Here is a 111,896-nt window from a genome sequence, read left to right on the forward strand (position 1 = left end):
ACGACACGCTTGACGGGTACAAGGATTTTCATGAGAAAGCTCTTTCCTGGTTTTGAAAAGTGAAAGGCTTAGCGGGCCAGGCCCGCTAGCCGCTCGTTGATCAGTGCATGGGCCTCGCCCATGATGCCGTCGATCAGTTGCCGGACCGTGGGCACATCGTGGATCAGGCCGGCCACCATGCCGCAGGACCAGACGCCCGCGTCCATGTCGCCGTCGTGCATGATGCGCGGATAGACGCCAGCCACTTCGGGCGCAATGTCGGCAAAGGTGATGGCCGCGCCCAGCTCGCGCTCTTTTTGCAGCAGGCGTTCGGTGGCGGAGTTGGTCAGCACGCGCTCGGTGTTGCGCAGCGGGCGCATGACCAGGCGGGTGTCCAGCTCGCTGGCTGCAACGATGGCCTGCTTGACCTTGTCGTGTACGGGTGCCTCTTTCGTGGCGATGAAGCGCGTGCCCATGTTGATGCCTTCGGCGCCCAACGCCAGCGCGGCCACCAGGGAGCGACCGTCGGCCATGCCGCCCGAGGCGACAAAGGGAATCTTCAGTTCTTCGGCAGCGCGCGGCAGCAGGATGAAGTTGGGGATGTCGTCCTCGCCCGGATGGCCGCCGCATTCGAAGCCGTCCACGCTGATGGCATCGCAGCCGATGGCCTCGGCCTTGAGCGCATGGCGCACCGAGGTGCACTTGTGGATGACCTTGATGCCAGCTTCCTTGAGCGCGGGCAGCCATTTCTGCGGGTTGTTGCCGGCCGTCTCGACCACCTTGACGCCGCCTTCGATGATGGCCTTGACATAGCCCGGATAGTCAGGCGGGTTGACCGAAGGCAGAAAGGTCAGGTTGACGCCAAAGGGCTTGTCCGTCATCTCGCGGCAGCGCGCGATCTCGCGCGCCAGCAACTCGGGCGTGCGCTGTGTCAGGCCCGTGATGATGCCCAGTCCTCCGGCATTGGAGACGGCAGCGGCCAGCTCGGCCAGGCCCACATGGTGCATGCCACCCTGGATGATGGGGTGCTCCATGCCAAAGAGTTCGGTGATGCGTGTCTTCATGTAGTTGTCACTCCACTGCAATGCCCTTGTCGCGGATCAGCTGGCCCCAGCGCGTGTAGTCCTGCTGGATGCGCTGGCCCAGCTGGGCGGGATTCTGGAAGGTGGCGATGGCGCCCGCGTGGAGCAGCTTGCTCTGGATGTCCTTGTCGGCCAGTATCTGCTGGACTTCGGAGGCGATGCGGTCAACCACGGCCTTGGGCGTGTCCTTCGGCGCGAGCAGACCACCCCAGGAAACGGCGTCATAGCCCTTGATGCCCTGCTCGGCAATGGTCCTGGTGTCGGGCAGCATGCTCACGCGCTGGGGCGAGCCCACGGCGATGGCACGCAGCTTGCCGGCCTGAATATGAGGCAGCGCAGCCACGAGGTCTGCATACATGATGGGCACCTGGCCGCCGATGGTGTCGGTGATGGCGGGCACGCCGCCCTTGTAGGGCACATGCTGCATGTCGAAGCCGGCCATCTGCTTGAGCAGCTCCATGCTCAGGTGGCCGAAGCTTCCGGCGCCCGAGCTGGTGTAGTTGAGCGCTGATTTCCGGGCCTTGGCGTGGGCAATCAGACTCTTGAGGTCTGTGACATCGGGCAAAAGCGTGGGATTGACCACGATGACGATGGGCAGGTCATAGACCGTGGCCACGGGCGCGAAATCCTTGACGGTGTCGTAGCCGGCCTTCTTGTACAGATGGGGGGCCAGCAGCGTGGGCGTGGCCAGCATCATCAGCGTGTAGCCGTCGGCCGGACTCTTGGCGACCTGCACGGCCGCGATGGAGCCCGAGGCGCCGGGGCGGTTTTCCACCACCACGGTCTGCTTGAGGCGCTCGCCCAGCTTCTGGCCCACGATGCGCGATGCCGTATCGGTAGGGCCACCGGCCGGGAAAGGCACGACCAGGCGCAGCATCTTGGCTGGCCAGTCGGCCTCGGCCAGGGCGCCGCCGGCCATGCCAGCCAGCAGCGGCGCGGCAGCCAGTGCCAGAACGCTGCGCCGGCTGGTGCAGGCCTTAAGTGCGGGATTGCGCTTGTGCATGAAGTCTCCTGTCAAAGCTGTCTCAGCAGTCGTCGGTGGTGGCCCACTGCCGCAGGCCGTAAAAATCAGTCACTCAGTGATCCATGGCGCTGCGCGCCACCCGCAGCCCATGAACCCGGCGCAGCCCAAAGCCAGGGACAGCGAGCAAGGGCCTACGCCGGCCGCGCCGCCCCGCAGCGAGGGTGTCGCCGGCCGCCCGTATGCCCCCTTCAAGGGGGAAGGCGCGGGGCCGCCCAGGCGAAGCGACTCAGGGGGTTCAATCAAGCTTGGCGCCAGCCTGCTCGACCAGTGCTTTCCAGACCGGCATATCGCGCTGGTAGTTGTCGCGGAAAGCCTGGGGACTGTTCATCATGGGTATGAAGCCGGCGCCCGTGATGCGCTCCAGCACCTTGGGGTCCTTGATGATCTCGCGCAGGTGGCCATAGAGCTGGTCCACGACTTCCTTGGACGTGCCGGCAGGCGCGCCCATGGCCACCCAGCCGTAGATCGAATAGGCGTCGTCGGTCACGCCCTGCTCGAAGATGGTCGGCAGCTTGGGCAGGATTTCCATGCGTTCCTTGCCGGTCACGCCGATGGCCTTGAGGCGGCCAGAATCGATGAAAGGTTTGGTGTTGAGCGCGCTGGAAAAGCACAGCTGCAGCTGGCCGCCGATCAGCTCCTGGATCATGGGTGCCTCGCCCTTGTAGGCCGCATGGTTCATGTCGGCATCCATGGTCTTGCTCATATAGGCACCGGCCAGATGGGCGTACGAGCCCACGCCCCAGGAGCCATAGGACAGCTTGCCCTTGTGTGCTTTCACATAGGCCAGCAGCTCCTTCATATTGTTGGCCGGCACCGAAGGATGGACGACCAGCGTTACGGGCGCCGCGGCGATCTGGCTGATCAGCGCGATGTCTTTTTGCGGGTTGTAGGGCAGCTTGGTGTAGAGGAACTGGTTGATCAGCATGGAGGTGCTGAGCGAGACCATCAGCGTGTGGCCGTCGGGCGCGGCCTTGGCCACGGCCTCGGTGCCGAGGATGCCGGCCGCGCCGCCGCGGTTGTCGATGACCACGGGCTGGCCCAGGCGCTTGGCCAGGACCTCGCCGATGGTGCGCGCGATGATGTCGGTGGCGCCGCCCGCGTTGAAGGGCACGACCACGCGAATTGGCTTTGCGGGCCAGGCCGGCTTGCCTGCCTGCGCAAGGGCGCTGCCGGCGCCCGTGGCCAGCAGGCTGCCGCCGCCGATGGCGGCCAGCCCTTGCAGAAGATCGCGGCGTGTGACTTGGATGCTCATGGTTTGTCTCCTATGAAGTCGCTGTCTTTATCTGCCGTCTTGCGCGGCCTTTAATCTTGCTTTTGAGTTATTTATGGCTCTAGAAGATGTCCGCGGCCTGTGAGCCTGACACGGCCCAACAGGGACACCGAGCAAGGGCCGCCCCCGCAGCGAGGGTGTCGTCCCCTCCCGCGAAGCGAGAGAGGGGAAGCCGCACAGCGGCTCAGGGGGTGCTTCATGAAGGCTCCTGGGGCAGCGTGAGAACGCCCTTGGCTTGCAGGTCCTGCAATTGCGCATCATCGAGCGTCAGCAGGCGCTGCAGCACTTCTCGCGTGCCCTCACCCAGCGTGGGCGGTGCATGGCGGATGGGCAGACGCTGTCCGTCCAGGCGGTAGGGCGGCGCGAACACGGGCGTGGTGCCGACCACGGGATGGGGCATGTCGCGCAGCAGGCCGCTGCGGCGCGTGCGCTCGCTGGTCAGGGCCTCGTGCAGGCCGGCAACACGGCCGCAGGGAATGCCTGCAGCCGTCAGGCGCTCCAGCAACTGGTCGCGCGGGAAGCTGCCAATCAGCGTCTTGAGCATGGGCAGCAGCTCCAGCCGGTTCCTGGCCCGGTTGACGTTGGTGGAGAAGCGCTGGTCCTCGACGATGTCAGGGCGCATGATGACTTGACGGCAGAACTTGTCGAACTGACTGTTGTTGCCCACGGCAATGATCAGCGGACCGTCGGCGGCCTCGTACATGCCGTAGGGCACGATGGAGGGGTGGGCATTGCCGTAGCGCTCGGGGTCGTGCCCCAGTTGCAGGGCATCCAGGCCGTAGTAGCCTGTGACCGTGATGCCGCTGTCGTACAGGGCCATCTCTATGAGCCTGCCCTTGCCCGTGCGCTCGCGGCGGAACAAGGCGGCCAGCACTGCCTGGGCTGCATACATGCCGGTGACCAGATCCACCACGGCCACGCCGAATTTGAGCGGCGGCATGCCTGCCTCGCCGTTGAGCGCCATCAGGCCCGCCTCGCCCTGAATCACCAGATCGTAGCCGGGGCGCTTGGCCTCGGGGCCGCTGCTGTCGTAGCCAGCCACGGCGCAGTAGATCAGGTCCGGCTTGATGGCCTTGAGCTGCTCGTAGCCCAGACCCAGCTTCTCGGCGCCGCCGGTCTTGAAGTTGTGGATGAGCACGTCGAACTGAGGCAGCAGTTCATGGAGGATCTTCACGCCCTCGGGCGTTTGCAGATCCAGCGTGATGGACCGCTTGTTGCGGTTCATGCTGTTGTAGTAAGTGGTCTCGGTCTTGCCGATGCGAATGCCCCAGTCACGCGTATCGTCGCCGCGGCCCGGGTGCTCGACCTTGACCACCTCGGCGCCGAAGTCGGCCAGAACCATGCCGCACAGCGGCCCGGCGAAGACGCGGGACAGATCAAGTACTCGCACCCCCTCCAGCGGGAAGTCGATGTCCTGGTTCTGTTCGGTATTGCTGTCGGCCATCTGCCTTTTCTCCTTGGAAAATCTTGGTTTCGTCGAGCGCTCAAGCACGCAGTTTGGTGAAATCGGCGCTGCGCTTTTCAAGAAAGGCTGCAATGCCTTCACGGGACTCCTCGCTCCCCTGCGAGCGCACCATGTGCTGCGCTTCCAGCTCCAGCTGCTGCTCCAGCGTATTGCGCGGCGCCTGCCGGCACAGGTCCTTGATCAAGGCCGTGGCCTGGTCCGGGCCGGTAGCGATCTGGGCGGCCAGCGCGACGGCATCGACCAGAGCCTGGCCGGGCTCGGCCAGGCGGTTGACGGGGCCCAGAGCGTACATGCGTTCGCCGCTGATGCGCTCGCCGGTCAGGCACAGCTCGGTCAAGACCTGCCGCGAGACGAACTCGGCCAGAAAGGCCGTGGCGCCACCGTCGGGCGTCAGACCCACTTTCACATAGGCCACTGAGAACAGGCTGTCGCGGGCGGCCACCAGCATATCGCAGGCCAGGGCCAGCGACAGGCCCGCGCCCGCTGCCGCGCCTTCGACGGCGGCGATGACGGGTTTGGGGCAGTCGCGCACGGCACGAATCAGATCGTGCAGGCCTTCGAGCTTTTCTCGGCGCTGCTCCACGGGCAGTTCGCGGCGCCTGGCCAGTTGGCGCAGATCGCCACCGGCGCAGAAATGGCCGCCCTCGCCCGTGAGCACGACCGCGCCCACACTGGCGTCAGCCGCAGCATCCGCCAGCGCGGTCGTGACGGCCGCGTAGAACGCGGGCGACAACGCATTGCGCGCAGCCGGGTTGTTGTTGCTCAGCACCAGTACGGCACCTTCGCGGCGGGTCAGCAGGACTTCACTCATCTTCGTTCTCCAGTTTTAGGCAGCACTTACCGCCTGTAGCCGCCCCCCTCCGCCAGGGACAGCCAGCAAGGGCCTACGCCGGCCGCGCCGCCCCGCAGCGAGGCTGTCGTCCCCCTCCCCTAGCGCGCAGCGCGTAGAGAGAGGGGGAAGGCGCGAAGCGACTCAGGGGGTAGCTCATTTCAGCCCAAGGCCATGAAACGCGCCAGGTGATGGTCCTCGTCACCAAACTGGTGGTCGATCATGACCAGTCGCTTGGCGTAATGCGACAGCGGCAGCTCCCAGGTCATGCCGATGCCGCCATGCATCTGTATGCTTTCCTCGGCCACCAGGGTCCCCACGGAGCCCACGGTGTACTTGGCGGCTGACAGCATCTTCTCGCGCTCCGTGCCCTGGGCGTTGTCGATGGCATCGGCCGCATTGATGACGGTGGAGCGCACCTGCTCCACCTCCAGCAACAGATCGGCCATGCGGTGCTGCAGCGCCTGGAAGCTGCCGATGACGACGCCGAACTGCTTGCGCGTCTGCAGATACTCCAGCGTGTTCTGCTTGGCCACATCCATGGCGCCCAGGGCCTCGGCAGCCAGCGCCAGCAAGGCAAAGCCCTGCACATGCTCTAGCACGGCATGGCCCCGGCCCTCGGCACCCAGCAGCGCATCCTCTGCCAGCTGCACGTTTTCGAAAGTCAGCTCGGCGGCACGGCCGCCTTCCATACGGCTGTAGCCACGCTTGACGATGCCGGCGGCGTTGCCGTCGACCAGGAACAGGCTGATGCCGGCAGTATCGAACATGCCGCCTGCAGTGCGCGCCGACACCAGCAGCAGACCGGCCTTTTCGCCAAAGGCCACCACGCTCTTGGCGCCGTTGAGCACCCAGCCCGTGGCGGTCCTGGCCGCCGTGGCCGTGACCTTGTTGAGCTCGTAGTGACTGCCCGGTTCGTCGTGCGCCAGGGCAGCGATCACGCCGCCGGCGATGATGTCCTCCAGTTGGCGCTTCTGCGCTTCGGTGCCGGCCGCAATCAGGGCCTGGCCCACGACCAGCGCCCCCAGCAAGGGCTCGGCCACCAGGCCACGGCCCAGCGACTCGAACACCACGCTGATGTCAAAGCCCGATCCGCCAAAGCCGCCCTCCTCTTCGGGGAACAGCGCGCCGATCGCGCCCAGCTCGGCAAATTGCGCATACAGCGCGGGGCTGTGACCTTCTGCACCATAGGCCAAATGGTTGCGCTGTTCGATACCGTACTGCTCGGCCACAAAGCGGTTCAGGCTGTCCGCCAGCATGCGGCGGTCTTCGGTGTGTGTGAAGTTCATGACAAATTCTTTCTACCCAATCGAACGAATCGGTGTCGCATGCCACCGCCCGGTTCGCCAGGGACGCCCAGCAAGGGCCGCCCCGCAGCAAGGGTGTCGTCCCCCCGGGGGGAAGGCGCGCAGCGACTCAGGGGGGATTTCACAAGCCCAGAATCATCTTGGAGATGATGTTTTTCTGGATTTCGTTGGAGCCACCGAAGATCGACAGCTTGCGGTAGTTGAAGTAGTTGGCCGAGGCCGTGGCGGCTTCGTCGATGCCGCCCACGGGCGCCTGGTCATGGCCTTCGTACTGGGCCTCGTCGATATAGGGCACGGCATACACGCCCATGGCGCGGCGGATCAGCGACAGGATCTCCTGGCGGATCTCGGTGCCGCGAATCTTCAGCATGGAGCTTTCGGCACCGGGCACGCCGCCACCGGCCACGGCGGCAATCACGCGCAGATTGGTGGTCTTCATGTTCTCCAGGTCGATCTCGACGCGCGCCATGCGGGCCGCGAACAGCGGGTCCTGGCTCAGCGGCTGACCGTTCTTGTGCACCTTGGCGGCGATGACCTTGAGCTTGGCCAGAGCCGAGATACAAAAGCCCACGCCAGCAATGCCGGTGCGCTCGTAGGTCAGCAGATACTTGGCATAGGTCCAGCCCCGGTTTTCCTCGCCCACCAGATTCTCGACAGGCACCTTCACATCGGTGAAGAAGACTTCGTTGACTTCCTTGTCGCCGTCCAGCGTGCGGATGGGGCGCAGCTCCACGCCGGGACTGTTCATGTCCACCAGCAAAAAGCTGATGCCGGCCTGGGCCTTGGCCTCGCGGTTGGTGCGCACCAGGCAGAAGATCATATTGGCGTGCTGGCCCTGGGTGGTCCAGGTCTTCTGGCCGTTGACGATGTAGAAGTCTCCATCGCGCACGGCCGTGGTCTTCACCGAGGCCAGATCGGAGCCCGCGCCGGGCTCGGAATAGCCCTGACACCACCAGTCCTGCCCGCTCAGAATGCGCGGCAGCCAGTACTTCTTTTGCTGCTCGTTGCCGTACTTGATCAGCACCGGCCCCAGCATGTTCACGCCAAAAGGCACGATGCGCGGGCCACCGGCCAGGGCGCATTCGGTGTCGAAGATGAACTTCTCGACCGCCCCCCAGCCCGGGCCGCCATGCTCCTGGGGCCAGTGATTCGCATACCAGCCGCGCTCATTGAGAATGGCATGCCATTCATCCTGATCAGCCTTGCTCAGGCGCTGGCCGGCCTTGACCTTGGCCGAAATATGCTTGGGCAGCTTTTCCTTGAGAAAACTCTGCACCTCGGCGCGAAACGCCTCTTCCTGGGGGGTGAATTGCAAATCCATTGCTATTTCCTGGTAATCCATGACGCTGCTTCTGGCGCCTTTAATCTTCAAACTGGCATGCTCTTGCGCCAGAGGCTGCAAGCAAGGGCCGCCCCGCAGCAATGCAGCCGTCCCCCCTTGGGGGAAGACGCGCAGCGGCTCAGGGGGATCAAAAGATCTCGAACAGGCCAGCAGCGCCCATGCCGCCGGCGATGCACATGGTCACCACGCCGTACTTGACCTTGGGGTTGCGGGCCTTGCGGCGCTGACCTTCGAGCAGGATGTGGCCAGTCAGGCGTGCACCCGTCATGCCGAAGGGGTGGCCGATGGCAATCGCGCCGCCGTTGACATTGAGGCGCTCGTTGGGAATGCCCAGCTGACGCTGGCAATACAGGGCCTGCGAGGCAAAGGCTTCGTTCAGCTCCCACAGGTCGATGTCATCCACCGTGAGGCCGTGGCGCTTGAGCAGCTTGGGCACGGCAAACACGGGGCCTATGCCCATCTCGTCAGGCTCGCAGCCGGCCACGGCAAAGCCGCGGAAAGCGCCCAGGGGCTTGAGGCCCAGACGCTCTGCCAGCCTGGCTTCCATCACCACGCAGGCGCTGGAGCCGTCGGACAGCTGCGAGGCATTGCCAGCCGTGATGAAGTTGCCTGGACCCTTCACAGGCTCCAGCTTGGCCAGCCCCTCCAGCGTGGTGCTGGCGCGGTTGCAGTTGTCCTGCGTGGCCACCACGTCGCGGTAGGTGACTTCGCCGGTTTCCTTGTTCTTCTCCATCATGCGTGTGGAGCAGACAATGATCTCGTCCTTGAACAGATCGGCGGCCTGGGCCGCAGCCGTGCGCTGCTGGCTTTGCAGCGAGAACGCATCCTGGTCTTCCCGCGTGATGCCGTAGCGCTTGGCCACCACATCGGCGGTGTCGATCATGGCCATGTAGAGTTCGGGCTTGTGCTCCACCAGCCAGGGGTCCATGTCGGTGGGCAGATTGTTGCCGGCGCGGATGCCGGAGATGGTTTCGATACCGCCGGCCAGCATCACGTCCACGCCTTCGGCCACGACGCGCCCCGCCGCGATGGCGATGGATTGCAGACCCGAGGCGCAAAAACGCGTGATGGTGGTGCCGGCGATCGACAGCGGCAGCCCGGCGCGCAACACGGTCTGGCGACCCAGATTGCGCCCCTGGAAACCGTCGGGGTTGCCGCAGCCCAGAATCAGGTCCTCGATCATTTCGGGATCGACACCCGAGCGCTCCACCGCCGCCTTGACGGAGAAAGCAGCCAGCTGGGCGGCAGGAGTGATGTTGAACTCGCCACGATGCGACTTGGTCAGCGGTGTGCGGGCGGTGGAAACGATAACGGCTTCACGCATGGTGCTTGTCTCTGTGAATGTTGAAAACTATTTTTGATAGCTTTTATCGCTTGCCATTCATTGATTTCAGATTCTTTTCATACTGAAACCCATACAAATAAAGCGCTAGCAGCTACTTTTTTAAATTAACCGGGCGATAAAAACTGGCGCACTCCAAGCGCGAGACGCCGAGCAAGAGCCGCCTCGCGGCGGGGCCGCCCAGGCGATGGCGTCGTCCCCTCCCGAAGAGAGAGGGGAAGCCGCGCAGCGGCTCAGGGGTGTTACTTGTTCAGGCTTTCGAAGTTGCGCCCCTCGGCCACCAGCTTCTGCAGCAGCGGCGCAGGCTTCCAGAACAGCGCGTCTTCCTTGGCAAAGGCTTCGATATCGGCCAGCACCTTGGGAAGGCCCTGCATATCGGCCCATTTCATGGGGCCGCCGCGGTGGCGCGGAAAGCCGTAGCCGGAGATAAAGGTCACGTCCACATCCAGCGGGCGCAGCGCAATGCCCTCGCCCACCACCTTGGCGCCTTCGTTGACCATGGCGGCCATGTAGCGGCGCATGATTTCCTCGGCCGTGAACGAGCGCGCTGTCACGCCCTTCTTGGCGCGCTCGGCATCCACAATCGCCAGCACTTCGGGGTCGGGCTGACCGATGCGCGCGCCTTGCGGATAGAGGTAGAAGCCGCGTCCCGTCTTCTGGCCGAACCAGCCGTTTTCACAGATGCGGTCGGCAATCTCCACATAACGGGCCTTGGGGTCGCGCGTGGCAGCACGGCGCTTGCGTGTGGCCCAGCCGATATCGCCACCGGCCAGGTCGGTGACCTGGAAGGGCCCCATGGCAAAGCCAAAGCCGCGCACGGCTTCGTCGATCTCGTAGGGACTGGCACCGTCTTCCATCAGGTAGTCGGCGGCCTGCTTGTAGGTGGCCAGAATGCGGTTGCCGATAAAGCCGTCGCAGACGCCGGCGCGCACCGGCACCTTCTTCATCTTCTTGGCCAGCTCGAAGGCCGTGGTCACCACATCGGGCGCCACCTTGGCTGGCACGACGATCTCCAGCAGCTTCATGATGTTGGCCGGGCTGAAGAAGTGCAGACCGATCACATCCTGCGGGCGGCTGGTGACGGCGGCAATCGCATCGATGTCCAGATACGATGTGTTGGTGGCCAGCACGGCGCCGCTCTTGCAGACGCGGTCCAGCTCCTTGAACACCGCCTTCTTGACCTCCAGGTCTTCGAAGACCGCCTCGATCACCAGATCCACATCGGCAATGTCGTCATAGCGGGTCGAAGGCGTATAGCGCGCAAGAATAGCGGCCTTGGCCTCCTCGCTCATGCGGCCCTTGGCGATCAGGCCGTTGTAGACCTTCTCCACGTTGGCCTGGCCGCGTGCGATGGATTCGGCATCGCGCTCGATCATGGTCACGACGAGGCCGGCATCCAGCGCCGAGACGGTGATGCCCGCGCCCATGGTGCCGCCGCCGATGATGGCGATCTTGTTGAAGGCGCGCGGCTGGGCGGCACGGGCTTCGGGAATCTTGGCTGTCTCGCGCTCGGCAAAGAAGGCGTGGATCAGGCCGGCGCGCTGCGGGCTGTCGATGCAGGCCAGAAACTGGGCACGCTCGAACTTCAGGCCTTCGGCAAAAGGCAGATCCAGCGCGGCCTGCACGCAATCGATGATCTTCAGCGGCGAGAACAGGCCGCGCGACTTCTTGGTCGTGTCCGCACGCAGCGCATCGAGTTCCGCCTGGGCGGGAGCCTTGTCGGCCAGGCGTCCTGGCGTGGCGCTGACGGGACGCAGGGGCGCGCCCTGCGCCAGCAGTTCACGCGCATAGGCCAGGCCCGCGGCTACGGGGTCCGAGCCCTCTTCCAGCTTGTCCACCAGACCGGCGGCTAGTCCGGCTTTGGCGCCGATCTGCTGGCCGCTGAGCATCAGCTCGGTCGCGGCCTTGACGCCCATCAGGCGCGGAGCACGCTGCGTGCCGCCGGCGCCGGGCACCAGGCCCAGGGAGACTTCAGGCAGGCCCAGCTTTGCGCCAGGCAGCGCCAGGCGGTAATGCGCCGACATGGCGATCTCCAGACCGCCACCCAGTGCCGCGCCATGAATCACGGCCACCACGGGCTTGCTGCAGGCCTCGATACGGTTGCAGACATCGGGCAGGAAAGGCTGGACCGGAGGCTTGCCGAATTCGCGGATATCGGCACCGGCGATGAAAGCCTTGCCCTGACCCACGATGACCACGGCCTTGACTGCGGCACTGGCATCGGCCTGTTCCATGGCCGCCATCAGACCCTGGCGCACGGCAGCGCCCAGCGCATTGACGGGCGGATTGTTGACGCTGACGAGCAGGACGTCACCGTCTTGCCTGAGTTCGACGACAGAGGTGCTGGCTTGGGCGGTCATGCGAGTCTCCTGAATCTCTTTATGGAATGGGCTTTATTTTTACGACGACAATGTTTTCTAACAATCCCATGAATCATTGACAGACTGTCAAAGGAAATTGGACAAACACGCCATGGACTCGCAATCGCTGACCCTGCTGGTCGAAATCATTGATAGCGGCAACCTCAGCCAGGCTGCGCGCAAGCTCAAGATGACGCGCGCCAATGTGAGCTATCACCTGACCCAGCTGGAAAAGGCAGCGGGCGTGCAACTGGTCAAGCGCACCACGCGCCGCGTGGAGCCCACAGAGATCGGCATGCGCCTGTACGAGCACGGGCGCAACATCCACAACGAAATGCTGGCCGCACGCGAGGCCATCACGGCGCTGGGCCAGAGCCTGCAGGGCCGCGTGGGCATCAGCGTGCCCAGCGGCTACGGCCAGATCGTGATGAGCGAATGGCTGATCGAGTTCAAGCGCCTGTACCCGGGCATCGTGCTCGACGTGCTGTTCGAAAACCGGGCCGACAATCTGCGCGACGATGTGGACATCATCGTGCGCGTGATCCAGGAGCCGCCCCTGTCCCTGGTGGCGCGCAGCCTGGGCACGGTGCGCTACCTGGCCTGCGCCTCACGCGAATATGCGCAGACCCACGGCCTGCCCAAAACCCTGCATGCCCTGCGCGCCAGCCCGCTGATCACCGCCGGAGTCACGGGGCGGCAATTGCGCCTGGCCGCCTATCTGGGCACCGAGCGCCACGAAGTGATGCTGGAGCCCACCATGATCTCCGAGCATTTCCCGTTTCTGCGCGACGGCATCCTGGCCGGCCTGGGGGTAGGCCTGGTGCCCGACTATGTGGTGCAGGACAAGCTGGCCACGGGCGAGGTGCTGAGCACGCTGGACGAGTACCGGCTCAGCATTTTCGGCACCCATATGTATCTGCTCTACCTGCCCAACCGGCATCAGACCAAGGCCGTGCGCACCTGCATCGATTTTCTGCTGGCCAAGGCCCAGCCCGAGGCAACCCGGCTGGCCGCGATGCCCCAGCCCTGAGCCGCAACGCAAAACGCCAGCGACCAGGCTGGCGTTTTCATTCGGACAGAGGCCTCAGGACAGGCTGCGGTTCAGATTCTGCTGTCGCCAGCTGCTGGGGCTTTGCTGAAAATGCTTGCTGAACCAGCGCGTGAACGAGCTGTTCTCGGCAAAGCCTGCCTGAGCGGCCGCTTCACTCACCGACAGCTGCGGATTTTGCAGCGCACGCAGCGCGGCCTGGCTGCGCACGGCGTCCAGCGTTTCCTGAAAGCTGGTGTTCTGGGTTTCGAGGTGCCGCTGCAGCGAACGGGCCGTATAGCCAAGCGCGCCGGCCACATGGGCAATGCTGTGGCGCCCATGTGGCAGCAACGACTGCAAGGTGCTGCGCACCTGCTGCTCCAGCGATCTGGTCGTGGGCCGCGGCGCATGGCTCTCCATCAGGCTGCGGGCGTGGCTCTCCATGAGGCTGTCATGATCGGCATCGATGGCCTCCAGATCCTCGTTGCTCACCACGATGCCATCGAAGTCAGAGCCGAACACGATCTCGCTGCCCAGCACGCGGCGATGGCTCATGGTGCTGCCTGGCGAGCTGTGCGAGAAGTGGATGCTGGCCGGGCTCCAGCCCCTGCCCAGCTGATATCGGCACAGACTCATCAGCGCCGTGATGCCCAGCTCGACCGGGTGGCGCCCCGGGTTCTCGCGCTCGGTATCCAGGTTCAGCTGGATGATGGAATAGCGCCCCTGGGTCACCACCTCCGTGCCCACGGTGGTGCTGATCATGTGGTCATAGTCCTTGAAGGTCTTGAGCATGCTGGAGAGGCTGGCCTGGTGCTGCAGCAGCAGGCTGATCGGCCCGAAGTCGGACAGACGCCAATGCGAGCCCATGAGCAGGCCCAGCGAGGCATGCCCTGCCTGGGCGGACGAAACCTCAAGCAACTGCGCAAACGCAGCTTCGGGAACCATGAGGTCGGGAGAATTCAGGCAGCTGTGGTCCAGCCCCACCTGGCGGAACATGCGCAGCGGGTCGATGCCGAGCTCATTCGCCACCTTGGCGTATTTGCACAGGCTCACACTTCGGATACGGGGCTTCATCGTGACCAGGAAAACGGTTGACCCGGGTACTGCGCAACAGGCCCGGATTTCATGGATGGACACAGGCCTTATGGGCAACCTGCGTTTCGGGTGTTGATGTTTATCAATATCACAACAAGCAGTCAATCAATGGATACCAGTAGATCACGACAGATATGACAGTTCGGCGCGCAGATGCGTCCACTTCAAGACACCTCAGGCCCGGCCCTAGGGTTTTCCTTGCACACACCCAAGAGGGCAACAAGCTGACGTGATCGGTCAAGCCCTGCGGCCGTTGCTGCGCCGAGAATTTTTCCATCAGACGGCGGCGTCCTGCATCAAGGCCTTGCCGGGTACTTAGGAGAAGACCATGAAAGTCGAACAACTGACCTGCAGCATCGGCGCTGAGGTTTCCGACATCCACCTCGGCGATGCGTCCCGCGACAAGGGCCTGGCCGAGGAAATTCGCGCCCTGCTGCTCCAGCACAAAGTGCTGTTCTTCCGCGACCAGGACATCACGCGTGCCGAGCACGTGGGCTTTGCCCGCCACTTCGGCGATCTGGAGGATCACCCCGTGGCCGGCAGCGACCCCGACCACCCCGGTCTGGTGCAGATCTACCGCAGCGAAAAGCGCGAAAACTACGAGAACACCTATCACACCGACGGTCAGTGGCGCGAGAACCCGACCATGGGCTGCGTGCTGCGCTGCATCGAAGGCCCTGCCGTCGGTGGCGACACCATCTGGGTCAATATGGCCGAGGCCTACCGCAATCTGCCCGAGGACATCAAGAAAAAGATTGACGGCCTCAAGGCCAAGTCCAGCATCGAGCACGGCTTCGGCGCCGTCATGCCCGAAGAAAAGCGTCTGGAGCTGGGCCGCCAGCATCCCCCGGTCGAACATCCCGTCGTGCGCACCCACCCCGAAACCGGCGAGAAAATTCTCTACGTCTGCAGCTTCACCACCCACTTTGCCAACTACCACACGCCCGAGAACGTGCGCTATGGCCAGGACAAGACGCCCGGTGCCAGCATGCTGCTGAACTATCTGATCAGTCAGGCGGCCATCCCCGAGTACCAGGTGCGCTTTCGCTGGAAGCCCGGCAGCGTCGCCATGTGGGACAACCGCTGCACCCAGCATTACGCCGTGCAGGATTACTGGCCCGCCGCGCGCAAGATGGAGCGCGCTGCCATCATCGGCGACAAGCCTTTTTGAGCGAGCTATCCGAGCCGCTTTTCTGCCCCGCTTTTTCTGACCAGCTATTGCCAGCTACCTGCGCCGCATGCCGGCGCCGGAACACGATGCATCGCACCAGCACTGCGCAAAAACAATAGCTGGCATCGCTTGACTGTCATCGAAGATAAATTCATAGCTGCCTGAAACGCTTTTAAATCAAGCGCAGGCAGCTATTATTTTTTCTATCATCACCTCCTGCATGAATGTGCGCCTGATGAAGCGCGGCGCGATATTTGAAGCCGCAGCGATGAGATAAACGCTCTGAAGTGTACTTTTGCAGAGCTAAAAGGAATTGCGCGGTACGAAATCCAGACTCAAGACGTGTTTGGAGAGGAGATCACAGCCGGACTTCCAAAGTGTCACCCTCAATGGAAATAGGTGCACCTGCAGTTACAGGCAGGAGTGACACTGCCAGCTGCGTTCCGGCCGGATACGGCGGCAGGAGCAGTTCACGGCCGAGGACGGTGATGTGGCCAGCGACGGGGACTTGCTGGCTGGGCCCGCCGTTCACAGAGACTCGCAGATCGGCGCCATGAGCTGCTTCCAGATCCCAGGCCAGGCGCGTCCCACCATCGGGCAGCGGTGCGGCCGACAGATTGAAGGCCCTGGCCACGCGGCGCTCGCCGCTGGCCACCTCGGGCACCACACCCAGGCCCCACTCCAGCGGGTAGTACTGTTCATATTCATCACGGACCTTTATGCGCACGCGCCTGGAGCTGCTGGGCTCCATGCTGATGATGCGCACGCGTTTACCGGGCGTCTGCTGCGGACCGCCCAGGAATGTCCAGTCCTCAGGGGCTGTGTCCTCCCACGCTTCAGAAGCCTGTGGATTCGGCGTGCCGGCGTCTAGCCAGCCTGGCGCGGCCGAAGCGGGCCAGTTGCCCACCAGGGTAAGCCGGCGCGTGCGGCCGACAGGCTTGGCGCAGCGCACGCTGAAAGGGTCACCGCCTGGCGGTGTGACCATCAGATAGAAGTCATTGCCGTCTGGCAGCTCCACCTCGGCCGACAAATCCACCCAAGCCACGCGGGTGCCGGTCAGGCCCAGGCCGACCAGGCGGCCGCTGAAAGCCCAGCGGGTCAGGTCGTGGCCGAGCTGGATGATGTCGCCTGTGGCCACGGTCAGCCCCATGAGGGAACTCTCCCAGGTGATCGTGCGGCGGTGGTAGTGCTTAGAGGCAGCCAAAAGATTGACCAGGCGCTGGGCCTGGGCCTTGGGCATGCTGTATGTGGCCTGGTTGACCTGTTGATTCACCGGGAGGGTGACACCAGGCACCTTGGCATAGACCGTGTCAGCCTCGTAATCGTTATCGGCCTGGCTGTATGAGAGTCCAAACTCGTCGACCGTGTCGTCGGTGATGTAGGCGATCTTGAACGTGCCCGCGATGATGTTGCTCGCACCGAAAGCGGCAATCCAGGGCTGGCCAGCAGCCTCCCACCAGACGGAAAGCTTGCCTGGCGCCCAGGTTTTCCGGGCCCGGCCGGCTGCAGCGATGTCATCGAGCACAGTGCCAGCGCTGCGCGCGCCGCTCAGGAGCATGCGGCAGGTCAGTTGGGCTGCGGCGCAGTACTGCCCCCAGGCAATCAACGTGCCGTAGTCGATGCGGGCATTGGGCAGGCCGGCGCCGAAGAGGCGTTCACCATTGCTAGCTGACGGCTCATCCAACCAGCCAGCCTGGCCCAGGTGGGCCGGTGCAGCGGTGGGGTTGAGGAACCCGCCGCGCGAGAAGTAGAGGAACAGCCAGGCAGGATTCGTGCTGAATGTCCACTGCCAGGCACCGGCACCGACTGCCGGCATGGAGCCATCCCAGGGAGCCGACGAATTCCAGACCCAGCATTTATGGCGCAGCAGGGCCGAGTAGCGGTCGATTCGGCCATTGAGCTGCCCAGTCGCCTTGACCATCATTCCCCGACGCAACTGCGCTGGGTACAGAGCATCGGTATCGCGGAAGATCTTGAGGCGTGTCCATTCGATCTCGGCCACATTGTTGGCATCGGTGTACTCAGGGGTGACACGTCGCACGCGGAACTTGGCAGCAGCCTGGGGGAGCATGGCCGAAAACGTCTCACGCAGCGGCCGAGTGCTGCCATTGCTGAGAGTCATGGGAGAAAACGGCATCGGTTGCCAGGCGCCCGATCCTGGCAGTTGATACTCAGCCACCACCTGGCAGGTCAGATTCTCGAAGCCGCCGCTTGCTTGCCGCAGCAGACGACCCGAAATATCCATCTGTATGAATCTGCCAGCGACAGAGCCTCGGCGTTCTATCCAGCCGTCATTCTCGACATTTGCCCGCTGTTCCAGGGCGCCGCCATCGACGGTCTGCACGTTGCCAGGGTAGATATCCGTCGGCCAGCCAGCGCTTGCGTAACCACGCAGCACTGTGCGGTCGGCCTGGCCAGGCGGAGTTGCACTGCTGTGCAGCTCGATGGCGTTGTACTGGCTGACAGCGTTGGCACCGATGCGTTCGTCGCTGATGGCCAGGTCGCCAAACCCATAATTGAAGACACTCGTGACACGCTCCGTGTTGTAGATGATGGTGTAGCCATAGCGCACCAGGACTGGCAGCGGCGTGCCCAAAGGATTCCAAGCCATATCAGTCTCCTCCACCACTTTCTGGTGGGGTGATCTGCACCAGGTAGTCCTCATAGGTCGTCACCGAGTCGAACAGCCCTTGGTGACTAATTACAAAGGTATGCGGCTGGGTGACCGCTCCGCCGCTGCTGCTGGTATAGGTGCGGCTGGCTTGGTCTCCGTAGTACTCAATCGTTCCGCTTTCCCAGACATCTGTGCGAATGAGCACCCATGGGGCAATGACTGCTGTGCCCTCGAAGCCGAATGGCGGATGGGTACGGGTTTCATAGACCGGGGTGTTGTTGATCACCTCGGTGGCCGTGCTAGGGTCCGGGACGAATTCGCCAAACGGACGGCCAGCGTAGTCTGGGAATACACGGTGTTCGCCCAGTACCAGTTGCAGCGGTTCATAGTTGCGGGCCGAGTTGGAGCCGCCCTCAATGCTGTACGCCGTGGGCGCATCATCGCCCTGGGCAGAGGCAGCGCTCCGGGCGGACAAGCTGCCGGCCAAGGCGGATATGGCGAAGGCGATCACGGCATTGGCAGCAAACGCGGCCACAGTTCCCAGAGCGAAGGCAGCAGTCCAGCCAATCTCGCCATACATAACCAGCTTGGCTGCGACTGTGCTGCCCTCAACGATACCCTTGGCTACCTGGTGGAGGACGATCAGGTCAGATACGGTCACGGGCGTCGCAGCCCAATCCTCGGCCGCCACGGGCAGGCCATTGAACATGACGGCTAGGGGTGTTTCAGCCAGGCCCAGACGCTGGATGATGCCCTGCAGAGTTTCGGTACCGGCCAGGGCAATGGGCAGTACCTTCCGGTCACTGGCTGGGCGCAACGGGTTTGGACACCAGATGACTGAGAGTGTGGGCATCAGAGCCATTGGTAAAAGCCCTCCACACGGTAGCACCGAGGCAAGCGTGCCAGGGGCTGGCGCATGCTCGACCCGAACAGCGCATCGCTGTGCAGCACATAGGGCACGCCCTGAATCAAGCAATACAGCCCGATGTGGGCCTGGCGGCCGCGTGCCAGCATCAGCACGCCACATCCATCGACGGGCTCCTCGATCCGCTTGGCGAAATCAGCCTGGTTGGCCGTGATCAAGGCCGAGCGGTGGGCCAGGTCGTCTGCCTGGCGCCTCGGGAAGTGGATGTCTATGCGGCCGAACTGCTCATGCAAAGCACGTTCGACGAGTTGCGCGCAGTCCAGCACATCGTGTGGGATGTCTATATAAGAGTCAGACCAGTGCATCAGAAAAGCCCCGGAGCGGTTTCCGGCCGGTAGGTGTACGCCACGGCCGCTTTGTTGAGAATGTCGTCGTAGCCGAGCTGGCCGGTCACTGCCTTGGTCGTGACTTCGACGTTTCGTAGATCCAGCGTCAGCTCGTCTTCGATGAAATCAGGGGCACTGCGCATGATCTGCAGAGCCGTGATGACGGCACCACGGCCACCGTGGGTGCGCTCGAAGAAGACGCCCACACCGCCAGACACGTTGCCGATGCTCAGTGCTGCTGCCGGCGTGCGGCCCTCCTGGTCATCTGGCCAGGTGAACTCGAAAGTCGTGGCCACGTATAGATGAGTGCGAGAGACCACGTCCTGGTTGTCATTGACGAAACGCATGGGCTCGGGCAGCAGCGCATGGGCCAGCTCCAGCAGCACCAGGGGGCGCTCGGCCGGTGCCAGCTGCTGGGCGGCGCGGCGATATCGAGAAGACTTGCGCGTGCTCATGCCCAGTACTCCAGGGTGAAAGAGACCATGAACTCATCCAGGCGGTCGGTGATCGCCTTGTAATCGACCGCACCACCCACGATCCGGGCCCGGCGCAGAGTGGCGCCGCTGGGGTCTTCGATATCTGGCCAGGCGAAGAACCTGGCGCCCAGGGCCAGGTCGGTCTTGCGCCAGGCCTCGAACAGCTGCTTGCGCGCCAGGCTATCCAGCCGGTATGTCAGCGGCAGCTCATAGCGGGCCAGGGACTGCGCAGGAGCCTGCTCGATAAAGCCATCCTCCATCTCTGTGCGCTCCACACCTCCCACGGGGCGCAGGATGTAATCAGTCTCGAAGACGAGCTGGGCGTAATCGGGGAATCGGGTGTATGCCATCAGTTGCGCCTCCCTGCCGCGTTGATTGCGCTTGAGGCTTTCCCGCCATTGCTTGCATCTGCGATCATGATTTCGACGACCAGGCGGCCCAATTCCTGTTTGGTTATCGGCTGTCCGACTTGCTGTTTGGGAGTGCCCTGGTTGTTGAAGCGGACCTCCACAGGCTGAGTCTGGCCAGTCATGGCGCCGCCCGCGGACGATACAGACCCCCCTGTGGCGAAGCTCACGCGCTGGCTGGCGGATATCAGACCGCCCAGAGCGAAGCGAGGCTTTGGCAGGCGCAGAGTGCGCACGGCCTCCATGAACGGCAGACCGTAGTGATTCACAGCCTTCTCTGGCTGGATGAACTCGTTATTGCTCACGGCAATGGGCCGTTTGCCGTCGACCAATGCGGCGATGCTGTCGCTGGTGCCCGTGCCAGGTCCCACAATGCGGCCGCCGCCAGTCGAAGGAGATCCGCCCTCAGCGAACCCAAAAATCTTGCCGATGCTTCCAAAAATACCGCCGATGACGGTTCCGCCGCCACTCACTTCAGGCGTAAACAGGTTGGTCAACAACCGCTTGATGTCGCTGCGCAGGATGTCACCAGCAATCTGGCGCAGGGTCGCGCTGGCGACCTCGCTGAGACTCTTGAAGTTCGTCACGGCCTGGCCTGCCGCATCTGCCACGCCATCGATGACGGTGTTGCGCAAGCGTGTGCCGAGGTTGACGATCACAGGCGTGGCACTTGCCACCTCATTCTTGAGCTGGCCGATGCTGGTGCTCATGTTGTCGATGGCAACCTGAGCTTCAAGTGGCAGGCTATTGCGAACCCGCTCCAACTCCTGGACGATGGATTGCAGCACCGGCACCTGGGCCGCGCGGGCCTGCCTGATGCGGGCCTCGGCCTCGATCTGGCTGATCGTTCCCTGGGCGGCCTGCGTCTGCACTGCCTGCTCGATGACACCGAGCTGGCTCTGAAGGCGCTGCGCCTCGGCCAGCTTGTTGTTGAACTCGGCTTGGGCTGCTCCCGCATCGATCAGGAGCTGGATCTGTTGACGGGACTTTTCTGCCTTTGCAGGGTCTTCTTGGCGTCCAGCCGCGCGCAAGTCCTCCGCATACTGCTGCTCCAGCTGCTTGCGGATGGCTTCCCGGTCAAACTGGCCGGTCAGGGCTGCTGTGTCCACCCGCAGCCGCACCACGATGTTGGCCAGCTTCAAATCTTCAGCGCGCCGCCATTTGTCCAGCTCACGCGTCGCATCTTCCTTGGACTGGTCCAGAACCTTGAGCGAGGCGCGCAGCTCGACGGCACGGGCCCTGGTCGTGCCCTTGGCGTTTAGCTCCTGCTCCAAGGCTTCGCGCTGCGCGTCAATATCCTGATTGATGCCGGCCAGGCGCTTCTTGTAGGCCTCATCGATGCTGACACGGCCTTCTTCCAACTGGTTGACCAGGAAGGCATCGCTGCTCTTGATTGATGCTTGCAGAGCGCGCAAATTCGAGCGGATCTGCTGGATGGCCTCTTGTTCCGGGGTGTTTCCCTTGGGAGTGCGCGGATTTTTCTTGGCTTTCTCATCGGCTTGCTTGATCAGTGCGTCCAGTTCAGCCTGAGTGATTGCCCCTTCATCGCGCCATCCCCGCCATTTCTCCTTGTTATCGGCCAGGCGCTTTTCTTCAGTTTCAGTCGCTTTCATCGCCGCCGCATATTCGTCTTGGACGGCTTTGGTGCGGCGCTCCTTGCGCTTGCCAGCGGCCTCATCGTCGGCCTTCTTCTCTTCGGCATCTCTGTCTTTGTAGAGCTTGCTCAGCTTTGCCGTCTCGTCGATCAGGCGTTGAGGCATCTGCTGATTACCAGCCAGATTGGTTCCGCGCCTGGTCAGATCGGCGGCCATCTGCGTGACAAGTTTCTCCTGAGCGTTGATCTCGTCCTGAAGGGTCTGCTTCTTGTCGATATTGAGAATTGCATCCCAGAACCTACGGGCGACCTCTGCCGCTGTATTCAAGGATCGCATCAACACGCCGAGGTTTTCTGGCACAACGCGGCCGAAGTGGTCAGCGGCCTGTCGGCTCAGTTCGAGCTGGGCTTCCTCGACCCGGCCTTGCTCGACCAGGTCGGCAATGTGCCGGCGCTGCGTTGCCGAGAGAAAGTTGAACTGATCATCCAGCTGCTTGGCGGCCTTGGCAGGCTCCGCAAACAGCTTGGCCAGGGAGCTGGCCGCCGCATCGGTGGACTGGCCGGTGCCGGCCGCATAACCGTTGATGGCCTTGGTCAGATTGCCGATAACGTCGATGCCGAGGCGGCCGGACTGCACCATGGCCACAGCCGCGGACTCGGCCGCGCTTCTGCTGATGCCGCTGACCTTGTTGGCGGCCTCTGCCAGGGCTTCGATACGGCCCTGGGTCGCGCCAGCCGCGTTGCCAGTAGTCTGCACCGCCACATTGAAGGCATAGGCCTTTTTCTCAGCTTCAAGGAACAGCAGAGCCAAGGCACCCACACCCAGCGCCAGGCCACCGACGGCAGCCCTCGCTGGCGTGATTGCAGAGGTGATGGCATTGAAAGCGGGCCCGACACCTCCAAAAGAGTCTTTGATTTGTCCGCCCTGTTGGATAGCCACAAGCCAGATAGGCATGCCGCTGGCGATGCTGGTGGTGATGTCGGTGATCTGCGCAGGCAGCATGCGCATTGCCGCTGCTGTTTGCCCTGCAGAAACACCAAGGCCGGCAAAGCGCTGCTGAGCCAGGCCCATGAGGCGCGTGTGCTGGTCCTGTGTGATGAGGCCACGGGCCAGGGCGGTATTCAGTTCGTTCTGAGCTTGTGCCAGGCGGAAGGCCTCAGTGGCTGCGGGGTCCAGGCTGGCAATCAGGCGGTCAATGGCCAGCTTTTCACGGTCGGTTGCCTTGGCGGCTTCGTCGGAGCCTTTAGCCTGTCGCTGTTGCTGCTCCTCGTTCTTCCTGCTTTGCTGCCCCTGGGATTCCCGCTGCTTGGTCAGCTCCTGCTCGGACTTGGTTGCACGGTCAGAGGTTTCGGCCTGTTCCTTCTGGGCTGCTGACAGCGCGGCCGTGGCTGTGGCTTGCTCTTGAGTGGCGGTGGTCGCCTGCCTGGCTGTAGCGGCCTGGTCGGAGCTGGGAGTCGATGGAGCCGAGCCAGACGCAGGCGCCGGCACGGTCGACATTTCTGACGAAGCTTTTTTGCCGGCTGCGCCCAGCTCTTGGACTTCGGCAGTGAACGCGCGGACTTCTTTGCGTGCTTCGTCCAGCGCGGCCTGGACCCGTAGTCCGATTTCGAGGTTGTTTGCCATGGACCGCATGGTCTCCCGCCTCGGCCATCAGCAATAAGTAAAACGCTTTAGAGTTTGCCCATGAAAAAAGGGGCTCAGATTGAGCCCCCTGCGAGTGCGACGGCCGTGTGGGCCGCCTGGTGTTGTGCATGACGTTCGGCCTGGTCGCCGATGGCCTGCAGATAGCCTTTCAGCTCGTCGATGCTGTAGCGCCGAAGCTGCTGTCGGTCGTGGCCTGCGGCGATGAGCTGCTGAGCAACGGCGAACCAATCGACATCAGTTTCGCCTGGATCACCTTGATCGCCTGCAGGCGCTGGGTAAAAAAACTAAGGTTTTCCTCCAGAACCACATAGACCGCTTCGAGCACCATGGCTATGGGCATCGCACGCACGTCTGCCACCGACATGGGCTTGGCCTGGCCATCCTGCACTGGCGCCAGGCACGCTGCCAGCAACTTTTCCAGCGCCAGGCGCAAGGTCGATTCGCCTTGCAGCGCCTTGAGGCTGGCCAGATCGAACTGGCCGCCTTGCATGCCGATCAACCAGTCGCCGAACTCGAAAGCCTCAGTGAAGACCTCAAAAGGCACCTGGCTGACTTGGAAATCGTGGCCAGAGATGGTTTTCACGGCTGGTGTATGAAACAGCTTGCTCATAATTTAGAACTTGCACTTTCGTGAGGTACCCGTTAAAAAATCGACCATTTTTTTGCATCGGTCATCAGCGCCGCACCGCCGCCCGGTCTCTGCAGCTGCATGACAGCATCCATCCCGGCAGGCGCAAGGCCCGGCGCTTGAATTGACCAGCCGCCGCGCCATGCCCAGCGCTCGCCCGCTGCAAAAGTTGCGGGCAGTGGCAGCTGATTCAGATCTGCGCGGCCGACAATTCCGCCGTAGATCTTGCTGCCGCTTTCCTTCATGATGGGCCAGTCACCGTTTACAAATTTGCCATCCGAATCTTTGTAGCCACGGTCCTGCCAGAGCGCCAGCTCGCCATTTTCAGATTTCAGAATGCAGGCCCATGCATCGGGGGATACCACTTTTGCGCCAGACGATTTGCCAGCTGTGTAGGCCACCCAGGACTGATCTTCGCCGCCAACGAAGAGCATGCTTTGCTGGAAACCGTTGGTTGTGGCTTGTACGCCGTAATCGGTGAGCACGTTGATGCCCTCAAGCGCAACACGCTCCCCAGTCAAGCCCAGGCCGGCGGCAGCGATGGAGACCACAAAATGCTCGCGTAACACATAGCGTGGTGGTGTTGTCGCAATCGTGTTTGCGGCTCGCACATCGTTGACGATGCGCAGCGTGATGCGCTCCGCATTGCCGGCTGCATCTTCCCACTTCACAGGTGCTCCGTCGATAACGCAATCCCACATCACATTCGCAGCGGTCATATCACCGCCACTGCCGCCGTCAGAGCCGTGATTTCCGCCGGTAAAAATGCGCCCCGCAGGAAGCTCCACACCACCGTTCACAGCCCAGCAGCGCAGAGGTGGAAGCCAGTCTGTGGAACCAGACCACAGCAGCGTCCAAGCGCCTGCCGCGCGCCCGGTGCGCGAGGCCGTCCAGAGCTGGCGAATGTTCGGCAGGTTGTTCTTCCCATTGGGGCCAATCTCGATGCGATACCAGCGGTCAGCGCTTTGCCACGTCACCAAGATAATCCTTGCCGCAGTAGTGCGCCACGACATCCTTGCGCCCACCGCATCGGGCCACACGACATACCGAGCCGGGTTGATGACCCAGCTGTAGCCCGGATTCGCGACACCATTCATGGCGACGAATGTGCCGAATGCCGGCAGCTGCGCAGTGTCAATCGTGATTACAAACTGCAGACCTGCCACGACTTGGCTAACCACAGTAATCGTCTGCACGCCGGCGCGCACAATATCTGGCGCAGGATCTGTGAAATTGACGACAGTAAGGGCAGTCGCATTCGCCTCATATGTCGCGGCGTCCTGCTCTTCGATGATCCAGCCGTCTTGAGGCCCCACAAGCGCGGTCGTACCATTTTTGAAATGCCGGATGCCGTACACCTTCCCGGGCCGCGCGCCGAAAACCTCCACGCGCACCAGCGCCTTCGTCAGAAAATCGTTTTTCTCACTGCGCACATCGTTACGACGTGCTTGATGCATGGCAGGCTCGGCAAGCACGTAACGGTTTGGGTGCACAACCCAAGACCACCCCGCAAGCCCTGTGCCGCTATTGCTATTGATCGGCGATCCCTCTGGCAGCAAGCCGGCCGGGTCAACCGTCAAATCAATTTCGACCCCATCGGTGCTCATCAAGCGGATAACTTGTATCCCGCCGTCGCGATCAATTTTTGCGCTCGCTTTGTCGTTGTAGTTAACGATAATCCTGCCCGCACCGCTCGCCGTTGCAAATGTGACCTCGTCAAACTCGCGGATAACCCAGCCCCAGCCAGGAACGCCGATCACGGCGCCGTTTTGGTAATAAGAGACTTGATAGAGCTTGCCTGGCCGTGCATTGCGCACAACAACGTCAAGCAGCAAAGCACTCCACGCGTAATGCACAATCGACGTGACGCCATCTCTAACGCGCGCCTGTAATGGATATGATTTTTTTGCGTTTACATGCAATGCATCCAGTCGATCAAAATCGAATTGATTTACTGGTTGAAACCCATTGCGCACCCATGCCAGCCCAGTCCAGGTATAGCCACCGTTGATCGGAGCTTCGAGCGTATGGCCAGGGTCATTGGTGACAACGCCCTGGGTGCCCACGAGCTGGCCAGTGTCGGCCTGCATGAGGGCTCTAGTCAGGTAGAACTTCTCAGTCTTCTGTGCAATGACCTGCCAGCCCGTACCGATATTGACATATTCGATATTGCTCAGCAGCTCGAAGGCGCGCAGGCCCATGCGGGCCGGGTAGGTCTGCCAGGCACCAGCATTTAGAACAGCATAGGCGCCATCGTCATAGATCTGGCCGGCCCCTAGCCGCGCATCCGTCGGCAGCGCGGTCGTAGGCGGCACCGGGCCGGCCAGAGTGTAGAGCGCCAGGTGGTCGTCGATGAGGCGCAGGTTGGCCTCCATGCCATTCTGAACAGCAAACGGATCTTCTGTCGGGGCGAAACTCGCCCAAATCCCGCGGGCCAGCTGTGTCTTGGACATGCTGTATCTCTCTAATCAAATAGTCTTGTAGGCCGCCCGAGCCAAGTCATACCAGGCGGCGGGACGGTCGGTGCGGTGTACGGGACGCAGCTGGAGGGTCAGCCTGATGCTGCTGGCCGCTTGGTCCAGCAGCGTCAGGCCGCCATCGAGCAGCGGACGGCAGCGGTAGCACTGCAGGCGCATGGGCTTGCCGTCTGCCTTGTTGATGCCGGCGTAGGCCAGGCCTATTTCGGGGTCGCCGCCGTTGCCGGCGTCGAGCTGCTCGGCGCTGTTTTCGGCGGTGCTGGTGATGCGCACAGTTGCGCCCTGGGGGGCAACGATGCCCTGCAGCAGCTCGATGCCCCAATCGGCGCGGCGCCACTCGGTGCCCTCGGTCCAGGCTACCCATGACGGCACGGCCTGCACGGCCTGCTGCTGGTCGACCTGATGGGGCGTCCAAAGCATTGCGCCAGCCGGAAGCTGCAGACCGGAGACGTCAACGGTCGTCGTAATGCGGGCGCTGGCCGTAGCCAGGCGCTGAGCGTTGAGGGCCATGGCCAGGTTTGCCGCGCCATGGCCGTAGAGCTGGACAGACACAGACACGCCGTCAATCACGGCATTGCTACGGCCGTCCCAGGGGCTGGTACGAAGCCGGCGCACGTTGGGAGTCACGACCAGGCCGGAGGCATTGCCCAGGCGACGGCCTGGTGGCATTCCTGTGGCCCAGTCTCGCATGGCCGGGCCGGCATACAACATGCCTCGACCCAGGTAATGCGGGTTGTGCTCCTGTTCGTACTGACCCAGATACATCGCTCGCGCCCGTCAGATCTTCAGCGTGCCGTACTGGCTGAAGGGGTTGGCCAAGGAGCCCAGCGGGCGCGTGGCATCACGCTCGACAGTGCCGGTCAGTTCGAGCTGGGCCAGGTTGTCGCTGATGATGTTCACGGATGCAGCCGGGCCAAAGACCACTTTGAAGAGGTCAAAGTGGATGGGCTGGACGGGGCTTTCGGCCACGTTGTAGCCATCGAAGTGGAGCGCCACGGGCTTGGGAGGCTGCGAGTACAGCTGAATCAGGCGCTGCTCTCGTCGTGTGTAGCTAACCGTGATGTTGGGCTGGCCCTTGCCCTGCGCCACTGTCGGCGCGGGTATGGTGGTGCCTTCGACCAGCTTGATGGAGCCTGCCGGCGTGATCTCGTAGTCGGTGCCAACGTCATAGGTCGTTTGACCGTCTGCGCTCTTGACCACGATGGCCACGGTGTCGTCGGCCAGGTGGTCGAGTGGCTCCACAGTGCCAGGCCACAGCACATGCTCCTCGCTGGCGACGGCGGCTGTTGCCACCTCGGCGCCTTCACCGCTGCCCCCAGTAGCAATGGACCAATTGCGTGGGGAGTGGCAGCGCAGTTGCAGGGAGACGTTGACGGCGTCGATTTCACGGAACGCGCAAGCAGTACCACCGCCAGGCGTGGTGAAGTCCTTTACGTTTTCCGTGGTCTCGGTCGCGTTGAGTACAAAGCTGGGCGCATTGCCCACAGGAATGAAGCCTGCAGTGCGTGCCAGACGGGCCAGGTAATCGACCAGGCTGATTTCACCCCGGCCCTTGAAGCAGCAGAATTTGCGTTCAGCCATTTCTCTCTCCTAAAAAAACTAGCAATGGATGCTGCTGACGGTGAACAGCAGCGGGTAATAGGCAAACTTGGCCGGGCTATAGAAAGGCCTCGGCGGTGTGGACATCGCCAGGGGGCTGTTGCATTGCGGCGGCGTGTAGCCATGCAAGGCCTTGATGAGTTCGCCCAGGTGCGGGCCTGCTTCCTGGTCGAGGGCAGCAGCCTCGCGTTGGCTGGCCGCATTGCCGATGGCCAGGACGACCAGCCAGCGATGGCTCAGCTGCAGCGAGTACTCGTCCGATCCAGGCAGGACGGCAAAGCCGTCGTAAACGACATAGACAGCAGGCGTGACCTGCATTTCCTCGGCTACGGCCGCCAGCTCCTTGCGGGTGCCCACCAGTCGGGCCCAGCCGCTGCCATCGGCCGGCTGCGTCTTTGCCTTGAGGCGGTCGACGATGCCGGTCTGCGCGTCGAGAAAATTCCAGGTCGTTTGCATCAGCCGAACCCCCGCAGGGTGTCGTCTGTCACAGCGCGTGGGCTGAAATCGAAATGCACGTCAGTGCCTTGCTGGGCGTCAGCCGCCACCAGCGCGCCAGGCGATCCGCCCCAGGGGCAGGACAACATGGACTTGCCCATGGCGATGGCATCCAGCTCGGCAATGACCGCCTTGTAGCGGCGGTACACCTCGTTTTCGGGGGCCAGGTCGTCGTGCAGGTAGTAGCGCGCCACATCGCAGGCCATTCGCACCAGGACGGGCGGCATGGCGTATTCCACGGGCTGGCCGGGAATCAGGGGCTTGCGGCAACCCTGCAGCGGCAGGCGGTAGACCTGGCCCACATAGCCGTCGATGAAAGACGAGGCGTCTTCCAGCTTCAGCCCGACACGGGCTTCGTGGATGGTGCTGGGCGGTATGTTGTCCATGTCGGTGAGCTGGATCAGCTCCAGGGCACCAAAGCGGGCAACCATGTCGGCGACGGTGGCGTAGCTCATGCGATTGGCCTGCCGTCAGATCAAGGCGTTGCAGGGTGAACGTGGCGCTGGATCTGGACTTCGATGATGTGGCCTTCGGTACCGGCGCCCAGGGCGCGGCCGCAGTTGTCATCGGAGTCGCCCAGCGCAGCCTTGCCGCTGCCGTCGGCCGCAGGCTTGACCGGATCACCGAAGGCGATGGTCTGGCCCGCCGCGATCTCCACCAAGCCGGAATAGCTGGTGATGGCCGAGAAGGCACCGCCCACAGCGGCGCCGTACTCGCTGGTGCCCTGAGAGTCATGCACGCCGCCTGCGCTGGTTGCGTGCTGGCCGTTGTAGCCGACAAAGCGGTATTTCTCGATGATGGCCGTGGCCACAATGGTGACCGCGTGCTGCTTGTCAAACTGGCGGCCGGGGTTGTTCTGAGATGCCATGGTTTCGCTCCAGGTCGATGTGAAAGGGTTTCCTACTGGCCCAACCCGGCCAGGTGCTCATGACCTGGACCGGGGGCAGCTTCTCTCTCGGGGTGGTTGTCAGTTGCGCTTCGGGGCGCCCTTGCCCGTACCCTTGGGCTGCTCCGAGGGAGCAGCTGCGGGTGCCGGTGTGGGAGCGGAAGCTGTAGATGTGTCGGGCGCGGGTGCTGCGGACTCGCCAGCGTTGCTGCTGTCCTGGGCTCCCTGACCATCGCCAGCATTGCTGCTGCCCTGATCACCTTGACCGTCGCCAGCAGCAGCATTGCCACCGGCTCCATCAATCAAGGAGGCGGCCTGGCCGGTGCCGTCTGTGCCAGTGACGAGTCCGACTGAAGGCTCGGTGGACCCACGCTTTTGCAGGACAGCCTGGCGCTCGCGCTCGAATTCGCGTTGCGCGTGCTCAGCACGCATGGCGTCGTACTGGTCGCTGGCTTCTTCACGGTCCGTGTCGGCCAGCGCCTTCATCTTCAGCAGCTCGCGCTCGTCGTGGTCGCTCAGGCCCGTCACTTCTGCACCGGGCTTGAACTCTTTGCGCACCGTTTTGCCGTCAGCACCCACGGTGCTGGCCACGATGAGGATCTTTGCGATCAAAGTCATGGTGGCGGCTCCTTAGTTCGGGTTCAGGAACAGGAAGCCGGCATCGGGGTAAGCGATGTTGGGCGCGCGCTCGAAGGTGCCGCCATAGATCCAGCTCTTTTGCGTTTCGCGGTACACGGGCGTTTCGCTGAAGGGATGGCCTTCGATGACGTTGGTAAAGCCGAAAGCGGGCTCTGCCAGGCTGAATTCGCCGGAGGCTGGGATGTCGGGCGCGTAAGCCAGAACGGCTGCATTGCCCCACACGTCATGACCTTCGTCGTCTTCGTCCGTATAGGAGGCATCGCCCACGACGATCTCCTTGACCTTCAGGATCGTCTTGAGCTGCTCCAGAGTCGCCGGGCCCATCTGCGTGGAGGGCAGGTAGCTCTTGACCTCGGCATTGGAGATCAGAGCGGTTTCTGCATCAGCCGAGAGCATCAGCTTGTTGGGGCGACGGCCAATCTTCTTGCGGATCACGTTGGAAGCCGCCAGGATGTCTGTCACAGGCGTGCCAGTGGTCGCCGACCACTTCTCAGCACCAGCCAGGGCCTTGGAATGACCGGGCGCAAAGCTGCTGGGGTCGGTGGCAAACTCGGCCGCCTCGATCTCGTAATCCAGGTTCAGGACATCGCGCGCCGTGGTCATTGCCACGGTGGAGATGCCGATGTTGGGCGCGAGATTGAGCTTGCGGGCCTCGTCGGATTCGCGGATCAGCTCGCGTGGGATGGGGACTTCTACCGCGTGCTGCTTGACGGTGTACAGCTTGCCCTCGAAGTTGATGGTGATCTGCTTGGTCGCTGTACCAGGCGCGCGGCGCAGGTTGTAGCGGCGGCGAGCGGCATCGCCCATCTTGGCAATGGTCACCGTGCTCAGCGACTGCGGCAGTCGGGGGAACAGGCGGTCTGCCACCATAGTGCCCTGGCCACGGCCAAGCAGCAGGTTGGTGAGGACCGGATTGGCTTTGAGACGGATTTCGTCGAGCGTCATCATGTTGTGGTTTCCTTCTGGGAAGTTGGGGGAATCAGCCCTCGAACGACACAACCTTGCTCACCGCCTCGGCGTAGCTCACGTTGTGCTTGTTGGCGTAGACCTTGGCGGCCTTGTCGATCTCGGCGTCGCTCTTGCCCTTGGCGCTGCCTTGCTCGCCTTCGGGTACTTGGCCACCGCCGTGCTCGCTGAAATCGACCGATGGCTTGCTGCCGGCGATCAGCTCCTGCAGCCAGGCGGAGGGGCTGACCTTGCGTTTGGTGTCGCCTTCGGAAAACTCCACCGGCTCGACCTCGGCCAGGCGGTCCAACGTGGCGACAGCCATGTCTTTGTCCTTGGGCATCAAGCGGCCGGCCTTGACTTGGCTTTCCGCGAACGAGACGTTGGCGGTGTGGCGGTCACGCTTCTGCTGCTCGGAAAACTGAGCCAGCTGGGCGCGTGCCTGGTCGCGTTCGGCGACAGCCGTGGCGGTCTTTTGGGCTTCCTCGGCAGCCTTGCGCTCGGCTTCTTCCTTGGCTTTGCGCTCGGCTTCGATTCGTTCGGCATCGGTCATGGATGGGTGCTCCTGGTTGGGGGTGGGTTGCTCAGAAAAAAAGATGAGTCCGAAGTCGGTGTCGTTTCCGCCTTCGGCGAACTTGGGATCACGCAGGCCTTTGACGGCTGGAGGCTCGGCACCCAGGAAGCCGACGTGACGCAGGTAATAGACGCCAGGCTTCGGATTGGCTGGGTCTTCGGGGTGGTAGAAGGCGGCGCTGCGCTTTTTGACGCGGCCGGCGCCGTAGTACTCGGCGAATGAGGGGTCTATCTGCTGGTGGCTGGACTTGAGCGTCCCGCCTTCGGCCGACAGCTTGGTGACCCAACCCCAGGCGGGGCGGTCGTCTGCGGGATGGCCAATGACCAGGGGCGCTTCGTGGACGGCGGGGTCGTAGGCAGCGGCCGTGGCCGCGACATCGGCCTCGGTGATCACATAGACCTGGCCGTTGGTGGCCGTGCGGGCCCCGGCTTGGAAGATCTCCAGGCCATCAGGAAATTGCGAGGGGGTGGTTTTGTTGCCCATGTCCCGCATGGTCTTGCGGACGGGGCTTTCGCTATAAGTAAAGCGCTTTACTAAATTTCACCAGGCATTGCACCGGGCGATGGGCTGGCGCGTTGCGCGCCGCCCTTGGGTTCAGTCCAAACCGGGCAGTTGCTGCTGACGGCTTAAAAACATCTCTCGTTGGTAGGTGTCCACGATCTGGCGAACACGCATTGGAGTGAGATCGTACTCATCAGCCAGTTCGTCGTAGTTGCCTCGGAATTTTGCGCACATCTCCCGGTCTCGGGCGCTGAGCTGCATTGCCAGGCCGCGCGACAGGTAGATGGTACGGCCACCTTTTTCGTGGGCCAAGTGCTGCAGCTGAACCACCGACATATTGGCAACGGCCTGCAGCTTCTGCGCCCAGGCCTGGTCTGGCTTGGCCTGGCCGGCGCGACCGTCCATCAGGGCCAGGGCTTCAAACAGGCAGTAGGCAACATCTTTCATTTCACGGGTCATTCCGGGCGGAAGGATCGCGGTAAGCACATCGGCTTCAGCTGCAGTCAGAAACTTGCGTGCCATTTCAGCTCCTTTCCTGCCAGGCCTTGGCAGCTTCAATCAGGGTGTCCAGCTGTGCCGAGGTACAAAAGCGCAAGGCGGTGACGCCCACCTGGCGCTGCACCCAGGCATTGAGTGCCTGGGCGCTGGTGTTCTGCACCAGGCCGTCGCGGCCCAGCTGGTGCCACAAGGCCCAGAGCTTGCGCTCTTTGGGGCTGGTCTGCTTTTTGACCTGGTCGAACTCTGTCTGGCTGAGCGGACGGCGGCGCGTGGGCTGGGCCACGCCCATGCGTTCGGCCAGGCTCTGCAGATGGTTGCGCACCTTGCGTTGCTCAACTTGGGACATTTCCTTGCTGCTGCTTTTGCCCGTGAGATCCATGAGCAGTGCACGGTAGTCCTCATCGCTGAGCTTCAACTTTGACTTGATCGTGTGAATGGCAGCGGTGTAAGTGGCGGTCATATGACACCTCCCACCACTTGCGAAAGCTGCAAACGCTTGGCAGGCAGCTCCAGCGTCTGGGCAATCAAACTGCCATCATCACCCCTGGCCACCGCCAGCAGCTCGCCGCAGCGGGTGGCCATCCCTGGCGCCGTCCATTGCTGACCGGAGTGGCTGACCATGCCGCCCGCCCGTACACGGCGCAGGAACCAGGACGATGCAATGCGACCCGAGCGCCCCTTGTGCGCCGTCCATGCTTCGATGATCTTGCGAGGGTCTTGGGGCCAATAGCCCTGCACCAAGCGGTGGACGGTGCCCAACGAAAGGCGCAGTGCATCAGCAGCTTGGCGAACGGATTGCCCGCGCACAAATTCCAGCAAATCGGCAGGCATGGAATCCGGGCCGTAGGAGCGCTCGGAACCCTTGGGACTAGCGCTGGTACCGACCACACCACAAGCTGCGCTTGCAGCCCTGTCCAAATCGTTCATTGACGCATTGAAGGACACTATGCAGCCTCCCAAGGTGCCGAACTGTCGGATTCATCGGTGGCAACACTGCTCGGACCGGTCACTGTGGCCTGTAACGACGCTGGCAGATTACCCAGACCGATTCGGCCCTCGCCGCCCAGGGCTTCGATCAGATCCGGGATCATGCGCGACAGCTCGCCCGTGGTGATCGCCACATCGGTGTCGAAGCCGCCGTCGTCCTGGGACTGTCCATCCATCACAGCATCCAGCAGCGTGATGCCATGCAGCTGCAGGTTGTCGGTGAGCACAAAGCTCACGCGGTCATCCCAGGTCATGGCCAACTTGGTCGGCAGCTTACCGTGCTCGATGTGCTTGCGTACCTCGTCGATATCCAGGGGATGGCGTGCATAGCGCACCACGGCCTTGGACTCGTCAGCAGCGACCAGCTCGCACTGGCGGTCAATCGAAAAGCCCGTAGGTGGTTCCTGCGTGACCAGCCAGTGGGCCATGGCCGCCTGTGGGCTGGTCTGCGTGTCCACCAAGGCCAGCGAAAAGCCTGGCAGGCCCTCAACCAGGAGCGACACGATTTCATCGGCACGGCCTTGGGCGCTGGTATCGAGCAACAGCAAGCGGGCCTGGGGGTCGATCCAGACCCACATCGCGCCCTGTTTGGTGAATGCCATGGGTAGCAGATCCAACTTGGCCTCGTCCTTGAGCTCCTTTTTCTCCTTCTTGCCTGGCTTGCGGCCTTCGGCTTTCTCGATGGCGTCTGCCTTTTCGTTGACCTTGCGGTTGAGCACGCTGGCAGGCAGCAGCTTTTCCTCGGTCATGAAGCGGAGCATCCACTGGCCAGCTACGGACTCGGCCAGCAGGCCATGCTGATCACCGCGAGGTGGCACCCAGCCGACCGAGCGCTCCTGGGTTGCGCCACACTCGACAAAGAGAGTCTTTTGCAGAGCAGCCTCCAGGGCCTGCAGGTCAGGCACCCATGTTGGAGCAATGCGGTAGGCGATGGCGTTCTTGATCATTCCTCATCCCCCTCGTCGTCGGCATCGCCTTTTCTGCCCAGCGTGAACGGGGGCGTTTCAAAGCAAGCCAATCCAGCTTGCATACCGAGCTTGAAGACCGACGCCTCCCGTGCCGACAGCTTGATTTGCTTCTCAGCGGAGCTATCGGAACCGACCTGTACTGAGGTGCCTTCCTCAATTTGCTCTTGAATATCGCGCAACTGGGTAAGGCGAGCCTCATGCCATTCGAGAGTGCGATTGGCCAACTCCAGCATGCTGCCTTCGTTTTCCAGTAGCAGCTTGATGGTTTCGACGATGTCCGTTTTTTCATCATCTTCCAGGCCCAGCACGGCGACGATCTTGTAGAAGTTGCTCGCATCCTTGCGTGCCACGACCGAAACGTCAGGCCCGTATGCAAGGTCCAGCTGCGCAAGGTGATTCCAATCGAGCGGCTCCATATGCTCAATTGATGCATCCCCGTCACAATCCAAGCAGCATGAGAGAGAGCGTAGATTCCATGAATCAGACCGTGCGCCAGTCTCTTGCGCGAACCAGAAGCGCCACAGGCCGCCACACGATTTGCAACGATGGGTCGGCATCGCGCCGGGCAATGCGTGAACGATGGGGGGCTGTTGCATGACAGTGCTTTCAATCTGTTGGTCTTGGGGCTTTTTGGGCAGAGTGCGAGCGGATGCGCCCTGGTCGTTGGGATTTGCGGGATAAGTCATAAGACCGCCAGATCCAAGCTGATAGGCTTCCATTCGGCACTGACTTCAGCGCGTTTGTAGAAACGGAGATAGGGCTTGGTATCACCGACTTGGCGGCTGTCTGCAATGGCCTTCATGGCCATCTTCCAGTCCTCGTCCTGAATATCCAGACGCAGCAGGCCCAGTACGCGGCCTGTGTTGATCAGGCCTTCCTTGTCGACTTGGAATGCATCGGTGATCAGCACCTTGATGTTGTCATTGGAGCCAGCGGACCAAGAGGTCAAGCATTTGTCGATCAGAATCTTGGCGGCCTGCAATTGCTCACCAAAGATGATGTGGTCCTGCATCTGAAGCAATACCTTCAGCTTGCCGTCAAATGACATCAGCGTGACGTTGCCTTTTTTGCCGCGACTCTTTACTCCGTACTGCTCCACACTTGCTTCAATGAAGGCGTGCACATCACCCAGAGTTTCCAGTTTGAACTTGCTCAGTTCCTTGCTCCTGACCTCGGCGCGCTCGCACAGGTCTTTCACGAGCTGGTCGCGCAGCTTGTCGATGGGCTTGACCTTGGATTCGGGCACCAGATTGCCCTTGGCGTTTTCCCAATATCCGTCTGGAATGGTTTGGGAAATAATTTGTTGGCTCATTTGTTGTTGCTCCTTCAGTGAACGTTGGCCGATTGGGAGGGGTTAGGTACGGGCGCAGGCGACATCCCTTGCATCAGCTCGCCCGCATAGGCCGCCATTGCCATGGACAGTTCGCCCTGGGCATCCACAGGCATTTGCCTGGCAATGCAGCGATGCACTTCCATCACCGCTTGCAGGACCACGCCAGTTGACAAAGTGCGGCCGCTCAGGACTCGCAAGAACTCGATTGCCAGCCCGGCAGACTCCAGCTCGAATTGCTCGCGTGTCATCTGTGGCATCTCTCGTGTTGTGCTCATGGCCTCGGTGCTCCTATCAGCAGCGCACGCCATGGCTGGCGATGTCCCTGAAATCCAGTGAACCCTTGCGGGGCGGCGTGAATGGCGTGGTCTTGTATTCGCCCTCCATCACGTTGATTTGGCGTGGCTTGGGCATCTCGCCCATCGGCTTGGGTTCGCCTTTGCGGGACTTCTTTGCAACCAGCCCCTGTTCAAACAGAGGGATTGCGTCCTTGCAGATGCCCCAGCACAGTTGTGGCCCGTCATCCACGAGCTGTAACCAGCCGCCTGTGCGCAGGTTGCGCAGGCGCTTGACCAGGTCGCCTTCCATTTCCCCCGTCACAGGGCGAAGCTGAAACAGGTTCTGAGGGCCGTTCTCCCGGATGTGCGCTAGCAGACGCTTGCTTTCTTCACTCAGTCGGTTCTTCTTCAATGTCATCGGATGACTCCCATACCCAACTCAAACTGGACATAGCCCGCGATAGCGCCAAGGCATGCAGCTGCGGCCGCAACCATCGCTGCAAGTAACAAGAACTGACCGATGGAGTCAGAGGGGTGGCGGCTCAAGGCCGCCTGCAGCAGACCTTTGCAAGCCTGCAGACCTCGCCCCATGCCCGCCTTCAGGCCACTCTTGCGGTAGCACACCACCGCTCCAGGTTCAAAGAAATAGCGCTTCATGCCTTCACCTTCATCGCTTGGACCCGACGAGCCACGCTGTAGGGCAAGGCTTTTCCCCGAAAGCGATACCAGTCCACAGTGGCTTCCAACTGGGCCGTGACCAGGTCAGCGGCAAATGCACGCTGCAGCATGCGGGCGCGGCGCTTGATCCAAGCCAGCCGCAGAGCTTTGTGTGCAACCATGGAGACGACTTTCTTATGCATGCTCAGCACCCCTTGATGACTTCGGCATTGACCGTGTCCCAACCAGCCTCGGCCGCGGCATTCATGGCACGGCAGACCAGGTTGTTCACCACCAGTGGGTAGCAGATGCTGGTGATGTCGGCGTCCTTGCCGCCGCGCGGCAGGTAAATCAGGCGGGAGCGGATGGCATCTGCAGCATCGGCCGCAAACACGTCCTCATACTTGAGGTCAAAGCGGGCGAACTTGTGCTTGAGGTAGCCCTCCAGCTCGGTGTTCAGCGGGTCCAGCTCCACGATTTCGCAGCGCTGGGCGACTTCGCGCACCTCTGGGTTCTGGGCGCTCAGGCGGCGGCGCAGCTCGGGCTGGCCGATCAGAGCAATGCCCAGCAGGCGGCGCATGCCGTCCTTGAGCTCGATCCAGCGCTTGAGGTGCTTGAGCGTGGCCACGGGCAGGTTGTGGGCCTCCTCGATCAGCAGCAGATGGCGGTGACCGGACTGGGCGCTGGCGCGCAGCAGCTCGTGCGCCTGGCGAAAGCGTGCCTGGCTGCTGATCTTGGGCTTGGCGTGCGGGTCCAGGGCGAAGATGATGGCCTCTGCAATAGATGCGCTCTTGAGCGTCTTGCCCTTGACATCGTTTTCTTCCATGGCCAGGACATAGGGACGGATCACCACAATCTCGGTGGAGTCCTTGCGCACCCGCTCTTCCAGGTCTTCGGCCAGCGTGGACTTGCCCGCGCCGGACTCTGCGACCAGTGCCATGAAGCCATGGTGGCGGGCGCAATCGGTCAGGGCCACGCGGGCATAGCGCACGCTGGGCGTCTGATAGACATCGTCAGGGGTCTGCACATCGTCCAGGAACGGATTGCGGGGCAGATTGAAGTGCTTTCGAGCGTTGGTGCTCAGGGATTCGTTTTGCAGTAGCATTGGTTCATCCTCAGGGGTTGCGTTGAAATCAGTTTCTGGGGCGGCCTCGGTGTGTTGAGAGCACACCGGGGCCAACTTGTTTGTGGGCCTGGCATTGACCCGGAGATGGCGAATTTGCGAAATTTCGCAAGTTGCGGTCTGGGGCATCAGGCACCTCCTGCGACCACACGCAACTGGCCGCGCATGGTCAAGCGGTCATGAACAGCCTGCAGCTCGTCCTCGGGCACGCCATCGGGGTACCAGGCGCGCAGCTGGGCGGCTTTTTCACGATCCATGGACATGCCCATGCCTTGCAGCGCCTTGGCAACTTCAAAGGCATTGAGCAGACGGGCCGAAGCGCTGGTGCTTGTGGTGACATTGGTCACCAGTTCGGTGCCGCGCTTGGGGATGAAGGTGCGCTCTGGAGCCTGTTCGATAGGCTTGTAGGGGTCGATGCGGCCGCTGAATGGCAGCGCCTTGGCCTTGCGCTTGGCTTCCAGCTCCTCCAGGGTGCTGGCGTCGTAAGCCGCCATGGCGACCTCCTTGCGATTGGTATCCAGCTGGGTATCCGCAGGGCGGGCCCAGTCTTCGCCAATCACATTGCCGTCCTCGCGGAAGCCGGCGTCATCACGCACGACCACTGGCACAGAGATCAGCAGCTCATTGCCCTCGGAATCGGTATCCACCACCATGGCGGCGTCAGCCACCCAGGGGTTGATTGCCAGCATGAGCTTTTCACCGACCATCACATTGGGCACATTGCGCACGTCGAACTCACGGCCCTTGAAGGCGACGCTGAGCGTGTCGCTGACCTTGCGGGCTTCTGGCTCATGGGTCAGCAGCTCGCGGCACAGCTCCACGCTGGGGGCCAGGCGTAGCTGCTCGGTGGTGATGGTCATCCACTGGTCGTAGCGTGTACGGCCATGGCGGGAGTGGATCTTGTTGGCGTTGAACCACTTGGCCCAGCGGCGTGCCTGACGGTTGAGCTCGCCCAGGCTGGACACCGGTGCCAGGCGCAGGCCTGCTTCAAAGCTGCGCTCAATCTGATCGCGGGTTTTTTCAACCTGGCCGGTTGCGCGGGCATTGCCTGCCGCGTGTGCAATCAGCTGAATCTGCAGGCGGCGCGCCAGGTTGCTGAACAGGCCAGAGGTATTGGCACTGCCCATGTCCATCATCAGAATACGTGGCACCCCATAGAACGGCTCACCAGGACGCTGCTGAATGGCGTTGATGAACACATTGGTGAGGTTGGCCGCGCTTTCAGCGCCCATCACATATTCAAGGTAGATGGATGCGCTGTTGTGGTCCGAGAGTTCATAGGACCACACTCGGTCAGCCGCGATGCGGGACAGGTTGGCAGGCTTGTTCTTATAGAACTTGTCATGTTCCATGACCTGCAGGCCACTCTCCTTGCCGCTGCTGTCCTTGAGGTAGTACAGCACGCACAGTGATGCATCGACCTGCCAAACATGGTTGGGGTGTAGGCTGCGCAACTCAACTGCGGGAGTGGCGCGGTTGAGCTGGTCGGGGTGCAGGCCAAAGCTACGCAGAGCGCGGGCCACAGCACTTTCAGACAAAGGCAGGACTTCGCCAGTTGACGGGTCGGTGCGCTCGGCACGCACTTCCCCGTTGGCGCGCAAGATGTCCAGGGCTTGCCCAATGGACATCAGGCGCTTGTTGCTCTTGCGGTGGCTGACCATGAGCAAGGCACTGATGACGACAGCTTCTTCACGGGGCAGACTGACAGCCCCGGCATCGCTGCGCTGTTTGCGTTCGGGTTTCACGGTGATCTTGTCCAGGTGACGGTAAAGCGTGGGCAGGCTGATGCTCAGCTCTTGGCAAGCCGCCCTGTAGACGGCCTGCTTGCCGCCTGCTGGTGCGGCTGCTGCCTGAGCAGCCACCTGCACAAGGCGTTGGGTGAGCGTTGCACTGAGGCTCATGACCCGTCCTCAAGCCTCGACTGCTTCGCCGCCGCCAGCCCAGGCTTGGGTGTCTGCGGCCAGTTCGCGTTCGGCTGCGCTGGCAATGTCTGGCAAGCCAAACTCTTCACGCAGGGCATTGATTTCGGCTTGCAGCGTGCCCAGCAGACCAGCAGCGAATACCGTCCGGGATGCACTGGGTGGCATCTCGTTGAGCTTGAGCAGTGCCTGGCGAACCTCTCCCTTGATGGCTCCAGCTGCTGTGTTGGAAATCTTTGTGGCTTTGGTCTGCAGGTCTGCCAAGCTCTTGTCGGGCGTCATGACCGCAATACGGGCTGCTTTTGCTTCAGCCTCGACCTTCTGCCCTGTCACCACTTCCAGGCGCTTGGCAGTGGCCTCGTGCTCCTTGGCGCTTTCCTCCAGCTGCTGGCTCAGGTCGGCTTTTTCTTTGGCATGCCGGGCAATCAGCTCTTCAGCCAGATCTAGAAATTCGCTCTTGTCACCTGTCTTCGCAACTTCAAGCAATGCCAGCTTCTGATCCTCTGGCAGCTTGCGGTATTGGCGCAGCTCGCGGTAGCCAATACCCATGCGGGACATGGATTCAAGGGCTTCCTCTCCAAATGCCTTCAAGTTTGCGATGTCGCGATCAACTTGGTCTACCGAGCGGCCGAGTAAATTGCAAAACTCTTCCCAATTCCCCAAGAGCTCCGCACCGTGCGGAGTCTTCTTTCCTTTAAGTTGTTGATATAGCTTGCTTTCCTTGACGAATGCCAGCTTAGAAGTCCGCACCGTGCGGGAAAATTCTTCGAAAGCACCGGCCATCTGAGCTTGTCCCAGCAGCTGATTTAGCAAGTCCCGCTCTTCGCCATAGTTCGCCTGCAGGTCGTTTTGCAGGCGCATGACGGATGCCAATTGGTTGGCTGAATTGACTTCTTCGGCAATCACTTTTTCATTAGCGGGTACTTCGCGCGTTGCGGCTGCGGGAGTGGTGTTACGGGCCATGTTCTAGTTTTCCTTTCGGGGTTGCGTTGAAATCAGTTGAGAGGGACGGCGTAGCGCTGGGTCAGGTCATCCAGCTGGCGCTTGGCCTGGTTGAGGTTGGTGCTGACGGTGATTGCGATGCGCACAAACTGCACGCCCAGGCGCCAGCGGTTGGTGCCCTGCACCAGCTCCACAAAGCCGTCCTCGGCCAATGCAGGCAGATTGAGAGAAACCCAGCTGGGTGACACGTCGATGCCCTTGGCAATCTCGCCAGGGCTCAGGCCCAGCAGTTCATGACCGGCCAGCAGGCGATAGAGGGCATTGGCTTTGCGGATGGAGCCCGCCAGGGCTTTACTGCTGGTGCTCATGCTTCAAAGTCCAGCTCAGGAGTGGCATGCTGGGCCACATTGGCGTGGTGCCAAGCAGCTGCTTCCAGATGGCGCTGCAGTGCAGCCAGCGTGTCTTGCGCTGATGCCTTGCCCTGGTGGAAGTCACCCAGCATCTGCAATGCCTTGGCGAAGCCGGTGTTGAACTCGACCAGGTCGGAATCAGACGCCTTGCGGCCCTTGGGGCGGTCAATGACCAGCTTGCCCGCATTAGTGGCCAGCCAGGTACTGACAAAGTGGTTGCCGCAGGCCATTTCCAGGGTGGGTATCAGGATGGCTGGCAAACGGCCCGTGGACAGGTACTTGTAATGGCTGTCCAGCGAGATACCCATGCGGTCTGCGATACGGCTTTGGGACAGGCCAGCATCCTTGTCCATGGCGTATTCAGTGCAGCCGCGAAGAGCATCGGTCAGGCTGTTAAAGCGCTCTTTTTTCCAGTTGCGGCGCATCACAGAGCTCCTGTCTGCGGCATTTCCAGAGGCCGCGATGTTTTAGAAGAAGTGGGTTGGCAGGGGCATCCAAACAAATAGCCCTCTGGAAACAGTGAAAAACACTGATGCACTGGCAAAGTTGAGCCATCGATCACAGGGCACGGGAGGTGCAACATGGAATCAGCAGGCTTGGATGAATTGGCAGGACGCATCGATGGCGTGGCGCAGGCCGTGCTCAGGCTGACGGCACAGCTAGAGATGGACGGCTTCATGCTTGGCCCTCGACTAACGCAGGCCTGGCGTGAGGCAAGACCTGAGCACTTGGCGTTGGGCGTGCAGTTGCAGGCATCGCGCAAGGTGCTGTTGCAGATGGCTGAACAACTGGACGCAGCGCGTGAAAACCGTCTGGTGTGCCAATGACGGGCACATTCACGGGAAAACCATGTGTGTCAATTTGGACGGTTTGAGAGCCCGTCAAATTTGTTACATTGATGGTCGGAGTAGGCATGGCAGGCCTCAAGCAGCGGCGCTCAGGTTGAACGCAGTCACATTGGCGGGGCGGGAAACCATCCCATCCTTGAGCTTCAGCTCAACGGCGATGTTGTGGCTTTCACCACGCAGGCATTTGCGCTTGGGGTTGCGCTCATCGTCATTGATGATGTCGCTGACCAAAACGGGGCTATAGCCACGTTGACGGGCCCAGCCAGTGATAGACCAGCCACGGCTGGCGAATTCTTCACGGATCTGGGCTCTGGTTTTGAGTGCCATGTCGGGCTCCTAGTTTGTTGGCATCTGTTGGCGCAGATGCCGGTTGCGTTGAACTTGTTGGAATGAATTATGAGACCAATAAATCTCTTTATCAAGAGGTTTTTGTGACCTTTTCATCACTTTTCGGCTCTCGCCTCAAGGAGGTGAGAAAAACTGCTGGCTGGAATCAAGCGCAAGCTGCTGATATTTCTGGGGTTTCCCGCGAATACTGGGGACGTTGCGAGCGTGGCGACTCTGTACCGGGTGGTGAGGTCTTGGCTGCTCTTGCGGCTCAAGGTGTAGATGTGCACTACGTCTTGACGGGGGAACGAGCAAACTCCACCCCCGCAGACCCCGCAGAACAAGTACTGCTCGATAGCTATCGCCGCTGCAAGCCCGATGCCAAGGCCAATCTGATTCAGACGGCCGCGCTTTTGTCAGCAGGCCTTGCACCTGCTGCATCGCCTAAAAGCTCGGCGAAGTCCGTGCCAAGCTCTGTGAAGGTGGGTAACTTGACCAGCAACCACGATGGTGTTGTTCAAGTGGGATATGCCGGTGGCAAGGTTTCTGTCAAAAAATAGGAAAGTGCGCTCAGTAGATGTGGGAGATGATTCTGAGATGGATGGGTTGGACTAGGCCTGCGAAGCAGAACGTTGTAGAGATCCCTAGCATGGTGAGCACCTCTGCGGCCGAGGCCCCGACGGAAGCAGTGACGCCTTCCCTTTTTGAGGTGGATGGCGGAAGCAATAACTTGCAGGTGGGGTATGCAGGCGGAAACGTGGTTAGCCGTGTCAGCCACCACCAACACACGCATACGCATGTGACTGTGATCCATGCGCCTCAAGCCCCAGCAAATGAACCTCAAGTGCGCAAGCCCAGTTCTGCTGAGCAATCTGCAACATTGCGTCGCTTGGATCAGTTGCGCGACCGTATTGCCATCCTTGATTTCATGGAGAGGCGGTTTGATACGCGAATGGTGATCAACCTCAAGTCAGAACAGCTCAATTTGCTGAATATGTATCTGGACACGGTCATGGAAGACCCGCGAAATTTGAAGAACCCAAGAGCTGGGCGTGCGGCATAAAGGTGCACCACGACAAACACCACTGCTGAGGATTAGGTGCATTGAACAACTCAGCGGAAATTACGATTCTGTTAAGAGGCAACCATGAGCACAGGAAGAGGTTTGGGGAACAACGCCGCAGGTCGGCTGTACACTTTTTTCACTGAACTCAGAAATAGCTTGGCCTCTTATAAGGAGGCTCAGAAGGCATGGGCCCAAACACTAAAGCTCTCTAGTGAGGAACAGGGTGTTGCTGGTTACCGCATAGCTGAGGCAATCGTTGCATGTGATCGTGAATTGAACTTGATCACCGCAGCATTGAGAGATGGCAATTACGCCGACAACTTAACAAGCCCATACCTTCATACGCTACGCAACGCCTTGAACATCAATCTGGTTCAAGGGAGCAGTAGTCAAACCAATCAATATTTGCGAGAAGAGGTGCTCTTGTCTCTTCGTTGGGCTTCTGTCGTTTTGCCAGATGAAGATCATCAAGCGACAGCTGAGTCCATGGCCGAGTTGAAGGCGCTAGTCGCAGAGCTTGAGGCCGCACTTAAGAGCCAAGGCATTCCACCGCACTTCAGACAGTACGCAAAGGGACTGTTGGACAGTCTTCGTACCGCCATGACTATGTGGCCGATTCAAGGCGAAGCCCCGTTAAGAAATGCCGTTCGCAAAGCGGTTGCGGACGCACAGTTTGAAGAAGAGGTTCTGAAAGCTGAGCTTGATGAGATGGGTGACCATCCTGAGGTAGAGACACTGCGGGAAAAAATAGGCTCGACCATCAAGAAGGCCGCAACCATCACTGGGGACATAGAGAAGCTCTCTAAAGGCTATGGCTATCTACTCGACAAAGGTCGTGAGTTTGGGCAAATCATTGCAGATAGCATTTCGTCCCTTGGTCAGTAGTAAGAGCGGTGAAGTGCTCAACTCCAGGAAAAGCCAATGCACAAAAAATTCATTTCGACGTTTGCCAGCGCTCTTTTCTTCGCAGCAGTCGCCGGCTGTGCCGCCAATAGTCCGGTACGCACTTGGAAGCCATCTCGCGCTGATGCGGCCCCTGCCGATCAAGCAATTGCGCGCTGCGAGTATGAGACGACCTCTGCGACACAAACACCCGATTACACAGTGGCATCAATATGGCGTGGCGTTGACCAAAAGCAGCGGCGTTTTGATCTGATGGTGCTTTGTATGCGAGTGCAGGGCTATGAGGCTTCCACCGTTTCTGAGGGTATTGGTCCACAGTCAGAAGCAACCTGGAAGCAGCTTGAAAGAGACTGGGAAGACGCTCGCGCTGAACGAATTCAAGCACGAGAGATGCTGCTGGCAAATCCAAAGGGCACAAATTCCGAATATCTCCGCCAGCGAATTCAACAGCTCAATACCGAAGTACGTAATCTTGAGATCAAGTTGAGCTACAACTTGTCCCCTCCAGTCGACCCCAATGTGGATTGATCGACGCGTGCACGACAAGGGGCCGCAATGCTGTTTTTGCTTCATCAAATGAAGCTCCCGTTTCCAGTAGCAGATCGCACTGGACTCGAATTGCCTGCAGGAGCGGCACCTGGATCGCTTGCGCGGCATTGAACGCTGTTGCATGCATTCTGGAGATGAGGTCGTTGGTGATCATGGGGTCATGATGCGCCTGGGCTGAATCGGCAATAAGTAAAGCGCTTTACTCAACTCAAGGTCGACCTGCGCGGCATCCTGCCGTGCATGACTTACCCAACCAAGGCCAGCAAGAGCCCTCCCGGCGCAAGGGGGGCTTATGGCGATTGATAGCGCTCGAATTGGAATCGTTGCCCTGGTGCTGTCTGCCACCGGGTTGACCTACATAGCCCAGCGCGAGGGCTATGTCGAAAAAGCCTACCCAGACCCAGTGCATGGCACCAAGGTTCCGACAGTAGGCTTTGGCACGACCCAGGGTGTGAAGATGGGCGACACCATGGCTCCGGTGCGTGCCCTGGTGCGCTTGCGTGCCGATGCCTCGGAATACGAACTGGCCATCAAACGCTGCCTGGCCGTGCCCATGCACCAGCGAGAGTTTGATGCCTTTGTGGGCCTGGCCTACAACACAGGGGCGGCCGCTGTGTGCTGGAACAACGAACGCAATGGGCCCAGCACCATTGCCCGCCGTCTGCAGGCCGGCGACTACCCAGGCGCCTGCGAGGCCATCTTGCTCTATGACCGCGCCGGGCCGGTAAACAAACCCCAGGACCGCTGCAGCCATCCAGACAACCGCACTTGCCGGGGCGTTTGGACGGACCGCAAGGCTCTTCGCGCGATGTGCCTTGGGGAGTCCATGCCATGAAAGCCGCGCTCATTGTGATTGCAACGCTTGCCGCAGTGCTTGGCCTGCGTGCCTGGAATGGCCATCTAGTCGCCCAAGGCGACGCCCAGGGTGCCGCACGCGTGCAGCAGGCCTGGGACCAGGCCGAAGAAAAACGCAAGGTCACGGAGTCCCAGCAACGCGCAAAGGCCGAACTCGCGCAGCGCGAGACCGAGACGGCCAAACAAAAGGAAACCGAAAGGATCGCCCATGAACAAGCCCAACGTGAGCAGGCTGCGCGCACTGCTTTGGACACTGCCGCTGCTCGCAATCGCAGCCTGCTCACCACTATCGCCCAGCTCAACGCCAACGCAGCCGCTGCAAAGCTGTCCGGCACCGGCCCGCAATCCTGCTCCGCCAGCGACATTGATGGAGCTACCGCCGCCCGCACAGCACTCGGAGAGTGCAGCAGCCGATACACAGCGCTGGGAGGCGTTGCTGACCGGCTCTCAGGTCAAGTGACCGGCCTGCAGGACTATGTGCGCTCGGTCACCAAGCAAGGCCAGGCAGGAGGCACTGATGGTTTTTGAGATGACGCTGACCAATGTGCTGACGGTCATGAGCCTGTTTTGCATGGCCATGTGGGCGATCTTGAAAGCCATTGCGGTGCAGGCGCAGAGGCGCTCGGACGAGAAGTTTGACCAGTTGCAAAAGTCACTGATTGACCTGACCAGGGCTGTCAGCAAGGAGTCTGAACAGATCCGCTCTCTTGAGCTCTCGCAGTTGCGGTTCCAGGCCGAGGTGGCTAGGGACTATGTGCGCCGGGATGACTTTGTCCAAGTGATCGCCACGATCAATACCCGTATCGATAACTTTGCGCTGCGCATTGAGGCCGCAGTGCGCAATCTCCCCGGAGGGAAAAACCAATGAACTACCAGCCAGCCATTCTGAAGGCTCGCCGTGAAGCCATTCGCTGGCACCTGCTGTCGGCCATCAATGTGTCGCGTCCCGTGGGTATCTATACCGAGGCATTGCTGCCCATCATCCAGTCGGTGTATCCCGATGCCACGCACCAAGAGGTGCGCCGCGAGCTGGACTATCTGGAAGAGCGCGAGCTGTGCAAGATCCAACGCGACCCCATCGACCGCTGGTTTGTGGAACTGAACCGCTGCGGCATCGACTACGTGGAATACACCATCGACGCGCAGCCAGGCATTGCTCGCCCCACGATCACGCAGGGCTGACCTATGCCACCCCGTAGCAAAGTGCACTCTCTTCCGGCTGAACTCAAGGAGTGGCTGGATAACGAGCTGATGGCCCGTGGCTTCAGCGACTACGAGCAACTGGCTGCGGACCTGAAGGCCCGCGGCGCCGATGTGTCTCGCTCGTCCCTGCAGCGCTATGGTTCGCCCTTCGAGAAAAAACTGGCCCAGTTGAAGCTGGCCGGCGAGCAGGCCCGAGCCTTGGTGGATGCCGCACCGGATGAGGAAGACAAGCTCGGTGCGGCCGTCATTCGCATGACCCAGGAGAAGATTTTCAACCTGCTGATGGAGCTGGACATCAACCCCGAGGAAGTGGATGTCAACAAGCTCTTCAAGAATGCAGCCGAGATCGGCAAAGCCAGTGTGTCGCAGAAGCGCTTCAGCATGGAAGCGCGTGCGGCCATCAAGGAGGAGGCCCGCCGTGAGCTGCTGGAGGAGCAGAAGGCCCAACTGGATGCCCTGGGCAACAAGGGTGGCGTGACACCCGAGACACGCCTGGCCATCCGCGAAGCATTGGGGATTCGGTGATGAGCCTGCTCAATCCTGTTCCCTCTGCTGAGCTGGGCACCAAGTACACCCATTACGGCTGGTTTCTTGGCCTGGTGCCGGTGTACCTGGCTGATGTTGACTCTGATGCACCTGTGGTGGTGGAGCGCAATTGGGTGCCTGAGTGGTACTCCTGGGCCGTTGAAGCGCTGTTCGGGCTGTTCTGCTGGGCGGCATCGCTGGTGATTCCAAATTTTGAGCCGATGTTTTCGATGCTGGTGACTGGGGAGATCAAGCAATGATTCTCAAGGGCCGCGCCAAATGCATTCCCAATGATCGGGACGCCATCTTTCTGCCCTTTCAGTCACGCTGGATCAAGGATGAATCCCGCTTGAAGCTGATGGAGAAGTCTCGCCAGATTGGCATCAGCTGGTCCACGGCCTATGCGGCCGATGAACGGGCTGCAGCTGTAGGTGCTCGGCACGATGAATGGGTCAGTAGCCGTGACGACATCCAGGCACGCCTGTTCATTGAGGATTGCAAGCTGTGGGCCGGCATCATGAATATGGCCGCCAAGGACCTGGGCGAGGTGGTGCTGGATGCTGAGAAGAAGCTCAGCGCCTATGTGCTGCAGTTCGCCAGTGGGCGCCGCATTCACAGTATGTCCAGCAACCCAGATGCCCAGGCTGGCAAGCGCGGCAGCCGTATCTTGGACGAGTTCGCGCTGCATGCGGATCAGCGCAAGCTGTGGGCCATTGCCTATCCCGGTATCACCTGGGGCGGCAACATGGAGCTGATCAGCACTCATCGGGGCTCGCACAGCTTTTTTAACTCTCTGGTGCGCGAAGCCCGGCATGGAGGCAACCCAAAGCGGATCAGCCTGCACCGGGTCACCCTGCAGGATGCACTGGAGCAAGGCTTTTTGTTCAAGCTGCAGCAGTCTCTACCTGCAGACGCCGAGCAGCAGGCCATGGACGAAGCCGATTACTTCGATTTCGTGAAGAACGGCGCGGCCGACGCTGAATCGTTTGACCAGGAATACATGTGCATACCGGCCGACGATGACAGCAAGTTCCTGGAATACGGCCTGATCACGGCCTGCGAGTACCTTGGCGGCACGGACTGGAAGCGCGGTCTGCAGGGACCATTCCAGGGCCGTTTGTTCTGCGGCGTCGATATCGGGCGAAAAAAGGACTTGACCGTGCTGTGGGTGGTCGAGCAGCTGGGCGATGTGTTCTACACGCGTCATGTCGAGACCATGGAGAAGATGCGCAAGAGCGACCAGGAAAAGATCCTGTGGCCATGGTTCGCTATCTGCGACCGTGTCTGTATCGACTCCACTGGTCTAGGTATCGGCTGGACCGACGATGCTCAGGACAAGTTTGGTGAGCACCGCATTGAGGGCGTGAGCTTCACCGGCCAGGTCAAAGAAGCACTGGCCTATCCGCTCAAAGGCGCGATGGAGGATCGAAAGATCCGCATACCAGAAGACCCAAAGATTCGGGCCGATCTGCGCAAGGTGCAGAAGGTCACCACGTCAGCAGGAAACATTCGATTCGTGGCGGAAAGCACGCCCGATGGTCACGCCGACCGATTCTGGGCTTTGGCGCTGGCCTTGCACGCGGGCAATTCACCTGCAGCACCTTTTGAATACACCAGCAGCGGTCCGCTGGCGGGCACTCAAGAAATGAACGGATTTATGTATGGTTAAACGTATCGGTCGCAGGGGATCCCGCCCAACACCTGACGTGAACAACTATGTGACACGGCAGGAGCTGGAAACTGAGATCGCCAACCGTCTGGTGGACCCTTTTGAGTCTAGTTACCTTGGTGTTCTGCGCACCAATGACCCGCTGCTGCTGGAGCGTGGTCAGGGCAGTATCGAGATTTACCGCGACCTGAAGCGTGACGGCAAGGTGTTCTCTTCCCTGCAAAAGCGCCAGTTGGCTCTGGTTGGCTATGACTGGACCGTGACGCCCATTACATCGTCCACCAAGGCCGATGATGATGCCCGCACGATGCACGACATTCTGGATGGCTGCGGCTTTGACAATCTTTGCAAGCAGCTGATGGATGCGTTGCTCACCGGCATGGAGGTCTGCGAGATCATGTGGACCGTGTCGGATGGCATGTGGGTGCCCAAGCGCTTTGCGCAGCGGGCTCAACGGCGCTTTACCTACATTCAGGACACAGCCGAGCGCCCCCCAGAGCTGCGGATGCTGACGCGGGAAGACATGCTGCGCGGCCGTGCTCTCCCAGAGCGCAAATTCATCGTGCATCGGGTCAATCCGCAAGACGACAACCCTTACGGCATGGGGTTGGGTCTGCAGACTTACTGGCCGGTGTTTTTCAAACGAGCCGGTATCGTGGCCTGGAACAAGCGCTTGGCGCGTTCGGGCTCTCCTGTGCCATGGGGCAAATACCCGAACAATGCAGGGCCCGCTGACAAGGGCACGCTGTTCTCTGCCTTGCGAGCTTTGAGCAGCGATGGCGTGCTGATGACACCCCAAGGGATGGACATCACACTGCTGGAGTCGAAGATGGCATCCAGCGGCAGCATCAGCTCAGAACGGGAACTAGCTGAATACATGGATGACTGGATTGCCGCAGTCTGGACGGGAGAAGCACCACATGGCAAGGGCGGTGGCGCAGTGGCTGCAGCGGCCAAGGAGCGTGAATCCGTGCGCCTGGGCCTGACCAAGGGCGACAGCGACCTGCTGACCGAGACCTTGAAGGAGCAGCTGCTCGATCACATCTGCTATTTCAACGGTCTGGAGCCGTGCAAGGTATACCGCCAGGTGAAGGCTGACGAGGACACGAAGGCACAGTCGGAAACCGACAAAAACGTGGCCGGTCTTGGTTTCGAGCCGTCAGAGGTCTACATCCAGGAACGCTACGGCGACGGCTGGACCAAGAAGGAGACTACTCCCCCTGCAGCTCGACCTGTGCCAGGGGCCGGCCCTGCGAGTCCTAGCTTTGCCGAAGCAAGTGGCATTCAGGGCCAGGATGCCATCGACCAGGCGCTGGCATCCATTGACGATGCAGAGCTGCAGGACGCCATGCGCGGCCTGCTGGAGCCGCTGTTTGAAGCCATTGAGGCCACCGATAACTTTGAGGACGCTCTGGCCGTAGTGCAGAAGGCTTTTCCGAAGATGGACAGTGCCAAGCTGCAGTCGCTGGTGGCCTCGGCGATCTTTGGCGGCCAGGCTTACGGCCGCACCGTCGAGGCATAGGAGACGCCATGGCGACCATTGCTGCTAATCTAAAGTTGCAACCAGCCGAGGCAACGGAGTACTTCCGGGGCAAGGGGCTGCAGGTGACCTGGTCTTGGACAGACATGACGCGTGAGGCGCACGCTGCTGCGTTCACTGTGGCCAAGGCGACAACGCTGGATGTGCTGTCCGCAATTCGCACCGAGGTGGACAAAGCTATTGGCGAGGGGCAGACCTTTGAGGCCTTCAAGAAGGCTTTACGCCCCAAACTGCAGGATCTGGGCTGGTGGGGGCGGCAGGAAGTACTGGACGGCGAGACTGGCGAGCTGACTACGGCCCAGCTGGGCAGCAACCGGCGCCTGCGCACCATCTTCCAGACCAATGTGCAAACCGCCTATATGGCCGGCCGCTACAAGCGCTACCTGGCCGACGTGGAAAACAGGCCGTACTGGCGTTATGTGGCCATCCTGGACGGCCGCACGCGGCCCGCCCATCGCGCACTGCATGGCAAGGTCTGGCGTTGGGATGACCCGATCTGGCAGGTAATCTGGCCGCCCAATGGCTGGGGATGCCGGTGTCGTGTCCAGGCACTGACAGAAGCCGAGTTCCGGGCGCTTGGTGTGGCTCTTGAAGATGGTAGCCAAGCCATCAGCACGATCCGAGTGCCAGTTAACAAAGATGGCGACACGATGGACGTGCAAGTCGTGCGCTACATGGACGAGCGTGGCCAGCCGCGTACATTCCGGCCAGATCCGGGCTGGGACTACAACCCAGGCGTGGCATCTCAAGCCAATCTGGACCGAGTCATGACCGGAAAGCTGGAACAGGCGGCGCCAGCCATCAGCCAGGCTACTGTGCGTGACATGGCGGGCCAGCCGCAGTTTGGTCAGTGGCTGCAGGCCCCCACAGGCAACTGGCCGCTGGTTTCGGTGCCGCCCGCAGATGCGCAGTCTATTGGTGCAGCGTCTCGCATTGGCACGGTCGCCGGTGCTGTGGTGCGGGCAGCAGGGGCGGCCTCGGTGGACTACGCAGGCGCGCAGTTGGTGATAGAGCAAGGGATTCTGGTGCGCAGCGCCGGGCAGCTCATATATGTACTGCGCCAGGGCGAGACGGTTTCGATAGTTCGGGCCCAGGCTTCTGGCGACAGCCTGGCGGTGGTCAGTGTGGAACGGCTCACCTTGGAGCAGGCCATGGCGGACGCCGATATCGCGGCAGCGCTATGAGTGGTCTGATCGACATCATCATTGATATCGGCGATGCCGTTCGCCGTCTGGATCGCGCGGCCGCGATCCTGGACAACCCAACGGACCTTTACCGGGGCATCGCGCAAAGCCTGGAGAGCGTGACAGAGGGAAATTTTGCGGCCCAAGGTCGCCCTCACTGGGCGCCACTGGCCAAATCAACTCTCAAGGAGCGCACGAGCCGCAACAAAGGTAGCTCCACCATGATGATCCTGCAGGACTCTGGCATCCTGGCGGCCAGTGTCAGCTCATCCTATGGTGCTGACTTCGCATTGATTGGCGCAGGCGGCGCGGCATCGGACTATGCTGCTATCCAGCAGTTTGGCGGGGAGATCAAGCGTGCGGCCTATTCGACCAAGGTGAGGCTGCGCACGGATGCCAAGGGTAACCTCTTGCGCCAGGCCAGCAATCCCAACCTGGCGGTCTTCGCCCGTGACAGTCACAAACGGGCTCGGGAGAGTTGGCACGAGGTCGGGGAGTACAGCATCAAGATCCCAGCTCGGCCATATCTGCCATTCAGTGGCCCACCCGACGCTCCTATACTTCAACCCGAGGCCGAGACCTCAATCATGGATGCGGTGGACCGATTCCTACGGGGTGCGTTCGGTCAGTGACTGAGTTTTGCAGTGCAAAAGAGTTTTTAAGTCTTTGAACCCGGATAGACCGACCTCAACCCGGAAAAACTCACTTTATCGCGCCGCCCACTCTTTCTTTATCTCACTCCCATTCAGCCTGACCAGGCCCCGCCTTGCGCCAATCGCGCCCTGAGGCCGATGACAGAGCGCAGGCCCGGGAGGGCGACAGCACTGCAAGATACAGAGATACAGCCTGCCATTGCTGTAAGCCATGGCACGCGCGAGCCTGACGAGCCTGAATATGACAATGGTGGTCCTCGTCAACCGCGCCTGCAGCATCTCTGCTCGGCGAGCCTCTGGCGAGCACTGCAGCGTGCGGTGTGGGGCGCGCGGCGTGCGCATTACGGACCTCCCGCTCCTCCCGCGCCTTGACAGCTGCGAGCTGGCCAGAGGCCTGCTCAAGACCATCCATCCGCAGCCGCCGGCCCAGACGCCTTCACCAGGCCTGTCTCAGGCCCGGCACCAGCCTTTCCAGAGCCATTTTTCCGGGCCTGCCCGAAATCATCCGGGCATGAAAAAGGCCTCCATCGCGGAGGCCGTTTTTGCGCATGTCGGTTCAGCAGAGACCGCTTGCAGGCGAAGCCGTGATCGGCTTGCCTGCAAGCCTGTCCCGGAAGATCAGGAGGTCTTCCTGAGGAAACCCTGGTTGGCGCCGGGCCGGTTGGGCGCAAAGCCGTTGGCGGCCAGGCTTTCCTCCACGCTGTCGTAGAACACGCCGATCTTGCTGATCTCGCGCGCCTCCTTGGCGGTGGCGACAGGACGACCGAATTCGCGCGAGATGCGCACCAGCTGCTCGATCTGCGAGACGGTGCTGGCCTTCTCGGTACGCGTCTGGTTCCACAGGCAGTCTTCGGTGCCGCAGCGCACATGCAGACCGGCGGCAATGCCCCACATGTTCACGGGCAGCACGTTGCGCACATTGCTTTCCACGGTCAGCACGGCCCCATCGGGCACGGCGCGCACAAAGTTGGCCAGGCTGTACAGGCTGGGCGTGTCCATGCCGCCAGCGATCGCCACCCAGTTCATGACCAGCGGGCCCATGTAGAAGCCGCGGCGCATCAGGCGCTCCACCGACTCGAAGCTGTTCAGGTTGTAGCACTGGAAGGCGCTCTGGATGCCGGCCTTGGTCAGGCGGCGCACATGCTCCTCCACCCAGCCCGGCTGGGCGGGCACGGTCATTTCCTTGTAGGCATTGAACAGCGTGGGATTGGCGCGCGAGGTACCGGCAAAGTCCGCGTCTTCGGCCTGATCGGTCACGTTCATCTGCGAGGTGTTCACCGTCACGGTCACCTGATCGGGCACCGGGTCCAGATCGGCCAGCATGTGGCGGGTGTCGTCGGAAAGCCATTTGGCCGCCTGGCCTTCGTCTTCGGGAGCAAAGCTGATGGAGCCGCCGACCTGGATGATCATCTCGGGAACGGCCTTGCGCACGCCGGAGATCAGCTCGTTGAACTTGGACAGGCGCTTGCTGCCCTTGCCGTCAAGCTCGCGCACATGCAGGTGCAGCACCGTGGCGCCCGCGTTGTAGCAGTCCACGGCTTTCTGGATCTGCGCCTCCATGGTGACGGGGATGTCTTCGGGGAAGTCCGAAGGCAGCCAGCCCGGAGCATAGGGCGCCGCAGTAATGATCAGGGGTTGCTGGTTTTCGGGGAACAGATGGCCGTCGAGGAAGTTCATGACATGTCTCCAAGTGAATGCGGGCTTCGACGGACAGCCATGGCCGCGGCTTGCCCGCCCTGTGCAATGCCGCCAGGCATTCAAAAGGCATGGGCAACACCGGCCGGCAGGCACCGAATCGTCGAAATTGAAAGCAATTTCACTGTAGGAGAGCTGTCTGCAAAGCGTTTGCCCTAGGACGCTCAAAGCTTGGCAAAGTGCGCCAGAGCACGCGGGCGCTCCGATGCGCCCTTGCGCCGAACCGGACCGTCGCAGCTGTGCCGCGACGATGAATGCAGCCTGCCAGCCTGTCGCTGCTCCTATCGCAGCCGGCTGCCTAACCGCGCCATGCGGCCTCGATGGCGGCGATATCGATCTTCCTCATCTCCATCATGGCTTCAAAAGCCCGCCTGGCCGCCGCGCGATCCGGGTCGGCAATGGCCGTGGTCAGCACACGGGGCGTGATCTGCCATGACAGCCCCCAGCGGTCCTTGCACCAGCCGCACTGGCTTTCCTGACCGCCGTTGCCGACGATGGCGTTCCACAGGCGATCCGTTTCCTCCTGGTCGTCCGTCGCGACCTGAAACGAAAACGCCTCGTTGTGCTTGAAGACAGGGCCGCCGTTCAGGCCCAGGCAGGGAATGCCCATGACCGTAAATTCGACCGTCAGAACATCACCCTGCTTGCCGGAGGGGTAGTCGCCCGGTGCGTGGTGAACCGCGCCCACGGCGCTATCGGGAAAGGTCTGGGCGTAGAACCTGGCGGCTTCCAGGGCCTCGCCTTCGTACCAGAGACAAATCGTGTTTTTGCTGACCATCTTGGCTCTCCTGAACAGGGACTGATGAATGTCTGCAAACCCGCAGACCGCAAAACCCTCTCGTCGATGCGCCGGTGCGCCAGTGCGTCGATGCGCCGATGCGCCGATGCGCCGATGCATTGGAGGCTTTCGGCGTCTGTGCATTGAAGCCGCATTTCTCCCGCGCTTCAATCCCCATATCAGGAGCGCAGGGTCATCCCCTGCCAAACAGCCTGGCTGTCCGGCTCTCGCCACGGCTGCGGCCCGGACGGTTTCCGGTGCGCTCGGGGCCGCATGCGGAACCACGGCCCTGGGGCCGCACAACGGAACTCTGAAACCGCCGCTCGGCACCGGTCGGCTTACCCCATCGCTGGCGCACACCAGAGCAATCAAATCTGCTTTAGATCAAGCCAATGCACTTTATTTTTGTCTAGTCATATAATTGACTACACATATATAAGACTGACACTTGAAACCTACGTCATGAAATTCACTCTGAACGGCCAGGAAGTGGACGCGCAAAGCGCCGCTGCCGACACACCTCTTTTGTATGTGCTGCGCAATGACATGCAGCTCAACGGCCCCAAGTTCGGCTGCGGCCTGGGCGAATGCGGAGCCTGCGCCGTGCTGATCGACGGCAAGGTGGCTCGCTCCTGCTCCGTCCCCCTGAAGGCCGTCGACGGCAAGAAAGTCACCACGCTGGAAGGCCTGTCGCCCGACGCCAGCAAGGCCGCCAGCGCGCAGGCCCTGCAGGACCGCGCCGTGCTCGATGTCAGCGCCGCCGAGACAAAGGCGCCAGCCACCGCACGCACCTACACCCTGCATGTGGTGCAGCAAGCCTTTGTCGATGCACAGGCTGCGCAGTGCGGCTATTGCACCAACGGAATGATCATGGCGCTGGTCGCCCTGTTCAACCAGCAGCCCAAGGCCAGCGACGAAGAAATCAGGCATGCCCTGTCCGGCCATCTGTGCCGCTGCGGCACCCATGTGGAAATCATGCAGGCCGCCGCGCGCGCCCGTGAGCTGATTGCCAAGGGCCACAGCCCGGCCCTCCCCGCCGCCGGCGCATCCACCACCGCAAAGGCTGCCTGATCATGAAATTCTTCACCAAAGACAATCACGCTCAACTGACCCGTCGCCAGCTGCTCAAGGCCGGCGGCATGCTGATGGTCGGCTCTGTAGCAGGTGGCCATCTGCTGATGGCCCAGACCGCCCCCGAAGCGGCTGCCAAGGGCGCTTTCCCCATTCCCTCGGCCAAGCTGGTGGACAGCTTCATCGCGATTGGCGCCGACGGCTCCGTCACGGCCTACAACGGCCACGTGGACCTGGGCACGGGCGTGCGCACGGCTCTGGGCCAGTTGGTGGCCGACGAGCTGTATGTGGACTTTGCCGCCGTGACCATGGTGCTGGGCCATACCGCCCGCACCCCGGATCTGGGCCCCACCATTGCCAGCAACACCATCCAGGTGTCGTCCCTGCCCATGCGCCATGCCGCAGCGCAGGTGCGCCAGCTGCTGATCAAGCTGGCCAGCGAAAAATCCGGTGTTCCCGCCGAGCGCATCACCACCCAGAAAGGCTTTGTCATCGCCGGCGGCAAGCGCTACGGCTATGGCGAGCTGGTTCAGGGCCAGGATCTGCAGATCGAGGTCGACGACAAGATCGAGCTGCGCAAGTCCGGCTTCAAGTACATCGGCAAATCGGTGCAGCGCGTGGACATCCCCAACAAGGTGCTGGGCGCGCTGACCTATATCCACGACCTGCGCGTGCCCGGCATGCTGCACGGCCGCGTGATCCGTCCTCCATACACCGGCGCCGATGCCACGGCGCCGCTGGGCTCCAGCCTGGTGTCGGTGGACGAGAAGTCCATCGCCCATCTGCCCGGCATCGTCAAGGTCGTGGTCAAGGGCGACTTCGTGGGCGTGGTGGCCGAGCGTGAAGAGCAGGCCATCGCTGCCATGCGCCAGCTCAAGGTCACCTGGAAGGAATGGAGCGGCCTGCCCGATATGTCGCTGAGCGGCCTGCATCAGACCCTGGTGGACCACGCCAAGACCGACCGCGTGCTGCAGGAAGACGAAGGCGCGCTGCAGGCCATTGAGCAGGTCAAGACTGCGCTGACCCGCGACTATGTCTGGCCCTATCACGCTCATGGCTCCATCGGCCCGTCCTGCGCGATTGCCGAAGTGGGTAACGGCCAGATCCAGGTCTGGACCGGCTCGCAAAACCCTCACGACGTGTGCAAGGACATTGCCAAGCTCATGGACGTGAATGCCGACAACATCAACGTCACCCGTCTCGAAGCCTCCGGCTGCTACGGCCGCAACTGCGCCGACGACGTCTGCTCGGATGCGGTGCTGATGTCTGCCGCCGTGGGCAAGCCCGTGCGCGTGCAGCTGATGCGTGAGCAGGAAGCCGGCTGGGAGCCCAAGGGCACGAGCCAGCTGATTCGCGTGCGCGGCGGCCTGGATGAGCAAAACAATGTGGCCGCCTACGAGCTGCGCACCTGCTACCCCTCGAACAACGCCTCGGCGCTGGCATTGATTCTGACGGGCAAGGTGTCCGCCAAGATCGAGGCTCAGCAAATGGGCGACCGCACTGCCATTCCGCAGTACGAATACCCCAAGATGCGCGTGATCTCCCAGGACGCCGTGCCCATCGTGCGCGCCTCGTGGATGCGCGGCGTCTCGGCCCTGCCCAATGTGTTCGCCCATGAGTCCTGGATCGACGAATGCGCCTACCTGGCCAAGGCCGACCCTATCGAGTACCGCCTGCGCTATCTCAAGGACCCGCGTGCCGTGGCGCTGATTGCCGAAGCCAAGAAGCAGTGCAACTGGCAGGAAGGCCCGGCGCGCCGCAATGCGGCTGCTGAAGATCAGCGCCTGGTCAAGGGTCGCGGCTTTGCCTATGCCCGCTACTTCCACAGCAAGTTCCCCGGCTATGGTGCGGCCTGGGCGACCTGGGTGGTCGACGTGACCGTGGACCGCGAAACCGGCGAAGTCAAGGTCGACAAGGTCTTTGTCGCCCAGGACACCGGCGCCATGGTCAACCCCGCAGGCGTGCGTCATCAGGTGCACGGCAACGTGGTGCAGTCCACCAGTCGCGTGCTCAAGGAGTTCGTCACCTTCGACAAGAGTGGCGTCACCTCCGTGGAATGGGGCGGCTACCCCATCCTGCGCTTTGACGAGCTGCCCGAGATCGACTCGCTGCTGGTCGAGCGCCCCAACGAGGCCCCCATGGGCGCCGGTGAATCGGCCTCCGTGCCCAGCGCCGCCGCCGTGGCCAACGCCATCTTCGACGCCACCGGTGTGCGCCTGCTGGAAGTGCCGTTCACGCCCAGCCGCGTGCTGGCCGCGCTCAAGGCAGCCAAGAGCGGCGCCGTCTCGTCCAAGTGACTCCACCGATAAAGAACATAGATATGCGAACGTTCCAAAAGATTCTGGCGGGCGGTGCGGCTGTAGTGGTCGTGCTGGCTGCCGCCGGCCTGGCGCTCACCCACCAGGGCGAGATTGCGCCCCAGTCAGCCATTCCCGCTGCCGACTTCACGCCCCAGCAGATTGCCAAGGGCAAGCTGCTGGCCGCCATGGGCGACTGCGCCGTCTGCCACACTGCTCCCAACGGCAAGACCAACGCGGGCGGTCTGGCCATGCCCAGCCCCTTTGGCACCATCTACACCAGCAACATCACGCCCGATCTGCAGACCGGCATCGGCAGCTGGAGCTATGAAGCCTTCGAGCGCGCCATGCGCCACGGCGTGGACCGCGAAGGCCAGTACCTCTACCCTGCCTTCCCCTACACGGCCTTCAGCCGCGTGACGGATGAGGACATGAAGGCCTTGTACGCCTTTCTGATGAGCGAGCCTGCCGTGGAGAACGAGGCGCCCAAGACCGCGCTGAACTTCCCCTACAACGTGCGCCGCGGCATTGCGGCCTGGAACTGGCTCTACCTCAAGCCCGGCGTCGTCAAGGACGATGAAAAGCAGGCTCCCGAGTGGAATCGCGGTGCCTACCTGGTCGAAGGCCTGGGTCACTGCAGCGCCTGCCACACACCGCGCAACGGCCTGGCCGCCGAGAAAACGGGTGAGTTCCACCTGAGCGGCGGCAGCGCCGAAGGCTGGGATGCTCCCGCTTTGACGGACAAGACTGCCTCGCCCCTGCCCTGGACCAAGCAGGATCTGGTCGACTATATGAAGACCGGCTTCTCGGCCCGTCACAGTGTGGCAGCAGGCCCCATGGCTCCCGTGGCCCACGGCCTGTCGCAGCAAAGCGATGCCGACCTCGACGCCATTGCCACCTATCTGATGAGCTACCGCAAGGCCGACGCCGCCCCCGGCGATGCCAAGGCACTCATCGAAGAGAAGACCGCCAAGCCCAAACTGGCACTCGATGCCGAAGGCTATCGCCTGTACCAGGGCGCCTGCATGGCCTGCCACAAGGCAGACCCTTCGGGCAGCAGCTTCGGCGTGCGTCCCCAGCTGGCCCTGAGCACCAGCCTGCACTCCGCATCGCCCGACAACGCCATCATGGCCGTGCTCGAAGGCGTGCAACATCCGGCCCATGCCGACCTCGGCACCATGCCGGCCTTCCGCCATGCGCTCAGCGATGCACAGATCGCCACCCTGCTCAACACCATGCGTGCCCAGTACGGCGTGGACGAGTGGAAGGACCTGCCTGCCAAGGTAGGCCAGCTGCGCAAGCAGACCCAGGCGCATTGACAGCAGGCGCTGCCAAAGCGCTGCACAGCTCTGCACAAGCCGGCCTTCCCTGTCCTTCAGGCCTCGGAAGGCCTTTTTGCGCGTGATCATTTACGGGTAGCGCCGCTACCCGGTGTCCGCCTGATGCTTCAAAATTGCAGCGAGCGAGAGAAACAGAGAAAGCAAGCAATGGACAATATCGACGTCTTGGTACTCAAGGCACTGCGTGACTGGCGCTCGGCCGGCCAGCACGCCTTGCTGGCCACCGTGGTGCGCACCTGGGGCTCGTCCCCACGCCCCGTGGGCTCCATGATGGCCTTGCGCGAGGACGGTCGCGCCATTGGCTCGGTATCGGGCGGCTGCATCGAAGACGATTTGATAGCTCGCCACACCAAGGCCCTGAACCAGAACCTGGGAATTCCCGACGGCCCGCCGCAGCTGGTGCGCTATGGCGTGAGTGCCGACGAAGCCCACCGCTTCGGCCTGCCCTGCGGCGGCACGCTGGAGCTGCTGCTGGAATTCAACCCCGATGCGGCCAGCCTGCAGCAACTGGTGGCCGAGCTTGAAGCAGGATCACTGGTGAAACGCAGCGTCGACTGCCGCAGCGGCGAAGTCCGCCTGCAGACGGCCGAGCACCCCGACGCGCTGGAGTTTGACGGCCAGCAACTCGTCAATCACCTCGGCCCCGGCTACCGCATGCTGCTGATAGGCGCAGGCGCCCTGGCCGAATACCTGGCCACCATGGCCTTGTTCAACGGCTTCACGGTCACCGTCTGCGACCCGCGCGAGGAATATATGGGCAGCTGGTCGGTGGCCCAGGTCAACACCGTCACCGACATGCCGGACGATGCGGTCACAGCCTTCAAGCCCGATGCGCGCAGCTGCATCGTCGCCCTCACCCATGACCCCAAGCTCGACGACCTGGCCCTGCTCGAAGCCCTGCACAGCCCGGCCTTCTATGTGGGCGCCATCGGCTCGCGCCGCAACAACCACTCCAGGCGCGAGCGCATGATGGAACACTTTGGCGAGACCGAAGCCTCGCTGGCCAGGCTGCGCGGCCCCATCGGCCTCTATATCGGCAGCAAGACTCCGGCAGAGATCGCGGTGAGCGTGATGGCCGAGATTCTGGCCGTGAAAAACGCCGTGCCGCTGCCGCAGGCCATGTCGGTGGAAGTAGCCAAGCACGAGCATGACATCGCCATGAACGAGGCCAGCACGCATTGCGCCATTCCGGAAATCCTCCAGCCGGGCTCGGCGCGCTGATATCCGGCGGTTCAGGCCTGTAGCGCAAAATCCACGGCCGCTGCGGCGTGCAAGGCCGTGGTGTCCATCACCGGCAGTACGCTGTCTGCGGGCTTGATGAGCAAGCCGATTTCCGTGCATCCCAGCACCACGGCCTGCGCCCCGCAGGCCGCCAATGACTCGATGGCACGCTGATAGAGCTTGCGCGACACATCGCTGATCTGCCCCGCGCAAAGCTCCTCATAGATGATGCGATGCACCTGCGTGCGCTCGGCTTCGCCTGGCACCAGCACCTTCAGGCCGAACTGCTGCTCCAGCCTCTCGCGCATGAACGGCTGCTCCATGGTGAAGCGCGTACCCAGCAGCCCCAGCACCTGCACACCGGCTGCGCGCGCGGCCGCACCGACCGGGTCGGCTATGTGCAAAAACGGGATCGACACGGCTGCTGCCACCTGATCCGCCACCTTGTGCATGGTGTTGGTGCAAAGCAGCACACAGTCGGCGCCGCCGGCTTGCAGACGCCGGGCGGCATCGGCCAGCAGCGCTGCCGCATCATGCCAGCGGCCTTCATGCTGGGCCTGCTCGACAGGGCCGAAGTCCACGCTGTACATCAGCAGCCTGGCCGAGCGCAACGCACCCAGACGCTCCCGGACACCTTGGTTGATCAGGCGGTAGTACTCGGCGCTGGATTCCCAGCTCATGCCGCCGATCAGGCCTATGACGCGTTGCGGCCCGGTGCTTGTTTGCAGGTTTTGATTCATGAGCGGCAGTGTGATGCCGGCCGGCCGCCATCGTCTATCATGAAATTTCAGCAAGCCATGAAGACCCACCTGATTCAGCCTTCGGCAACCGATACGCCAGCGGTACAGATCCATTTGCTCGGCCGCGCGCCCTACAGCAGCCGCGACCCGGTGCGCATGCATGCGCTGGGCATTGCGCTGCAAAGACAGCAAGGCGTTCACGCCATTGCCTCCGACAGACGCGTGGACTTCGACACCTGGCCCGGCACCCTGAGCTATACGCCGCCGGGCGTCGAGGTATTTTCCGAGTCGGCCACCGGCGGCGAATACCTGGTGCTGCGCCATGGCGTCCATGAGACTGACGCTCCCAGGCCATCGCAGCGCGTCACACGACACGGTCAGCGCGCAGCCTTGCAGATAGCGCAGCATCTGCGCCTGCTGCTGCTCAGCCCCTGTCCGGACGCTCTGGCCATCGAGCAGGCTGCGCTGCGCTTCATGGCCTGCCAGGAGGGCAGCGCCTGCGGGGCCGACGCGCGCCCCGGCTCTGGCTATGCGCGCGTGCTGGACCGCATTGCCGCCGAGTTCGAGCGGCCGCTGAGCATTGCCGATCTGTCCGCCATGGTGGGCATCAGCCCCTTGCGCTTTCTGCGTGAGTTCACACGGCTCACGGGCATGACGCCGCATGCCTGGATCATGGAGACCCGGCTGCAGGCGGCCCGCGCCATGATGCAGGACGCCGAACTACCCCTCCCGCAAATCGCGCTGGAATGCGGCTTCAACCACCAGTCGCATATGGGCCATGTGTTTCGCAAACACCTGGGCCTGACGCCAGGCCAGTACCGACAACATCACGGTCTGAAGCACGCAGACTGCCCCTGAATCGCCGGCCTCTGGGCCTATGGTTCACATACGGTTTCATTGCCGGACACACAAAGTGCGGCCTGCGGCCCGCACCTCGCTTCAAGCAGCATTCAAGCGGCGTACCATTGCCGCCTGAATGACGACCGCCAAGAAAAAGAAAACGCCTGCGCGCAAGCGCGGCCAAGCTTCCAGGACTGCTGGCAACAGCCTCTCCCGCATCAGGCGCTTTGCCCTGTCTGCGGGCGCTGCGGCACTGGCCAGCTTCCAGATTGCCAGCTGCAGCTTCAATCCCAGCGTCTCCGCCGAGAGACTGCTGGGCCAGGCGCTGGCAGCCCTGCATATTCCCGCACTCGATGCGCTCAGCCAGACCCTGCAGGCCTTTCGCAAGAACGGCTGGCCGGATCTGGATGATCTGCGTTCCGGTTCCGGTTCCGGCTCCGGCGCCCACACGCCCAGCGTGGGCGGCAAAGTGGACAAGGCCGATGTCACGGCCACAGCCCTGCCCACGCACTTTGCCCGCTGCCCCCAGTTCTTTCCCGGCGGCAAGGCCCCGGCCCTGCAGCTTCAACCCCGTGAGCGCGAGCTGTGCTTTTCGGGTTTTGCCGTGCTGCACAACGGCAGCACCAAGACCCCGGTGTTTGTGGCCGAGCGCCTGAATCGCCAGATGCTGCAGCAGGCCCAGGGCTTGCAGCGCAGCGACAAGTTCTATGCCGACGCCCGCCTGCCGCGCGCCGAGCGCTCCGAGCTTGACGACTACAAACGCTCCGGGTTCTCACGCGGCCATATGGCCCCTGCTGCCGACATGAGCACGCCCGAGGCCATGGCCCAGAGCTTCAGCCTCGCGAACATGGTGCCGCAGAACCAGGTGCATAACGCGGGTGCCTGGAGCCAGGTGGAACAGGCCACGCGCAAATATGCGCTGCGCGCCCGGGGCGATGTCTTTGTCTTCACCGGCCCTGTCTTCAACAAAAACGCCTCCACCATCGGTGAGAGCAAGGTGGCAGTGCCTGACTACCTCTTCAAGCTTGTTTATGACGCCAGCACCGGCAAGAGCTGGGTGTACTGGCAGGCCAATAGTGCCGATACCCGCATGGGCCCGCCCATCAGCTACGAGGAATTCACGCGCCGCACCGGCATGCCGCTGCTGTCGGCCGTGAGTCTGCCTCATGCATAAAAATGAGCTGACTGCGCAAGCCATATATTGTTCTCAACAGAATTTCATATGGAAACCAATGAATGACGTTCGCAAATAGCTAATTTTTTAATAGCAAACCAGACCCACAAAGACTCTGCGGATTCAAGCCTGCCCGCCCTCCAGCTTGAGCATCACATCCGACAGCAGCGGGGCCTTCTGGCGGGTGCGCTCATTGGCCATGCCGGTGAAACCACACTTTGAATGCATGGACATCCAAGATGCTTCGGTGAGTGCAGAGCCGCACCCCAGGACAGCTGCTGCCCCAGCCTTCAATACCGCAACCATGCGGGCGATATTGAACGTTGGTGCGAGCTTCTTTCTTAGAAGGTGATGACCTTGTCGGCCGCCAGCGTCCAGTCGACCAGTTCAGGCAGAGTACCGATTTCCACGCCGGCAATCAGTGTCAGCTCGGCCAGGCCTCGCGCCAGCGCGCAGGTGCGACACAACCTGACGCTCACGCCCTCGGCAACCAGATGCTCGACCATGGCTTGCAGACCGCTGCCCGCGCCATCGTGCTGATTGGGTAGGCCGACCACGGTGGCGTCGGACATCAAAAAGACTTTCACCTCAGGCCTGGAATCATGGCCGCGCAAGGCCGTCGCCACGCGCAGCGCCGACAGGCAGCGCTCGCTGCCATAGGGCGCGGCGTGAACGATGATGATAATTTTTTGTGTCATGGCGAAATCTCAAACAATGATGCAAGGCACAGCGCCTAAAACTGGCACAACCCAACAAGGGGACAGCAAGCCAGCGCCGCCGCGCAGCGAGGCTGTCGTCCCCCTCCGCGAAGCAGAGAGGGGGAAGGCGCGCAGCGCCTCAGGGGGAGTTACTTCCTGATCAGGTATCGAATCGTCGGCCCGTCCTGCTGAATCTCCAGCACCTCATAGCCGTGATTCCTGGCATCCAGCGGAATATTGTTGATGGACTGCGGGCAGTCCGAGACCACTTCCAGAATCTGGCCCGGCTGCAGGCTGGGCATGGCTTCCAGCGTGGCAACGGCGGGGTATGGGCAAGGCTCGCCCAGCATGTCGAGGCGGAAATCGGGAACGTATTTGGAGTCACTCATGATGGATTCCTTGAGATTCAGGCAATGCGCGAGGCAGCGGCGGCTGTTGTGGCAGCGGCCAGACGGGATTTTTTGGCAAAGAAATGCTTTTCCCACCACAGCACCAGAGCCAGCGAGATACCCAGCATCACATAGGTCAGCAACAGGCCGCCCTGCGGGCCCAGCGCCTTGAGCAGATTGACCTTGTCGTAACTGGTTGCCAGCACGGGCGAGATGTCGTCCCAGACCAGCGCCAGCAAGGTCGAGCCAATCACATTGCCCAGACCCACCCACCAGTAATGCACCTGGCCTTCTACGGCGCGGTACATCCAGCCTGTTTCACAACCGCCCGCCAGCACAATGCCGAAGCCGAACAGCAGGCCTCCGATGACGGCATTGGGGCCGGCCCAGAAGATCTTGGGGTCCATGCCCAGTTGCACATAGCTGTAGATGCCGATGGTGCCCACGGCCATGCCCGCGATGATGGCCTTGGCCATCTGCGTGCGGCCCGTGATCCACAGATCGCGAAAGGCCGAGGTGAAGCAGACCTGGGCGCGCTCGATGATCAGGCCGAAGGCCAGACCGAACAGAATCGCCATGCCCAGCCTGGGCGCTTCGGCAGCCTTGCAGATGCCCCAGACCACACAGGCCAGGAACAGCGCCACGCCGATGCGAAAGCGCCGCCTGGCCTGGGCCTCGCTTTGCTCCAGGGGCTTGGGTGCCGTCACTTTCTGCAGTTTGACGGGAATCCGGAACATTGGCAGCAGGCTGACCTTGGCACCGGCCAGCGAGCCGATGGCCGTGGCAATGGCGAAGAACCAGGCATGCAGCGAAAACTGCGGAATGCCGGTAAAGAACGCCGCCAGATTGCAGCCCATGGCCAGACGCGCGCCAAAGCCCGCGATGATTCCGCCCACAATGGCCTGAAACACGCGAATGCGGTGATTGGGCAGGCGCAGCTTGATGTTGTTGGCCCAGAGCGCAGCCGAGAAGCAGCCGACAAACATGCCGATGATCATCAGCCCGTCCACGCGTGTGAGCGGCGTGCCTTGCAGCCCGATGACCTTGAAATAGCCCCAATTGGAGAGATCGACACCGAGGAACTGCAGGATATGCCCGCCCCAGCGGGTGAATTCACCGGTCACGGCCCAGAAGGTGCCGGTAATGCCGAAGTAATATGCAGAAAGGACGCCGGCCGCAATCACTGCGGGCACGGGCGACCAGAAACGCACCAGATATTGGTGCTTGAAATCTTGCCAGCTCATTGCCTTGCTTTCTGCCACGCGAAACCGCATGGACGTTTTTCCAGTCGCACCAGCAAAAAAGACGCAAAAACCCTTGGCTTTTGCGTCTTCAACAAGCTGATGGATGGCTACAAAAGTGGCCCGCTCAGGGGCTGAAAATCAGGGTTAACCCTGATTTCAAACATGGCTGGCGATTATCCATCTGCACTCTTGCACATGCACAAGGCAGCTGTACTTACCTTACCTTGCTGCTGCGCCACCTGCAGGTGCAGCTGGCTCCATGGCCGTGGCTGCGCTAGCGACTGCAGAGCCGTGCTGCCAGCTGACAGGCAGCACGGCGTCCAGCCAGTGCATGCGCCAGGCCAGCAGCGCAGCGGCTGCCATCAGTGCCAGCACACACAGGCTGTTGCGCAGGCCGTGACTGTCCGCGTAAGGGTCGGCAATGTTGCGTTTGGCGTTGACCGGTACCTTGGCCGTCTGCGACAGGCTGCGGCCCAGGCCCAGATTGATGTTCATGCGGCCATTGATGGCCCAGCCGCTGGCATCCAGAATCGGTCCCAGGCTGCGCTGACGCAGCTTGAGCCAGGCAATCAGCATGCTGGGACCGGAAATGGCCAGGATAAGGCCCAGTATGGCCACCGGAATCCACGGCCCCAGTTCGATGAACTTGCCGAAGATGCCAACGATCACGGCGCTCAGCGAGCCCAGCGCCACGCCGATGGCGGCCACCGTCCCCACATCGGTCTTGCGCGCTGGAGCAGGTGCCTGGGCCAGGTCCTTGGGCGCCGTCACCAGCTTGGTCGCGTTGTCGCTGAGGCTGGTATTGACCACATCGTTCTTGGCTGCGGCATGCTTGGCGACCTGCTCCTCGATCATGCGCAGGAACTTCTTGTAGGGTGAAAAAAAGGCCTGACCTATGCTGGTCGGGTTGTCGATGAGCTTGACGATGGTGGCATCCCAGTCATTGCCCGCACGGTCGTAGAACACGCCGTTGCGTCCCACGAACAGAAAGTCCACATCGCCTGCCGTGAAGGCCGCGACGATCGTCTTTTTCTGCCCCTCGCGCTTGCATTCGCAGTAGGCCAGATAGGTTTTGGCCATGGCGGCCAACGTGGAGTGGGCCGCAGCATCGGCGACCTCCACGGTCAGATCGCAGCTGCGTCCGTCCAGGAACAAAGTACCGGCCTGGAAGGCCGCGCCTTCGCGGCGATAGAAGCGGGAGAAGGAGACAAAGTTGTTGAGCAGCTCCAGCAGATCGCGTTGCAGACGGATCAGCTTTTCCAGAGCCATGGCCTGGACGGCATGCTCTTTTTCGGCATCGTCATGGTCCAGCAACTGCATCACTGCGTCTTTCAACCCGCTGGACAGCAGTTGCTGAACTTCGGCCTCGCTCACTGCGCCCAGCGGCGTGGCCGGGCACTCCGACAACCATTGCTGGCAATGGGCCAGCATGGTCTTGAGCTGATCCCACTGCACCTCGGTCAGCGCCGTCAACGCTTCGCCGAACACGGGTTGCACGGCCTGCTCGCGCAAGGTCTGCAAGGCAGCAGCCCAGGCGGGATTGACGCCATTCACCAGCGGCAGGCTGCGCTCGCCGGTCACTGCGGCCAGCGGCAGTGCTGCCAGAGACTCCGATGCATTGCTGAGCACCTGCGCGCCCAAAGCGGCATAGCCTTCTTCCGTTGGGTTGAGCGGCGCACGTGCATTGGCATCGAACTCCACCAGGCGCGTGCGGGCAAAAAAGTCATCGACTTTGGCCTGCACTGCGTTCACGGCCTCCGCAGCCGCCAGCGCGAGTGCGCGCGGCTGCAGATTGCAACCCAGCTCTGCCGCCTGGGCAAACCAGGTCTGCAGGGCTTGCACGTCTTCCCAGAAGGCCTCGGCCTTGCTGCGATCGATGCCTGGAACGCCATCGCTGCCGTCCACCGCGCCGTAAAGTTCCTGAATGCGGGCAATCAGACCAGCCAGGGCCTCATCGCCTTCGGCCGTGGCTGCACTGACGACGCCGTCGCCATTGAAACGCAGGGCCTGCAGCGAAGCCATGCGCTCCTGCACCTGGGCCAGCGTGATGGACTGGGCATCGGGCAGGCCCGCGAGCTCCAGCACGCGTCTGGCCTCTGCCAGCAACAGAGCGCCTTCCTCCGTCGCATCGTTGATGCTGTTCAGTTGCAGCACATCACCGCCATCGGCCAGAACCTGCGGATCACGCACTCTTGCCACAGCCCATTCACAGGCGGCCACCAGCTCCGGGGGGCGAATACGGCCGTCCTTGCTTTCGTCAATCAAATCCAGTGTTGCGCTGTCGAACTCGATACCTCGCGTGGGACAGGCCAGAGCCACCCACAGCTTCTGATCCAGCTCACCAATATGGGCAATGTCCTGGCCCGTGCGAATCACCACCTGATCCACCTCGCCGGCGCGGAAAAACTGCCACTCGTACTGCTTCTGCATGAAACTACCAACTCCCAGGCAAGGGCTGCCCTTGTCAAAGCACATTGCAACCAAAGGCTGCCTGCACTATCTGCTATCAAAAGCGAGGAGTTTAAAAGTCATTTGCACTGTCTGAATGGTGACATTTGTGAACTCTTGCGCTTCTTTGGGCTGGTTTGCACTCCCGCCCGCTGCCTTATTGCGCCATCTTGAGTGTCTGCGGGTCTTTTTCAATAAAGTACTTTTTTAGATACTTTATTTGCTACACTGCCCCGCAAAACCGTGCTTATGACTGCTGCGTCCACCGCCCCCCAATCCCGCGACAAGCTGCACCTGCAGCTGGCCCGACTGTTTCGCAACAAGATAGCGACGGGCGAGTGGACGGTCGGACAAAGCATCCCCACCGTCGAGGAGCTCGAGGCCCTGCACGGCGTCTCGCGCACCACGGTGCGCATGGCCGTACATGCGCTGGTCGATGAAGGCCTGCTGCAGACCCGCAAGCGCGGCGGCACCAAGGTCGTTGGCCAGCCCTACAAGCCCCCATCCTTTTTGCTGCCAACGACCTGGCAGGAGCTGGTGGCCTTTGGCGAGCAGATTCAGCAGACCACGCTGCAGCAAGCGAATGACTGCGTGCCGCCCATTCCGGCCGGCTTCCCTTCCCCTGGCGAACTGGCCACTGCCTATACCTATTTTTTGCGCGTACACAAGCACGGCGATGCACGCTTTTGCCTGTCCGAGCTGTACCTGGAACAAAACCTCTACCCCAGGCTGCAGGAACAGCTGGAGCGCACCACGCTGGCTCAGGCGCTGGGAAATGATCCAGCGCAGATCGCCACGGCCCGCCAGTACCTGAGCGTAGCCCCGGCCGACGAGCTGATTGCCGAGCATCTGGGCGTGCCGCTGGGCACGCCGTTGATGCAGGCGCTGCGCTGGGCCTGCAATCCACAGGGCTTGATCGTCTACTGGGCCAAGGTACGCTTCATCAGCGAATACGTGCATATCGAAATGGACCTGCTCAAATGACCATCGTCCTGCCCCAAGTCCGGCAGCTCTCCAGGCCTCATAGCGGCCGTGTGGCCTGGATCACCGGCTCCACCAGCGGCATCGGCTGGGCCATTGCCAGGCAACTGGCTGGCGAAGGCGCCGCCATTGCCCTGCATGGCAGCGCCCAGGCGTCTGCCAGCACCGATGAACAGCTGGCCGAGCTGCACGCACTGGGTGTCGCCGCCCGCTATTACTCACTGGATCTGAGCGACGGCCTGGCCATTGCCCCGCTGGCCCGGCGCATCGCCGCCGAGCTGGGCGCTGTGGACATTCTGGTCAACAACGCGGGCATGCAGCATGTGGAATCCGTGCTCAGCTTTCCGCCAGACCGATGGAACACCATGCTGGCCGTCAACCTGAGCGCACCGTTTCACACCATACAGGCCTGCACGCCGGCCATGCTGGAGCGCGGCTGGGGGCGCATCATCAATATGGCATCCGTCAGCGGCCTGGTCGGCGTGGCCCACAAGCCCGCCTATGTGGCCAGCAAGCACGGCCTGCTGGGCCTGACCAAATCCGTGGCGCTGGAGCTGGCCACCACGCCCGTGACCTGCAACGCCATCTGCCCCGGCTGGGTTCTCACGCCACTGGTGCAGGCCCAGATCGATGCCCTGGCGCAGCGCGAGCAGCTGGACGAGGCGACAGCCCGCGCCAGGCTGCTGGGCGCCAAGCAGCCCTCGCAGGCTTTTGTGACGGTGGAACAGGTCGCGGCACTGGTCGGCTTTCTGGCCAGCGACAACGCCGCCCAGGTGCGTGGCGCACAGTGGAACATGGATGGGGGCTTTACCGCTGCATGAAGGATCCACAAGCCAGCACAAGCCAGATCCCATAGATCAGTCATAGATCGATGGCTGACAGCGCACAGCAGATCAGCGCTGCAGCCTGTTTTTATTCAAATCGTTTAAGGAGACGAACATGGCATTGAACGAAACCCACGACGCCGGCCTGCAAAGCTGGGTCACCAGCGCCAACACAGGCAGCAGCGACTTCCCCATCCAGAACTTGCCGTTTGCAGTCTTTCGCCGCAAGAACAGCAGCGAGGCTTTTCGCGGCGGCGTGGCGATTGGCGACCAGGTGCTGGACATGGCGGCTGTTCGCGATGCCAAGGCACTGGGCGGCGATGTGCAGGCCCAGGTCGACGCAGCGGCGCAAGCTCAGCTCAACAGCTTGATGGCCATGGGCCCGGCGTCTTGGTCGGCCCTGCGTCTGGCCCTGTCGCGCGCCCTGCGTGCCGGCGCTGCCCAGGAAGCCGCCCTCAAGGCCTGCCTCGTGCCCCAGGCCGATGTGGAATACGGCGTACCCGCACAGGTGGGCGACTACACGGACTTCTACACCTCCGTGCATCACGCCACCAACGTGGGCAAGCTGTTCCGCCCCACCAACCCGCTGATGGAAAACTACAAGTGGGTGCCCATCGGCTACCACGGTCGTGCCTCCAGCATCCGCATCTCTGGCGTGGACTTCAAGCGCCCCAACGGCCAGCTCAAGGCTCCCGATGCCGACCCCGTGCTCAAGCCCTGCAACCGCCTCGACTATGAGCTGGAGATGGGCATCTATGCCGGCTCGGCCAATGCCTGGGGCGAGGCCATCGGCATCGAGGACGCCGAAAACCATATCTTCGGCCTGTGCCTGCTCAACGACTGGTCGGCACGCGACGTTCAGGCCTGGGAATACCAGCCACTGGGCCCTTTCCTGTCCAAGAACTTCGCCACCAGCATCTCGCCCTGGATTGTGACGCTGGAAGCACTGGAGCCCTATCGCACAGCCTTTGTCCGCCCGTCCGAGGACCCACAGCCCCTGCCCTACCTCAGCTCCGAAGCCAACTCGCAGCGCGGTGCGGTCGACGTTCAGCTCACGGTTGCCATCCAGACCGAGAAGATGCGCGCCGAAGGCAAGGCCGCCGAGCAGATCACCCGGACCAGCTACCGCCACGCCTACTGGACCATGGCCCAGCTGATTGCCCACCACACCGTCAACGGCTGCGATCTGCAACCCGGCGACCTGCTGGGCACAGGCACGCTGTCCGGCCCCACCATGGCCGAAGCCGGCGCCCTGCTGGAAATCACCGAAGGCGGCAAAAAGCCCCTGAGCCTGAGCAACGGCGAAACCCGCACCTTCCTGCTCGACGGAGACGCCGTGGTCTTTGCCGGCTGGTGCGAAAAGCCCGGTGCCGCGCGCATTGGCTTTGGCGAATGCCGTGCCACCGTTCTGCCCGCGCACCAGGCCTGAGTCTGCCTCGGCCATCCCGTAAAGAACCGGCCTGGCGCCGGTTTTTTGTTGGGAATCTGCCTTCGGCCTGCTCGTAACGCCATGACACAATTGCAGCCATGCCTTCCGCTTCGGACACCCCCACCCCTGCGCTCGCCCCTGCTGGCCGAAACCAGCGCCAGGAGCCCGTGCTGAACCAACCTGCGCGCTCGGATGCCAGCCCCTTGCCTGCCTCCATTGCAGGAGCCTTTGCAGCCGCGGCCTATTCCATGCAGCACAGTCTGCAACACGAGGCCGAGCAGAGCACTGCACCCGAAGAGGAGGACAGCGGCCTGCTGCCCCAGCTCTATGCCAGCCGCCTGAGCCCACGTTCACGCGACTTTTACCTGGCCCAGTTCAAGCGCTTCGATGCTCTGGACCGCAGCCTGCCCAGCTGGAATATGGCGGCAGCCTTCCTGACCCTGGCCTGGTGCAGCCTGCACGGTCTATGGCGCGAGGCGGGCAAATACCTCGCCGCCGTCACGGCAACCGCGCTGATCTGGTGGTTTGGCCTGCGCCCGGCTCTGCCCGAGGCCATGGCTCTGGGCCTGGGCATTGCACTTTGGCTGGTGGCTGTGGCCGTGCCCGGCCTGCTGGGCAATGGCTGGTACTGGCGCAAGATCAGGGCCCAGACGCTACAGGCGATCACTGACGCGCCCAATATGGCCGTCGCCCATGCCGCCTTGCAGGCGCAGGTCGGCTCTCCCCGCAACAAAACCGCAGCCATGCTGGTGCTGGCCCTGCCTGTGGCAGCGGCCGCAGGCGCGGGCCTGGCCTTGCTGCCCGCCGATGGCCCGGCACCGACCAAGAGCGCAGCGCCTGCAGCCACCGCCGTGGCCAATCGTCCAGCTGCCAGCCCGGACCTGGCAAAGCCCGCCCCCGAGGAGCCAGACAACCGCCCGGCAGAGCCAGCGCCTACGACCGCCACCGAGACAGACACACTCGCAGAGCAAGCTGCGCCTGACGCAGCTGCCTCAGTGCCAAGCAAAGCGGCGGTCAAGGCCGAGCTGAGCGAAAAGCCGACAGCCAGGCCGGCGACAGATACAAAGGAACAAGCTGCCCCCTCGACACCCCATGCCGGCTCGGACCTGGTTCCTGGCAAGTTCTATCTGAATCTGGGCGTCTATTCCGAGGCCGGCAATGCCGACAAGGTGCTGGCGCAGTTGCAAAAGTCCAGACTGCCCGCGCTGACGCAGAAGATGGCCAGCAACAAGGGGGAAGTCACCCGAGTACGCAGCGGCCCCTTCGAGAGCCGAAAGCGCGCTGAAAAGGCTGCACGCAAGCTGCAGGCCGCGAATATCGATGCCGGCATCTTTCAAAGTGCAGAAGGAGCCCACAAGCCATAGACTCCGGCGCTGAAGATTCACAGTCAAAATGCCACCATTCCCTTGATGGAATTGCGCATGAAGCTATCAAATTTTCGCATTGCTTTGTTGCACCCGCTTGCACATCAAGGCTTGGTCTGGCATGCGCGAGCACCTGGGGGCGCTATGGTGTGGGGCATGAAGCATCGAACACCCACTCTGCATATTTCCACCCGCCCTTTGCTCGGCATGGCTGCTGCCAGCATGGCTTTGCTGATGGCAGGCTGCGCCAGCAACGGCATGGTCGCAGGCGGCAAGACCGCCCCGCCTGCGCGTCAGCTGCAGGTATGCCACGCGGAGCCGGTACAGATCTACATCGGCCACAACACCGTGGCATCGACGCTGGAAACCATCCGCCAGAAATCCGGCTCGTACCTGCTGCGCGTGCTGCGCGAGGGACAGCCCGCGACCATGGACTACAACCAGGAGCGCCTGAACGTCATCACCAATGACGCAGGCAAGATCACGGCGCTGCGCTGCGGCTGAGCACCCGCCAGGACTTACAGGAACATTTCCTGCAGGTCGCTCAGAAAGTCAAAGCCGCGTTCGGTGGGCACCACGCGGCCCAGATCGCGGCTGATCAGGCCCTTGGCCTGTGCCTGATCGAGCCCCTTGGCAATGGCCGACATGGGCAGGCCCGTGCGCTCCATGAACTCCTGCAAGGCAAAGCCGCCGCGCAAGCGCAGCGCGTTGAGCATGTATTCGAACGGCAGATCGGCACGCTTGACCTCGTTGTCCTGTGCCAGCGGCGTGCCGGCCAGTGCCATGTCCATATAGCGGGCCGGATCGCGAAAACGCACCTGACGCACGATGCGGTGGGCAAAACTCAGCTTGCTGTGCGCACCTGCGCCAATGCCCAGATAGTCGCCAAACTGCCAGTAGTTGCTGTTGTGAAAGCACTGATGGCCATCCTTGGCATAGGCCGAGACCTCATAGCGCTGCATGCCCGCGGCCCTGGTGCTGGCCGTGATCAGGTCCAGCATCTCATAGGCCGTATCGTCCTCCGGCACCACGGGCGGATATTTGGCGAAATAAGTGTTGGGCTCGATGGTCAGGTGATAAATCGACAGATGCGGCGGTGCAAACGACAGTGCCGTGTCCACATCGCGCTGCAGATCGACCATGCTCTGGCCGGGCAGCGCATACATCAGGTCGATATTGAAGGTCTCGAAATTGTCAGCCGCCTCGCGCACCGCAGCCTGGGCCTGCGCCGCATCATGCACACGGCCCACAGCCTGCAGATAGCGGTCGTCAAAGCTCTGCACCCCGATTGACAGGCGGTTCACGCCGGCCGCCCGGAAGGCCTTGAAACGGTCCTTCTCGAAGGTGCCGGGGTTGGCTTCCATGGTGATTTCGCAATCGGGCTCCATGCGCAGACGCGCGCGCAGACCGGCAATCAGCTTGTCCATGGATTCGGGAGAAAACAGGCTGGGCGTTCCGCCGCCCATGAAGACGCTGTGCACCGTGCGCCCCCAGATCAGCGGCAGCGCAGACTCCAGATCAGCCATCAAAGCATCGATGTAGCGATCCTCGGGCAGCGCATCTCCCTTGGCCCAGGCATGGGAGTTGAAGTCGCAATACGGGCATTTCTTGAGACACCAGGGCAGGTGCACATACAGAGACAGCGGCGGCAGGCTGCCCAGCTGCAGCGTACCGGGCCGCATGTAATGCTGAATATCGCGCTGCACCGCCGCTTCGGCGGTCTCTGTTTGATGCTGAATGGGAATCATGGGAAATATGCTTTTCTAGCGCAAACAAAACCGACGCCGCTAAAACTAGCACACCCCAACCATGGGACAGCAAGCAAGGGCCCAGGCGGCCCCGCCGCCCCGCAGCAAGGCCGTCGTCCCCCTTCCATAGCGCGCAGAGAAAGGGGGAAGGCGCGGGGCCGCCTAGGCAAAGCGCCTCAGGGGAACCGCTGGTTATAACCAGCGCTCTTTCACCATCTCGATCATGGTGCGCGAAGAACGACCGCGATGGCTGTGCGCATGCTTGAGCTCGGGCTCCATCTCGGCAAAGGTCAGGCCCAGCTCGGGAATAAGCAGTACCGGGTCAAAGCCGAAGCCATTGCTGCCACGACGCTCGGTCGTGAGCAGAGCCTGCACGCGTCCTACGGCAATCAGCGGCTCGGGGTCCTTGGGCGAGCGCACGCCCACCAGGGTGCTGACCATGGCGGCACGGCGGTTGGTCACACCCTGCATCTGCTCGAGCAGCGCACGCACATTGTTGTCGTCGCTTTTCTCGTAGCCGAACTGGGTGCAATAGTAGGCCGTGTCCACACCGGGCAGACCGCCAAAATGATCCACACACATGCCAGCATCATCGGCAATGGCGGGCAAGCCGGTCTTCTCGGCCGCAAAGCGCGCCTTGGACAGCGCATTCTCTACAAAGGTGCCATAGGGCTCGGGAGCTTCTCCCTCGAACAGCTCGCCCTGACGAATCAGCTCCACGCCCAGCGGGGCAAACATGGCTTGCAACTCGGCGAGCTTTCCGCGGTTGTTGGATGCCAGCACAATTTTCATAATAAAAATCCATGGAAGCGCTTATGGCGCTTACGCAATCAGCTATTGATTCAGTAGTTTCAAGCCAGCGCCTATTGCAGCGTGCAACCGTGTTCAGGTCTTGGCTTTCTGGCGCTGTGCCGAACGGCGTATGGCCTCGTTGATTTCGGCAATCGATCGCTCGATGGCCTCGTCGTCGAGCTCATCCTCGCAGTCTTCGATCGGCCCCACCTGTATCGTGGACTCGAAGCCCTGATCCTCGATCTCCTGCGTGGAGATGGAAGACGGCTCGAAATTATTCGGTGTTTCCCATACCAGTGCCAGCACGGTGACATTGTCACTGCCGTCCCCGGCTCGCTTGAGCGCCGTATCGACCAGCATGGGCACAAAGTGGGCCACGGCCTTGCCGTTCATGATCTGGAGAATTTCCGGCGTCGGCACCGCCCCCCAGAGGCCATCGGAGCACAGCATCAGCTGATCGCCCTCCTCAAGCCGCCTTGTCTCGCTCACATCGAAGATGGGCTTGGAAGGCGAGCCCAGGCAGGTGAACAGCACATTGCGGTTGGCAGGCGCCAACGCACCGGAGACCTTGCGCATCTCGCTGTACGAATGATCACGTGTTCGCTCCACGAGCTGCCCGTCGCGCACCCAGTACAGACGCGAGTCGCCGCAGTGTATCCAGGTCACCTTGCCGTCCTGCAGCACGGCCGCCACCAGCGTGGTGCGCGGCGTGTCCATCATGCCCTTGGTGCTGGCATAACGCAGTATCTGGCGATGGGCCTGCAGCAGCGCCTCTTCCAGAAACAGGGCAGGCTCTTCCAGCATGGGCTTGGCCTTTTGCTGAAAAAGCGTGGAAACCACCTGCAATGCTATCTGTGCGGCCACTTCGCCGTCCGGATGCCCGCCCATGCCGTCCGCCAGCACGAACAACGCCGCCTCTCGCGTGTAGCAGTAGCCCATGCGGTCTTCGTTGAGGGCACGGCCTCCGCGGCGGCTGAGCTGGAAGACGGAAAATTTCATGGTTTGCGATTGCTGTCGGTCACCGCTCCACGTTCGGAGCCGCCGAGTTTCTGAAGATTCTTCCTGGCGTCATGCACCATGTTTTCAAACTGCATGCGCATGCGTTCCTGCATGCTGAGCTTGGTATAGCGACGCTCGCCTTCGCGGCTCAGCTCCTTTTGCAGGGCAAACACCGACTGCGGGCGCGAGAGCGGATCCATGGCCATGCACCACTCCACCACCTCGATCAGATTGTCCGAATACACGCCGCGCAACTTGTTCAAGGCAAGGGCCAGCCGGTCCTTGTCCTGACGCTGCGGAGCTTCATTGGGCGGTATGCCCTGCATGCAGGCATAGATGCAGGCGCCAATGGCGTAAATATCGGTCCAGGGACCCAGCTGGGAATCGCGCCGGTACATCTCAGGGGCAGCAAAGCCCGGCGTGTACATGGGACGAATGAAGTTGCCCTCCTTAGACAGCACTTCACGCGCCGCGCCGAAATCGATCAGCACGGCCTTGTCGTCATTGGTGATGAAGATATTGGCGGGCTTGATGTCCAGATGCAGCATCTTGTGCTGATGCACGATGCGCAGGCCGCGCAGCACCTCGTCAAACAGAGAGCGGATGGTCGACTCCCTGAACACCTTGTCGGCCTTGAGCTCGCGCGCCGTGACGATGAACTCCTGCAGGGTCGCCCCTTCCAGGTAGTTCATCACCATGTAGACGGTTTCGTTTTCGCGAAAGAAATTCAGCACGCTCACCACGGAGGCGTGGGAAATCTGCGCCAGCGAGCGCCCTTCCTCGAAAAAGCTCTTGAGCCCGAGGCGATAGAGGGACAACTTTTCTGGCGCCACCATCGGCTGAAGTTCGGCAGGCGCCCGAGTGGCAAGCGAAGCCGGCAGGTACTCCTTGATCGCGACCTGCTGGCCATCGGCGTCCAGAGCCAGGTAGACAATCCCGAACCCCCCCGAGGAAATCCTGCGCACCACCCGGTATCCGCCTATTGTGCTGCCCGACGGTAGGGGCGCTGGCTTGGTTTTTGTAGACATTTTTTACCGGTAAACCTCAAGGATGATACGAAACCCGGATAATCGGGAAATTGCAAGCATCCATCAAAAGTCCAATGCCAGTTTACAGCATGACCGGATACGCCAGTGCCCAGCACAGCGCATCCGTTGAGGGTGGTCAAGAGTCCCAGTCCAACAGCCGTCTGGGCCTTGAGATCCGCGCGGTCAATAGCCGCTTTCTGGATTTGTCCTTCCGCCTTCCCGACGAACTGCGCGCCCTTGAACCGGCCCTGCGCACCTTGCTCACCGCGCGCCTCAAGCGCGGCAAGGTGGAAGTACGAGCCGCCATCGACGTCTCCAGCAACCAATCCCTGCCCATTCCCTCAGCCACCCAGCTGCAACGCCTGGTGACCCTGCAGGACTCGGTTCAGGCCTGGCTGCCCAAGGCACGCGACCTTTCCGTGGCCGATGTGCTGCGCCTGTGCAGCGGCACCGCCACCGCCACCACGGACTGGAGCGAGATCGCTCCGGCCCTGGCCGAACAGGCCATCACCGAGCTGCTCGCGGCTCGCGCCCGCGAGGGCGAGCGCCTGGCCGACATGCTGCTCGACCGCATCAAGCAACTGCGCGAACTGGCCAAGACCGCCGCGCCGCTGGTGCCGCAGTTGGTGGAGCAGCAGCGCCAGAAATTCCTGGAGCGCTGGAAGGAGGCCATGGCCCTGGGCGAAGGCTCGGTTGCCCCCGAGGCCGCCCAGGACCGCGCCCTGGCCGAAGCCACGGCCTTTGCCATCCGCATCGACGTGGCCGAGGAAGTCACGCGCCTGGGCTCTCACCTCGACGAAATCGAGCGCCTGCTCAAAAAGGGGGGCGACATCGGCAAGCGTCTGGACTTCCTGATCCAGGAATTGCACCGTGAAGCCAACACCCTCGGCTCCAAATCAGCCACGCTGGAGCTGACCCGCATCAGCGTCGACATGAAGGTGCTGATCGAGCAAATGCGCGAACAAGTGCAGAACATCGAGTAAGCAAGCCCTGGGCGTACCTACCCCGTACGCTCGATTCATGCCCAAAGTCATGCCCAAAGTCATGGACCATCCCGGAAATCTATTTGTCGTGTCGGCACCCAGCGGTGCCGGCAAATCCTCTCTGGTACGCGCCCTGCGTGAATTCGACGCACGCGTCTACCCCTCCGTCTCTCACACCACGCGCGCGCCGCGCGGCCAGGAAAAGCATGGCCGTGAGTATTACTTCGTCTCGGACGCCGAATTCGACGCAATGGTCGCCAACAACGGCTTTGTGGAATGGGCCAATGTGCACAGCCGCCGCTACGGCACGGCCAAGAGGTCTCTGGAAGAGCGCATCCAGAGCGGCACCGATGTGCTCCTCGAAATCGACTACCAGGGCGCATTGCAGGTCAAACGGGCATTTCCCAATGCCGTGCTGATCTTCATCCTGCCGCCCAGCTGGGACGAGTTGCGGGCCCGCCTGGAAAACCGTGGCGAGGACGCTCCCGAAGTCATCGAGCTGCGCCTGAAGAACGCCGAAGAGGAAATGGCGCAGGTCGCAAAATTCGACTTCGTTATAATCAACGAACTGTTTGAGAGTGCGCTCTTTGATCTCAAGGCGATCATTCACGCGCAACGCCTCAAATATGCGGCCCAGCGGCGCCTTCGCGCCGACACCTTCGAGTCGCTCAATATCCCTGAATCCAACTGACCGTTCCCGGAGTTCCTGATGGCACGCATTACTGTTGAAGATAGCCTGGAGCAGATCCCCAACCGCTTCCAGCTCGTTTTGGCCGCGACTTATCGCGCCCGCATGCTCAATCAAGGCCATACCCCCAAGATTGAAACCAAGAACAAGGCCAGCGTCACTGCCCTGCGTGAGATCGCAGACGGCAAGGTAGGCCTGGAAATGCTGAAGAAGGTGCCGGGTTGAGCTGTTGCATCGCAGCACCAAAATAGACAATTAAGCACCGCTCGTCGGTGCTTTTTTGTGCCTATCAGCTTGCACTCCATACTTGCAGGCTACATTTAAGGAATATGACAGCGGCCCAGAACTCGACGATTGCTCCTTCCTCTACGGCACCGGCCAAGCCTCAGCGCATGCCCGCTGAACAGGCTGCACGTGTGTCGGCTGCTGCTTTTGAGGGCTTGATGGAGCATCTGGGCTATCTGGATGCCGACAGCGCCGAGCGCGTGCGCCAGGCGTATATCTACGCAGATCAAGCACATACCGATCAGTGGCGCAGCAGTGGAGACCCCTATATCACCCACCCCATCGCGGTCACGGGAATCTGCGCCAACTGGAAGCTCGATGCCCCTGCCCTGATGGCGGCCCTGCTGCATGACTCCATGGAGGATTGCGGCATCACCAAGCTGGACCTGAAGGAACGCTTTGGCGAGGATGTGGCCGAACTGGTGGACGGGCTGACCAAACTGGACAAGCTGCAGTTCAACACTCGCGAGGAAAACCAGGCCGAGTCCTTTCGCAAGATGCTGCTGGCCATGGCGCGCGATGTGCGCGTCATCCTGATCAAGCTGGCCGACCGCACCCACAATATGCGCACCATGAGCGACATGCCGCGCAGCAAGTGGGGCCGTATCTCGTCCGAAACGCTGGAGATCTACGCACCCATCGCTCACCGCCTGGGTCTGAACCAGACCTATCGCGAGCTGCAGGACCTGTCGTTCAAGCATCTGCACCCCTGGCGCTATGCCACACTGGAAAAAGCCATCGGTCGCTCGCGTACACGCCGCCGTGATCTGGTCCATCGTGTGCAGGATGAAGTCAGCACCGCTTTTGCCACGCACAGCCTGTCGGTACGCCTGCTGGGCCGCGAGAGCACGCTGTATTCGCTGTACCAGCGCATGCAGAAGAACCAGCTGAGCTTTGCCAAGGTCACCGACATCTACGGCTTTCGCATCATCGTCCCCAAGACGCTGGACTGCTACACCGCCCTGGGCGTGCTGCACCAGAAGTACAAGCCCATGCCGGGCCGCTTCAAGGACTACATCGCGATTGCCAAGAGCAATGGCTACCAGTCGCTGCACACCACGCTGGTCGGCCCCTCCAGCGTCAGCATCGAATTCCAGATTCGAACGGAAGAGATGAACATCGTGGCCGAAGCCGGCGTCGCGGCCCACTGGCTGTACAAGGCGCAGCAAGGTCATGACTCCGAGCATCTGTCCACCCAGTGGCTGCAGTCCCTGCTCGACATCCAGAACGAGACCCGCGACGCGGCGGAGTTCTGGGATCACGTCAAGGTCGATCTCTTCCCCGATGCCGTGTACGTGTTCACGCCCAAGAGCGAGATCATGGCCATGCCGCGCGGTGCCACGGTGGTGGACTTTGCCTACGCCATCCACAGCAAGATCGGGCATCGCACCACGGCAGCCAAGATCAATGACGAGGAAGTGCCGCTGCGCACCGAACTCAAGAGCGGCGATGTGGTGCAGATCATCACCTCCGAAACCTCCACGCCCAACCCGGCCTGGCTGAGTTTTGTGAAAACCGGACGCGCACGCTCCAAGATCCGCTCCTACCTCAAGAATGCGGCCCAGACCGAAGCAGGTCAGCTCGGAGAAACGCTGCTGGCCCAGGCTCTGCGTGCCGAAGGCATTGACAGCGTACCGTCTCAGGACGATGCCAACAAGAACGTCTGGGACGAGATTTTGCGCATCACGGGCAACCGCACGCCCGCAGACCTCATGGTCGATATCGGCATGGGCCGCCGCATTGCCTCGCTGGTGGCGGCGCGCATGACCGCCTTCATGACCAAGCAGGGGGTGCGCCCGGATGCCCTGCTCATCACGCAGGAGCGCTTCAATACGCACAACCGCCCCTTCCAGGGTGCGGTCACGCTCAACGGCGACGAGAGCAGTTCGGTCTATTACTCGCACTGCTGCCGCCCCGTGCCTGGCGACCCGATTCTGGGCTACCTGGGCGGTCAGGGCCTGGTCGTGCACCACGCCCATTGCAACAATGCCATCAAGCTGCGCGAAAAGGATGCCGACCGTTTCATCACCGTGGACTGGTCCGACGACATCACGCGCCTGTTCGAGGCGGGAATCGTGGTTACGGTGCAAAACAACAAGGGCGTGCTGGCCCGTGTGGCGGCAGAGCTATCGAACGCCGAAGCCGATATCGTGCGCGTCGAGATGACCGACGAAGCCGCGATCGGCACCACGGATCTGCGCTTCGTCATCTCCGTGCAGAACAGCGTGCAGCTGGAGAATGCGCTGCGCAATCTGCGCCGCCTGCACTCGGTCATTCGCGCCAGCCGCGTCATGGCCTGACCTCTTCCTTCCTGCACAAGGCCGCCTCGGGCGGCCTTTTTCATGGGCGAAAGATTTTGTTGCATTCTGCGGGCGCTATCCCGCCATGCAACAGCCCCCAGGCCACGGCAGCAAGCGACAATGGCATTCATGCTCCAAACCGCACCTTCGCTTCTGAATGTCCGTCAGCCGTTGCTGATCACCGCCATCGCAGCAGCCCTGCTCGCAGGCTGCGCCACCCGGTCCGAGCCTCCTGCAGCGGCGGTGTCCGAACCGGCACAGCCTGCCAAAACAGAGCAAGGCACTGACGAAGCAGCGATGGAAAGTCCCATACAGGCCAGCAACTTCGCACACTGGAAGCAGGAATTCGCCCCACGCGCACGCGCGGCAGGCATTTCGGAGCGCACACTGCGCAGCGCATTGGCCGGTGCCAGACTCCAGCCCAGCATCGTCAGGCTCGACCGCTCCCAGCCCGAGTTCACGCGCACACCCTGGCAATACCTGGATAGCGCGGTCTCCGCACAACGCATCAGGACCGGCAAGCTCAAGATGCAGGAACACGGCGCCAGCCTGCAGGCGGCCAGCCAGCGCTATGGCGTGCCGGCGCCGGTGATTGCCGCCATCTGGGGCATGGAAAGCAATTACGGCAGCAACTTCGGCAGCTTCTCGGCCGTGGATGCGCTGACCACTCTCGCCTTCGACGGCCGCCGTGCCGAATGGGCGCAGAAGGAGCTCATTGCCGCGCTGCGCATCATCGACAACGGCGACATCGACGCCGCCCATATGATCAGCTCGTGGGCCGGCGCCATGGGCAACACCCAGTTTCTGCCCTCGGTCTTCCTGCAATATGCAGTCGATGCCGATGGAGACGGCCGTCGCGACATCTGGGGCTCCATGACCGATGTGGCCGCCTCCACGGCCAACTATCTTGCAAGCTCTGGCTGGACCTCCGGCGAGCCCTGGGGCGTTGAAGTGCGCCTGCCAGCCAATTTCGATTACGCGCGCACCGAGCTTTCCACGCGCCAGAACAGCAATGCCTGGGCTGCAGAAGGCGTGCAAAGCATGAACGCTCAGGCCTTGCCTGCGATAGCCGGAGCCAGCATCATTGCACCGGCCGGTGCCCGTGGTCCGGCCTTCATGGTGGGCAGCAACTTCCGCGCCATCCTGCGCTACAACAACTCCACCAACTATGCACTGGCCGTGAGCCTGCTCGCATCGCAGCTGGCAGGCAATGGCGGTGTCAGCGCCGAATGGCCGCGCGATCTCAGCGCACTCACGCGTGAGCAGACACGGGCGCTGCAGACCGCACTCAGCCAGCGCGGCTTTGCCACCGGAGCGGCCGACGGCGTGATGGGTCCGGCCACCCGGGCCGGGCTGCGCCAATACCAGCAAAGCGAGGGCCTGGTGGCAGACGGCTACCCCACGCTGGAGCTGCTGCAACGCCTGCAGGCTGGCAACCCATCTCAAAAACAATAGCTTTTAGCGCTTGATGATCAACGAATTCAATACAAAAACTATCTGAAATCATTGAATATCAAGCGAGTGAAGCTCACAAAATAAAAGCGCAGCTTCCACACGGAAGCCGCGCTTTTTTGTTGCCCCTGAAATCAGGATCGAGTTGTGGGCTGAGGATAGCTGACGTCCAGAATCTCCAGCATGCGCACACCGGCCGGCGTGGGCAAGGCCACCTCGTCACCCACGCGCGCCTTGAGCAGCGCACGCGAAACCGGGGCAATCCAGCTGACCTGGTTCTGCGCGCTGTCCGCCTCGTCAATGCCCATGATGGTAATGGTGCGCTCCACGCCCTCGTCATCGACATAGCTGACCGTGGCGCCAAAGAAGACCTGGTCGCTGCCCGCATGCACGGCAGGGTCGACCACCTCGGCAATCTCCAGTCTCTTGGTGAGAAATCGGATGCGGCGGTCGATCTCGCGCAGACGCTTTTTGCCGTAGAGATAGTCGCCATTCTCCGAGCGGTCGCCGTTGCTGGCTGCCCAGTGCACGATCTCCACGATCTTGGGGCGCTCGTTGTCGATCAGATCCAGCAGCTCGTCCTTGATGCGCTGGTAGCCCTGGGGCGTGATGTAGTTCTTGCCGCCGGCGGGCAATGGCGGCAGAGCGCCGACGTCATCATCGTCGTCGCCGTCCGATTCTTTGGTGAAAGCCTTGCTCATGAGGCCGATCTTCACACAGATCCGGGCCTGATCAGAGCATGGCTCGTCAAAGCCCGGAAACGAAAAAGCCTCAGAACCTTGCAGTTCTGAGGCTTGTCGTTTGGTGCGGCTGGCAGGAATCGAACCCACGACCCCTTGGTTCGTAGCCAAGTACTCTATCCAGCTGAGCTACAGCCGCTAAGCCTCGAATTATATACAGTTTTTGAAGCTACTCGGTGAAAACCCGGATTTTTCTTCAAAGACATCCAGCACCGGCAATCCTGCCGCCACAGGCAGAGCAGAAACGAAAAAGCCTCAGAACCTTGCAGTTCTGAGGCTTGTCGTTTGGTGCGGCTGGCAGGAATCGAACCCACGACCCCTTGGTTCGTAGCCAAGTACTCTATCCAGCTGAGCTACAGCCGCTAAGCCTCGAATTATATACAGTTTTTGGAGCCTGCAGAAAAGGTCTCCAGGATTTTCAGATCCCGCGCGCTGCTTCAGGCTTGCGACCACATGAAAAGCCTGATTCCAAGCACATGCATATGCGCTAATCTTGAGCGTTGAAACCGGTCCGCCAACAAGCTGCTGGCGGCCTCTGCAATGCCGCGTTCATGGACCCCAAAGAGCCAGCCCCCCGCGCGTCAGGGCAGCCGGTCGCTCCAGGCCGCCGCACGCTGCGGCAGTGCATTCAGAACCATCAATGACGACAGACAGACAACAGGCCTCGCCTTCGATTCCTCCATCCGTGGCCATGTGGGAGCAGCTGTTTCGCCGCAGCGCCAGGCCCTCTCTGAGCCTTCAGGGTCAGATTCGCGAAATGCTGGTCGATGCCATCCTCACCGGCATTCTCGCGCCCGGCGACGCTATCCCCTCAAGCCGGGAACTGGCCAAGCTGCTGGGCGTGGGCCGCATCACCGTGGTCATGGCCTACCAGCAACTGACCGAAGAGGCCTTCTTGCTGAGCCGCGAGAGAAAAGGCCATTTCATACACCCCGATGTGCTGCAGGGCCGCACGGCCGAGCGCACGCCGGGCAGCGGCAGGAGCACGGACGCCGAGGCGCACACGGACTGGTCGCGCCGCCTGTGGCTGCGCCCCAGCCTGCAGCGCAGCATCGTGAAGGAAGACGACTGGCAGCGGTTCCCCTATCCGTTTCTCTACGGCCAGTTCGACAAGGAGCTGTTTCCCACGGCCGCCTGGCGCGAATGCTGCCTCAAGTCCCTGGGCGTGGTGGACATCCGCATGTGGGCGCCCGATCACATCACCCGCGACGACGACAGCCTCATCCAGCAGGTGCAGACCAAGATCCTGCCGCGCCGCGGCGTCTGGGCGTCACCCGACGAAATCATCATCACGGTCGGCGCCCAGCATGCGCTGTACATGGTGGCCGATTTGCTGATGCGCGAGGGCACCTCCATCGGCATCGAAAACCCCTGCTACCCCGATGCGCGCAATATCTTCAGCAGCCGCACCTCGCAGGTCATCCCCATTGGCGTGGATGGCGATGGACTGCCTATCGTCAATGCCATGCGCAAGCTCGAGTACCTCTACGTCACGCCCAGCCATCAGTGCCCCACGGGTGTCACCATGCCGCTGGAGCGGCGCGAAGCCTTGCTCGAGGCCGCACAAAAGCACGATCTCATCATCATCGAGGACGACTACGAAAGCGAAAGCAGCTTCGACGAACAACCCATCCCGGCACTCAAAAGCCTGGACCGCAACAACCGCGTGATCTATATCGGCAGCCTCTCCAAGAGCCTGGCACCCGGCCTTCGCGTGGGCTATATCGTGGCTCCGCCCGAGCTGATCAAGGAGCTGCGCGCCCTGCGCCGCCTGATGATCCGCCATCCTTCCACCTTCATCCAGCGCACATTGGCCATGTTCATCTCGCTGGGCCACTACGAGGCCCAGCTGCGCCGCCTCGGCCAGGCCCAGAAAGAGCGTCATGCCGAGCTGACGGCAGCCATGGCTCGCTACCTGCCCCAATGCCGCATCACGCCGGTACGCGGCGGCGGCTCATGCTGGGTGCAACTGCCCGACCATGTGCCCGCGCAAGCGCTGGCACGCCAGGCCGCCGAGCATGGAGTGCTGATCGAGCCCGGCGATGTGTTCTTCACCTCCCCTCGCAACACGGGCAACTTCATACGCCTGGGCTATCAGTCCATTCCCGCAGGACAAATCGCCCACGGCATCAAGGCCCTGGCAGAAGCCATGCACTGCATGTAGAGGCGCAAAACAAAAGCCCCGGACTCAGGGTCCGGGGCTTTTTTGTCGTTCTCATCAATTCTTGCGCAGCTTGGGCGGAGCCAGCTCGTCGAGCAGCCCCTCGGGACTGATTCCGCGCCGCAACGCCTGGCGCACGCGATAGGCAATCAGCAAGATGCACAGACTGGCCACACCCAGGGCCAGCGGCGTGCGCTGTTCGGGAATGAAGCCCATGGCCACCACGATGGACAGCATGCCCGCAATCGCCAGCCAGGTCAGATAAGGAAAGCACCACATGCGCACCTTGAGCAGATGCGGAGCCTCGTTCTCCAATCGATAGCGCAGACGCAACTGGGAAATCGCAATCAGGATGTAGACGAAGATGGCAACCGTTCCGTAGGAGTTCACGAGAAAGGCGAACACCTTGTCGGGAGACAGATAGGACATGACGATGGCACCGTAGCCGAACAAGGTGGCCACCAGAATCGCGTACACGGGCACGCCGTTGCGGCTGACCTGGGCCAGCACCTTGGGCGCATCGCCGCGTCGCGTCAGCGCAAACAGCATGCGCGAAGAGGCATAAAGTCCGGAGTTGAGCGCCGACAACACGGCGGTCAGCACCACGGCATTCATGATCTGGGCAGCGGCCGGCACGCCCATGGCATCGAGAGCGCTGACATAGGGCGTGGACATGCCGATGGAGTTCCATGGCACCAGGCAGGCCACCAGCAGCACCGATCCCACATAGAACACCAGCACGCGCAGGATGACCGAATTCGTGGCCTTGGCCACCGCCTTCTGGGGCTCGGCGGTTTCGGCGGCCGCAATCGTCACGATCTCCGCGCCGAAATAGAAGCCGGTCGCGGCCACGGCGCCCGTGAGCACCGGAACAATGCCGTTGGGCATGAAGCCGCCGTTCTGGCTCAGGTTGGCGACATGCATTCCGCTGCCTCCCGGTGTCAGGCCCAGCACATAGACACCGGCAATGAACAGAAACACCACGATGGCGGCCACCTTCACGGATGCCAGCCAGAACTCGCACTCGCCAAAGGATTTGACCGAGACCAGATTGGTCAGCGTCATCATGATCAGCAGGACCAGGCTGATGCTCCAGGCCGGCACGTCGGGCAGCCAGTAACGCACCAGCTCCGCCCCCGCCACCGCTTCGATCGCCACGACGATGACCCAGAAATACCAGTACATCCAGCCCGTGAGAAATCCCGCCAGTTGGCCCACGGCGGGCCGGTCGCGCCAGGCTTCCCGGGCGTACTCGTAAAACGAGCCTCCCGTCATGGAGCAGGCCATCTCGCCCAGCATGCGCATGACCAGCACCACCAGCAGGCCGGTGATCAGAAAAGAGATGACGGCCGCCGGCCCGGCCGACTTGATGACCACGCCACTGCCGACGAAGAGCCCGGCACCGATGACACCGCCCAGGGCAATCATGGTCATGTGCCGCTGCTTGAGACTGTGCGACAGCCCGTCCGGCGACGAATGCGGATTTCCAATCATTTTTGTCTCCTGTCTTGCCGGCCTGGAAATGCCGGTCGCCACGGCTTTATGTATCTGGCTGTGCCTTGCTGCTCATGCAGGCCGTTGCCGTGGTCGTTCAGTTATCTGCTTGAAAATTGTTGCGCGAAGCCATGCGTGCAGCGCCCCCTGCCGCGAGACAAGAATGCGCGCACGCAAACCAGGCTCGTGTCAGGAAATCGCCACAGGCGGGCGATCCTTGCGGTAGGCGTTCTTGACGGCGATCTTGCCGTCGCGGAAGGTGAACACATCGACCATGCGTGCCTCTACACGCAGGCCGTCGGCCTTGGTGCCCTTGAAGGTGCTCTCCGAAACACCGCGCGTGCCTTGCACAAAATGCTCTCCATCCACCCAGGCCGCATCGGGGAATGCCTGCCAGGCCAGCTGAAAGCCCTCACGCACGGCTTCACGACCCACGAAGCTGCGTCCCATCAGATCAGGGCCGGCAACGGCATGAAACTCGCACTCGTCGGCCATGAAGTCCATCAATGCGTCAATGTCATGGCGATTCCACGCGTCGGAGAAACGCGCCAGAAACTGGACATCGGGTTGGGATTCTTGCTTGCTCATATGCTCTCCAGATTGCTGTCATGTCATGGGGGTCGACCATTGCAAAAGCGCCCCCTTTCTATCGAAAAATGCCTGAAATTCCGATGGCTCATGGTAGGTAGCACTGGCTCCATTTCGTAGGGCCAGTTGCCGGCAATCGTTAAGTCCAAGGCCTTGCCGCGCAAGGCAGTGATCCCTCGCGAGATGACGGCGGCGCGCACCGAAAGATGCCTTGAGAAAGTCCGCTTCTCCTCTGAGCGCGACGCTCTGCCCCAGCTCTTGCGGATGCAGACCGAAGCCCGCCGGCAAATGCCTCTTGCGCCGCTTCATTTAGGTGAAAACGATAGGAGAGCATCAACACGCTCAATGCGGTCATCGCTGCCACAGGCGCAGGGGAAGTTCACGACCACGCCCGCTGTCTGCACAGGTGGCGGTGGACTCCAGTGCATACCCCCGAGGTGACGGCTGACACAGCCTGTGTCATGCCGATCTGAAGCAGGCCGGCGCGCAGCCCCGCCCGGCGAGCGCGACTCGATGGGTCGCCCGGTTTGCAGGAGACTCGCTGCAGCCCGTCTGCGGCAATCCCGAGATTCGGATGGCCAGGCTTGCGCGCTGGCTCCATCAAAACCTGTGCCGTGGCCCTAACCAGCTGCACAAGGGGCTGGCTATGCTGCTCTGGACATCGCAAGCAGTGCATCTGCATTGACTTTGCGTCCATCAATTCCATAGCAATAGAGCGCCGCTTCAAACGCAGCCACACCAGGAGACGACCGCCATGAAAGCCGAGGACATCCGCCCCAGCCATCTGAATCCATACGACCCGCAGTACGACCCCCTGGTGGCAAGAACCCCCGGACATGGCGCCGGCTACGCTCCGACCTACTGGGTAGGGACGGCAGGCCGGCCACCCGAGGACGATGGTCCGGTCTGCGGCGACATGGAAGCCGATGTGGTCATCGTGGGCTCGGGCTTCACGGGCCTGTCCACTGCGCTGTTTCTGGCCCGCGAACACGGCATTCGCGCCGTGGTTCTCGAGGCCAACCAGAGCGCCTGGGGCTGCACCAGCCGCAACGGCGGCCAGGGCCAGAATGCCAGCGGCCGCCTCTATCGCTCGCAGTGGATAGAGCGCTGGGGCAAGGACACAGCCCTGAAGCTGGATGCGGAGATCCGCGAAGGATTCGACACGTTCAAGAAACTGGTTGCGGAGTTTCCAGAATGCGAGCCGCAACCGGGAGGGCATTTGTATATTGCCCACCGCGACAGAAAAATGGATTTTCTGCGCAACGAGACCCGCGTCATGCGCGAAGTCTTCGGCTACGACGCCCGCATACTCAGCGTCGATGCTGTGCGCCGTGACTATGTCGATGACGCCGACTGCCGTGGCGCGATGCATGAGCCCGACGGCATTGGCGTGCATCCGCTCAAGCTGGCATTCGGCTATCTGCGCAAGGCCCGCGAGCTGGGAGTGAAGATGCATCCCGCCAGCCCCGTGCTGGGCATGGAGACACGCAACGGCGTGCATTACCTCCAGACACCGGGCGGCACGGTCAAGGCACGCGCCGTCGGCTTTGCCACCGGTGGCTATACCAGCAACGGCCTTCACCGCAGTCTGCGCTCCAAGATCATGCCGATTCTCTCGAACTCGCTGGTCACCAGACCCTTGACGGAAGAAGAGCTGGCAGCCACCAATTTCAAGACCACGCAAGTCATCACCGACACGCGCACGCTGCGCTTTTACTACCGCAAGCTGCCCGACAACCGCGTGCAGATCGGCAGCCGCAGCGCCGTCACCGGCGCCGATGCGCCCAATCCGGTCCATATGGCCAAGCTGGTCGAGGGCCTGCACCACAAGTTCCCGGCCCTCAAGGGAATCCAGGTGGACTACTCCTGGTGGGGATGGGTCGATGTAAGCCACGACATGATGCCGCGTATCACCCAGCCCGATCCAAGGGAAAGCGTCTTCTATGCGGTCGGCTATGGCGGCAACGGCGTGTCGTTCTCTGCGCATGCAGGCCGTCGCATGGCCCAGCGCATCGCAGGCCAGAACATCAAGGCCTTCGAGTTGCCAATCTACAACTCATCGCTCGAATATCCGAATGTGTTCAATATGGTGCGCTCGGAGGCATTTGCACCATTTCGCCGCATGGGCCAGCGCTTTCTCTACCACTGGTATCACATGAACGACGAGAAGAACTGACCCTGCCAGCCGCCGTTCGGGCTTCGCGCAACGAAGAGCACCTTCCGCCAGGAAGGTGCTTTTTTTCATGCTATCTACGGATGCGGTGCGGCGCACACCCCGGAGCCCCGGCCACAGGAAAAACCGCCTCTCTGGCACGCATATTGCGCAAGCATTCATGCCTCTCGGACAGCCCAATCCTCCCTCATCTGTCTGCGATCAGTGAAACCACCTAAGCCCATGCAGACGCCGCAAAAACGCCCTTCACCAGGACCGAGATATCCCGCACAAGCCGCGCCATGCAAGGCTTTGCAATGCACGGTCGCGGTGCACGCCAACCCATGCTGCGCGCCCCATCCGGGGCCGTGCGCGACTGGACCTAACGATTCACAGCAACTGGCCCTACTGGCTGCGCAAGGTTGCTCACTACGATCCGCTCAGAAAGCTCTTTGAGCCTCGCGATGCGGCTTTCTACCGGTTCAGCCAGAAGCGGGAATGGGAAAGCAAGTCAGCAAGAGTGAGCACAGCAAGGGTTCTCTGGTCTAAGTCTTCAACCGATATCGCTCTAACCATGGAGAAATTGGCAATGAAAATGCAAAAACGATGGATGCTGAAAGCGGGTGCCGCAACAGCAGCACTGGCCATGACCGGCTTCGCGCTGGCGCAGCAGAAAACCGTGACCTTCGCCAACCAGGACATGCTGGTGCCTCTGCGCCTGGTCATGGAGTCGGGCGAGGTGGAAAAGGAGACAGGCTACAAGATCAACTGGCGCATGTTCTCGGGCGGCGGCGACGTGATACGGGCGATGGCCTCGGGCGACGTGCAGATGGGAGAGGTGGGATCCAGCCCGCTGACTGCTGCGGCCAGCCAGGGGCAGGACATCAAGCTGCTCTGGATCTCCGCGGATATCGCTGGTGCCGAAGCCCTGGTGGCTCGCGATGGCGGCGGCATCAGCAATTTCAAGAGCATGGAAGGCAAGCGCATTGGCGTGCCATTCGTCTCCACCGCGCACTACCAGCTGGTCGCTGCCCTGGGCAAGGAAGGCGTCGACGCGCGCAAGGTCAACATCATGAACATGCGCCCGCCAGAGATTGCCGCGGCCTGGGAACGCGGCGATATCGATGCCACCTTTGTCTGGGATCCGGTACTGGCCAAGGTCAAGCAAAAGGGCAAGGTGATTGCCACCTCCGGCTCCATTGCGCAGATGGGCTATCCCACCTTCGAGGGCATTGCCGTGAGCAGCAAGTTCGCCCAGGAAAATCCCCAGTTCATGGTGGCGTTCATCAAGGCCCTGAATCGGGCCAGCGCCCAGGTGCGCGACAACCTGGCCAGGTGGACTCCCGATTCGCCCGAGATCAAGGCGATTGCCAAATGGAGCAAGGCCGACCCCAAGGACGTGCCCGCAGCCATGGCGCTTTACCGCTTCCCCAGTGCTGAAGAGCAGCTCGGCGTGCAGTGGCTGGAAGGCGGTGCGGCCAAGGCAATGACCAATACTGCAACGTTTCTGAAGTCGCAGGGACGAATCCAGGAGGTCAGGCCCGACTACGCCGCGTACGTGACCAGCAGCTATGTCAAGCAGGCTCTCGGCCGCTGACTGCCCGCCCACGACGACCAACCCCGTCGTGGCTCCCAGCTTTGTTTCACATAGGAGGGCAATGTCATGCCGACTCTGGATATACGTGACCTGACCGTCAATTACGAGGTCAAGGGCGGACACTTGCAAGCCCTGGCCCCCGTCAACCTGACCATGAACGAAGGCGACTTCGTGGTCGCTCTGGGTGCATCGGGCTGCGGCAAGACAACACTGCTCAACTGCATGGCAGGCTTTCTGGCCCCTTCCAGCGGCCAGATCCTGCTGGACGGCAAGCCCATTCAGGGTCCAGGAGCCAATCAAGGGGTGGTGTTTCAGAAGCATGCGCTGATGCCTTGGCTCAATGTGATCGACAACGTCGCGCTGGGACTGCGCATGCGCGGCATGGATCTGAAGCAGCGCACACAGATCGCGGAAGAAAAACTGGGCCTCGTGGGCTTGCAGAACTACGCCAGGCGTGCCGTGTATGAACTCTCGGGTGGCATGCAGCAGCGTGTCGGCATTGCCCGTGCACTGGCCAACGATCCTGCACTGCTGCTGATGGATGAACCCATGGGTGCGCTGGACGCCTTCACGCGCGAGCAGGTTCAGGAAATCCTGCTGCGTGTCTGGCATGCCACCCACAAGATGGTGTTCTTCATCACCCATTCGGTGGAGGAGGCGCTGTTTCTCGCCAGCCGGCTGATCGTCATGAGCCCCAGCCCGGGCCGCATCTTCCATGTCTACGACGACATGCCGTTCTGCCATGAGTTTCTGCGCACCGGCGATGCGCGTGCCGTCAAGTCGCGCCCCGACTTCATCAGGATGCGCGAAGAAGTTCTGAGTCTGATTCACCACCGGGAGCCTGCCAATGTCTGAAGCAGTCCAAATCAACCATCTGCCCGCCACGACAGCGCGCGTGCAGCCCAAGGCCACTGCCCCGCAGGCGTCGGGACCGGTGAAGACCAGTCGCTTCAAGACCCCCGGCGAAGGCTCCAGCCTCGGCATCAGCATCGTCACCGTGGCCTTGCTGCTGGCACTGTGGTTCGCCGCCACCAATCTCGGCTGGATCAAGCCCTTGTTCCTGCCCAGCCCGCAAGCGGTGTTCCAGCAGTTCTATGAATACCTGACCGGGCAGGCCAACGACAAACCGCTGTGGCAGCATTTCTCTGCAAGTCTGCTGCGCGTGACCGTGGCGTTCTGGCTGGCCTTCATGATTGCCGTTCCGCTGGGCATCGCGATGGGAATGTCACGCTTTGCACGCGGCATCTTCGACCCCCCCATCGAGTTCTATCGCCCCCTGCCGCCACTGGCCTATCTGCCGCTGATCATCATCTGGTTCGGCATCGATGAAACGCCGAAGATCCTGCTGATCTTCCTGAGCTGTTTTGCGCCCCTGGCTCTGGCAGCCCGCTCGGGCATGCGCAGCGCAGCACAGGAGCAGATCAACGCCGCCTATTCGATGGGAGCGAGCTACTTCCAGGTGATCCGCCATGTGATCTTGCCGGCGGCCCTGCCCGACATTCTGGTGGGCATGCGCATTGCCATCGGCTTTGGCTGGACAACTCTGGTTGCCGCCGAAATGGTGGCGGCGAACGTGGGTCTGGGTCAGATGGTGCTCAACGCCTCGAACTTCCTGCGCACCGACATCGTGATCATGGGCATCATTGTCATCGGCGTGATCGCCTATGTGTTCGACCTGTTCATGCGCTGGGTCGAAAAGCGCCTGGTTCCATGGAAGGGACGCATGTAAGTCCGGTCGATTCCCCGGCGGGGATGGCTCCGGCAAGCAGACAGCGGGCAGGCATTGCGCCTTCCCGCTTTTCTGTTTTCCGTTGTTTCGGCTGGTCGCCTGAGCTTGCTCGGCCTTGTGCGATACCTGTCGCACGCGCCATTCCCGTCATCGTTTACACAGCATCTCGGCCACCGAAAACAGCAAGGCCTCGTCGAGATCGTGCTGCAGATCGACGGCAAGCCTTTGACGGTAGAAGACCCCCAGATCCAGCCCGACGCCCAGGGCGCAGACCTTCATGCCTCCCATGCGTTCCTGGGCGGCAAGAACCTGCCTCAGATGCTGATCCAGATAATGCTCGTCATTGGCCTGATGGGTGGCCGTATCCATGGGACAGCCATCGGAGATGACCAGCAGGATGCGACGTTGCGCGGCCTTTGCACGCAGCCTCTGGCACGCCCATTCCACCGCCTCGCCGTCGATGCCTTCACGAAAGATGTCGGGCTTGCGCAGTGCCGCAATGCCGTGCCGGGCATGACGCCAGGGCCTGGCACCGTCCTTGAAGACAATGTGCAGGCGCTCGTTGAGACGCCCCGGAAACTGCGGCTGGCCGGCGCGCTGCCAGCGGCGGCGTGCTCTGCCGCCATTCCAGGCCTGCGTGGAAAAGCCCAGTATCTCCACGCTTGCGCCGGCCATCTCCAGCGCCCGCCCCAGCACGTCGAGCAATAGCGACAGGGGCCTGGCATAGGTTTTCATGGAGCCCGAGCAGTCCATGAGAATGGTGACGGCGGTCTCGTTGACGGGGCGCTGCATTTCGTCCTTGAAGATCGCGCGCTGCTGCGGGTCCGTTACCAGCTGGGACAGGCGGCTGCCGTCCAGATGGCCTTCCTCCAGCCCGAAGCTCCAGCCGTTGCGCTGCGTGCTGGCCAGGCGCTGCTGCAGATAGCGTGCCAGCCGCCCGGCCTGCAGCAATCCCGAGCGCGCCAGCTCCTCGTCCATCTGCTCCCGGAACTGGGCCAGCTGCAGCGCACGGATCAGCTCGGCGGCCTGCACTTCCCTATCGAACTCGCGCGTGAAAACCCGGTAGCTTTGCGCTGTGCCGGTCCATGCCCGACTGTCGCCGCTTTGCGCCACGGGCATGCCGTCCTGACTCTGGGACTCAAAGTGCAGAGGCAGGGCAAAACTGCTGCGCCGCCTGGGGCCGCCGGCACCGCGCGGCGCATCGTCCTGCGCCGCACGCACCGCCATGCCGACCCAGCGGCTGACGGCCAGGGCAGGCTCGACAAACTGCTGCTGCCGGTCTCTGGCGCGCCGCAGCCGATCCCAGTGCCGGCCCAGCGGAGAAGCCATGGACATCCGCGTGGACTCCACCAGATCGGCCATGCGTTCCGGTATCTCATGCCCGGTCAGTCGGCTCCAGGCCGTGATGGCCACCGTAAACAGCAAAATTCCCAGACTGCTCTCCGTCAGGCCGGAATCCATGAAGGCCTGGCACCAGTTCACAAAGCGCTGGCGCATGTTCTCGCGCGCTCCGGGCCATGTCTCGGGAACCAGGCTCTCCACGCGCAGCTGCTCCAGCAGCTCGAACACCATGCGCTCCACCGGTTCCTGGGGCAGATGAGCCTGGAATAGTGCCTGGTCGCTCCAATGCAGACGCAGTCCCATGCTGTCGAGCAGGCCGCGCTGATCCGTCTGCTGCACCGGCACCTGGCTATGATGGGCCGCCGCCTGGGGTATGGGCGTGGTGCCGCGATACAGCGTCTGACCGCTCCATTGCAGGCTGGCGTCGCCGGTTACGGCGCGCAGCATGGCGCCACCCCAGGCTTCCATGCGGGACAGCGAGGCAGGGCCGGAGGTCCCGGCGCTCATGCCAGAAACGCCAGTGCTGGTTCTGCGGGCTGCGTCAGCTCCTGGGCAAAGCAGCGCTGGAAATATTCGCTCACGATGGCGCGCTCTGCAGGCTCGCATTTGTTGAGGAATGACAGCTCGAAGGCCTGCCTCAGGTCATGGAAGATGGCGATGTTCTCGGCCCAGGTAATCACCGTGCGCGGAGACATCAGCAAGGACAGATCCCCCACTGCAAAGCCCTTGCGTGTCAGCCCGGCCAGCGCCACCATGGCGTCCACCTTGCGGCGCCCATCGGCCGTGGCAAGCTCCGGCACACGCGCCAGCACGATGGCCGCTTCCTCGGCCGGGGGCAGATAGTTCAGGCTGGTGACCAGATTCCAGCGATCGAGCTGGGCATGGTTGAGCTGCTGCGTGCCGTGATAGAGCCCGTTGAGATTGCCCTGTCCCAGAGTGTTCATGGTGGCAAACAGCCGAAAACAGGGATGCGGCTGGATCACCCGCTTTTGATCGAGCAGGGTAAAGCTGCCTTCACGCTCCAGAACCCGCTGGATGACGAACATCACATCGGGGCGTCCGGCGTCGTACTCATCAAACACCATGGCCACGGGCCGCTGCAGCGCCCAGGGCAGAATGCCTTCCTGGAACTGGGTCACCTGCTTGCCTTCCTGCAGCACGATGCTGTCCTTGCCCACCAGATCCAGGCGGCTGATATGACCGTCCAGATTCACGCGCACGCAGGGCCAGTTCAACCTGGCGGCCACCTGCTCTATATGCGTGGATTTTCCCGTGCCGTGCAGGCCCTGAATGACAACGCGCCGGTTGTGCGAGAAGCCCGCCAGAATGGCCTGCGTCACCTGCGAATTCAGGCGGTAGGCCTTGTCAATCGCGGGAACATGTTCGCCCGGCTCGGCAAAAGCCGGCACGGTCATGTCCGTGTCGATGCCAAATACATCGCGCACGCTGACGGTACGGGTGGGCTGCAGCAGGCTCAGGTCAGTCATCATCGGCTTCCGGTGGAACGTCATCGTTAATGCGGGCGATCGCCGCGACGGCCGCCTGCAGCTTGGGAAGAAAGGACAAGGCCTTCTCCTTGGAAAAACGCATGATGGGCGCCTGCACCGCAAGCCCCATATTGGAGTTGCCATGGGGTGCGGGCACCAGCACGCCAAGGCACAGCAGCCCGGGCAGGAACTCCTCGTTGTCGAAGGCATAGCCCTGGGCGCGCACCTGATCGAGCTCCTGCTCCAGCGCCTCGAAGGTCGTCAGCGTGTTGCCGGTGAACGCCTCCAGCGGCACATTGGCCAGCAGCCGGCGGCGCTGGGCGGGCGACATCTGGCTCAGGAACAGCTTGCCCGTGGCCGAACAGTGCGCGGGCACGCGCGAGCCCGGATGCAGATAAAAGCGCAGCGGAGCCGGCGTCTCCACGCGGTCCAGATACAGGACCTCGCTGCCCGAAAAAGCCGTGATGTTGCAGCTCTCGCCGAGCTCGCGCACCAGCTGGGTCAGCACCGCATGCCGCGCGCCATGCGTGGTGTTGTTGAGCAACACGTTCTCCGCCAGCCGCATCAGCCGCTGGCCCGTGCCGTAGTGGCGGCCGTTGCCATCTCTTTGCAGGATTCCGGCGCCCTCCAGCTGCGCAAGCATGCGGTGCATGGTCGGCTTGGGCAAGCCTGTCTCTTCCACCATGGTTTGCAAGGTGAAGGGCTGGCTCTTCTGCGCCACGGCTTCCAGCAGCGCGAACAAACGCAGATTGGGCGTGTCTCCGTCCAGGCGAGCCGAGGGGATGTCTTCGCTGTGCTTCATATCGTTGTCGATCATATTAATTTCTATTTTTCGAGTCAATTTATTCCATAAAAAGAAATTTACTTGCACGAAAACAAAAAAATGCCATAGACTGACATCGTTATTTCTTTTTTCGGAACCATAGGTTTCAAATTTTCAAGGAGACAGAGATGGCTGCAACGGACAATCGTAAAGTGGTTGAAGGCGTTCACAAGATGACCCCTTCGGAAGCATTCGTGGAAACCTGCGTCGCCAATGGCGTCAGCGAGATGTTCGGCATCATGGGTTCCGCCTTCATGGATGCCATGGACATCTTCGCCCCCGCAGGCATTCGCCTGATCCCGGTGGTGCATGAGCAAGGTGCGGCCCACATGGCCGACGGCTATGCCCGCGTCTCGGGTCGCCACGGCGTGGTGATCGGCCAGAACGGCCCCGGCATCAGCAACTGCGTGACCGGGATTGCCGCAGCCTACTGGGCGCACAGCCCGGTGGTGATCGTGACTCCCGAGACCGGCACCATGGGCATGGGCCTGGGCGGTTTCCAGGAAGCCAATCAACTGCCCATGTTCCAGGAGTTCACCAAATACCAGGGCCATGTCTGCAACCCCAAGCGCATGGCCGAGTTCACGGGCCGCGTCTTCGACCGCGCCATGTCCGAGATGGGCCCGACCCAGCTCAATATTCCGCGTGACTACTTCTACGGCGAGATCGAGTGCGAGATCCCCAAGCCCATGCGTGTGGACCGCGGCCATGGCGGCGAAGCCAGCCTGCAGGCCGCCGTGGAGCTGCTCAAGACCGCCAAGTTCCCGGTGATCCTGGCCGGCGGCGGCGTGGTCATGGGCGATGCCGTGGAGGAAGCGAAGCAACTGGCCGAGCGCCTGGGCGCACCCGTGGCCACAGGCTATCTGCGCAACGACGCCTTCCCTGCCAAGCACCCGCTGTGGGCCGGCCCTCTGGGCTACCAGGGCTCCAAGGCCGCCATGAAGCTGATCGCCCAGGCCGACGTAGTGATTGCGCTGGGCTCGCGCATGGGTCCCTTCGGCACCCTGCCCCAGCATGGCATGGACTACTGGCCCAAGACCGCCAAGATCATCCAGATCGAGGCCGATCACACCAATCTGGGCCTGGTCAAGAAGATCGCCGTGGGCATCAACGGCGATGCCAAGGCCGTGGCGGCCGAACTGAGCAGGCGCCTGGCCGATGTGACACTGGGCTGCGATGCCACCAAGGCAGCGCGCGCCGACACCATCGCCACGGAAAAAGCCGCCTGGGAGAAGGAGCTCGACGGCTGGACCCACGAGCGCGACCCCTACAGCCTGGACATGATCGAAGAGGCCAAGGGCGAACGCACGCCGACCGGCGGCAGCTATCTGCATCCCCGCCAGGTGCTGCGCGAACTCGAAAAAGCCATGCCGGCGCGCGTCATGGTGTCCACCGACATCGGCAATATCAACTCGGTGGCCAACAGCTATCTGCGCTTCGACGAACCGCGCAGCTTCTTCGCTCCCATGAGCTTCGGCAACTGCGGCTATGCCCTGCCCACCATCATCGGCGCCAAGTGCGCAGCCCCCGATCGCCCGGCCATTGCCTACGCCGGCGACGGCGCCTGGGGCATGAGCATGATGGAAATCATGACCGCCGTGCGCCACGACATTCCCGTGACCGCCGTGGTGTTCCACAACCGCCAGTGGGGCGCGGAAAAGAAGAACCAGGTGGACTTCTACAACCGCCGCTTCGTGGCCGGCGAGCTGGAGAGCGAAAGCTTTTCCGACATCGCCAAGGCCATGGGCGCCGAAGGCATTGTGGTGGACCACATCGAGGACGTGGGCCCGGCGCTGCAAAAAGCCGTCGACATGCAGATGAAGGAAGGCAAGACCTGCGTGATCGAGATCATGTGCACCCGCGAGCTCGGCGATCCCTTCCGCCGCGATGCCTTGTCCAAGCCTGTGCGCATGCTGGACAAGTACAAGGACTTTGTCTGACGCCGTCTGACACCCCCTGAGGCGCTGCGCGCCTTCCCCCTCTCTACCCGCTGCGCGGGGGAGGGGGACGACACCCTCGGTGCGGGGCGGCCCTTCCTCGGTGTCCCTTGGTCGGGCCGCGCCGGGTTCATGCGCCTGGGTAAAGCGCAAGGCCCTCGAAAACCGACTCCCAGACCCCCTGCGTTGCTCGCGCCGGGCCCTGTACTTCCCGCAGGAGCATTCATGACTCCCTCACTCTCTCTTGCCGTGGCTGCCGACGATGCGCCCGCCACGCCTCGCCCTCATCTGCAGCATCTGCAGGAGCTCGCCCGCGCCAAAGGTCCGGTCGCCGTGGCCGTGGCCTACCCCTGCGATACCGGCTCTGTGCAGGCGGCCCTGCAAGCGGCGGAGGCCGGCCTGATCAGGCCACTGCTGGTAGGACCGCGTCAGCGCATCGAAGCCGCAGCCCGCTCTGCGGGTCTCGATCTGTCTGCCGCCGAGATCCACTCCACGGCGGACGACCCTCGCATCGCTGCGGCCCAGGCTGCGGCACTGTGCCGCGATGGCCAGGCCCGGGCTCTGATGAAGGGCAGCCTGCACAGCGACGATCTGCTCGGCGCGGCCGTGGCGCGCGAAGCCGGTCTGCGCGGCAGCCGCCGGGCCAGCCATGTATTCATCATGGACATCCCCGGCTATGACCGCCCGCTGCTGATGACCGACTGCGTGGTCAACATCTTCCCCAGCCTGATGGAAAAGCGCGATATCGCCCAGAACGCGGTCGATCTGGCGCAGGCCATAGGCATAGTCCAGCCCCGCGTGGCCCTGCTGTCGGCGGTAGAGACCGTCAACCCTGCCATTCCCGGCACCATCGATGCGGCAGCCCTGTGCAAGATGGCCGACCGCGGCCAGATCACGGGCGGCATTTTTGACGGCCCGCTGGCCTACGACAACGCCATCTCCCTGCATTCGGCACACAACAAGGGCATAGTCTCCGATGTCGCCGGTCGCCCCGATATCTTGCTGGCCCCCAACCTGGAAGCCGGCAACATGATCTACAAGCAGCTGGTCTACATGGCCGACGCCGAATGCGCCGGCCTGGTGCTGGGCATGCGCGTGCCCATCGTGCTGACCAGCCGCTCAGACTCCGTGGCCAGCCGCATCGCTTCCTGCGCCCTGGCCGTGCTGGCCAGTGCAGGGATGCTGGCATAGAGCAAGACCTGGTCAAGGTCCGGCCGGACACTGCGGTGGCCGGGCCTTTCTGTCAAACGCCTATCTCCCGCAGACGCCAGAAACGAAAAAGCCTCAGAGTATTTCTACTCTGAGGCTTAACGTTTGGTGCGGCTGGCAGGAATCGAACCCACGACCCCTTGGTTCGTAGCCAAGTACTCTATCCAGCTGAGCTACAGCCGCATTGGCGGAGAGGGTGGGACAAGTCCCAACACCATCAAGAATGCTTGTTAAAACAAGAACTTATCTCCGTTGAAGACGCTATTGTAGCGCAAAAAATTGGTACATCTTTTGATACACCGAATTTTTAGCCCTTCACTCAGACTTTGATAGGGCCGAACATCCCCGTATAGATCAAGGTTTCCCACACCTTTTTGATGCCTTGTCCAGTCTCTTGACTGACGAACAGGGATGAGCGGCTGCCGTGTGGAGAGCCCAACAAGTAATGACGCATCGTTGTCCATGTCTCCCCAACAGAAGACCACCTCCAACACGGCACTTCTTGCTCCAAGATCAAAGGCACTGCCAGCGATAGCGGGATCATTCGACCGGCTTCGAGTGGGCGATGCCAGTTGCATTTCACAAGAATTGGTGTGCACCCTTCGTTGTAAAACTTCACATCCAAGCGCTCTGCCGTAATGCTCGCAACAGGGTGAAGGGGCAAAGCATCTACGGAATCAATGACATCCTGCCCATCGTTATAGGGGCATGTGATGAACCCATTCACAAAAAATCTTGTGTGATCAAGACCTTTGTATCCCGTCTCTCGACTGGGGTAAGTCATCGGGTGACGTTCATCGTGATTGCAAACCAGTGGATGCCATGAAGGATACGAATCGACAACAGGCCCCAACTCATCAACAAGGTCTTCTAACTTGTATCTGCTTTGAGTCCGTTCGCCCTCATCCTTGAACCTTGCTGGCGGAATCAAATAATTCGCAGCTTCTTCAAATCCACTTCTTCCCGCTTCATCCGCTCGGAATGCCATACATCATCTCCAAAGAATTGACACAACATGCATGGTATATAGATTCAATGCGCAAAACAACACTTTTGTGCAGGAATTTTATATTGTGAAATTACCTCTATGTGGAGCAGCGCTTTGTGTCACTTCCTCTATGTCGTTTTCGTTCATCCGCTCTTTGTTCTTCCTGCTCTTGCTCCCTCTGCTGTCTGCGCTGTTCTGCTTCCTTGGCTTCTCGCTCTGCTTTCTCTCTGTCTTCTTGCTCTTTGATGTAGTCGCCGTGCTTTGAGTAAATGTTTTTCAACTCTACGTTTTTCTTTTTGAGTGTCTCTTTCAAGTTGTCGCGTGCGCTCTCACTTTGAGCAAGTTCATAGTCGTAGTGCTTGCGCTGTTCTTCGAACTCTTTTTTATGTTTTTCTCTCTCTGCTTCTAGTGCTTCTTCAGCCTTCGCTGCCGCTTCTGCTGCTTGCTTTGTGGGCTTGTGCCACTCACCTGCAACACCAGCAAAAAAGCCGCTAACTGACGCACCTAGACCTGCGGTCTTTTGGGCTTTTTCTTGCGCCTGTTCGACTATCTCTGCTGCTTGTTTTTGTGCTTTTTTCATAGTTTTTTCTCCTCTTTTTTTTGCTTGTTGTAATGCTCTCGCTTGCGCTTTTTCACGTTGCCAGTTTTCACGAGTGAGACGCCTGCGCCCAGGGCCGAGGCGTGTCAGGCCGTGGCTCTGGCCAACTTCAAGACTGAACTTGTCTTGCCACTCGCGCATTGCTTCGCAATACGCCAAGTTTTGCTCACCTTTTTTCAAACCCTGAGCCTTTGCAGCTCGTGCCGCTTGCTGACCTACGTGCAGGCTATGGAACGCTTTGCCAGCCTCTGGCACAGCGTAAAAATGTAGATGCGGGTGTGCTTCGTCTTTGTGTTCTATGACACTGCGCAGCGTGTCCCCAAACTCTTTTTTGAGCCACTTCACAGCGTCCGCCTTGAACCTCTTCCAAGCCTCGGGAGTAGTGTCGTTGGGCAGGCTCACGACACCCGCAAGCAAGCAATGACCGTCTTTGCGCAAGTTGCGCCCCTGTGCGTCTTTCGCCTGCTCTGCCCAAGCATTTGCCTCAGCCTCAACTTTTTCAAGTTTCAGCCCGTAGATCCTCTCAGGCGCTAGCGCCGGATCGGCTAACTTTTCAGCGTCGATGTGTGGGCAGTTTCCCGGTTTTCTGTCTGCTTCTGCAAGCACATTTCCCACGTTGCGCCCGCCTTCCTTGCCTGCTCCCGCTACGCGTGCGTAGGCTTCGATGTGAATGAATTGATAACTCATCACGCACCCCCTTCGTGTTCGTGTCCGCAACGTTTGCAGCGTTGCTTCTCAACACTTCCAGGACTGCTGTTGCTATCTCCGATTCCGTCCATGACGACTACAAGCGCAACGAAGATAAAAAGAGCAAGAAAAGAGATTGCAAAATAAATGACTACTGCGTAAGTTCCTATTTTTGCTGCAAGTCCGAAAAATGAAACTTGCTCTTTATTTTCTTCGTTTAAAAAATTGCATTTTCTGCACTTGAATTTAGCCATTTTTAGCCCACCAAATATTTATAGAGTGCTAATATCACGAAAATATAAAATGCTATCTTTATTAATTCAAAAATTAATGCAAAAACAATGGGTAAAATTCCCGCAAAAATTGCCGCAAAAATTATTGATTTTTCTTCATTGTTGTTATTTTTATCTTTTGACATTTCGCCCCTTTTTCTTAGTTATTCGTATAATCAAATTAGGGTATTTTTAGCGTTTGTCAATATGCATAGTGACCGACTATGCTTATTACATAAGCGCGGCAATTGCATTGAGCTTAATACCTCTCACTTCGTTCGAACTGCTACGCAGAAAAACCTGTCCACTCGTTCTAATGAACTTCGTTTTTAGTAATTGAAATGCTTTCAATTTTTGCTCACCAATGAGCAACAAAAAAAAGACCCCACGAGGTCTTTCTCAAAAATAAAAATTACTCATCATCCTCTATAACTATTAACACAATGAATTACCGGCTTTCGTTTCTTTTTATTTTCTAAGCATATCAAGTGTAATCCGGCAAGTTGGTGTGACATAGTTCTTGCGAGTAATGAGCCTTAATATACCTGTTTATTTAATAAACTATTTGTTTTAACTTGTCAATACAAAATACAACCTCATTCATTTTCACTATCGTAAAAAATAAACGAGGTCAACTTTTAAAATGGACAATCCTTCATAACCATATCATCAATTTTTTCACCCGTGATGTGTTCAATGATTGCTTTGTATTCTTTTGACAAATCTTCTGCTAGTTCAAATCTATTCAAAATTTGCGCTCTATATTCCTTGTTAAGAATTAACTTCCATTCTTTTTCTGTGAAGTAAATTTGCTTGTTATGAATAGGTTCTTCGTCATCCTCTTCATTCTCTGCAATTTCTTCATCTGTTAATTGATCGATACCTAGTTTTTCTTTTAATCCGTGGCTCCAAAAGAGTTGGCTTTTTCCTTTTATTGCTTGAACAAACTCAATGAATAATTCTTGATTTTTCTTGGTATCTTCTGCAAGTAGTTCAAAGGGATGTAAACCTTTACCTTTTCCTTTATTCGCCGCTTTTGCAAGTTCTCTATCTATACCCCAGTTTGCAGAACTATCGGCTTTTGCAATGTAGTCACTTGCTTTACAGTTCATCTTCACATCGACGGAATGTTTTTTGACTGCTTCTAGTTGTTGTTTAGAAGGGTTTTGAGGCAATAAACCTACCTTCTTTAAGCACTCTATCCAACGTTGAAGAATGAACGCTTTAAAGGCTCTTTCTTTGGTCTTTGGGTCAATAAACCACAATTCGTGGGTGTGAGGGTGCCAACCGTTCACACCGTGGGTAACTTCTAATGCTCTTATCAATCCTAAAAAATTTACTTTCTTTTTATAACAAGTCCAAACATTACCAGCCCTAAAAAATGCTAATGCTTTTGATTGTTTATCGAGAGTATCCTCTAGACTCATTGTATTGTTATGAGGAAAAGTAAAAGTTATCATCGCAGATTGATAGCCTAATTTATAAGCCTCATCGATTGCTGTGGCAATCTCTTGCCTTCTAACTTCTGTAATTCTTGCGGCACAGATTGGACAAGTCCAAACACTTCCGCAAGTTTGTAGACCAGTGTAAAAAGCATTCTTACTATTAAAATCTACCGCTACCATCTGGGAATTAGAATTTAAAGCGTGCTTGCAATTTATAATTCTTGATAACTTATGCAATTCATTAGTTTTAATGTTAGTTTTTCTTGCATAGTTTAGAAGATAACTTCTAGCATTCTTAATTAATTTATAACGCTTAATTCTGTTAGAGTGATAAATCTCTCTAACCTTTGTGTTTATTGAGTTTTTAGCCTGTGCTTCATCTTCCAAAGTGGTAGAAGATTTCGCATATATTCCAAGAGAGGGTTTTTCATCATCCTTTTTTGATGATTTTTCATCTACTATTTTGCTATCGGAATACTTCTCAAAAATTACTTTTATTTGTTCTTTTGAAAAAACTTCATTAATTTTACTTTTACTATTTTTAGCCATAAAAAATCTCCATCGTTTAGTGTGGAGATTTCAACTTGACTTTTTAATTATTTTTAGATAAAGTAATTTTAGGAAGCAATTTAAAGTCTCTGACACTTTAAGTTTATTAATAAGGACAGTTGAACTCTGTCCTTATTTCTTTCAATATAATGAAAATCTTTTCAAAGTCAAATAAAAAAAGGCTCCATTTGGGAGCCTTTATATTTATAAAAAATCTTAAATTTCACAAAACCCATCATCATAACTAAATGACAGTTTTTGTATACGCTGAATTTCTTCAGCATATACACCGAGCAATACTTTAGAGACAGTTGTTTCATAAGTTCTTAAAGAAACATCCAGATTTATATCTCTAAATGAATCTTTACCGACCTTCTTCATCAAGCATCTGTTAGCAAGATTTCCTGCAAAATATGCAGAAACCAATGAGTATTTATCATCATAATTAACCTCAAGTATTTTCTGTTTTGCTGCTGCAAAGTTTATTATTTCCTTCTCAGCAGATAATTTCTCATACTTTAATTTCAAGAATTCTTCTACACTATCTTTAACTCCATTATTATTTAAATCGACACCCCTTATTATCAAAAGAATATCACTTTCAGATAAAGATAAATTCGGGGTTAACTCATTTAATGCCTTCATTCTTTTAGAAGTGTTTGAAGTATTTTTCTCTTGTGCAAACACAGAAAAAGCAAGAAAGAAACACAATGCGAAAGATATATATTTTTTCACTTTAGCCTCCTTAAATTTGATTAAAAAACACCTTGAAAATTTTAAAAATGAATTCTAACTTCTTGTCCGCTTGCTGCCGTCATGGTTACTTGATTGCGTAGCAATTTAGATATTGACGAAAAAATTTCTTTTGTTATTTCTTCTAAATATTCAATTTTAAATTCATTAGAGTAAGTATTAGAATTTACATTATCAAACTCGTGTCCAAATATTTGACAACGCGCCTCAACATCGACCCCAAACCTTTTCATTTCATTATTAACAAATTTTCTCAGACTATGAAAAACTAATTTTTGACGCGTAATACCTGAAGATTTTAAATGTCTCGGAAATTTTTTCCCAACAGCATTTCCAGTGCCTTTTCCATCTTTTTCTTCATACTTAAATATCTTATTTTCTTTACTATCAATAAAAGACTTTATGAAGTAAAAAAAAGGCTTATAAAGTGGAATTTCTCGCTGTCCTGCTAAGGTTTTACTTTCACGTACAACAATATAGTGAGTCCCTTTTTCTGAGACTTTAAACTGGTCTTTTTGAAGGCTCGTAACTTCACCAATACGCATACCTGTGAACAAAGTAATCATTAGGGTATAGAAGTAATCTTCATCTTTTTCTTTTGCTACTTTCATAAAGTCGCTGTTAAAGATTGCTTCTATTTCTTCACGTTCAAAGATGCCATAGCCCTCTTTAAGCCGCTGCTTCTTTGTCATCAATGCTTTATTAGCAGCAGGGTTCTCACCTTCATAGTGCTTCTGCTGGATAGCAAACTTAAACAATGCGTGTAGATTGATAAGTTTGTTATCAATCGTTCTTGTCGCATTTCCCTTGTCAGCAAGCCAAGTTTGATAGCGCAAAACATCGCTTTCGCTGATGTCTGCAACGTGTTGCTTTCGAATAAATTGAGCGAACTCTTTTGCAACATTGCCATAAGCCAAGGCTGTTGCTGGCTTTAACTGCTTCTTCAGTTTGAAGTATTGCTCCACCAGTTCGACCATCTTGATACCCCTGTGAGCCGTTTTAAGGGGTGTTTCTGGCGTTTGTGTGGCTGGTTGGTGTGTTGGTAGCCCTTGCAGCCCTTTGAGCGCATTTATAGCCTCTATGGCTCTTTGGTGGTCTTCTGCCGTTCCGTCCGTTTTGAGATAGCCATTCTTTGCGTCTATCTCGTAGGTTCGGACATTGGAGAAATCGAAGTCGGACAGGCGAGGCTTGTTCATTGCTGCATTTTCCAGCAAACCCAAGCAAACATTCGTTAGATGGTGCGCTATCTGGTGAGCCTTGAGCCTCACTTCATGGCCTTCGCCTGCCCCAAGTGCAAACACCAGAAATTTTTTGCCGAAATGCTCCCTTAACGCAGTGGGAACAAAGAAGCGGACGTAGTGTTTTTGACGTCTAGAAAAAAGAAAAGGCTTCAAGATTAGTACACTTTTTGGTATACATTCTTGAAGCCGTTTCTGCTATAAATCCTTTAAAAGCAAGGACTTAGAGCAATTGGCGGAGAGGGTGGGATTCGAACCCACGGTACGTTTGCACGTACGCCTGATTTCGAGTCAGGTACATTCGACCACTCTGCCACCTCTCCTGTGTCGAAGCATCTATTGTAGCCTAAAAAATCAGGCCTTCAGCAAAGTTTTGCCGCCCATGTACGAAACCAGCGCTTCGGGCACGGTGATCGAGCCGTCGGCGTTCTGATAGTTCTCCAGCACGGCGACCAGCGTACGACCCACGGCCAGGCCGGAACCGTTGAGCGTGTGCACCAGTTCGTTCTTGCCCTGGGCATTCTTGAAACGGGCCTGCATGCGACGCGCCTGGAAGGCTTCGCAGTTGGAGACCGAGCTGATTTCGCGATAGGTGCCCTGTGCCGGCACCCAGACTTCCAGGTCGTAGGTCTTGGCGGAGCCAAAGCCCATGTCGCCCGTGCACAGGCTCATCACGCGGTAGGGCAGACCCAGCTTCTGCAGCACGGCTTCGGCGTGACCGGTCATCTCTTCCAGCGCTTCATAGCTTTTTTCGGGATGCACGATCTGCACCATCTCGACCTTGTCGAACTGGTGCTGGCGGATCAGACCGCGCGTGTCGCGGCCGCCCGAGCCGGCTTCGGAACGGAAGCAGGGGCTGTGTGCGGTCAGCTTGATGGGCAGGCGGTCTTCGGCCAGCACTTCATCGCGCACCAGATTCGTCAACGGCACCTCGGCCGTGGGAATCAGGTACAGAGCCGCGGTATCGGGCAGGGGCTCGGCATCCTGGCCACCCTTCTGGGCCGCAAACAGATCGCCTTCGAACTTGGGCAGCTGGCCCGTACCCTTGAGCGAATCGCTGTTGACGATGTAAGGCACATAGCATTCGGTGTAGCCATGCTGCTCGGTCTGCAGATCCAGCATGAACTGGGCCAGCGCACGGTGCAGGCGCGCGATCTGGCCCTGCATCACGGTGAAGCGGGCACCGGAGAGCTTGACGCCGGCTTCGAAGTCCAGGCCGATGGGCGCACCCAGATCGACGTGATCCTTGATCTCGAAGTCGAAATTCCTCGGCGTGCCGAAGCGGCGCACTTCCACATTGCCTTCTTCGTCGGCGCCCACGGGCACGGACTCATGAGGCAGATTGGGCACGGCCGCCAGCATGGCCTGCAGCTCGGTCTGGATCTGATCCAGGCGCGTGGCCGATTGTTCCAGCTCGGTCTTCATGGCTGCCACTTCGGCCTTGGCGGCTTCGGCGGCGTCCTTTTCGCCCTTGCCCATCAACATGCCGATCTGCTTGGACAGCTGGTTGCGCTTGGACTGCAGCTCCTCCGTGCGCGTCTGGATGGACTTGCGTTCGGATTCCAGCGCCTTGAAGGCTTCCACGTTGAGGAAGGCTTGGGGGTTCTTGCGGGTTTGCAGTCGGGCGACGACTGAATCCAGGTCTTTGCGGAGAAGTTGAATGTCGAGCATAGATGGGGATTTTAGAGCGACTGGCCGCACCCGGCCGATACACGGGGGATGGCAGCAGTCAGCTATCAAAAGCAAAGCGCCTTGCGCAGGCTATTCATAGAATTTCAGCATAAAACTATCTGAAATTACCGAATACCATGCGCAAGGCGCTATGAAGTTGCAAGCATTCAGCTTGCCATGACTCAATGTCCGGTCTCGGGCGCCTTGCGCACTTCGATCTCCAGGCCCGTGGCCGCGTCGATCTTCAGACCCTTGGGCAGCGGGAACTTGATGGTTTCCTCGATACCGTCCATCTTGCGCACGGCGACTGCGCCCAGTTGCCGGATGCGTGCGATGACCTCGTCGACCAGCACTTCGGGCGCCGAGGCACCGGCGGTCAGCCCCACGCGGGCCGCATCGGCAAACCACTCCTGCTTGAGCTCGAGCGCGTTGTCCACCATATAGGCAGGCGTGCCCAGGCGATCGGCCAGCTCACGCAGGCGATTGCTGTTGGAGCTGGTCGGGCTGCCGACGACGATGACCAGATCCACCTGGGGTGCCAGCACCTTCACGGCGTCCTGGCGGTTCTGCGTGGCATAGCAGATGTCCTGCTGCTTGGGCTCGCGCACCAGAGGAAAGCGTGCCTTGATGGCGGCCTTGATGCCCGCAGCATCATCGACCGACAGCGTGGTCTGCGTCACCACGGCCAGCTTTTCGGTCTGGCGCGGCGCCACCTTGGCCACATCGCCCTCGTCCTCGACCAGATGAATGCCTTCGGAGAGCTGGCCCATCGTGCCTTCGACCTCGGGATGGCCCTTGTGGCCGATCATGAGGAATTCGTAGCCTTCCTTGGCCAGCTTGGCGACTTCCACATGCACCTTGGTGACCAGCGGGCAGGTCGCATCGAAGATGGCAAAGCCACGGCGCTCGGCCTCCTGCTGCACGGCCTTGGAGACGCCGTGGGCCGAAAAGATCAGCGTGGCGCCGGGCGGCACTTCGTCCAGCTCCTCGATGAAGATGGCGCCCTTGGCCTTGAGATCGTTGACCACAAAGGTGTTGTGCACGATCTCGTGGCGCACGTAGATGGGCGCGCCGAACTTGGCCAGCGCCCGCTCCACGATCTCGATGGCGCGATCCACCCCGGCGCAAAAGCCGCGCGGCTCGGCCAGCAGGACTTCCTTGGCTCCCACCATTTCAATACCCCCTGGCGCTACGCACCACTCGCACGGCATGACATTGGCGCGCTTGAAGCGCGGGACGGCGGCGCGGGCCGACCGCAGCAAGGGCCGCCCCGCAGCAAAGGCCGTCGTCCCCCTTGAAGGGGGAAGCTGCGCAGCAGCTCAGGGGGTGTGTCATTTCAAAGTACCCCGATCAGCTTCACTTCAAACGTCACGGGCTGGCCGGCCAGCGGGTGGTTGAAGTCGAACAGCACGGCGCCGTCCTCGCGCACCTGCACCACGGCGCCGGCGTAGCTGCCGCTGCCGTCGGGCGTGGGGAACTGCACCACATCGCCTGCGGTGTATTGCTCATGCGGGTCGCCGAGCTCGTTCATGAGCTTGCGGGCCACCCACTGCATCATGTCGGGGTTGCGCTCGCCAAAAGCCTCGCCAGCGGGCAGCTCGAAAGTGGTGTGCGTGCCCTCGGCTAGGCCGATCAGCTTGTCTTCCATGGCCGGCGACAGCTCGCCCGCACCCAGCGACAGCGTCGCCGGCTTTTCGTTGAAGGTATTGATCACATCGCCCGCAGGGCCCGCCAGGCGGTAATGCAGCGTGAGAAAAGAGCCTGCCTGCACGACGGGCAGATCCGAAGGGGTTGCGCTTGTGGTCATGAAAGTCCCGATAAACTGGGCTGCATTGTAAGAGCGAGCCTATAACCTCTTCGCCGCTGCGTTGAGATGGCCGACCCGCCCCTTCCCCCGCCTTGTGCAAGCGAGCACTGACGCCCATGCCCATCAAAGACCTGCCCCTGGATGCCCAGCCGCGCGAAAAGCTCGCGCAGCGGGGTGCGGCTGCGCTCTCGGATGCCGAGCTGCTGGCCGTCATTCTGCGCACCGGCATAGCCGGCAAGACGGTGCTGCAGATGGCGCAGGAGCTGCTGGAGCTGCCCGGTGATGGCCAGGGAGCAGGCGGTCTGGCCGGGCTACTGGCCGCCGACTACAAGGCGTTGACAGCCGTCAAAGGCCTGGGCCCTGCCAAGCGCGCCGAGCTGATGGCCGTGCTGGAGCTGGCCCGCCGTGCCACGGCACAGCAGCTGCGCGAGCGGGAAGTCTTTTCCTCCCCCGAGGCCGTCAAGCACTATCTGCAGCTGCATCTGGCGGCCAGGCCGCATGAGGTGTTTGCCGTGCTGTTTTTGGACAGCCAGAACCGCTTGCTGGCTCTTGAAGAAATGTTTCGCGGTACCTTGACGCAAACCTCCGTCTACCCTCGTGAAGTCGTGCTGCGCGCCCTGCACCATCAGGCCGGCGCGGTGATCCTCGCGCACAACCACCCCAGCGGCAACGTGCAGCCCAGCAGTGCCGATAGCGCGCTGACCGCCACTCTCAAGGCCGCTCTGGCTTTGATCGATGTACGCGTGCTCGACCACATCATCGTCGGGCCGGGCGCCGCCTGCTCCATGGCCGAGGAGGGTCTGCTATGAGCCACGCACACCGCTCGCTGCAGGATCTGGCCGGCATCTCCCGCCATCTCAAGCAGATGCGCGAACAGGCCGAAGCCCTGGCCCTCGCGCAGGCCGAGGCGCGTGCAGCGCGCGAGCGTGAACGCAATCTGTTTGCGCTCAGCGTCGGCAAGGTCACGCCACTGCGCTCGCGCAACGAAGTCAGCTTTCTCGAACCGGCACCCTCGCCGCTGCCTCTGCAGATGGTGCTGGACGAACAGAATGTGCTGCGCGAAGCCATGAGCGACGAGTTCGATGTCAGCACCCTGCTGGACGTGGACGATCAGTTGAGCTTTCGCCGCCCCGGCATCGGTCTCGACGTGACTCGCAAGCTGCGTGGCGGCCACTGGAGCATTCAGCGCCAGCTGGACCTGCACGGCCTGCGCTCGGACGAAGCCCGCGAGGCGCTGGGCCAGTTCATCCGGCTGTCGCACCGCACGGGCGTGCGCTGCGTGCGCATCGTCCACGGCAAGGGCCTGGGATCGCCGGGGCGCACCCCCGTGCTCAAGGGCAAGGTGCAGCGCTGGCTGGTCCAGA

110 protein-coding genes and 4 tRNA genes (1 of these 114 running past the window's edge) are annotated in these 111,896 nt (G+C 60.8%); 42 read left to right on the forward strand and 72 right to left on the reverse strand.

Features of this window, described 5'->3' with window-relative positions:
- Window positions 1–68 precede the first annotated feature (68 nt).
- From CSE6_RS11965 to CSE6_RS12005, 9 genes are all read right to left on the reverse strand, one after another.
- Window positions 69–1,043, reverse strand: coding sequence for a nitronate monooxygenase family protein (locus CSE6_RS11965; protein ID WP_059440629.1), 975 nt, complete (start codon window positions 1,041–1,043; stop codon window positions 69–71).
- A gap of 7 nt (window positions 1,044–1,050) precedes the next feature.
- Complete coding sequence (locus CSE6_RS11970) at window positions 1,051–2,064, reverse strand: tripartite tricarboxylate transporter substrate binding protein (protein WP_059440630.1); 1,014 nt, start codon at window positions 2,062–2,064, stop codon at window positions 1,051–1,053.
- A 256-nt stretch (window positions 2,065–2,320) separates the two neighbouring features.
- Window positions 2,321–3,337: a tripartite tricarboxylate transporter substrate binding protein gene (locus CSE6_RS11975; protein ID WP_034356035.1), complete on the reverse strand. Its 1,017-nt coding sequence runs from the start codon at window positions 3,335–3,337 to the stop codon at window positions 2,321–2,323.
- Between the two features lie 214 nt (window positions 3,338–3,551).
- Entirely contained in the window at window positions 3,552–4,799 is a 1,248-nt protein-coding gene (locus CSE6_RS11980) for a CaiB/BaiF CoA-transferase family protein (protein WP_059440631.1), read from the reverse strand.
- Between the two features lie 40 nt (window positions 4,800–4,839).
- Entirely contained in the window at window positions 4,840–5,631 is a 792-nt protein-coding gene (locus CSE6_RS11985; RefSeq protein ID WP_034405015.1) for an oxepin-CoA hydrolase, alternative type, read from the reverse strand.
- Between the two features lie 179 nt (window positions 5,632–5,810).
- Window positions 5,811–6,938 (reverse strand): acyl-CoA dehydrogenase family protein, encoded by a 1,128-nt coding sequence (locus CSE6_RS11990; RefSeq protein ID WP_059440632.1) that lies wholly within the window; start codon window positions 6,936–6,938, stop codon window positions 5,811–5,813.
- Window positions 6,939–7,077: 139 nt separating this feature from the next.
- The gene (locus CSE6_RS11995) at window positions 7,078–8,277 is read right to left on the reverse strand and encodes an acyl-CoA dehydrogenase family protein (RefSeq protein ID WP_034356048.1); all 1,200 of its coding nucleotides are present in this window, start codon (window positions 8,275–8,277) and stop codon (window positions 7,078–7,080) included.
- Between the two features lie 148 nt (window positions 8,278–8,425).
- A complete protein-coding gene (locus CSE6_RS12000; protein ID WP_059440633.1) occupies window positions 8,426–9,622 on the reverse strand; it encodes an acetyl-CoA C-acyltransferase in 1,197 nt (398 codons plus the stop codon).
- A 260-nt stretch (window positions 9,623–9,882) separates the two neighbouring features.
- Window positions 9,883–12,000, reverse strand: a complete 2,118-nt coding sequence (locus tag CSE6_RS12005) for a 3-hydroxyacyl-CoA dehydrogenase NAD-binding domain-containing protein (RefSeq protein ID WP_059440634.1) — start codon at window positions 11,998–12,000, stop codon at window positions 9,883–9,885.
- Window positions 12,001–12,112: 112 nt separating this feature from the next.
- On the opposite strand from CSE6_RS12005, the gene CSE6_RS12010 reads away from it, so the two are divergent.
- Complete coding sequence (locus tag CSE6_RS12010) at window positions 12,113–13,030, forward strand: LysR family transcriptional regulator (RefSeq protein WP_034356056.1); 918 nt, start codon at window positions 12,113–12,115, stop codon at window positions 13,028–13,030.
- A gap of 54 nt (window positions 13,031–13,084) precedes the next feature.
- On the opposite strand, the gene CSE6_RS12015 is transcribed toward CSE6_RS12010, so the two are convergent.
- Window positions 13,085–14,101, reverse strand: coding sequence for an AraC family transcriptional regulator (locus tag CSE6_RS12015; RefSeq protein WP_034392133.1), 1,017 nt, complete (start codon window positions 14,099–14,101; stop codon window positions 13,085–13,087).
- Window positions 14,102–14,450: 349 nt separating this feature from the next.
- Here CSE6_RS12015 and CSE6_RS12020 point away from each other — a divergent pair, with 349 nt between their 5' ends.
- Window positions 14,451–15,293, forward strand: a complete 843-nt coding sequence (locus tag CSE6_RS12020) for a TauD/TfdA family dioxygenase (protein WP_003062631.1) — start codon at window positions 14,451–14,453, stop codon at window positions 15,291–15,293.
- A gap of 358 nt (window positions 15,294–15,651) precedes the next feature.
- Here CSE6_RS12020 and CSE6_RS12025 read toward each other — a convergent pair whose 3' ends face one another.
- The 31 genes from CSE6_RS12025 to CSE6_RS12175 form a co-directional block, all read right to left on the reverse strand.
- The gene (locus tag CSE6_RS12025; protein ID WP_059440635.1) at window positions 15,652–17,904 is read right to left on the reverse strand and encodes a phage tail protein; all 2,253 of its coding nucleotides are present in this window, start codon (window positions 17,902–17,904) and stop codon (window positions 15,652–15,654) included.
- 1 nt (window position 17,905) lies between these two features.
- Window positions 17,906–18,760, reverse strand: a complete 855-nt coding sequence (locus tag CSE6_RS12030) for a hypothetical protein (protein WP_152668564.1) — start codon at window positions 18,758–18,760, stop codon at window positions 17,906–17,908.
- Window positions 18,760–19,137 (reverse strand): hypothetical protein, encoded by a 378-nt coding sequence (locus CSE6_RS12035; protein ID WP_059440637.1) that lies wholly within the window; start codon window positions 19,135–19,137, stop codon window positions 18,760–18,762. The genes CSE6_RS12030 and CSE6_RS12035 overlap by 1 nt, the downstream gene beginning before the upstream one ends.
- Entirely contained in the window at window positions 19,137–19,613 is a 477-nt protein-coding gene (locus tag CSE6_RS12040) for a DUF1833 family protein (protein ID WP_059440638.1), read from the reverse strand. Before CSE6_RS12040 ends, CSE6_RS12035 begins: the two co-directional genes overlap by 1 nt.
- Window positions 19,610–19,984 carry a hypothetical protein gene (locus tag CSE6_RS12045; RefSeq protein WP_059440639.1) on the reverse strand — a complete coding sequence of 125 codons (375 nt, stop codon included), beginning with the start codon at window positions 19,982–19,984 and terminating at the stop codon, window positions 19,610–19,612. Before CSE6_RS12045 ends, CSE6_RS12040 begins: the two co-directional genes overlap by 4 nt.
- A complete protein-coding gene (locus CSE6_RS12050; RefSeq protein ID WP_059440640.1) occupies window positions 19,984–23,259 on the reverse strand; it encodes a phage tail length tape measure family protein in 3,276 nt (1,091 codons plus the stop codon). The genes CSE6_RS12045 and CSE6_RS12050 overlap by 1 nt, the downstream gene beginning before the upstream one ends.
- A 169-nt stretch (window positions 23,260–23,428) precedes the next feature.
- On the reverse strand, window positions 23,429–23,863 hold the full coding sequence (locus tag CSE6_RS12055) for a hypothetical protein (protein WP_152668565.1): 435 nt from the start codon (window positions 23,861–23,863) through the stop codon (window positions 23,429–23,431).
- 59 nt (window positions 23,864–23,922) lie between these two features.
- Entirely contained in the window at window positions 23,923–26,361 is a 2,439-nt protein-coding gene (locus tag CSE6_RS12060; RefSeq protein ID WP_152668566.1) for a hypothetical protein, read from the reverse strand.
- 15 nt (window positions 26,362–26,376) lie between these two features.
- Window positions 26,377–27,150 carry a hypothetical protein gene (locus CSE6_RS12065; protein ID WP_059440643.1) on the reverse strand — a complete coding sequence of 258 codons (774 nt, stop codon included), beginning with the start codon at window positions 27,148–27,150 and terminating at the stop codon, window positions 26,377–26,379.
- A gap of 12 nt (window positions 27,151–27,162) precedes the next feature.
- Complete coding sequence (locus CSE6_RS12070; protein WP_059440644.1) at window positions 27,163–27,966, reverse strand: hypothetical protein; 804 nt, start codon at window positions 27,964–27,966, stop codon at window positions 27,163–27,165.
- Between the two features lie 18 nt (window positions 27,967–27,984).
- Window positions 27,985–28,440 carry a hypothetical protein gene (locus tag CSE6_RS12075; RefSeq protein WP_059440645.1) on the reverse strand — a complete coding sequence of 152 codons (456 nt, stop codon included), beginning with the start codon at window positions 28,438–28,440 and terminating at the stop codon, window positions 27,985–27,987.
- A complete protein-coding gene (locus CSE6_RS12080; protein WP_059440646.1) occupies window positions 28,440–28,934 on the reverse strand; it encodes a gp436 family protein in 495 nt (164 codons plus the stop codon). Before CSE6_RS12080 ends, CSE6_RS12075 begins: the two co-directional genes overlap by 1 nt.
- Before the next feature lie 20 nt (window positions 28,935–28,954).
- Window positions 28,955–29,347, reverse strand: coding sequence for a hypothetical protein (locus CSE6_RS12085; protein ID WP_059440647.1), 393 nt, complete (start codon window positions 29,345–29,347; stop codon window positions 28,955–28,957).
- Window positions 29,348–29,446: 99 nt separating this feature from the next.
- Complete coding sequence (locus CSE6_RS12090) at window positions 29,447–29,983, reverse strand: hypothetical protein (RefSeq protein ID WP_059440648.1); 537 nt, start codon at window positions 29,981–29,983, stop codon at window positions 29,447–29,449.
- 12 nt (window positions 29,984–29,995) lie between these two features.
- Window positions 29,996–30,952 carry a major capsid protein gene (locus CSE6_RS12095; protein WP_059440649.1) on the reverse strand — a complete coding sequence of 319 codons (957 nt, stop codon included), beginning with the start codon at window positions 30,950–30,952 and terminating at the stop codon, window positions 29,996–29,998.
- Window positions 30,953–30,983: 31 nt separating this feature from the next.
- On the reverse strand, window positions 30,984–32,006 hold the full coding sequence (locus tag CSE6_RS12100) for a hypothetical protein (RefSeq protein WP_059440650.1): 1,023 nt from the start codon (window positions 32,004–32,006) through the stop codon (window positions 30,984–30,986).
- Window positions 32,007–32,117: 111 nt separating this feature from the next.
- Window positions 32,118–32,546 (reverse strand): Mor transcription activator family protein, encoded by a 429-nt coding sequence (locus CSE6_RS12105; RefSeq protein WP_059440651.1) that lies wholly within the window; start codon window positions 32,544–32,546, stop codon window positions 32,118–32,120.
- Between the two features lies 1 nt (window position 32,547).
- On the reverse strand, window positions 32,548–32,982 hold the full coding sequence (locus CSE6_RS12110) for a regulatory protein GemA (RefSeq protein WP_059440652.1): 435 nt from the start codon (window positions 32,980–32,982) through the stop codon (window positions 32,548–32,550).
- A complete protein-coding gene (locus tag CSE6_RS12115) occupies window positions 32,979–33,449 on the reverse strand; it encodes a hypothetical protein (RefSeq protein ID WP_059440653.1) in 471 nt (156 codons plus the stop codon). The genes CSE6_RS12110 and CSE6_RS12115 overlap by 4 nt, the downstream gene beginning before the upstream one ends.
- Window positions 33,450–33,466: 17 nt before the next feature.
- Complete coding sequence (locus CSE6_RS12120; protein WP_059440654.1) at window positions 33,467–34,456, reverse strand: recombination-associated protein RdgC; 990 nt, start codon at window positions 34,454–34,456, stop codon at window positions 33,467–33,469.
- Window positions 34,453–34,893: a hypothetical protein gene (locus CSE6_RS12125; RefSeq protein WP_059440655.1), complete on the reverse strand. Its 441-nt coding sequence runs from the start codon at window positions 34,891–34,893 to the stop codon at window positions 34,453–34,455. The genes CSE6_RS12120 and CSE6_RS12125 overlap by 4 nt, the downstream gene beginning before the upstream one ends.
- Window positions 34,894–35,159: 266 nt before the next feature.
- Window positions 35,160–35,789: a DUF3164 family protein gene (locus tag CSE6_RS12130; protein ID WP_059440656.1), complete on the reverse strand. Its 630-nt coding sequence runs from the start codon at window positions 35,787–35,789 to the stop codon at window positions 35,160–35,162.
- 14 nt (window positions 35,790–35,803) lie between these two features.
- Window positions 35,804–36,085, reverse strand: coding sequence for a hypothetical protein (locus CSE6_RS12135; protein ID WP_152668567.1), 282 nt, complete (start codon window positions 36,083–36,085; stop codon window positions 35,804–35,806).
- 16 nt (window positions 36,086–36,101) lie between these two features.
- Complete coding sequence (locus CSE6_RS12140) at window positions 36,102–36,503, reverse strand: hypothetical protein (protein WP_152668568.1); 402 nt, start codon at window positions 36,501–36,503, stop codon at window positions 36,102–36,104.
- Window positions 36,500–36,742 carry a hypothetical protein gene (locus tag CSE6_RS12145; protein ID WP_059440659.1) on the reverse strand — a complete coding sequence of 81 codons (243 nt, stop codon included), beginning with the start codon at window positions 36,740–36,742 and terminating at the stop codon, window positions 36,500–36,502. The genes CSE6_RS12140 and CSE6_RS12145 overlap by 4 nt, the downstream gene beginning before the upstream one ends.
- A complete protein-coding gene (locus tag CSE6_RS12150) occupies window positions 36,739–36,945 on the reverse strand; it encodes a hypothetical protein (protein WP_059440660.1) in 207 nt (68 codons plus the stop codon). Before CSE6_RS12150 ends, CSE6_RS12145 begins: the two co-directional genes overlap by 4 nt.
- A gap of 2 nt (window positions 36,946–36,947) precedes the next feature.
- Entirely contained in the window at window positions 36,948–37,847 is a 900-nt protein-coding gene (locus CSE6_RS12155; protein ID WP_003067242.1) for an ExeA family protein, read from the reverse strand.
- A gap of 146 nt (window positions 37,848–37,993) precedes the next feature.
- Window positions 37,994–39,766, reverse strand: a complete 1,773-nt coding sequence (locus tag CSE6_RS12160; RefSeq protein ID WP_059440661.1) for a DDE-type integrase/transposase/recombinase — start codon at window positions 39,764–39,766, stop codon at window positions 37,994–37,996.
- A gap of 9 nt (window positions 39,767–39,775) precedes the next feature.
- Window positions 39,776–40,747 carry a hypothetical protein gene (locus CSE6_RS12165; protein WP_202967604.1) on the reverse strand — a complete coding sequence of 324 codons (972 nt, stop codon included), beginning with the start codon at window positions 40,745–40,747 and terminating at the stop codon, window positions 39,776–39,778.
- Window positions 40,748–40,779: 32 nt separating this feature from the next.
- A complete protein-coding gene (locus CSE6_RS12170) occupies window positions 40,780–41,094 on the reverse strand; it encodes an IclR family transcriptional regulator (RefSeq protein WP_059440662.1) in 315 nt (104 codons plus the stop codon).
- A complete protein-coding gene (locus tag CSE6_RS12175; protein ID WP_059440663.1) occupies window positions 41,091–41,561 on the reverse strand; it encodes a hypothetical protein in 471 nt (156 codons plus the stop codon). The genes CSE6_RS12170 and CSE6_RS12175 overlap by 4 nt, the downstream gene beginning before the upstream one ends.
- 156 nt (window positions 41,562–41,717) lie before the next feature.
- Between CSE6_RS12175 and CSE6_RS12180 the strand changes: the two genes are divergently transcribed.
- Window positions 41,718–41,963 (forward strand): hypothetical protein, encoded by a 246-nt coding sequence (locus CSE6_RS12180; protein WP_059440664.1) that lies wholly within the window; start codon window positions 41,718–41,720, stop codon window positions 41,961–41,963.
- 96 nt (window positions 41,964–42,059) lie between these two features.
- Here the strand turns inward: CSE6_RS12180 and CSE6_RS12185 are convergent, their stop codons facing one another.
- Entirely contained in the window at window positions 42,060–42,311 is a 252-nt protein-coding gene (locus CSE6_RS12185) for a DNA-binding protein (protein WP_003067232.1), read from the reverse strand.
- Between the two features lie 62 nt (window positions 42,312–42,373).
- On the opposite strand from CSE6_RS12185, the gene CSE6_RS12190 reads away from it, so the two are divergent.
- The 14 genes from CSE6_RS12190 to CSE6_RS12255 all read left to right on the forward strand — a co-directional run bounded on the left by CSE6_RS12190 (window position 42,374) and on the right by CSE6_RS12255 (window position 52,437).
- Complete coding sequence (locus CSE6_RS12190) at window positions 42,374–42,871, forward strand: helix-turn-helix domain-containing protein (protein ID WP_083994726.1); 498 nt, start codon at window positions 42,374–42,376, stop codon at window positions 42,869–42,871.
- An 89-nt stretch (window positions 42,872–42,960) separates the two neighbouring features.
- Window positions 42,961–43,374 carry a hypothetical protein gene (locus CSE6_RS12195; RefSeq protein ID WP_152668570.1) on the forward strand — a complete coding sequence of 138 codons (414 nt, stop codon included), beginning with the start codon at window positions 42,961–42,963 and terminating at the stop codon, window positions 43,372–43,374.
- Between the two features lie 84 nt (window positions 43,375–43,458).
- Window positions 43,459–44,262 carry a hypothetical protein gene (locus CSE6_RS12200; protein WP_152668571.1) on the forward strand — a complete coding sequence of 268 codons (804 nt, stop codon included), beginning with the start codon at window positions 43,459–43,461 and terminating at the stop codon, window positions 44,260–44,262.
- Between the two features lie 36 nt (window positions 44,263–44,298).
- Window positions 44,299–44,808, forward strand: a complete 510-nt coding sequence (locus CSE6_RS12205) for a hypothetical protein (RefSeq protein WP_152668572.1) — start codon at window positions 44,299–44,301, stop codon at window positions 44,806–44,808.
- A 313-nt stretch (window positions 44,809–45,121) separates the two neighbouring features.
- Window positions 45,122–45,664 carry a lysozyme gene (locus CSE6_RS12210; RefSeq protein ID WP_059440668.1) on the forward strand — a complete coding sequence of 181 codons (543 nt, stop codon included), beginning with the start codon at window positions 45,122–45,124 and terminating at the stop codon, window positions 45,662–45,664.
- Window positions 45,661–46,212, forward strand: coding sequence for a DUF2514 family protein (locus CSE6_RS12215; RefSeq protein WP_059440669.1), 552 nt, complete (start codon window positions 45,661–45,663; stop codon window positions 46,210–46,212). The genes CSE6_RS12210 and CSE6_RS12215 overlap by 4 nt, the downstream gene beginning before the upstream one ends.
- Window position 46,213: 1 nt before the next feature.
- On the forward strand, window positions 46,214–46,552 hold the full coding sequence (locus CSE6_RS12220; protein WP_059440670.1) for a hypothetical protein: 339 nt from the start codon (window positions 46,214–46,216) through the stop codon (window positions 46,550–46,552).
- A complete protein-coding gene (locus CSE6_RS12225) occupies window positions 46,549–46,866 on the forward strand; it encodes a hypothetical protein (RefSeq protein ID WP_003067216.1) in 318 nt (105 codons plus the stop codon). Before CSE6_RS12220 ends, CSE6_RS12225 begins: the two co-directional genes overlap by 4 nt.
- A gap of 3 nt (window positions 46,867–46,869) precedes the next feature.
- Window positions 46,870–47,412, forward strand: coding sequence for a DUF3486 family protein (locus CSE6_RS12230; protein WP_059440671.1), 543 nt, complete (start codon window positions 46,870–46,872; stop codon window positions 47,410–47,412).
- Window positions 47,412–47,672, forward strand: coding sequence for a hypothetical protein (locus CSE6_RS12235; RefSeq protein ID WP_059440672.1), 261 nt, complete (start codon window positions 47,412–47,414; stop codon window positions 47,670–47,672). Before CSE6_RS12230 ends, CSE6_RS12235 begins: the two co-directional genes overlap by 1 nt.
- Window positions 47,669–49,081: a terminase large subunit domain-containing protein gene (locus CSE6_RS12240; RefSeq protein ID WP_059440673.1), complete on the forward strand. Its 1,413-nt coding sequence runs from the start codon at window positions 47,669–47,671 to the stop codon at window positions 49,079–49,081. Before CSE6_RS12235 ends, CSE6_RS12240 begins: the two co-directional genes overlap by 4 nt.
- A complete protein-coding gene (locus CSE6_RS12245) occupies window positions 49,074–50,603 on the forward strand; it encodes a DUF935 domain-containing protein (protein WP_238585689.1) in 1,530 nt (509 codons plus the stop codon). Before CSE6_RS12240 ends, CSE6_RS12245 begins: the two co-directional genes overlap by 8 nt.
- A gap of 8 nt (window positions 50,604–50,611) precedes the next feature.
- Entirely contained in the window at window positions 50,612–51,805 is a 1,194-nt protein-coding gene (locus CSE6_RS12250) for a phage minor head protein (RefSeq protein WP_083994727.1), read from the forward strand.
- The gene (locus CSE6_RS12255; RefSeq protein WP_059440675.1) at window positions 51,802–52,437 is read left to right on the forward strand and encodes a phage virion morphogenesis protein; all 636 of its coding nucleotides are present in this window, start codon (window positions 51,802–51,804) and stop codon (window positions 52,435–52,437) included. Before CSE6_RS12250 ends, CSE6_RS12255 begins: the two co-directional genes overlap by 4 nt.
- Before the next feature lie 639 nt (window positions 52,438–53,076).
- Here CSE6_RS12255 and CSE6_RS12260 read toward each other — a convergent pair.
- Window positions 53,077–54,135: a 3-keto-5-aminohexanoate cleavage protein gene (locus CSE6_RS12260; protein ID WP_034356064.1), complete on the reverse strand. Its 1,059-nt coding sequence runs from the start codon at window positions 54,133–54,135 to the stop codon at window positions 53,077–53,079.
- Window positions 54,136–54,451: 316 nt separating this feature from the next.
- Window positions 54,452–54,931, reverse strand: coding sequence for a VOC family protein (locus CSE6_RS12265; RefSeq protein ID WP_003062636.1), 480 nt, complete (start codon window positions 54,929–54,931; stop codon window positions 54,452–54,454).
- Between the two features lie 462 nt (window positions 54,932–55,393).
- Here CSE6_RS12265 and CSE6_RS12270 point away from each other — a divergent pair, with 462 nt between their 5' ends.
- The 4 genes from CSE6_RS12270 to CSE6_RS12285 all read left to right on the forward strand — a co-directional run bounded on the left by CSE6_RS12270 (window position 55,394) and on the right by CSE6_RS12285 (window position 60,860).
- Window positions 55,394–56,002, forward strand: coding sequence for a (2Fe-2S)-binding protein (locus tag CSE6_RS12270; RefSeq protein WP_012839568.1), 609 nt, complete (start codon window positions 55,394–55,396; stop codon window positions 56,000–56,002).
- Between the two features lie 2 nt (window positions 56,003–56,004).
- Entirely contained in the window at window positions 56,005–58,299 is a 2,295-nt protein-coding gene (locus tag CSE6_RS12275; protein WP_059440677.1) for a xanthine dehydrogenase family protein molybdopterin-binding subunit, read from the forward strand.
- 23 nt (window positions 58,300–58,322) lie between these two features.
- Window positions 58,323–59,618, forward strand: coding sequence for a cytochrome c (locus CSE6_RS12280; protein ID WP_059440678.1), 1,296 nt, complete (start codon window positions 58,323–58,325; stop codon window positions 59,616–59,618).
- Window positions 59,619–59,786: 168 nt separating this feature from the next.
- Window positions 59,787–60,860, forward strand: a complete 1,074-nt coding sequence (locus CSE6_RS12285; RefSeq protein ID WP_059440679.1) for an XdhC family protein — start codon at window positions 59,787–59,789, stop codon at window positions 60,858–60,860.
- Between the two features lie 11 nt (window positions 60,861–60,871).
- Here CSE6_RS12285 and CSE6_RS12290 read toward each other — a convergent pair whose 3' ends face one another.
- On the reverse strand, window positions 60,872–61,600 hold the full coding sequence (locus tag CSE6_RS12290; protein ID WP_059440680.1) for an aspartate/glutamate racemase family protein: 729 nt from the start codon (window positions 61,598–61,600) through the stop codon (window positions 60,872–60,874).
- 57 nt (window positions 61,601–61,657) lie between these two features.
- On the opposite strand from CSE6_RS12290, the gene CSE6_RS12295 reads away from it, so the two are divergent.
- Together CSE6_RS12295 and CSE6_RS12300 are read left to right on the forward strand one after the other, a co-directional pair.
- Window positions 61,658–62,458, forward strand: a complete 801-nt coding sequence (locus CSE6_RS12295) for an AraC family transcriptional regulator (RefSeq protein ID WP_059440681.1) — start codon at window positions 61,658–61,660, stop codon at window positions 62,456–62,458.
- A 118-nt stretch (window positions 62,459–62,576) separates the two neighbouring features.
- A complete protein-coding gene (locus CSE6_RS12300; RefSeq protein ID WP_059440682.1) occupies window positions 62,577–63,614 on the forward strand; it encodes a DNA/RNA non-specific endonuclease in 1,038 nt (345 codons plus the stop codon).
- Between the two features lie 341 nt (window positions 63,615–63,955).
- Here CSE6_RS12300 and CSE6_RS12305 read toward each other — a convergent pair whose 3' ends face one another.
- From CSE6_RS12305 to CSE6_RS12320, 4 genes are all read right to left on the reverse strand, one after another.
- A complete protein-coding gene (locus tag CSE6_RS12305) occupies window positions 63,956–64,312 on the reverse strand; it encodes a DsrE/DsrF/TusD sulfur relay family protein (protein WP_059440683.1) in 357 nt (118 codons plus the stop codon).
- 149 nt (window positions 64,313–64,461) lie between these two features.
- Window positions 64,462–64,701, reverse strand: coding sequence for a sulfurtransferase-like selenium metabolism protein YedF (yedF, locus tag CSE6_RS12310; protein ID WP_034358126.1), 240 nt, complete (start codon window positions 64,699–64,701; stop codon window positions 64,462–64,464).
- Window positions 64,702–64,718: 17 nt separating this feature from the next.
- The gene (gene yedE, locus CSE6_RS12315; protein ID WP_072248277.1) at window positions 64,719–65,975 is read right to left on the reverse strand and encodes a selenium metabolism membrane protein YedE/FdhT; all 1,257 of its coding nucleotides are present in this window, start codon (window positions 65,973–65,975) and stop codon (window positions 64,719–64,721) included.
- Window positions 65,976–66,164: 189 nt separating this feature from the next.
- Entirely contained in the window at window positions 66,165–68,375 is a 2,211-nt protein-coding gene (locus CSE6_RS12320; protein WP_059440684.1) for a hypothetical protein, read from the reverse strand.
- A 267-nt stretch (window positions 68,376–68,642) separates the two neighbouring features.
- Here CSE6_RS12320 and CSE6_RS12325 point away from each other — a divergent pair, with 267 nt between their 5' ends.
- The 5 genes from CSE6_RS12325 to CSE6_RS12345 all read left to right on the forward strand — a co-directional run bounded on the left by CSE6_RS12325 (window position 68,643) and on the right by CSE6_RS12345 (window position 73,495).
- Window positions 68,643–69,377 (forward strand): GntR family transcriptional regulator, encoded by a 735-nt coding sequence (locus CSE6_RS12325; RefSeq protein WP_059440685.1) that lies wholly within the window; start codon window positions 68,643–68,645, stop codon window positions 69,375–69,377.
- On the forward strand, window positions 69,374–70,195 hold the full coding sequence (locus tag CSE6_RS12330; protein WP_059440686.1) for a 3-hydroxybutyrate dehydrogenase: 822 nt from the start codon (window positions 69,374–69,376) through the stop codon (window positions 70,193–70,195). The genes CSE6_RS12325 and CSE6_RS12330 overlap by 4 nt, the downstream gene beginning before the upstream one ends.
- Before the next feature lie 118 nt (window positions 70,196–70,313).
- Window positions 70,314–71,627 carry a fumarylacetoacetase gene (gene fahA / locus CSE6_RS12335; protein ID WP_059440687.1) on the forward strand — a complete coding sequence of 438 codons (1,314 nt, stop codon included), beginning with the start codon at window positions 70,314–70,316 and terminating at the stop codon, window positions 71,625–71,627.
- 98 nt (window positions 71,628–71,725) lie between these two features.
- Window positions 71,726–72,991 (forward strand): SPOR domain-containing protein, encoded by a 1,266-nt coding sequence (locus CSE6_RS12340; protein WP_059440688.1) that lies wholly within the window; start codon window positions 71,726–71,728, stop codon window positions 72,989–72,991.
- Between the two features lie 156 nt (window positions 72,992–73,147).
- The gene (locus tag CSE6_RS12345; protein ID WP_237734871.1) at window positions 73,148–73,495 is read left to right on the forward strand and encodes an I78 family peptidase inhibitor; all 348 of its coding nucleotides are present in this window, start codon (window positions 73,148–73,150) and stop codon (window positions 73,493–73,495) included.
- A 14-nt stretch (window positions 73,496–73,509) separates the two neighbouring features.
- Here the strand turns inward: CSE6_RS12345 and hemW are convergent, their stop codons facing one another.
- The 4 genes from hemW to CSE6_RS12365 all read right to left on the reverse strand — a co-directional run bounded on the left by hemW (window position 73,510) and on the right by CSE6_RS12365 (window position 77,558).
- Window positions 73,510–74,739, reverse strand: a complete 1,230-nt coding sequence (gene hemW / locus CSE6_RS12350) for a radical SAM family heme chaperone HemW (RefSeq protein WP_012839580.1) — start codon at window positions 74,737–74,739, stop codon at window positions 73,510–73,512.
- 192 nt (window positions 74,740–74,931) lie between these two features.
- The gene (locus tag CSE6_RS12355; protein WP_034392161.1) at window positions 74,932–75,531 is read right to left on the reverse strand and encodes a non-canonical purine NTP pyrophosphatase; all 600 of its coding nucleotides are present in this window, start codon (window positions 75,529–75,531) and stop codon (window positions 74,932–74,934) included.
- Window positions 75,532–75,624: 93 nt separating this feature from the next.
- A complete protein-coding gene (locus CSE6_RS12360) occupies window positions 75,625–76,530 on the reverse strand; it encodes a PP2C family serine/threonine-protein phosphatase (protein WP_012839581.1) in 906 nt (301 codons plus the stop codon).
- A complete protein-coding gene (locus CSE6_RS12365; protein WP_059440689.1) occupies window positions 76,527–77,558 on the reverse strand; it encodes a serine/threonine-protein kinase in 1,032 nt (343 codons plus the stop codon). Before CSE6_RS12365 ends, CSE6_RS12360 begins: the two co-directional genes overlap by 4 nt.
- Before the next feature lie 89 nt (window positions 77,559–77,647).
- Here CSE6_RS12365 and CSE6_RS12370 point away from each other — a divergent pair, with 89 nt between their 5' ends.
- From CSE6_RS12370 to CSE6_RS12390, 5 genes are all read left to right on the forward strand, one after another.
- Complete coding sequence (locus tag CSE6_RS12370; protein WP_034358141.1) at window positions 77,648–78,541, forward strand: YicC/YloC family endoribonuclease; 894 nt, start codon at window positions 77,648–77,650, stop codon at window positions 78,539–78,541.
- 61 nt (window positions 78,542–78,602) lie between these two features.
- Window positions 78,603–79,232: a guanylate kinase gene (gene gmk / locus CSE6_RS12375; protein WP_003062692.1), complete on the forward strand. Its 630-nt coding sequence runs from the start codon at window positions 78,603–78,605 to the stop codon at window positions 79,230–79,232.
- Window positions 79,233–79,250: 18 nt separating this feature from the next.
- Window positions 79,251–79,454, forward strand: coding sequence for a DNA-directed RNA polymerase subunit omega (rpoZ, locus tag CSE6_RS12380; protein ID WP_003052081.1), 204 nt, complete (start codon window positions 79,251–79,253; stop codon window positions 79,452–79,454).
- A gap of 104 nt (window positions 79,455–79,558) precedes the next feature.
- On the forward strand, window positions 79,559–81,814 hold the full coding sequence (locus CSE6_RS12385; RefSeq protein WP_034358144.1) for a bifunctional (p)ppGpp synthetase/guanosine-3',5'-bis(diphosphate) 3'-pyrophosphohydrolase: 2,256 nt from the start codon (window positions 79,559–79,561) through the stop codon (window positions 81,812–81,814).
- Window positions 81,815–81,934: 120 nt separating this feature from the next.
- A complete protein-coding gene (locus tag CSE6_RS12390; RefSeq protein ID WP_059440690.1) occupies window positions 81,935–83,269 on the forward strand; it encodes a lytic murein transglycosylase in 1,335 nt (444 codons plus the stop codon).
- Window positions 83,270–83,400: 131 nt separating this feature from the next.
- Here CSE6_RS12390 and greB read toward each other — a convergent pair whose 3' ends face one another.
- The 3 genes from greB to CSE6_RS12405 all read right to left on the reverse strand — a co-directional run bounded on the left by greB (window position 83,401) and on the right by CSE6_RS12405 (window position 84,369).
- Entirely contained in the window at window positions 83,401–83,967 is a 567-nt protein-coding gene (greB, locus tag CSE6_RS12395) for a transcription elongation factor GreB (protein ID WP_046461717.1), read from the reverse strand.
- A gap of 101 nt (window positions 83,968–84,068) precedes the next feature.
- Window positions 84,069–84,145, reverse strand: a tRNA-Arg gene (locus tag CSE6_RS12400).
- A gap of 147 nt (window positions 84,146–84,292) precedes the next feature.
- A tRNA-Arg gene (locus tag CSE6_RS12405) sits at window positions 84,293–84,369 on the reverse strand.
- A gap of 277 nt (window positions 84,370–84,646) precedes the next feature.
- On the opposite strand from CSE6_RS12405, the gene CSE6_RS12410 reads away from it, so the two are divergent.
- Window positions 84,647–86,170, forward strand: a complete 1,524-nt coding sequence (locus tag CSE6_RS12410; RefSeq protein ID WP_034377768.1) for a PLP-dependent aminotransferase family protein — start codon at window positions 84,647–84,649, stop codon at window positions 86,168–86,170.
- 54 nt (window positions 86,171–86,224) lie between these two features.
- On the opposite strand, the gene CSE6_RS12415 is transcribed toward CSE6_RS12410, so the two are convergent.
- Together CSE6_RS12415 and CSE6_RS12420 are read right to left on the reverse strand one after the other, a co-directional pair.
- Window positions 86,225–87,661, reverse strand: a complete 1,437-nt coding sequence (locus tag CSE6_RS12415; protein ID WP_012839587.1) for an amino acid permease — start codon at window positions 87,659–87,661, stop codon at window positions 86,225–86,227.
- Window positions 87,662–87,850: 189 nt separating this feature from the next.
- Entirely contained in the window at window positions 87,851–88,249 is a 399-nt protein-coding gene (locus CSE6_RS12420; protein ID WP_012839588.1) for a nuclear transport factor 2 family protein, read from the reverse strand.
- Window positions 88,250–89,003: 754 nt separating this feature from the next.
- Between CSE6_RS12420 and CSE6_RS12425 the strand changes: the two genes are divergently transcribed.
- The 4 genes from CSE6_RS12425 (at window position 89,004) to CSE6_RS12440 (ending at window position 93,727) form a co-directional block, all read left to right on the forward strand.
- Window positions 89,004–90,425 carry an FAD-binding oxidoreductase gene (locus CSE6_RS12425; protein WP_059440691.1) on the forward strand — a complete coding sequence of 474 codons (1,422 nt, stop codon included), beginning with the start codon at window positions 89,004–89,006 and terminating at the stop codon, window positions 90,423–90,425.
- A 565-nt stretch (window positions 90,426–90,990) separates the two neighbouring features.
- On the forward strand, window positions 90,991–91,998 hold the full coding sequence (tauA, locus tag CSE6_RS12430; RefSeq protein ID WP_003062701.1) for a taurine ABC transporter substrate-binding protein: 1,008 nt from the start codon (window positions 90,991–90,993) through the stop codon (window positions 91,996–91,998).
- A 66-nt stretch (window positions 91,999–92,064) separates the two neighbouring features.
- Window positions 92,065–92,853 carry a taurine ABC transporter ATP-binding protein gene (locus CSE6_RS12435; protein ID WP_059440692.1) on the forward strand — a complete coding sequence of 263 codons (789 nt, stop codon included), beginning with the start codon at window positions 92,065–92,067 and terminating at the stop codon, window positions 92,851–92,853.
- The gene (locus CSE6_RS12440; RefSeq protein WP_034392179.1) at window positions 92,846–93,727 is read left to right on the forward strand and encodes an ABC transporter permease subunit; all 882 of its coding nucleotides are present in this window, start codon (window positions 92,846–92,848) and stop codon (window positions 93,725–93,727) included. The genes CSE6_RS12435 and CSE6_RS12440 overlap by 8 nt, the downstream gene beginning before the upstream one ends.
- Before the next feature lie 147 nt (window positions 93,728–93,874).
- On the opposite strand, the gene CSE6_RS12445 is transcribed toward CSE6_RS12440, so the two are convergent.
- Genes CSE6_RS12445 through CSE6_RS12455 form a run of 3 tightly spaced genes read right to left on the reverse strand, consistent with a single transcriptional unit; the run spans window position 93,875 to window position 97,372 of the window.
- Complete coding sequence (locus tag CSE6_RS12445; RefSeq protein WP_059440693.1) at window positions 93,875–95,575, reverse strand: cobalt chelatase; 1,701 nt, start codon at window positions 95,573–95,575, stop codon at window positions 93,875–93,877.
- Window positions 95,572–96,555 (reverse strand): AAA family ATPase, encoded by a 984-nt coding sequence (locus CSE6_RS12450; protein WP_045838672.1) that lies wholly within the window; start codon window positions 96,553–96,555, stop codon window positions 95,572–95,574. The genes CSE6_RS12445 and CSE6_RS12450 overlap by 4 nt, the downstream gene beginning before the upstream one ends.
- A complete protein-coding gene (locus CSE6_RS12455) occupies window positions 96,548–97,372 on the reverse strand; it encodes an IclR family transcriptional regulator (RefSeq protein WP_034355635.1) in 825 nt (274 codons plus the stop codon). Before CSE6_RS12455 ends, CSE6_RS12450 begins: the two co-directional genes overlap by 8 nt.
- Window positions 97,373–97,506: 134 nt before the next feature.
- On the opposite strand from CSE6_RS12455, the gene xsc reads away from it, so the two are divergent.
- Entirely contained in the window at window positions 97,507–99,318 is a 1,812-nt protein-coding gene (gene xsc / locus CSE6_RS12460; protein ID WP_059440694.1) for a sulfoacetaldehyde acetyltransferase, read from the forward strand.
- Between the two features lie 222 nt (window positions 99,319–99,540).
- A complete protein-coding gene (locus tag CSE6_RS12465; RefSeq protein ID WP_059440695.1) occupies window positions 99,541–100,506 on the forward strand; it encodes a bifunctional enoyl-CoA hydratase/phosphate acetyltransferase in 966 nt (321 codons plus the stop codon).
- A 124-nt stretch (window positions 100,507–100,630) separates the two neighbouring features.
- Here the strand turns inward: CSE6_RS12465 and CSE6_RS12470 are convergent.
- From CSE6_RS12470 to CSE6_RS12520, 11 genes are all read right to left on the reverse strand, one after another.
- A tRNA-Arg gene (locus CSE6_RS12470) sits at window positions 100,631–100,707 on the reverse strand.
- Window positions 100,708–100,843: 136 nt separating this feature from the next.
- Window positions 100,844–101,512, reverse strand: coding sequence for a hypothetical protein (locus tag CSE6_RS12475; RefSeq protein ID WP_059440696.1), 669 nt, complete (start codon window positions 101,510–101,512; stop codon window positions 100,844–100,846).
- Window positions 101,513–101,609: 97 nt separating this feature from the next.
- Window positions 101,610–102,797, reverse strand: a complete 1,188-nt coding sequence (locus CSE6_RS12480; RefSeq protein ID WP_059440697.1) for a plasmid recombination protein — start codon at window positions 102,795–102,797, stop codon at window positions 101,610–101,612.
- Window positions 102,797–103,051 carry a hypothetical protein gene (locus tag CSE6_RS12485; RefSeq protein WP_152668573.1) on the reverse strand — a complete coding sequence of 85 codons (255 nt, stop codon included), beginning with the start codon at window positions 103,049–103,051 and terminating at the stop codon, window positions 102,797–102,799. Before CSE6_RS12485 ends, CSE6_RS12480 begins: the two co-directional genes overlap by 1 nt.
- Window positions 103,052–103,707: 656 nt before the next feature.
- Window positions 103,708–105,063, reverse strand: coding sequence for a hypothetical protein (locus tag CSE6_RS12490; protein ID WP_152668574.1), 1,356 nt, complete (start codon window positions 105,061–105,063; stop codon window positions 103,708–103,710).
- A 216-nt stretch (window positions 105,064–105,279) separates the two neighbouring features.
- Complete coding sequence (locus tag CSE6_RS12495) at window positions 105,280–105,798, reverse strand: hypothetical protein (RefSeq protein ID WP_152668575.1); 519 nt, start codon at window positions 105,796–105,798, stop codon at window positions 105,280–105,282.
- Between the two features lie 41 nt (window positions 105,799–105,839).
- Window positions 105,840–107,210 (reverse strand): tyrosine-type recombinase/integrase, encoded by a 1,371-nt coding sequence (locus tag CSE6_RS12500; RefSeq protein WP_152668576.1) that lies wholly within the window; start codon window positions 107,208–107,210, stop codon window positions 105,840–105,842.
- Window positions 107,211–107,287: 77 nt separating this feature from the next.
- Window positions 107,288–107,377, reverse strand: a tRNA-Ser gene (locus CSE6_RS12505).
- A 31-nt stretch (window positions 107,378–107,408) separates the two neighbouring features.
- On the reverse strand, window positions 107,409–108,725 hold the full coding sequence (serS, locus tag CSE6_RS12510; RefSeq protein ID WP_003065910.1) for a serine--tRNA ligase: 1,317 nt from the start codon (window positions 108,723–108,725) through the stop codon (window positions 107,409–107,411).
- Between the two features lie 182 nt (window positions 108,726–108,907).
- Window positions 108,908–109,897, reverse strand: a complete 990-nt coding sequence (gene ispH / locus CSE6_RS12515; RefSeq protein WP_003065908.1) for a 4-hydroxy-3-methylbut-2-enyl diphosphate reductase — start codon at window positions 109,895–109,897, stop codon at window positions 108,908–108,910.
- Between the two features lie 164 nt (window positions 109,898–110,061).
- Entirely contained in the window at window positions 110,062–110,532 is a 471-nt protein-coding gene (locus CSE6_RS12520) for a peptidylprolyl isomerase (protein ID WP_003052041.1), read from the reverse strand.
- 116 nt (window positions 110,533–110,648) lie between these two features.
- Between CSE6_RS12520 and radC the strand changes: the two genes are divergently transcribed.
- Together radC and CSE6_RS12530 are read left to right on the forward strand one after the other, a co-directional pair.
- On the forward strand, window positions 110,649–111,341 hold the full coding sequence (radC, locus tag CSE6_RS12525) for a DNA repair protein RadC (protein WP_034377830.1): 693 nt from the start codon (window positions 110,649–110,651) through the stop codon (window positions 111,339–111,341).
- Window positions 111,338–111,896: the 5' portion of a Smr/MutS family protein gene (locus CSE6_RS12530; RefSeq protein ID WP_034355642.1), read on the forward strand. It continues 98 nt past the right edge of the window; the window shows 559 of its 657 coding nt (coding positions 1–559); the start codon lies at window positions 111,338–111,340; the stop codon falls past the right edge of the window. The genes radC and CSE6_RS12530 overlap by 4 nt, the downstream gene beginning before the upstream one ends.

This window comes from Comamonas sp. E6, assembly GCF_001010305.1.
Taxonomy (GTDB): domain Bacteria; phylum Pseudomonadota; class Gammaproteobacteria; order Burkholderiales; family Burkholderiaceae_C; genus Comamonas; species Comamonas thiooxydans.

Excerpts from the sequence above, each read along its gene's own strand:
- CSE6_RS12200 (WP_152668571.1), top strand. The coding sequence starts at position 43,459 with ATGAGCACAGGAAGAGGTTTGGGGAACAACGCCGCAGGTCGGCTGTAC.
- CSE6_RS12415 (WP_012839587.1), bottom strand. The coding sequence starts at position 87,661 with ATGATTGGAAATCCGCATTCGTCGCCGGACGGGCTGTCGCACAGTCTC.
- yedE (WP_072248277.1), bottom strand. The coding sequence starts at position 65,975 with ATGCGGTTTCGCGTGGCAGAAAGCAAGGCAATGAGCTGGCAAGATTTC.
- CSE6_RS12365 (WP_059440689.1), bottom strand. The coding sequence starts at position 77,558 with ATGTCTACAAAAACCAAGCCAGCGCCCCTACCGTCGGGCAGCACAATA.
- gmk (WP_003062692.1), top strand. The coding sequence starts at position 78,603 with ATGGACCATCCCGGAAATCTATTTGTCGTGTCGGCACCCAGCGGTGCC.
- CSE6_RS12105 (WP_059440651.1), bottom strand. The coding sequence starts at position 32,546 with ATGGCACGCAAGTTTCTGACTGCAGCTGAAGCCGATGTGCTTACCGCG.
- CSE6_RS12485 (WP_152668573.1), bottom strand. The coding sequence starts at position 103,051 with ATGGCTAAATTCAAGTGCAGAAAATGCAATTTTTTAAACGAAGAAAAT.
- CSE6_RS12410 (WP_034377768.1), top strand. The coding sequence starts at position 84,647 with ATGACGACAGACAGACAACAGGCCTCGCCTTCGATTCCTCCATCCGTG.
- CSE6_RS11970 (WP_059440630.1), bottom strand. The coding sequence starts at position 2,064 with ATGCACAAGCGCAATCCCGCACTTAAGGCCTGCACCAGCCGGCGCAGC.
- CSE6_RS12220 (WP_059440670.1), top strand. The coding sequence starts at position 46,214 with ATGACGCTGACCAATGTGCTGACGGTCATGAGCCTGTTTTGCATGGCC.
- CSE6_RS11975 (WP_034356035.1), bottom strand. The coding sequence starts at position 3,337 with ATGAGCATCCAAGTCACACGCCGCGATCTTCTGCAAGGGCTGGCCGCC.
- ispH (WP_003065908.1), bottom strand. The coding sequence starts at position 109,897 with ATGGTGGGAGCCAAGGAAGTCCTGCTGGCCGAGCCGCGCGGCTTTTGC.
- CSE6_RS12490 (WP_152668574.1), bottom strand. The coding sequence starts at position 105,063 with ATGGCTAAAAATAGTAAAAGTAAAATTAATGAAGTTTTTTCAAAAGAA.
- CSE6_RS12275 (WP_059440677.1), top strand. The coding sequence starts at position 56,005 with ATGAAATTCTTCACCAAAGACAATCACGCTCAACTGACCCGTCGCCAG.
- CSE6_RS12225 (WP_003067216.1), top strand. The coding sequence starts at position 46,549 with ATGAACTACCAGCCAGCCATTCTGAAGGCTCGCCGTGAAGCCATTCGC.
- xsc (WP_059440694.1), top strand. The coding sequence starts at position 97,507 with ATGGCTGCAACGGACAATCGTAAAGTGGTTGAAGGCGTTCACAAGATG.
- CSE6_RS12385 (WP_034358144.1), top strand. The coding sequence starts at position 79,559 with ATGACAGCGGCCCAGAACTCGACGATTGCTCCTTCCTCTACGGCACCG.
- CSE6_RS11965 (WP_059440629.1), bottom strand. The coding sequence starts at position 1,043 with ATGAAGACACGCATCACCGAACTCTTTGGCATGGAGCACCCCATCATC.
- CSE6_RS12030 (WP_152668564.1), bottom strand. The coding sequence starts at position 18,760 with ATGCCCACACTCTCAGTCATCTGGTGTCCAAACCCGTTGCGCCCAGCC.
- CSE6_RS12015 (WP_034392133.1), bottom strand. The coding sequence starts at position 14,101 with ATGAAGCCCCGTATCCGAAGTGTGAGCCTGTGCAAATACGCCAAGGTG.
- CSE6_RS12210 (WP_059440668.1), top strand. The coding sequence starts at position 45,122 with ATGGCGATTGATAGCGCTCGAATTGGAATCGTTGCCCTGGTGCTGTCT.
- CSE6_RS12025 (WP_059440635.1), bottom strand. The coding sequence starts at position 17,904 with ATGGCTTGGAATCCTTTGGGCACGCCGCTGCCAGTCCTGGTGCGCTAT.
- CSE6_RS12445 (WP_059440693.1), bottom strand. The coding sequence starts at position 95,575 with ATGAGCGCCGGGACCTCCGGCCCTGCCTCGCTGTCCCGCATGGAAGCC.
- CSE6_RS12195 (WP_152668570.1), top strand. The coding sequence starts at position 42,961 with ATGGTGAGCACCTCTGCGGCCGAGGCCCCGACGGAAGCAGTGACGCCT.
- CSE6_RS12035 (WP_059440637.1), bottom strand. The coding sequence starts at position 19,137 with ATGCACTGGTCTGACTCTTATATAGACATCCCACACGATGTGCTGGAC.
- CSE6_RS12160 (WP_059440661.1), bottom strand. The coding sequence starts at position 39,766 with ATGAGCCTCAGTGCAACGCTCACCCAACGCCTTGTGCAGGTGGCTGCT.
- CSE6_RS12325 (WP_059440685.1), top strand. The coding sequence starts at position 68,643 with ATGACTGCTGCGTCCACCGCCCCCCAATCCCGCGACAAGCTGCACCTG.
- CSE6_RS12390 (WP_059440690.1), top strand. The coding sequence starts at position 81,935 with ATGGCATTCATGCTCCAAACCGCACCTTCGCTTCTGAATGTCCGTCAG.
- CSE6_RS12450 (WP_045838672.1), bottom strand. The coding sequence starts at position 96,555 with ATGACTGACCTGAGCCTGCTGCAGCCCACCCGTACCGTCAGCGTGCGC.
- CSE6_RS12010 (WP_034356056.1), top strand. The coding sequence starts at position 12,113 with ATGGACTCGCAATCGCTGACCCTGCTGGTCGAAATCATTGATAGCGGC.
- CSE6_RS12260 (WP_034356064.1), bottom strand. The coding sequence starts at position 54,135 with ATGAACTTCCTCGACGGCCATCTGTTCCCCGAAAACCAGCAACCCCTG.
- CSE6_RS12065 (WP_059440643.1), bottom strand. The coding sequence starts at position 27,150 with ATGTATCTGGGTCAGTACGAACAGGAGCACAACCCGCATTACCTGGGT.
- CSE6_RS12245 (WP_238585689.1), top strand. The coding sequence starts at position 49,074 with ATGGTTAAACGTATCGGTCGCAGGGGATCCCGCCCAACACCTGACGTG.
- CSE6_RS12020 (WP_003062631.1), top strand. The coding sequence starts at position 14,451 with ATGAAAGTCGAACAACTGACCTGCAGCATCGGCGCTGAGGTTTCCGAC.
- CSE6_RS12050 (WP_059440640.1), bottom strand. The coding sequence starts at position 23,259 with ATGGCAAACAACCTCGAAATCGGACTACGGGTCCAGGCCGCGCTGGAC.
- yedF (WP_034358126.1), bottom strand. The coding sequence starts at position 64,701 with ATGAGTGACTCCAAATACGTTCCCGATTTCCGCCTCGACATGCTGGGC.
- CSE6_RS12110 (WP_059440652.1), bottom strand. The coding sequence starts at position 32,982 with ATGACCGCCACTTACACCGCTGCCATTCACACGATCAAGTCAAAGTTG.
- CSE6_RS12300 (WP_059440682.1), top strand. The coding sequence starts at position 62,577 with ATGACGACCGCCAAGAAAAAGAAAACGCCTGCGCGCAAGCGCGGCCAA.
- CSE6_RS12440 (WP_034392179.1), top strand. The coding sequence starts at position 92,846 with ATGTCTGAAGCAGTCCAAATCAACCATCTGCCCGCCACGACAGCGCGC.
- CSE6_RS12135 (WP_152668567.1), bottom strand. The coding sequence starts at position 36,085 with ATGAGCACAACACGAGAGATGCCACAGATGACACGCGAGCAATTCGAG.
- CSE6_RS12175 (WP_059440663.1), bottom strand. The coding sequence starts at position 41,561 with ATGCGCCGCAACTGGAAAAAAGAGCGCTTTAACAGCCTGACCGATGCT.
- CSE6_RS12005 (WP_059440634.1), bottom strand. The coding sequence starts at position 12,000 with ATGACCGCCCAAGCCAGCACCTCTGTCGTCGAACTCAGGCAAGACGGT.
- CSE6_RS12090 (WP_059440648.1), bottom strand. The coding sequence starts at position 29,983 with ATGACTTTGATCGCAAAGATCCTCATCGTGGCCAGCACCGTGGGTGCT.
- CSE6_RS12100 (WP_059440650.1), bottom strand. The coding sequence starts at position 32,006 with ATGGGCAACAAAACCACCCCCTCGCAATTTCCTGATGGCCTGGAGATC.
- CSE6_RS12235 (WP_059440672.1), top strand. The coding sequence starts at position 47,412 with ATGAGCCTGCTCAATCCTGTTCCCTCTGCTGAGCTGGGCACCAAGTAC.
- CSE6_RS12085 (WP_059440647.1), bottom strand. The coding sequence starts at position 29,347 with ATGGCATCTCAGAACAACCCCGGCCGCCAGTTTGACAAGCAGCACGCG.
- CSE6_RS12250 (WP_083994727.1), top strand. The coding sequence starts at position 50,612 with ATGGCGACCATTGCTGCTAATCTAAAGTTGCAACCAGCCGAGGCAACG.
- CSE6_RS12185 (WP_003067232.1), bottom strand. The coding sequence starts at position 42,311 with ATGGCACTCAAAACCAGAGCCCAGATCCGTGAAGAATTCGCCAGCCGT.
- CSE6_RS12455 (WP_034355635.1), bottom strand. The coding sequence starts at position 97,372 with ATGATCGACAACGATATGAAGCACAGCGAAGACATCCCCTCGGCTCGC.
- CSE6_RS12115 (WP_059440653.1), bottom strand. The coding sequence starts at position 33,449 with ATGAACGATTTGGACAGGGCTGCAAGCGCAGCTTGTGGTGTGGTCGGT.
- radC (WP_034377830.1), top strand. The coding sequence starts at position 110,649 with ATGCCCATCAAAGACCTGCCCCTGGATGCCCAGCCGCGCGAAAAGCTC.
- fahA (WP_059440687.1), top strand. The coding sequence starts at position 70,314 with ATGGCATTGAACGAAACCCACGACGCCGGCCTGCAAAGCTGGGTCACC.
- CSE6_RS11980 (WP_059440631.1), bottom strand. The coding sequence starts at position 4,799 with ATGGCCGACAGCAATACCGAACAGAACCAGGACATCGACTTCCCGCTG.
- CSE6_RS12095 (WP_059440649.1), bottom strand. The coding sequence starts at position 30,952 with ATGATGACGCTCGACGAAATCCGTCTCAAAGCCAATCCGGTCCTCACC.
- CSE6_RS12045 (WP_059440639.1), bottom strand. The coding sequence starts at position 19,984 with ATGGCATACACCCGATTCCCCGATTACGCCCAGCTCGTCTTCGAGACT.
- CSE6_RS12230 (WP_059440671.1), top strand. The coding sequence starts at position 46,870 with ATGCCACCCCGTAGCAAAGTGCACTCTCTTCCGGCTGAACTCAAGGAG.
- CSE6_RS12255 (WP_059440675.1), top strand. The coding sequence starts at position 51,802 with ATGAGTGGTCTGATCGACATCATCATTGATATCGGCGATGCCGTTCGC.
- CSE6_RS12320 (WP_059440684.1), bottom strand. The coding sequence starts at position 68,375 with ATGCAGAAGCAGTACGAGTGGCAGTTTTTCCGCGCCGGCGAGGTGGAT.
- CSE6_RS12425 (WP_059440691.1), top strand. The coding sequence starts at position 89,004 with ATGAAAGCCGAGGACATCCGCCCCAGCCATCTGAATCCATACGACCCG.
- CSE6_RS12145 (WP_059440659.1), bottom strand. The coding sequence starts at position 36,742 with ATGAAGCGCTATTTCTTTGAACCTGGAGCGGTGGTGTGCTACCGCAAG.
- CSE6_RS12270 (WP_012839568.1), top strand. The coding sequence starts at position 55,394 with ATGAAATTCACTCTGAACGGCCAGGAAGTGGACGCGCAAAGCGCCGCT.
- CSE6_RS12285 (WP_059440679.1), top strand. The coding sequence starts at position 59,787 with ATGGACAATATCGACGTCTTGGTACTCAAGGCACTGCGTGACTGGCGC.
- CSE6_RS12215 (WP_059440669.1), top strand. The coding sequence starts at position 45,661 with ATGAAAGCCGCGCTCATTGTGATTGCAACGCTTGCCGCAGTGCTTGGC.
- serS (WP_003065910.1), bottom strand. The coding sequence starts at position 108,725 with ATGCTCGACATTCAACTTCTCCGCAAAGACCTGGATTCAGTCGTCGCC.
- CSE6_RS12280 (WP_059440678.1), top strand. The coding sequence starts at position 58,323 with ATGCGAACGTTCCAAAAGATTCTGGCGGGCGGTGCGGCTGTAGTGGTC.
- CSE6_RS12125 (WP_059440655.1), bottom strand. The coding sequence starts at position 34,893 with ATGGAGCCGCTCGATTGGAATCACCTTGCGCAGCTGGACCTTGCATAC.
- CSE6_RS12295 (WP_059440681.1), top strand. The coding sequence starts at position 61,658 with ATGAAGACCCACCTGATTCAGCCTTCGGCAACCGATACGCCAGCGGTA.
- CSE6_RS11990 (WP_059440632.1), bottom strand. The coding sequence starts at position 6,938 with ATGAACTTCACACACACCGAAGACCGCCGCATGCTGGCGGACAGCCTG.
- CSE6_RS11995 (WP_034356048.1), bottom strand. The coding sequence starts at position 8,277 with ATGGATTTGCAATTCACCCCCCAGGAAGAGGCGTTTCGCGCCGAGGTG.
- CSE6_RS12360 (WP_012839581.1), bottom strand. The coding sequence starts at position 76,530 with ATGAAATTTTCCGTCTTCCAGCTCAGCCGCCGCGGAGGCCGTGCCCTC.
- CSE6_RS12140 (WP_152668568.1), bottom strand. The coding sequence starts at position 36,503 with ATGACATTGAAGAAGAACCGACTGAGTGAAGAAAGCAAGCGTCTGCTA.
- CSE6_RS12060 (WP_152668566.1), bottom strand. The coding sequence starts at position 26,361 with ATGTCCAAGACACAGCTGGCCCGCGGGATTTGGGCGAGTTTCGCCCCG.
- CSE6_RS12120 (WP_059440654.1), bottom strand. The coding sequence starts at position 34,456 with ATGATCAAGAACGCCATCGCCTACCGCATTGCTCCAACATGGGTGCCT.
- CSE6_RS12290 (WP_059440680.1), bottom strand. The coding sequence starts at position 61,600 with ATGAATCAAAACCTGCAAACAAGCACCGGGCCGCAACGCGTCATAGGC.
- CSE6_RS12130 (WP_059440656.1), bottom strand. The coding sequence starts at position 35,789 with ATGAGCCAACAAATTATTTCCCAAACCATTCCAGACGGATATTGGGAA.
- hemW (WP_012839580.1), bottom strand. The coding sequence starts at position 74,739 with ATGATTCCCATTCAGCATCAAACAGAGACCGCCGAAGCGGCGGTGCAG.
- CSE6_RS12165 (WP_202967604.1), bottom strand. The coding sequence starts at position 40,747 with ATGGCCCGTAACACCACTCCCGCAGCCGCAACGCGCGAAGTACCCGCT.
- CSE6_RS12480 (WP_059440697.1), bottom strand. The coding sequence starts at position 102,797 with ATGAGTTATCAATTCATTCACATCGAAGCCTACGCACGCGTAGCGGGA.
- CSE6_RS12170 (WP_059440662.1), bottom strand. The coding sequence starts at position 41,094 with ATGAGCACCAGCAGTAAAGCCCTGGCGGGCTCCATCCGCAAAGCCAAT.
- CSE6_RS12205 (WP_152668572.1), top strand. The coding sequence starts at position 44,299 with ATGCACAAAAAATTCATTTCGACGTTTGCCAGCGCTCTTTTCTTCGCA.
- CSE6_RS12520 (WP_003052041.1), bottom strand. The coding sequence starts at position 110,532 with ATGACCACAAGCGCAACCCCTTCGGATCTGCCCGTCGTGCAGGCAGGC.
- CSE6_RS12080 (WP_059440646.1), bottom strand. The coding sequence starts at position 28,934 with ATGAGCTACGCCACCGTCGCCGACATGGTTGCCCGCTTTGGTGCCCTG.
- CSE6_RS12150 (WP_059440660.1), bottom strand. The coding sequence starts at position 36,945 with ATGCATAAGAAAGTCGTCTCCATGGTTGCACACAAAGCTCTGCGGCTG.
- CSE6_RS12155 (WP_003067242.1), bottom strand. The coding sequence starts at position 37,847 with ATGCTACTGCAAAACGAATCCCTGAGCACCAACGCTCGAAAGCACTTC.
- CSE6_RS12435 (WP_059440692.1), top strand. The coding sequence starts at position 92,065 with ATGCCGACTCTGGATATACGTGACCTGACCGTCAATTACGAGGTCAAG.
- CSE6_RS12305 (WP_059440683.1), bottom strand. The coding sequence starts at position 64,312 with ATGACACAAAAAATTATCATCATCGTTCACGCCGCGCCCTATGGCAGC.
- greB (WP_046461717.1), bottom strand. The coding sequence starts at position 83,967 with ATGAGCAAGGCTTTCACCAAAGAATCGGACGGCGACGACGATGATGAC.
- rpoZ (WP_003052081.1), top strand. The coding sequence starts at position 79,251 with ATGGCACGCATTACTGTTGAAGATAGCCTGGAGCAGATCCCCAACCGC.
- CSE6_RS12330 (WP_059440686.1), top strand. The coding sequence starts at position 69,374 with ATGACCATCGTCCTGCCCCAAGTCCGGCAGCTCTCCAGGCCTCATAGC.
- CSE6_RS12340 (WP_059440688.1), top strand. The coding sequence starts at position 71,726 with ATGCCTTCCGCTTCGGACACCCCCACCCCTGCGCTCGCCCCTGCTGGC.
- CSE6_RS12040 (WP_059440638.1), bottom strand. The coding sequence starts at position 19,613 with ATGAGCACGCGCAAGTCTTCTCGATATCGCCGCGCCGCCCAGCAGCTG.
- CSE6_RS12070 (WP_059440644.1), bottom strand. The coding sequence starts at position 27,966 with ATGGCTGAACGCAAATTCTGCTGCTTCAAGGGCCGGGGTGAAATCAGC.
- CSE6_RS12075 (WP_059440645.1), bottom strand. The coding sequence starts at position 28,440 with ATGCAAACGACCTGGAATTTTCTCGACGCGCAGACCGGCATCGTCGAC.
- CSE6_RS11985 (WP_034405015.1), bottom strand. The coding sequence starts at position 5,631 with ATGAGTGAAGTCCTGCTGACCCGCCGCGAAGGTGCCGTACTGGTGCTG.
- tauA (WP_003062701.1), top strand. The coding sequence starts at position 90,991 with ATGAAAATGCAAAAACGATGGATGCTGAAAGCGGGTGCCGCAACAGCA.
- CSE6_RS12180 (WP_059440664.1), top strand. The coding sequence starts at position 41,718 with ATGGAATCAGCAGGCTTGGATGAATTGGCAGGACGCATCGATGGCGTG.
- CSE6_RS12370 (WP_034358141.1), top strand. The coding sequence starts at position 77,648 with ATGACCGGATACGCCAGTGCCCAGCACAGCGCATCCGTTGAGGGTGGT.
- CSE6_RS12190 (WP_083994726.1), top strand. The coding sequence starts at position 42,374 with ATGAATTATGAGACCAATAAATCTCTTTATCAAGAGGTTTTTGTGACC.
- CSE6_RS12355 (WP_034392161.1), bottom strand. The coding sequence starts at position 75,531 with ATGAAAATTGTGCTGGCATCCAACAACCGCGGAAAGCTCGCCGAGTTG.
- CSE6_RS12265 (WP_003062636.1), bottom strand. The coding sequence starts at position 54,931 with ATGGTCAGCAAAAACACGATTTGTCTCTGGTACGAAGGCGAGGCCCTG.
- CSE6_RS12000 (WP_059440633.1), bottom strand. The coding sequence starts at position 9,622 with ATGCGTGAAGCCGTTATCGTTTCCACCGCCCGCACACCGCTGACCAAG.
- CSE6_RS12345 (WP_237734871.1), top strand. The coding sequence starts at position 73,148 with ATGAAGCATCGAACACCCACTCTGCATATTTCCACCCGCCCTTTGCTC.
- CSE6_RS12240 (WP_059440673.1), top strand. The coding sequence starts at position 47,669 with ATGATTCTCAAGGGCCGCGCCAAATGCATTCCCAATGATCGGGACGCC.
- CSE6_RS12420 (WP_012839588.1), bottom strand. The coding sequence starts at position 88,249 with ATGAGCAAGCAAGAATCCCAACCCGATGTCCAGTTTCTGGCGCGTTTC.
- CSE6_RS12475 (WP_059440696.1), bottom strand. The coding sequence starts at position 101,512 with ATGGCATTCCGAGCGGATGAAGCGGGAAGAAGTGGATTTGAAGAAGCT.
- CSE6_RS12465 (WP_059440695.1), top strand. The coding sequence starts at position 99,541 with ATGACTCCCTCACTCTCTCTTGCCGTGGCTGCCGACGATGCGCCCGCC.